Raw genomic sequence first — 115,343 nt, forward strand, 5'->3', positions numbered from 1 at the left:
CATACCGCCGTGTGAACAGCCTATCCGGTCGATATCGCCTTTATCAAGCCGCTCTATCATAAAGTGCATAAAATATTTGTTAACGTCCGGGTTCTTGCTCCTATGGTACTGGGGCGGTATCTTTTCGTAAGCTCTGTCTGTAAAGCAAGCAGCATATGCTATCGCTGCAAAGTCCTTTGTTGAAAGTGAAGGATCGTTGCCGCCATCTCCAATGGCCTTAAAGTTTCCGTGTATCGGCGTGATCTTTTTGATCTCCTCCTTGGTGAACGGCTCCATACGAGGGTCGGTAAAGGCCTTTTTTAGATTGGGTGTAGGCCCTAATACATATTCATAGACCTTGATCTTTTCGGCATATTCGCCCGTAAGCACGGTGGCGTTTGCATAGCTTCTTGCTTGTTTTTCATCAGCGTTGTAAGCTACAAGATCATTCTTATACTCAGCAAGCTTATTCTTTTCATAGTTGTAGGTCGAATATCTATCAAGACTCTCTTTCTTCGTTTCAGCGAACAAAGTACGCATTTCCGTGTCGCTTAGTTTCTTGCGTTTGTTATTAGCAAATGCAGCGTCAGCCTCTGATGCCGCTTTTTCCACGGGATCTCTCCTATTTTTTCCGTATTCGGCAACAAACTGCTCATTATACTTTTTATTTACAGCGCCGATTATCCTGTCACGGGCCTCTCTTAAGCTCTCCTTATCCGAATTATACTTATTTCTTCTTATGTAGAAATCATCATCAAGCTGGTCTAACCTGTCAGCACATTCCGCGAAGGTGTGTTTTAGGGGCTCTCTTTCAAGATATGGGTCCTTAGTCTTTAAAAGTGCTTTACTGTACTGCGAATAAAAATAAGCCTTTGCATCAGCTGACATAGTTTCGATAACGCTTTTTTCAGCAGCCTTGTTCATAGTGTCAAGGTTTTCGATCGACCTAATAATATTCTTTATTCTTACCTGCTCATGGTCCTGCTTGCCGGGGTCAGTCTTTCTTGAAGGGTCTTCAAGCATCTGCTTATTCTTATGTTCAAGGTACTTTTCCATTTTTCCCCTAAGCACATCGCTCTTAGCAAAGAACTTTTCCATATCCTCAAAGGTTATAGGCTGATCGTTGTCAATTTTAGCTGAAAGCGTTTCATTAACGTGCTTATTGAGTGCCTTAAGCGCTTTCTTTACTTCTCTGTAATAGCTCGATGACCTGAACCAGCGGTTGTCTGCGCCTTCAATATTAGCAGTTATCCCGTTAAGGGTATTGCGGATATTATCAAGGGTGTAGTTTGAAGGAACTATCTTTCCGCCAACGCTGCCGAGGAATGCAAGCTCAGGGTCTTTCATATTGTCGGTTATCTGCTTTTGCTTTGCTCTGTTAGCCGCAACAAGCGACAGCTCACCTACGGGAACGCCGTTTTTCTTTACAGTCATTCCGTTTGCAAGCGCCATAACTATCGCTGCCTTGCCTGCTTTCAGAGTGTCATTAGGCTCTGCCGATATATATGTCTTTCCGTTTTTAAAGGCTTGCTGCTTGTTCCAGACCTCTTTATTATAGGCCGTGGGAGGTGTATGCTCTCTCATAAGGCTGTGTATTGTGGAGAAATGAACATCCTCGCGTGGGGCATCTATCTCCCTGTCGGGAACAATGTTTATAGTAACATCTTGTATATTTCCCCTCTGCCCCTTGCCGAATATCTCATCATAAACTGCCGCATACGCATTAAGCTTTTCACGGGAGAGCCCTACTACCGACGTAAACAGCGTCGCATCTGTCACCTGCGGTATATCAAGCTTGTTTATATCATATGCCAGCTGGATATCGCTGTCAGCCACGGGGTCGTTTACATTAAAAATGCGTACCTCGGGGGATATCTCGGGGATTTCCCTTAATTTAAGGTTATCTACGGTGAATTCATCATTATTATAGCTAAGCGAGATGTTAGGGTCAGATGCTAAATGCAAAAGCTCTGCCGCAACGTAATTATAAAGTACTGACTCTTTGAGATTTTCAGCTTTACTGCCGAAGATCTCACTTTTGATAAGCCTTTGCTTAACATCTTCAACAACATTTATCGGCTCGCCGTCGGGTGATTTTTTATAGTAAAACTTATCATAGACAGTATATATCTCCCCTGTCGGAGAATTGTTGGCATCTGTTCCCATAACATTTACAAGCAGAGCCTTGAATTCTCCTGCCTGATTAATATCAAGCTTTTCGATCTGGAAATCCTTATCTTTTACAAGCGGGCTGTCATAAAGCTTACTGTTGGTGCCCTTTGCAAGCTTTTCAAAGCCTTTTTTGATACCGTCTGCTCTTGACTGCTCTAATATAGCTTGGATCCTTACCTTAGCGACCTCTTCTCTTTGCGCTGTGGCGGTAGAATTAGCCTGCTCAAACAGCTCCCTTGATACGTCCTCGGGCTTTTGCTGACCTTGTGCGATGATCATATTCTCAGCATCTATCTCAGCCTGAGATATTGCAGGCCTCTTGTTCCCGTAGAACTCCTCATCCTGCTGTCTTAAAGCATTTTCTTCTTCAAGGGTGCGGTTCTTTGCACTATTAATCAGATAGTGCTGATCAAGCTTTTTGGGCAGATATACCTTCTCTGTAAACAGAACGCCGTCTACAAGAGTATTTCTCATCCTCTGCTCGGTAGGAGTATCCTCAACACGGCCTGTTCTTGCCGCCTGAATACCGTTAATATTTGAAGGCGGATCATCCTCAGGCATAAGGTGAGCGCCGTCTCTTATATTCGCAGGCTGGCGGCTGACGTTTCCGTCGGGGAACATCTTTACATAGTCGCTCGGCACACCGAATATCGTCCTGCCGTCCTTAGAGAGCTTGATATCCTTTGCATAGGTGAGCTGCAGCGCACTCATAGTGCCGTCTTCATTCAGGAGAACATCACCGAAAAGCTCGCTTATCGGCGCTTCAAATGTGTAGTCGGGTTCATTCGGGTTGATATCGGAGTTTTCGATAGAGTTTTTGTATTTTACCTTGTCACCGTCAATTCCGATGATCGTAATATAGTGGTTGCCAAGCAGCACGCCGACGGGCGAATGCTCGTTCCTGATAGCGTGAGTGACCGTTTTCTTGATCTTCTCGGTGCAGTTTATAAGATATTGCTCGGGAGTAATGTTCTTTGATGCTATCGTTTCATCATAGCTTGATATCTCAACCTCGCACAGCATCGTATTGGGCAAAAAGCTAAGTATACTATCGCCCATTTCCAGAGCGCTGTTCTTCTGGTCATAGTTAAGCGCTTTGAATGCCTCATCATTTAGTTTTCCGGACGCCTCCTGCGAGAGATTGGGCTTATACGCACGGATCTGCTCCTGTGGTGCATAAACACCTCTTGACGATGCAAGAACCTGGAAAAAGCACGACCAGCAGCCGTTGCCGCTTGACTGAAAGCTATACTGAGAAACGCCCTCGAGCTCATAGGTCGGCTCATTATTTGCGTTTACGCCCTCCTTGACGTTAGCAAGCGGCAAAAACGGCTTACCCTGATCAAAGCTCTCCTTTGCCTGAGTCTGTATATTTGCAATATTACCTGCCACCGCAACACGGTAGTTTAAGAGATACTGCTGCTCATAAGTGAGGTTCTGATAGTTTTCATCGATAAACCGAACAATAAGATCGGCATTGCTTGTATTAAGCACCCACTTCGGGAGAGTTTTCTTATCTACCCCGTCGTTGATAGCACTCATTTCCCAGTCAGCCCTGTTTTGTTCAAGGTACATATTGTATTCCTTGATAAGGTCTGCATCACTCATATTGTTATAATTCTGCTGCATCTGTTCAACAGACGGCATAGGCTTTACAAACCCATATTCAGGGTGACGTGAATAATGATTGATGAGCATTTTCTTATACTGCTCAAATGAAACTCCTCCGATAGCGGCAGTTTTTACCGATACGTTCTGATCAACCTGTGCGGCATTGTTTTTATCCTTTGGCATTTTTTATCCTCCTGATCTTACAGTTTTTTATTCTATCATAAGTAACACCCTTTTTTTACAAAAATAGGTGCAAAGATTTTAACTATCCTGAAATTTTGTTTAACTTATACAAAACACCGAGAGCATATCAGCAAATGCTTTATCTATTTGCCATTGACACTGATGTATCTGTTAAAAAGCCACAAAGCAAAAAAGGTCTTGTATGTCATAATAAACATACAAAGTCCTAAAATATGAGAGAGTAGTACATATAAAGGCTCCTGATATGATTCAAGAGCCTCAGTATGCCGATAATGCCATATCTTTTGGATGATGCAGTCCTTAAGATACATCGTGCGAAAAATTATGCTATATCGTGCGTGTATTATATTTAGGCAATACCGCACGACCATTGTATGTCAGATGCGCTGACAAATTTTTCGTCAGATTGCCTATATCCGCCGCAGTTTTACTGGCGTAAGACAAGGTGGATTTGGGCGATATGACGGAAAATTTTCAAGCATATGGCATACAAAGGCGTAAGCCATTGGTTGTGCGGTGTTGCCTTTATTGCAGGATCTTTTTCACCTCGGGCTTATGCTCTGTCTGGGTGCGATTTGTGATATAGTGAGAGGTCTTTATCTCAGCCTCCATATCCTTCATATATGCCTTGCCCATATCAAGTGCCGCATTCTTATCCGATAAGAACCTGCTAAGGCTTTTGGGGTTATTCAGCCCCTCGGGCAACGCTCTCTTAAAGCTGATTGAATCGGCAACACTTCTGATAAAGCTCTTATACTGCATAGGGTCATTAGGCGCTATCTTTTTTAATGCCAAGCCCTCTTTAGTTTGTATCAGTTCATTGAGCATTACCGCCGCAACACAGTATTCAAGCTTTTTTTGATCAATACCGTTAAACTTAATCGACCCGTCTTGATAATTTGTCATATTATCCTTCATGACCCGCTCTATACGCTCAGCAGCCTCATTAAGAGTTATCCTCTTTATATCCTCTGCATTCTCCGCCTGCTTATCATATTCGTTTACTCTGGCAGATATCTTATCATATTCCTCCTGCTGGCTTTTTTGGTCCTTGATATCAAGCTCGGCGGTTATTCTATTACTGTTGGCGATCTTCTTGAGCCTATCCACTATATCATCAAGCTTAACAAGTGCTGTAAGACGGTTTCTCGAGCTTTTATCCATTTTATTAGTTTCCAGCCCAAATTCATCAAGCTTGCCCTGATCCATCTTATGGTTTTTGTATCTGTCGGATATTTCGCGCATCTTATCGCAGTTTTTTATAAGCTTTTCTGCGAATTGCTTTCTTTTGGCAGGCGAAAGATCCGCTTTCTCAAGCCTTTTATAATCCTCTGTGAGCTGAACTAAAGCGTTGGCATTTCCTATAATGTTGTCAAACTTTCTGCTGTTTGAAAAAAGGCCCTTGTTTGCCTGCTCCATATCCTTTATTTGTTCCTTCATTTGATCTAATGAGACGTCAAGCTGGCGTGAAGTGTTAAATAGCTTTTTCTTCTTTACATTAAGGTCAAGCTTCGGGATCTGCCTTGCCTTTTTGGGCTTTGCTTTTATTTCATTCTTTGGCTGTGCCTGCGTATTCATCTCTGTCTGAGGCTTCAAGTCCTCCTTTACAGGCTTTGGCTTGTTCGCCGCCCGCAAAGCACGCTGACGCTCACGCTCAAGCCTTCTTTCCTCACCAAGGCGCAGTGATTCCTCATCACGCCTTCTCTGTGCCTCTGCCCTGTCTTGTATTTTTTTCTGCTCTGCCGCACGCTGCGCCTGCACCTTATCAAGGTTAAACATTATATCATTCTGATACTTTTCTATTCTGCCTCTAACGTCCTTTTGCCCGTAAAGGCTTACCCCTGCGGCATATTCAACTATAAGGCTGCTCTGAAGCTCCTCCTTTACACCCTTGCCGTCATAGCCTGCCCTTGCTATTTTCTGAAATGTCTTTTCAAGGCCGCTGTTTATCTTTATCTCAGTAAACATACGCCTGTCATTTTTCGGGTCATACTGCGGCAGTGTCTTACAGTAGAGGTACATATAATCCTGCATAAGGCCTGTTTTTTCCTCTCTTTTCAGTTTAAGAAACTTTGACCTATTGCCAAATATCCCCTCAATTCTCTGTAGTTCCTCTGTGCCCAGGTCTTTGAGTTCTTCGTAGGTTCTCATAATAGAATACTTCCTTTCAAAAATTACATATACTTATGCACTCTATAATATATACTCCCCAAGTAAGCAAATGGGTGCAAGAAAAACAACTTTTTTTGAAGATCTATATGAACCCATAAAACAATAAAACAGGACTTGTTTAACGAAAAGCCTACCGATATAAAAATAATCCAAACCGTCAGCATCAGAAGAACTGCACGCATCAGATCGGACGCAAGCACGCCGTAAGCACCAAAAAGCTTTCCGAGTACAAACGCACTTATTATCGTATATACAACAGATGATAAAAATGTCATTATCTGCATATTGCGCGTCTTTTTTACAGCATTGAGATAGGATATCCTTGAACGCACAAGACCATTTAACGGCGCATATATTCCTATCATAACCGAGGAGAATACCACCATGTCGAAAAGCTCTCCCTGCTGTGATATGTATATCCCTGCGATAGGTTTTGCAAACAATACCAGTATAGCACATATAGCACCGAGGAAAATAAAGGCAACACCGCACAAAGATTGTGGTGCAGTATACGGTTGCTTAGCTTTGCTAAGCACGCAGATGTGCCGCAAAGCTCTCAGGCGGTCTTTGTGCGGTGTTGCCTTAATTATCAAGTTCATGATTCGTTGTTGTTTTTACCTTTAAATTATATCATACAATTCCAAAAAAAGCAATAACTATAAACCTATATTTCCTGCGATGCTTTTTTTTAATAAAAATGCAACCATTTTGCCGCTGTGAGGGTATTATTAATAGAACATTATGATCCAAAAGGAGGAAATATATATGCCTGATCCTAATTACTCACTTAAGGATCCCGACCTTTTTTCGGGTATCTCAAAGGAAAAATATGCAAACCTGAAAGAAAGGGTAGTGCTGCGCCACCCCGAGCTTTTTGATCCTGCGCCGACAAGGGCAGAGTTAGAGGCGGAATATGACAGCATGGACGATGACGAGCTTGCCGAGGAATACGACAAGCTGCTTGATCACGACCCTATTCTCTGGCAGGAAGAAACAATAAAACTCAAAAACGTTCCCGATTGGATATACAATACGGGCAATACTGCCGTTTTGAGCCAGTTCCTCGAAGAATACGGCGAGGCTATGACCTATGAGCAGCTGCATATCATCAAGGAGATAATCCGCGTCACGGGCAAAAAGGCCGATATCCAAAACCGTGCAAAGGATATCATGGATAATGATAAAATGCTTTACAGAGAGCCCGAGGTCATCACCACCGAGGATGGCGGCGTATCACTTGCTGATATTCATCAGAATGAATTCCAGAACACGGGCGCAGGCTGCTGGGCAAGCTTTTTCCAGATACTTGCATCAAGCAGGGGACTTGACCTTTCGCAAAACGATATAAAGAACTACCGCCCCGAAAAGACACAGCAGCAGGCAGAGCAGACTGATGAAGAAACTGTCATCGCCTATAATACCGACCACGAGAACAACACACTCGAAATGGGCGACTCTATCTTAAGCTTTCTGCCGAACACTATGCTTCGAGAGGTTGAGATAACAAGATATAACGATGAGCTGAGAAACGCAAATATCACGGAGGAGCAGTACAAGGAAAGCGCTGCACAGGAGCTTGAAAACACTATCCGCCACGCTATCACCGTGGATCATTCGCCTGTGGGCATACTTCTTGGCGGCCACTATATAACCATCACCGAAATAAACGGCGATAAGATCAAGTATAAAAACTCACTCCACCACAAAGGGAATAAGACTGAGCCTGATATGACCTATGACGGCTCGTTAAGAGAGCTTATCAGCGACAGGCTCAGCCAGCAAAACGGCCTTGCAGGCCTGCGCGGCATTCAGGTAACGTGGATGTCGAACATCAAGCTTTCAAAGGACGGAAAGACTATTTTCGGCGTGCCGAGCGAATACGTTGAAATGAAGGAGGACGGCACCCTCACCGAGCAGCACGAGATGATCAAGGGCGGCGCCCGTCACCCGGGGGATCTTCCGATAAACGGCTTAGGCACAAATGTCTACCGCTACGGCGGCAAGGAGAACACGCTCAGCGAGCAGAGATTCAACAGCCCCATAAAGAACAACATCATCAAGATAGAAAAAGCCTACCTGCCCAAAAAGCTCAATACCGAGTACCTTAAAAAGCAGGCAGAAAAGCGCACCCTTGAAGAGGAAAACAGACTGCGTGCGCTGGATTCACAGGTGCTTGGCCTTGACAGAAAGCAGGCAAACAGCCTTGATGACTTTACAAACGGCAATATCGCCTCAAACGGCAGGCGCACGGAGGAGCAGCTGAGCAATGCCGAGCAGCAGGCAAACCTTATCCTTGCGCAGCAGCTTGAACAAAGCCGCAAAACCGCACTTGATAACGGCTTTGCAAATATCTTGGGCGGCGTTCGCCCCGAGATAACGAGCCTTAACATTTTAAACACCAGACGTTTTGCTCTTGAAAACATTTCGGAGTATTACCTTAATATCGCAAGCAGCTACCTTAATGAGGCCTTCGGTATGGATTCAAACGGCAACGTCATTATGGAACTTCATTCCGTGCTTGACGGCTTTACCTACAAGAAAACGCCAAACAGCGAGCCTGTAAATCTTGTAGAGGACGTTCGTCAAAGGCTGATAAATTCGGGCAGGTTCGGTGACTCCGACCTTAATGATGAGAAAGTATACCTCTATGCAAAGGCGGAGCTGCTTAGGGTGATGACTACGCCCGGCACAGAGCTTACCTACACAAACGGCGACCACAAGATAGAAAATATTTTTACAAACGCCTCATTCACGACCCTTACGCGCGGCGAGAGGATAAAAAGCATCAATAATGCCTCAACGCCCGAGGGCAGGCGCATAAATGACCTGCTCCAGAGCCTTGATATACAGCAGACAGAGCCCGAAAACATAGTAAACTCGCTTTTAGAGCGCGACGCTAAGGATATAGAAAAGCTCGCATCGGTATACGACAGCATTTTCGGCGGAACCGATACTGCAATAAATGATTTTGCATCAAGAGCTGTTGTGTACTCCAATGAAAATGAAACTATCTACTCAAGTACAAAATACTGCGATATGTACGATCAGGCGTTTGCAGATTCAGAGATACAGCACAGCCACAAACAGAAGATCGCATTCCAGAAGGCTATGGTCATCACAGCCCTTGCAAACAACCACTCTGTAGTTGACACTGATGCAGAAGAGCTGACATTTATCCCTCCGCTCGGCGATGCCGTTTCAGGCAAGGATTCGCTCAAGTTTAAGCGCACTATCGCCCATAACGAGCTTTACGCCAACAACCATAATTTCTCGGATTACGAGTTAGGCTTTTGCAATAACATTACCCTTGATTATGATATCGAGAAGATACAGAACACCGTTTCAAAAATGGTGGCTGATATTCAGAGCAACGACAAGGGCTATATCCGTTCAAGCAAGCAGTTCCGCAACATGAAGGAAAAGCTGCTTGATCTTAACAAGCTTGTAAACGTCACTTGGCGCGAAAGGCCTTATGATGAGCCGATAACCTTTGAGGATATGGATCTGTTTTTGCAAAAATCAGATGCACTTAAGGGGGATATAAAAAAATACCTTGAATACAAAAACGGCCAGATGTGCAAGGACCCCGGCAGGCGTAAAAGCGGCGACACATATGAGCAAAAGCGCATAAAGGCAAATATTGATAACCTCACAAAGCTTACAGATATGACCAAAAAGGTAGAGCATGGCATACTTATGGGCATTTCCGAAAATGCAAGAGATTTCTTCAAAAGCGACCTTGATTTTCAGGAGCGCACAAGAAACGAGAGCGTGCAGGAGAGCATGGACGCTTACAAGCTCAATGTCTACAAATCGGCTTTGAGGACAAACCAGCTTGAAGATGATTTCTACACAAGGCGTATGATCGGCAGCAGAAAGGAGACCCTCAGCGAGGCAAGGGATAGGATAAACTCAAGGCTTGATAAAAAATACACCATAGACGATGTGACCGCCTTGAAGTACGGCTCGCCTATATATGATACTGTTAATGATGCTGCATATAGATATGAAGTTGATAAAGAAATCTTTAGCAACGAAAAAATAAAAACCAGATATAACACGTCCTATGATATCTTAACGGAAAACGCCGTTATAAAGGATATCGACGAATTTGATGCCGAGCGCTACAGATGCGATACTCTTGCAAGGGATAAAAGGACGCTGCTTGAAAACAGCACAAAAAATGCAACAAATCTTCCTTTAAACAGGATCAAAAGCGTTGAGCTGATAGATCATATCTACGGCTTTGAGCCTGAATATCAGGAAAGGTTCAAGCAGTATTCCGAATCAAAGGTCACGGGTGAGGAATACAAGATCTTTAAGCCTATTAAGAATGATTTCAAGAATGTTTACAAGACAAGTGACCCGAATGAAGTAATTCCTCCCCTTTCGGAAAAGGACTTTGCGGCAATAGCTATGGCGGCGGCTACTCAGAAGGAAGCCTGTGAAATGGAGACCGATATTGCAGAGCTTAATGATCGGTTTAAAAAAGGTGAGTTCACAGCCGATGAGTACAAGTTCAAGCGCAAGGTTGCGGATAATGCCCTTCCGGAAGATATAAGCATTATTCATTTTACACCTTTATATACTACAGGGTTAATGGATGAGGACGGCATGATATCAGATCATGTTGTAAAGACCTTCTTCCCCTGCATACAAAAGGGCAGAGAATTGGCAGCAGATGCGCTTAATGCTTATAAGGAAGGCAACTTAGACCCTCTTGCAAAGATAATAGCTATGTCACTTAACAATGCTATCAGGAGGGATATGAACACCTTGAATATCGGCAGTGCTCCCGAAACAGGTGAAATGGCTAAGCGCCTTTGCAATCTAATGGAGCGTGACAGCGACCTTAAGCAAAGGGTAATGAGCTATCCTCTCGGAAACGATAAAACGCTTGACCGTGATTATGAGCAGAAGATAGACAGCATATCGACCTGGGGAATGATCAACAAAAAATCTCTGAACGCCAAAAAGATTTTAAAGAATACTCCGGGAGCCATTACCGAAAGCCAGCAGATTGCAGCTAAAGCAGATATATATATCAACGAGCTATTTCAGCATCAGTACAGTGATATCGTTAGGAATAAGGTTAAAAAAGACCCCCGTGTAATAGCGGATAAAGAGCAGACTATCAACCTTGCAACCGATAAATTAAATGACCCCAACACACCGGACTATGAAAAGGAGTATTATAATAAACTGTATGCCAACGTTAAGGATCAGTTTTACCCGATAATGTTCCCGCACCAGAACAAGCTGTTAGAGGGTATAGGAAAGCCGGGTGCTTATGACGCACTTAAGGCCGAGGTGGTCAAAATGATAAAGAGCACAACACTTAAGGATATGAACTATAAGGAGTTTACTGAATATCTTGATCTGCTTAAAGAGCCGAAGTTTGATACAGATATGTCATCTTCTCTTACCTACCTTAAGAACTACAAGAAAGAGCCGAAGGTAAACGGCATTTATCAGGCTAAGAACTATTTTGAATATGACGGCAATCACTTTGAGGACGGTGAAAGAGCTAGGGAGATAATCGAAGAGAAATTACAAATGCAGCAAGAGCCGCAAATACATAACCCACAAAACAATGCCCCGAAGATCGGCAATAACTAAAACCCAAAAAACGCCTTGCATAAATAACACCGCAAGGCGTTTTTTGCGATATAATAACACGCAGTGGCATTTAGCAAAAGGCTGTTTGCAAAAGCGCTAAATACAGCCACAAAAATGCAGAGGTATCACCATTTTTGCAGCGATACCTCTGTTTTTTATTAGGGCAACACCGCACAAAGATCATCTACGGGTATATCCGTCTTGCAGAACTCGTTGAGTTTTCTTGCAAGCTTTACAAAGCTCTGCTGGCTTTGAGACAGCAAAGAATCCATGCAAAGTTTGGCAAAACACTTGTATCATACATTTGAAATAATTACTGGGCTGAGCCCAAACCACTTGAATGCACTTACATCAAGTAAAAACAGCACCAGCGGAACTATCAGCACCACCGTTTCTATCAGCAGCGAAGATATAAAGCTTTTGGCTTTGCTTGATACAAAATATATCAAAAGCATTGCTACAATCATTCCAAGATAACGCAGGACAGAGATAAGAATAAGATATTCCAGTATGCTCAGATTCCACCCCGACAGATGCTCAAGAGAGCAGGCAGGCGCGGAAAGCTGCCTTGTGCCGTAGGCATTAAGTACGTTGTAAAAATACGGCGCATAGGTAAGGATATAAATAACTGTCAGCACTATCGTTCCTATGACAAGCTTTCGCAGAAAAACAGCTTTTCGCCCTCTTGGAGTTGAGTGCAAAAGCACCGACGCACCCGTCTGATACTCGACGCAATATACATAAGTCAGCGTGCAAATAAGCATTGCAAGGGCGGTCAGGGCAAGGGTTGTGTCCTTGTTTCCAGCACTTTCATCACCCGTCAGCAGCTTGTAGCCCGAGTCGTAAACGAACTCTCCACCGTCGGTGGATCTCAGATATTCGGCGTGGGCTTTGACCTGCTCGAATGCCGTCTGAGAGGCAAGAATATTTTGATATTTCATCGCCGCAAAGACATTCCCCTCGGCAAGCTCGCGCTGCATATCCTCCTGCGCTTTATCAAATTTCGATTGTTCGTCGACAAGAAAATGCTCCTTTTCGGGGGTGAATTCACCCTCTAACTTCAGCATATACTGCTTGTAGTAGATCTCGTCCGATGATGCAAATTTCTCATTGATCGGAGTGTAGCCAAACCACACGAATGCCCCGAAAGCGAGCAGGATAAACAGTACCCTTTCGCCAATAAAGACCTTGTAGCACTCCTGCAAGAAAAGGCTGGTGTTTCGGCCTTTGAAAATTATGAAGGAAAGCCGCCTGCTGCGATTCATGATGACTCTTTGACGAGCGTAAAAAGCTACTGACAGTATAGAAAATGTTAAGAGTAAAACTACAAGTGAAACAACAAAAACCGTCTTGTATCCAAAAGGTTCGCCAAAGATGTTCAGGTTAAGATACTTTGCAAAAATATCGTGCGTATTGGCAAATGCAATAAGGTTGATATACTTGAACGGACAGAGATAGCTTGCGCTTGGAATGGTGTAGTACATCACAGCCTCCGCTGCGAGTATCACTGCCAGTACAGCATATACTTTTACGGAAGAATTTGAAACCGTAGTTATCAGATATATCAAGACTGCAAAAAGGCAGTAGACAACAAATTTACTCAGAAGGAACAGTCCTAAATACTGTACGACTGATATTTTCAGATCACTGCCGTTAAAGCTGTAAACAGACTGTATCTGCCGCGAGATATTACCGTATCCGTAGGTGAAATACCCTGCCGCAAGGTTGACTGAAAAAAGCAAAAAAAGTGCCGCAAATGCAGCCGTAAAGCAGGTCATCAGCTTGGCGATCCCGAGTGGCATTCTGCCCTTGTATGTAGTTCGGGAAAGGGTTATCTGGTCAAGCTCTTTCTCCCTTGTGACTATTGTAACGACAACAGTCATAATCATCAGAAACGCCGCAATATCTGTAGGAAGAAAGCCTGTTGCCATATCAATACCCTTGCTTGAGGCAGGGGTGAGTGTGCTGCCTTTAAGGTGCGCAAAGTCGTCCGGCGTTTTGGCAATGTTCTTGTAGGAAAAGCTGTCGGGCTCTGCAAAAAGTGATATACCCGTCATCTTCCTTGCCTGCGCGTCAATGCCGTCAAGATAGCCGCCGTATTCGGCGCAGGCCTGCACCTCTTTGAGGGCATCAGCAATAAGCTGCCGTTCGGTGTAGATGTCATCACAGAATTTAAGATAGCTTTTGCCGTTATACTTTTCAAGTAAATATTTAGTGTCGGCATCTGTATAAATATCTGAAACTTCTTCTCCAAATGATAATTGCTCTAAAATATCAAGTTCGTTCTGCATTTGTGTGAGCTTTTCAAGTGCTTCATCTGCATTCATTTTATCTATTGAATCATAAACCGCTTTGTACTGCCCGGCGGTATATAACTGCTCTTCTTTTGATGTTTCGTTCACCCAAAGCAGCACACCGTTCAGAACCGCAAGCGCCAGAAAAATGCCTATCGTTGAGCAGCGACAGAAAGCCTTGATACATTCGTTTATGTAAAGTCGCATAAGCACCTCTCAATCGAAATAATAGAGGTAGAGATCTTCAAGATCGGGCTTGACAGGGATGAATTTATAGTCATTTGGCTTGTCCTTCGATATTACTCTGACATAGATATTATGCTCGTCCTTTGAGATGTTACCCACCTTGCAGCTGTCCGAAATATCGGATAGTTTTTCTTCGCTTGCCGTGATTTCAAAAACCTTGCCATCTATCGTTTTGCATAGCTCATGAGGCTTCCCCTTGCCGATCAGCTCGCCTTGTTTCAGCAGCAAGACCTCTTTAGCTATAAACTCAATATCCGAGACAACGTGTGTGGCGATTATGACTATTTTCTCAAATGCGATCTCTGCCACAAGGTTTCGTATTCTTATACGTTCCTTCGGATCAAGGCCTGCGGTGGGCTCGTCGAGAATGATGATCTTCGGATCACCGAGCATCGCCTGAACAATAAGCGCACGCTGCTTCATACCACCCGAAAAGCCGCCGAGCCGCTTTGAACGTGCGCTGTCAAGATTCACAAGCCTAATTAGTCGTTCTATATCAGCTTTTGCATCAGTTTTGTTCATACCTTTAAGCGCCGCCATATAGTATAGGAAACGCTCCAGCGTAAAATTCGGGTAAAGTCCCTGCTGCTGCGGCATAAAGCCAAGCAGGCGGCGAAACTCGGCGCCCATCTCGGAGGTCTCGCGTCCGTCAAACAGAACGCTGCCCGAGGTGGGTTTGAGGTTATCGGTGATGATGTTCATTAGTGTTGACTTGCCTGCACCGTTGGGACCCAGCAGACCGTAAACGCCAGGGGTGAAGTCGCAGGAGAAGCTGCCAAGCGCCGTGAAATTTCCGTATTGCTTTGTAAGATCTTTGATCGTCAGTTTCATATTTTCCACCATCTCCGATATTGGTTTTTGATATTCAAAAACGCTTTCGATCACCATTCCCGTTTGCGCATAAGTTTTCTCGCTTAACGGAAAGCATTCCTGTCAGAATATAATGCTTTGAATCAAATGTTCTGCCGTCAGGCATTCCCCGGCTTTATACCCTGTTCACCTGCACCCTGCTAAAGTGTATTCTCAAATTTCACTGCCGTATATATAGACATATACAGCAAATAAGTCAAGAACGACATACGATTTCTGAATATCATTTTACTTTTTTATTCTGACTGTCGCCAATCATCTCGTTTATTTTTTCTATTGTCTTTTGGTAGCCTGCATTTTCAAGCTCCTTTTTAAGGTCTTTGAAATGCGCCTTGTATTCATTGTCATCACCCGTCAGTATGCTTTCATATTTTCCTGTTATAGTGCGGTATTTTTCAAATTCACTCTCAAACTGCTCGAAGTCATAAACACTTACATCAAGTATTTTTAAGCTGTCATTATACGCTTTTATCCGATCTTTATAAGGCTTGTTTTCAATAAGCAGATACTCGTTACCCAATGTCGACAATGCCCCAAAGCTGTCGTCCTTCATACTCAATTTGTAGGTGCCTGCTTCATAGGTAATGTTGGGCGCACCGTAGTATAAAATATCATTTAACAACTCATCTCGAGCCGTAGTTTCAAGAAGGTCATAAGCATCGTCTTTGTTCTCGCTCCACGAAGCTATACACCATATGCCGCTTTCAAACAGTGCTGTGTGATCCTCCATACCTAAAATGCTTATCTGGCTTGTACCTGTGCTTTTAGGGCTTCTGTTTCTTGCGGTAAATGGGGCAAAAACATCATTTCCTATAAACCCCTCAGCCCTGCCCTTATGTGCAAATTCTACATAGTCCTCAAAAAACTCTGTGCTGTATGGATCAAATGCCATAAGCTCACCGTTTTCAAGCCGTATCGGGATACACCCGCCGATAAGCTCGCCATTTTGGTTTTTTATATGCTCTGCAAGTATCTTATCAAGATACATAGCAGGGCTTTCCTTGCTGTTTTGTAAAAGAATTTTTTCAAGGTCTGAGGGCTTTGTTATTTCCTGCGGACAATCACCCTCAAATTGCATTTTAAGGTCAAAGCAAAGCCCTGCGCTGATATTTATGCGGTTATTCACACCGTATATCTTGTTATCCCTTGTAACGCTTTTCCAGTTATTCTCGGGGTATAGGGAATACAGCTCGCCGCCCTTTGAAAGCCTATCATCAAGCTCCTCACAAAGCCCTTCTTTAATGCTTAAGGTGTAAGGCCTTGTGTCCTCACCCTCCGAAAGTGCAGGGGTTGCAAATATATCAATGCCTGTATTACAATTTTCATGCTTTTAAGCTGCTCGGTATATTCAAGCGCCGTGTCATATCTATCTGCCATATCAAAGCTTACAACATACCCCTTGCCAAGCATTACGAGCCTGTCATTAAAAGCCGCATTGTCGGTATCGGTAATGCTTAGATCGCTGTAGACGTGCAAAACCTTTTTACCCTGCCAATGTGTTTTAAAGTATTCATCATCAAGTTTTATCGGTAATGTCTGTCTTTGTTCATCAGCCTTGCCGTTTACCCAACTGTCAAGCGAGCAGTATTCATCAGCGGAAAAAATAACTCTATTGCCGAAAACAAGCTGCGGTATCTGCTTTGAGCTTGTATTAACAAGCGTTCCGCTTTGCTTGTCGTAGTAATGTGCATTCCCGAGAGTATCAGTAAAAACAACGGTACTATACATATAAGGACATACACTTGCAGGAGAGGATATAAGCTCGCTTTTTTTATTGCCGTTAAGATCAGTCAGATAGTAGGTGTTTAAGTCAGGCTCAAACGCTATTGCATTTTCTCCGTCATAGTATATAGCCTGTAATTTGCTGTCAAAGCCGCTTATCTGCCGCACACTTTCCCCGTCAAAGCACATCAGCTTAAAAATAAGGTTATCGGGGTCTGAGATGTACTTATCTATTTCATCAGAGGTGTGGTTTTGCATATATTCATTCAAGTCAGCCTTTGTTCCGAGAAAGCTGTAATACATCCTTTCCCCGTCAGTATAGAGCATTTTACAGCCGTCTGTAAGCGCATCTCCCTTGCTTGCTTTGCCGTTTTCAAGGTCAATTATTGTCGGGTAATAGGTCATATCATTTGTCTGCGTATCCACATTGAAGGTAAAACAAAACAGCCTTCCGCCCTTCATAACATATGTCATCTCAAGAGCGCCCTCACAGTCAAGCTCTGCTATGACCTTTCTGTCGCTGCCGTCTGTATTGCACTTAAATAACCTTGATCCATTGAGCGCATCTCCGTTATCCAGCACATAGAGCGAGCCGTCGTAAATATCCTCAAACACAGGTTTGTCAAAATACGCATAACAGTTTTCATCATTATGCCTGCAATCAGGTCTTGAGCACAGCACGGCGCTCTCACCGCTTGCAAAGTCGGTAAAATGCATAAACCCGCGCTCGCTGCTCAGTATTCCTTCGTCGCATACATTGACAGTACCCAAGCCGAGTGACAGATCGGAATATGCAAGCCTGTCATCTCCAAATTGCTTTTTTAGCAGCACTGCACCTGCCGATACCACCACCATCCCTGCTGCGGATACTGCCGCTATTTTCATAGCAAGGCTCTTTTTAACGGCAGCCTTGCCGCCTTTTGCCGCAAAGCCCTCAAATGATATGTTTTCAAGAAGCGCCGATATTGGTGCTAAACTCAGCATACCTCCCTTTGAAAAAAGCTTTTCTATTTGCTTTTTGAGCTTTTTTCTCGCCCTAAAAAGCCGCAGATCGGCAGCATTCTCGCTTATTCCCTGTGCCTTTGCTATCTCTCTCATACTAAGCTCGTCATAGTAATACATAATAATTGCCGAGCGTGACTTTGTATCAAGTGAATCTATCATTTCACGAAGCTGTACTTTTGTCTGCTCGTTTACAGCATAGTCATCAGGCAGCATAACTGCGTCATTTATTTCTGAAGTATCAAGAGCGTTATCATCATCAAGACGCTCGGTCTTTGCTTCCTCCTTGATGTAATGGATACACTTGCTGTAGCATATCGTATAAAGCCACCCGACAAATGATTCATTTTGCCGAAGTGCCGAGATCCTTTCAAATGCCGTCACAAAAGTCTCCGAGGTCATATCCTCAGCTATCCCTGTGCTTTTTACATATCTGAGTGCAAAGAAATAGACTTTGTTTTTGTATTCGTTATAAAGAGCTTCAAAAGCTTTTTTATCTTTATTCTTAGCCCTTTCAGCAAGAGCCGATATCTCATCTTTTGTCATACCGTTCACCTCTGTTATTTAGAGTGTTATACGGCGGGATTTGTTTCAAACAATTTTAATTTTCTATCATATGCACAAAAACCAACGCTTTCATTTGTGCAGCTTTGCCCTTGCCGCTTTGATATCTTCATCAAAGCTTTTGCTTTTATATACCTCTGACAAGGAATCCATCACCTTAGCCTGTTTGTCAGTTTCTGTTATTATCTTTGCATTATTGCACACAGCCACATTTTCATCATAGTAATTATTGAGTTCTTCAAAGCTTTCAAACCGCATAAGCTTATCGCCGTCTTTAAATAATCCTGTATTTATGCCAAAGATAAGCTTGTTTATATAGCCATACATAAGCTCACCGTATGCGGTATATGCACAGCCGTCTCTTACCTCAGCATCAGTTCCGTAAACAAGTAAGTTTCCTATATCGTGGTCAAGATGCACCGCCTGCAAAAGCTTGAAGGCACGCTCTTTTTTGTCAGAGCTTTTAAGTATGCCCGTTGTCGCAGAAAAGCGTGAGCCTATAATGCACTTTGTGCTGTAAATATAAGTGTTATTCTTTTTAACAGCAGGCAGATCACGTGTAATGCATATACTCCAATCAGCGTTTATATCATCAGTTGCATTACCGCTTAAAAATAGTCCGTTTACTGTTTTTAGCCAAGTAATAGCGCTCTCGTTTTCAAGCGGGAGTTCTTCCTTTCCGTCAGGTGAATACAGCCGCCCGTCTGCGTAATAATAACCATAAAACCCCATAAATTCAAACCCCTGCAAGCCGTATTCAAGCAAACCGCCGTCTTGCAGCAGAATGGGTAGCTTAGTTATATCCCCGTCAAAGCTCTCGGCTGCGGCTCTGTTTATTATATCAAGGTCAAACACTATACTTATTCCGATATTCTGCGCCGTTTCGTTTGGCAAAACATAGGTGCTTCCATTTATTTTTGAACAATCCCATAGCTGTGCAGGAAGTGCTTCATAAAGCTCGCTGCCTTCTAAAAGATCATCAAGAGGTGCGAAATATCCGTCTGCTATCAACTGTTCACAAGGCTTTGTACACTCGCTGTCAAAGCCTGAAAAGGCTATATCCGCATTAGTTTTTTTAAGCTCATTTGCATAATCCTCCGTATCGCTGATGCTCACAAAGCTTACACCAAGATCATACCTTTCTTCGAGAATCATATTTATCTTTTCAAGTGTTTTATCACTTATACTGATACTGTCGGGGATCGCCCATTTTATGTAATAGCCGTCCTCGTGCAAAGTCGGCTTTTTTTCAGCCTTGCTGTCGGGCTGTGAGCTGCTTTGCGTTTGTGCCTTGCCTAAACAAGATGTAAGCATTACGACTACTGCAAAAAGAACTGATAATATTTTTAGTATTTTCAAGTTTTACATCTCCCTTAGCTTTTTTATCTCACACTTTTTCCCCGAAAGAAAGCTTTCCTTATCCATTACACATAAAAATGTTTTATCCCCTTCACTCTGCCATAAGTATACAAAGCTGTCAGTCACCCCTATAACTGAGTAAACATTTTCATCAAGTGCGGTTTTTTCATTGCTGTTATTGTAAAGACAATAGCGGTCATCATACATCAATGCCCCCCTTTGCGTCATCATACAAGGTGTACCTTTGCTGTCAATTGCTGTTTTACTGCCGCTTTTTATATCAAACATATACGGCTTATCCTCACTGATAAGCGCATAGCCATAGCCTATATCCGCACAGTCACCGTTTATTGCAAGCAGAGTTTTTGCGTTTTTGTTCTTGTAGTCATAACCTACTATCTCGGTGCGAATAGTGCTTTTTATGTATTCATCATCATTCATCAGTTCTTTCTCTGTGGTATATGTATAAGAAAAGTATATACTTTCCCCGTCAATGTATATATTTCTGATGATACCGTTATAGCCCGTGTAAGTGTTTGACTTATAGACATTTCCGTTTTCAAGGTCTATGACAACAGCAAAGCATTCACGCTTTTCAAGGCTTTCGCCATTTTTGTCAAAATCCTTATAGAAAGCACAGGCAAAGAGAGAGTCGCCATACGCTGCCGAGCTGACAGTCTGCGCACCTTCAAGACGGGCTATCTCTCGCCTGTTTGTGCCGTCCTTATCGGCACAGCAAAGCACCTTTGTGAAAAAGGGCGAATAATCACCGCTTTTGCCCTCAGGTGTATACAGAAAATACAGCTTGTCATTATATATAGCAGGGCAGCTGCAATATCCCTCGACATAAGCATCACAGCTTGGGTGAGGGTTTGCACTTGATACCCCCTCGTGCTTACAGTCGGGCTTTGCACAAAGCGGCATTTCAATTCCCGATTGCCTGTCGATAAAGGTGAGGATACTGCTTTCGCTTACATAAACCTCTCCGCTGTCTGAAAAGCTGTCAGAGCAGTCAATGCTTACATAAATGCTTTCGCTTTTGTTTTCAGCTTTTTCCCCCTTGCTCTCCCCGCAGGAGGTCATAAACAAGCATATTGCCGCCAAAGCACATATTATTCTTTTCATATTATCATTCCCTCCCTGCAAAAAACCTTTCAAGGCTTGCGTTTATCTTGTCTGCCTTATTTTCTGTTTTGTTGCTTTTAAGCCGATCAAATAGCGCAGGATAGTCAGTTTCTGACCATATATCAAAAATACTGTTATCGCCGAGTGAAGAAAAGTCAGCATCCATATTAAACCCGTTAAACGGCGAAGAAAGCGTTTTAGTATCAAAGTATTCTTTTATTTCTGCCTTATCGGAAAAGGCTTTGCTGCCAATGATAAGCTCGCTGTTTTTGTTGATACTTGTATTATTATCAAAGCTGTCAAGCACAAAGTATTTCAGTATCTCGTTATCTGTATTTACAAGCGTCAGAAGCTTTAGCGCATCTGACTTATTTCTGCTGCCTGATGATATTCCCGTTGTGCAGGCAGTTCTTGAATAGATATAGGGTGTGGTAGTTCGCTCTGTGACGGGTACAGTTATTATCGGCAGCTCTGCGCCTTCATAGGTTATTATAACTGCAAAATCCCCGGAATCGATCTTGTCGGTCTCACTTTCAAGCTTTCCCGTAGGATCAAATATATAGCCTTGCTCGTAATAGCTGTGGAGAGTATCAAGAACCTTTTTCAGCTCGGGGCTGTCAGAATAATCGAAAGCCTTTTTCTCGCTTGCGGAGTATATAAAGCCGTTTCTGCAAAGGCTCCCGTCTGTAGTAATAAGCTGTTCGGCAGATGCAAGGCAGATCATCTTTTCTTTATTATCGAGTTCATTCATCATATTACCAAGAGAAGAAAACTCAAGGTCAAAGCCTTCTATCTGTTCTTTTGAAAAATAATCATTGTTAAAAATATATTTTATCTCACCCACATCAGCAGCAGTATTAGGAATGGTATAGCTCACCCCGTTTACATTTGTCTGAGTCCATAGCTTTTTGCTGTAGGTGTCAAACAAAGTGCTGTCTGTATCTATCGGTTCAAAAAAGCCACTGTTTATCACCTCTAATGACGAAAAATCCTCGCTGTCAAATCCGAGCGACGCAATATCAATGCTATCCCTATGGTCTGTAAGTGCCTTATCGTAATCACCGCCGTACCATTTAAAATGAACTTCAATACCTGTACCCCTTTTGTCAAGCTCTGTATTGAGTGCCTTTATGTTTTCATCACTTATAGAGTATTCGTGAGGTACAGCCCAGGTTATGACAGTTTTTTGCGAGGCGGGCTTGGGCAGACGTTCATCACCCATTTCATTGTTTAGGTACCCAAGTCCAAGAGTAACAGCAACAACCGCCGCTGCAGCACCGATCGCAGCCTTTGTAAACAAACTCGTTTTAGCAACTCTTGCAGCTTTTTTGATGACAACATAGCCTTCTTGTGCAGTATTCTCAAGCATTGCCGACAGCGGGAACGCCATAAGCATTCCGCTTTTTCCGTACAGCTTTTCAAGCTGCTTTTTTATATGCTTTCTTGCCCTGTGCAGCTTTACCCCTGCGGTGCTTTCATTTATGCCGAGTGCAGCGGCTATCTCCTTTAATGACATATCTTCATAGTAAAACAGTACCACAGCCGAACGCTGCGAAGGCTCTAAAGAATCTATCATTTCCCTTAGCTTACACTTGATGTCATTATTTTCTGCATAATCCTCGGGCAGCATAACAGGGGAATCAAGGGATAATTCTTCTTCGTCATCAAAATATTCAAGCTTGTTTTGAGCTTTGAGGCGGGCTATACACTTGTTATAGCATATCGTATAAAGCCACCCTGCAAATGCCTCGTCCTCCCGAATGCGGGATATATTTTCAAGTGCTGTCACAAAGGTCTCCGAGGTCATATCCTCAGCTATCCTTGTGCCATTTACATATCTGAGCGCAAAGAAATAAACCTTGTCTTTGTATTCATTGTAAAGCGCTTCAAAAGCAGACTTATCGCCGTTCTTAGCCCTCGAAACAAGAGTTTTTATGTTATTCTTCTTTGTCATTCCAATTCACCTCACTTTGAGAAAAGATTTTTTGATATATATGAAATTCGCTCTCGGCTGACAGCATATCAGCCTCTGCAAGCATTTTTATTATGCGCATTATTGCTTCGTCTAAGCTTATATACATAATATCACCCCTGATAAGCCCTTTCAATAAGTAAGAGTTTTTCAGATGAGATTTTTTACACTTTATTCTGTTATTTGTATGTATGCACAAATTGAGCAGATAAAATCTGTGCAGTATTACCATTTCCGCTTGCAGCCAATAAAACAATGATCATAAAATAGTATTTAAAATGCGATAGCCTTTCGTCAATTATTTAGAATATAGATCATATTCGGCAGTGCATACATAGAGCGTGGAACGGAGATCAGCCACCATTTTGACAAAGTACAAACAGGTAAAAGAAAAGAAGATCACATTTGATATGAAACAGTGGGCGGAGGTCGAGAGAAGGGCTAATGCCTGCAACAAGACTACAACGTCCTTTATTCGTGATAAGGCGGTAAGCTCGGAGGTCAGGGTTTTAGACTTAAAGGAACTTGCCCCTCTGATAAACGGTATATTTGGAGATGAAAACAGTTTATGATCATTTTGCAAGAGATAGCTTTGACAGTCCTCCGCCGCTTACAGGCAAAGGAACTGCCAAAGCGATTCACTTTGTTATGAGCTTTGTCAGAACTAAAACTTTCGGTGAGGAATACACCGAGGATAGCCTTAAAACTCGCATACTTTATCGTGAGGTAGGTGCCGGTAGTACACCTACAATTGACAGTCAATCGCAGTTAATGGCAGCATATGTTGCTGTAATAGGTGATGTTCACATACTTGCAGCCCAACGGAAGAAAGTACCTCGCAAGCGAATTATCACAGCGGAATACTCGGTTGAAAATGATCTTGATGTTTATAGGCTGTCGGCACAGCTATCAGTGATAAACAAAGATAATATACGTTCTATCGGTGACTTGGAGGGCAGGATCAGCAAGCTGCGAATCGAATACGAAAAGCAGCGGCAGGAGATAAACGAGCATATTGAAGAATACAACCGAATGGTGAGCCTGCTTGAACAGGCACAGCTTTTTAAGCAGTTATCCGCTAAGAGTAAGCCATCTGATGCAGAGCAGCTACAGCTCAAAGTTTGCAGGCAGGCTTTGGAGCAGAATGATATTCACTCCCCTGCTGATGTGGACGCTCTGCGTGAAAAGGCTCGGCATTTGGGCATAAAAATATCAGCCCTCAAGGATAACCTTGAAGGCTGTAGGAAAAGGTATGATGTGTACTCGGATATTGCCAAGACTTATGGTGAGATCTCACAGGGAGACTATATAAGTAGACTTGTAGAGGAAGAAAGGCAGCGAAGAAAGTATGTTGCGAAGAAGGATAAACGAAAAATATAAAATCTTCCGCAGGGGTTAGCAATTTCCGGTGGTTTGTGATAAAATGTATACGATAAACTTCAGCATACTAAGAATTACACCTACTCAATGCCATTTCTGACACTTTCTCAGATACCTGATATAACCTGAAAGAATAAGCAGCAATCAATAATTCTCAAAACACCTTACAGCATTCCCTCATACAAGGTCTTGTCTCCGACCTTGACCATTTGAACGCCAAATTCCTTTTTCTTGTTAAAGTTAAAGCTCAACATATATCCAACATCAAGCCCAAAAAAGTCGAGATAACCCTTGAGCTGTTGCTCGCCTTTTTCATTGTAGCGCTCACCATGCCAGATTTTGAGCTCAATCACATATCTTATGCCAAGATAGTGTATAACAATATACATACGTCTGTGGTCACGAGTCTGCTCCTCAATACTGTATGTCCCGACTCCGTTTATTATCGGAGAGAGGTATGTCAGAAAACGCTCCCTTCCTTCTGATTCAGCAAATTTCTCAGTATATTCATCATGAATAATCTTCTGTGAATCGATAAAATGTTTCATTATCTTAGGAATATTCAACTCTCCATTTTCAATGAATATCGATTTTTCAGAATTACCAAGTTGTTTTAGGTCATCAAACTTGCTCTCACCAAGAAACTGCTTGTACATTCTCATTTCAAAAATACGGTTAAATACAACACAGGTATTGTGATAATTGCGTACAAAGCCATACATTCGCAGCTGCTTTTGTGCTTCATCATCAGGAAGATACTCCAAAGTATTTCCTCGCAGAAGTATTCCTTTTAGTTTTTCACGCAGTTCGGGATAATTGGTAAGCTTACCTGTAAGAGAATCAAACAGTGAGTTATCTTCAGAAAGCAGCAGCTTTATCGCTTCGTCAAAGCCATTGTCCGTCCACGCATTTTCAAGGGTGTCTATCTTGCCGGGCACAAGTTTTTCATCAATAAGCTGACAGATACGGCTGACAAGGAAAGGATACCCGAATGTGTATTCATATATCCTGTCTGCAATAGCTTTTGTATCCATACCGGTATTGTGGTCAGATTCATAATCATCAAGCATACCCTTAATTCCAGCGGCCGAAAGAGTCATGTCGATATCAAAATCAGCAGCTATGTTCCAAGGGCTGTTGACTTTGATCTGTTCATCATCCCGTATTTTGCTTTTCAGATGCTTAATGTCTGTAACCCCTGCAAGAATGACAGATTGGAATGCAGGATAATCCATATCGGCTTCTCGTTCAAGATACATTACTCTGAGTTGTGCAAGGAAATCAAGAAAGACCTGATTATTGGAAGCACTGTCAACTTCATCTATAAACATAACTATCGGTTTCTTTGAGATGCTGCACCATCTGATAATAACCATAAACAGTTTTTTCAGATTAAGAATGATTTCATCTTTGTTGCTAAGCTCTTCAAATTCAGAAATAATATTTTCAGGAATGACAACTTGTTTTATTTCAGCTATTTCGATTAGATTTTGTGCAAATGCTTTAACAAAGCTACCCTCTGTTCGGAAGATCGAATGGCTCATGCTTTGAAAATCTAAGCTCAACACATTGTACTGCTCTGAAAGGTATTTCTTTAATGCAACAAGTGTAGTTGTTTTACCATACTGCCTTGGGCGACTTATATTGAAATAATCTCCACGCTCTACCATTGCCTTTATCTTTTCAAGCCGCTCGGTAATATCAACCATATAATCCTTGGCAGGATTGCAAAGTCCTGTGGTCTTAAAGCGCTTCATTTATCTCGCCGCCTTTCGCTGTATTATTTCCTTTATTAATGATAGTATATCACATATTTTTATAATAGTCAACCAAAAAACTGTTGACAGGCTTTGTATATATCGCTTTGCATAGACTCATTTTCTAGCTTCACCATCATAAACTCCTCTCTTAATCTGCAACTAAAAATCGCCATATAACAAGCCAAAAATATTAAGGCAACACCGCACAACCAACGGCTTACGCCTTTGTATGCCATATGCTTGAAAATTTTCCGTCATATCGCCCAAATCCACCTTGTCTTACGCCAGTAAAACTGCGGCGGATATAGGCAATCTGACGAAAAATTTGTCAGCGCATCTGACATACAATGGTCGTGCGGTATTGCCTTAAAACAAATTACCATTCCTGCCTTTGTCAATAAAAAACTGAGCCACAGCGCTATGAAAAAAGTGAGCCGGTTTTGATAAAAAAATAATGAGCCACTAATCATTATTCATGGTCGAGTCGATGCGGTAAGATGAGCTGCAGTTTCAATATTATTTATTCAGCTTTGGGAGCCTGTTTCCCTTGCTGTGTTATTATCCTATCACAAAACAGTATAAAAGAACAGGTATTAATAATACCTGGTCCACCCTTATGTAGTACCCCGCCTACAAATGAACTTAGGATATTCTCATATTTCACCTCAAATACAAGGCAGCATTCATCCATATGCTCCCTTGCGTAGCTCGTCAGGTGCTTATTTCCCAAATGATCCACACAAATATATTTGCTCTCACGCAAACAATAATGCCCCTCGACATATTCATAAAGCCCCAGATCCAATATTTTTCTGAACTTAGAATTATTTATATACTCCTCGATAGCCTCATTCTCATCTATAGTATATGTTTCATTTCTGCCAAGCCTTGAAATATATGAAGGCACTCTGCTGCCCTTAATATACTGACCGATTCCGCCAACTTCCCTGTATCCAAATTCATACAGCCTGCTTCTTGTCATTGTTTTAGTCACTCCAAAGTATTGCGCCATATCATTAACGAGCTTTCTGATGTTTTCAAGTGAGATCTCCCCTCCATAGCTCTTTAACAATTCCTCAGCCTTTTTATTTCCGGGCATCTCTTGTATAAGGATATATGAAGGCAGCTTGTTAGCCTGTAATTCCATTATATCTATCGGTGTCCACTTTACAGTTCTCCCCTCTTGAAACTCCCTGCGCTTGCAAAGATAAGATGTGTATTGTTTTCCGTGAGCCATTTGCATCATAAAAAAGTAATAGCATAGCCTATGATGTGTTCCTTCGTGCGTTGCTGTTGTATTTATCTTTCCTCTTGAATCACAAGCCTTTATGTTTAATAGTACAGTACCCGGGTTAATATATTCACTTTTTACGCTGTCTGTTTCAGGATCGTAAACATCAGCGGTTCCAAAGCTGAAAAAATACTCCCCCATTACTCCGTCCTCGGGAAATACACCCGAATTAACAGATAGACCCATTGCTTTGAGCCAATCTATGAGCCTTTATGACAGGGCAGCTCAGTTTGCAGCTTTTCAAGCACTATCATGCTATGAAGATATGATATATGAAACAGGAAGGCTGACAGATGAATACATAAACCTGACCGATGTTGCACGGGAGGAGCTTGACAGAAGATTTGTATTTCTATCAGCGTTGATAGACGAGGGATACCGTCCCGAAATAACTGTTACATACTTTATTCCCGACAATTTGAAAGAAGGCGGCAGTTATGCTGAGTACACGGGAGAGATCAAAATGATTGACAGAATATTTATGAGGATATTGTTCTATGACGGTGAAAAAGATATAACCGGAAAGATTATCAATATCAGCAATATATCAGCCATTGAAGGAGAGATTTTCTCACAAATGGAATAGGGCTTGCTCCACACGGAACAAGCCCTTAAATAATAGCGAAATCAGAATAAAAGAATTCTAGCTTTTTATCTTCGGTTAACAGAAAGGCATTCGAGCTATATATGAATTGTATAAATATACAAAATCAATCAAGTTTTATGTGCATTTTGAACAAAGCAGAAATAATAACCAACTGTCACAAAAAGCTTACAATAAAGCCCGTAGATGACGTATCTACGGGCTTCTTAAAGTGGCTCCCCCTGTTGGACTTGAATTGAGTTTTATGATTATTTTAAATTGCAAGAATTCTTCTGAATTCCCGTATCAGCGGCATTTGCAGCAAATTGGCATAATAGTATCTTACTATCTTAATGTGGGTTTTAATGACCGATAATGACCAGATAATGACCAGAATTATGGTGTGTTCCGTTTGATTGGTCTGTATAATATAGTATATTGATTATTATTTTTGGCTTTGATGTGCTGTATTATCTTGTGCTTCAAACACCTGCTCAGGCATATCACCATAGAATATGTTTAACATTCCGCTACCTCCTTTTAAATATGGTATATAGTAGTATTATAACACATGATACCCAAAAAATCAATAATGGAAATAAACTTAGACATGATGATTCAAGTACTGTTCTTCACCGTCGGAAGATGCTCGGGCATTGAGCCTATAATTATTTTATTCAGATCACTTGCCCAGCAGAAGTATATGCGTATCAGCTCCTCCGATTGATTGCCTCGCTTGATGTGCTGATCAAGCGTGTATTGACTGCCGCTGAAAGTTACGGAATAGTCTGTGCGGAACATTTTAAGTGCTTCTTTTCCGCAGCCTTGTATCTCCCAGTTGCTGCGTGCAGCGTAGAGTTCAAGCTCGTCTAAAGTGATCTTCTGCTGACGGTATTTTGCATAGGCTGAAAGATAAAGTATCCCGTCACACAGGCTGAAAAGGTCAAGCGAACCGCTGTATTTGCGCATTTCACTTGCTGCACGGGGAGCAACTATTATCTCATCAGAAAAGCTGCTTTCAATCCAATCGCAGACTGCATTTTTATCTTTTGGGAAAGATGCCGCAAGTTCGTAAAGTTGCTGATAGAACTGTATCAGTTCGCTGCTGCGGCGATAGGAGTTTTCCTTTATCGACAGCGTTTCTTTGAGAGCATCACATTCTTCTGTTTTATCCGCAAGAGCAGATTCAAGTGAAGCTATCCTTTTTTGCAGCATTCTTATATTGACAGCCGTCTGAGCCATATCTGTCTGTTGCTGTTTTAATTCCTTTATCTGTTTATTCAGATCATCTCTTTCAAGCCTGTATAGCTCACAACGCTCTTCAAGAGAGCTTGTTGTTTTTCGTTTTGTATGGTACTCCTTCTGCTTTGCTTCAGAGGAAAACAACACATCGCCGTAACAGAATTTGCTGCGCTTTGGCATTTCAACAGCACCTGCATACAGCTCATCAAAGGCTGTCTGTATATTTTTGCCGTACTGCGAATAAGCAAGCCTATCTGTCACATTCTGCCCCTGAACGGTGATTATGTCGCCGTGTTTGATAGTGATATTCGTTTTGTTCACGACCTGACCTATAAACTTGTCCTCTACGAAAACTACGATAGCATAGCCTGACAGCATATAAGAGAGCTTCTTATAGTCAAGCAGAGGCGGCTTTTCTGTTTTGCTCTCAGTCTTAGGCTTTACTGCAGCCGGTTTTGTTTTCTGCTTTTTGGGTATTATCTCTGCTTTTACATTGGTTTTGTATTGAAGCAGCTCAGGTGAGATACTGATCCTCTGCTCTTTATCTACCGTCTTGCCCGAGAGCTTATACTGGATCACATCAAATGACGGCAGGCTCGTTGTGATGTCCTGCGGCATTGGTGTTTTCACGGACAAAGTTGTGTCTGCAAAAATGATGAGCGGCAGGCTTCTGTCTTCGTCTTTATAAATGCCGATAAAGCGGTCAAGCTCGGATTTACTTTTAACTGTAAGCGGCTCGCCGTTGATTATAAAGCCGCTGTGAATAAGGCGAATATCGGGATTATCGGCAAGAGCCCTGACTATCCTCGGGCGGAAAACCTCGCAGTCGGTCTGATTATCAGAGGGCTCGGAGCAGATAGTTCTTATGCCGAGAGAAACCTTATCATTTTGCTTGAGGAAAGCTATCTCTGTGGTGAAGGACCTGCCGTTGACGGGGGCACGCTCATTTTCCTTGCCGGGATTTGCGCCCATATCAGGCTCGGAGATACGAAACGACCACACGCCGAGCTCCTCGATATATATCATATCTATCTGAAAGCCGCTTTCATAGCTGAATGACGTTATACGGTCATTAGCAAACTGCGAGTAGTTTTCCGGCTCGGGGGTATCTATCTCGGCAGGAATGGAAGAATGATCGCTGAGCCTTGACCTTATCCAACGCATAGTTTCAAGAATACATATCTTAAAAACATCATCAGAAGCGACCGCTGCTGAATCTGCCACCGCGCTGAACTGATATGTAGGATAGCTTTTCAGCGTATGTACTTTTGTTGTGATATATGCCATATTCCCGCCTCCTGTTATTATGCTTTGCTATATGATATTATAGCACAAATTCACACATTTTTCAAGAGCTTATGACATAATACAACAACCCCCGCAGCCTATGACCGTGCTTTGGCTGCGGGGAACACTCTATTGTGTTTTACAAAAGCTTTTACTGCGGCCTTTTATTGTGCTCCTTAAGGAGACTATGTTTTTTAAAAAGCAAGTAGCTTACACTTAACACTTACACAAACATATAACAATAAAATAACGGATAACGATTTACCTTAGACCTTATGATTATTGATCATAAACCAAAGCCCGCAGACGGATTTTTGATCAGAATATGAAATCAAACTCAACTGTATTATTTACAACATCAAGAGCAGTCTGTGCCTTAGCGAGCTCATCGGCGGCTGCCTGATAGTCTGCTTCGGCCTGCCTGATGTCGTAGTTTGCATAGCGGTAGTCGATAATAGAGCCGCCCCTTGTATAGCGGTTCTCCTCCCTCGCCTTCGGAAGAGCGTCTCTCATATAGCCGAGCTTCTTCACTCTATTGCTCAGCTGCGGCAGGAACACGAGCATCTCGTCGATAGTAAAGCCATACTCGGGTATGACGGTCGTGGTGTTGAATATGTTTATAGCGTGCCTGAGCCTGCGTATCTGGGTTTCAAGCTCTGCCTGCTGCTTCTGCATAGCCGCATAGTCATACTCGGGTCTGAGCGACTCTACGTCCTCGCCGAGTGATGCTAAAAACGTGCTTGTGCTCCTTTCCTTTGCGGTCAGTGTGTTAAAGCGGTCAATAAGTTTACGCAGCTGCTTTGCTGCCTGTGCAGATGTCATTTTCATAGTTATTCCCTCCGTTTTCGGTTTCAGGTTCGTGGTTTTTTGTTCTGTTATCAGTATAGCAGAGGGCGTGGGTAATATTTTGCACATGGGGTGGTTTTTGTGCATAATTCACAGTTTTTTTGCGATTTTGGTTGACTTTTGGAATAAAATGGGGTATAATGGGAGTATAAAGTTTAAAGGAGGCGTAGCTATGAGTAATATTATCGATGATAGAATGAACCGATACTATGAAGAATTTAAAGAGCAAGGAGATTTAAACACTAACTGTATAGTTAGAAGAGGGAAAAAAGAGGATGCTTTTCCTATTGTTGTATTAGAAATACTATATAGGAATTTACTTGACAAACCAATTAATTCCAGTCATGCCAATTACAGTAAACCTGAAGCATATAAAGAAATATCAAAGTATATTGTTCCACCGCCAGATAGTGGTATTGATATGATAATAGAAAAAGAAAATGGTGATGAATATGAATACGAATTCGTTCAAGTCAAACATTCAAGCCTAAGAAACGAGACAATTTATTCTTGCTTTGATAAAATGAAAAGCACAATTAAAGCATATCTAAATAACCCCGATACTGTTAAACCACCGATAACAAAGTCGTTTTTAAACTTGATAAATGAAAAAAACTTTGACAAATCATTTGAAAAAAATGTCACATATGTTGTCGTCCATAATGGTGATAATAGTTCATATGTGAGTAGAGATTTTTATGATGAGATAGTAATTACTTCACAGGATTTAGAAAGGATCTTAAATAACAATGAGCTAGAATGTGTTCATTCTGCTGTTCTTAAATCAGATGCAATTAATAATTTTATGACTTATCAAGATAATGCACTCCTTGTTAACATTAGAGGTTGGGAATTAGCTAACTTAGCTCTAGAATATGATAATACAGAAACCGGAAAAAACCTCTTATATGGTCAAAATTTCAGAAATGGTTTAGATAAGAAATCTAAAACATATGCTGGAATGAAAGAAACGATAGATAGTGAGCCACACAATTTTTGGTATTATAATAATGGAATCACCATTGTAGCAAAGGATTATGATGCTAAAAAAGACGATAATGGATCTATCGATTCTATAATTTTAACAGATTTTTCCATTATTAATGGAGCTCAAACAACAAGTTCTCTATGTAAATACTATCTGGAAGCAGATGACAAAGATAAAGCAAAGCAAAGGTTAAACAATGTTTATGTTTTTACAAGAATACTTAAAATTACTGACGAAAAACTTGGATTGAGTATAACCAAATTCAACAATACTCAAAATCCAATATCCGATAGAGATATGGTATCAAATAATATTGAACAAATATCTCTTCAAAGGAAGCTTAAAGAAGGAGCTCCTAGAATCTATATGGAAATAAGAAATGGCGAAAAGAAATACCTAACTGGAAATACTCGACTAAAAAAGGCAGAAAAACATAGATATATTTCAAATGAAGATTTAGCACAGTTGGTACACGCTGGTCTTAAACAATCACCATATACTGCGAAAGACCAAAAAAAGCAATTATTCATTAAAGATTTAAAACGCCCAGACTTAATAATAAATCAATACTATGATGATGTTTTTTCATACATATCTAATCCACAGGGAATTCTATTTACTAAAAGTAACAACGAAATAGATGAGTTATTATTTGTCGGAAAAGAATTGTATGATGCGTCTAAAAAACAATTAAAAGAAGATTATGGAATAATACTAAAAAGTAGTACAGATGATACTGAGAAAGAAGAAATAAAGCTTCAATTACAAATAAGCAGGATATGCAAATTCTATGTTCTATGCTATTATTATTCTGCCAAAGTCTTACTAGAAACAAGAGAAAATAAATCATATAGTATTAGCTATGATTCGGACAGATATTTTGATAACCAAGAATATAAAAAAGCTTTGGTAGAAGGCTTCACTACTTTGTTTTTAATTCCAACGATAGAAATAATTATTGAAGAAAAATCAAAAACTCCAAATTCAGCATCTGATTACTTAAAAACCCTTGAAGCACAGAGAGCATTTCTATCTTTATGTAATAGACGAATAGCTATCAGAACAACCATTTCAAAAATCAGAGAGTATTTTGAAAGCATTTTATAAAGTCCAAAGATTCATGCCTATATTTGCACCAAAGCCGCCCTCCCGGGCGGCTTTTCCATTATCATATATCTCCCATGTCACAATCTCGGATCCACCGGCTCGCTCTCGAATGCGAGCACGCCGAACGCGCACTCATGTACCCTGTAAAGCGGCTCGCCGCCGACAAATCTGTAAAGCGACTCTAAACCGAGCGAGAACTCCTTTAGCGCCAGCGAACGCTTGCGGCTGAGTGAGCGCACCTTGAGCCGTTTGAGATGCCCGGGCTCAAGATACTCTGCGCCGTAGATTATGCGCAGATACTCACGCCCCCTGCACTTTACGGCAGGCTGCAAGAGCCTGGCGTTATGCCTTGCGATGTATGTCTCGGGCTTGACGACCATGCCCTCGCCGCCGTTTCGGGTGAGGGCATCCCACCACTCAACGCCTGCGGCGATGCTGCGCTCGTCCTCTGTGTCAACGGTGATATAGGGCGTTGCCATAAACACGGCATCGCTGCCGTTTGCTATGTATTTTCTGATGCTTGTCATATGCCATTCGTGGGTGGTGTCAGACCACACCTTGCCCTCGGTCGCTAAAATGTGGAAGGGGGCAATGCGGTAGTCGTCAACGCTTTTTACCGTCCAGCAGTATTCACGGTAAGCATCAATGTATCTGCCTATGTCCTGCTGCTTGGTCTTGCAGCTTTCAAGCAGGGCGGCAGGATCAAAGTCGCCGCCGTGTTTAGTGCTCTCGGGATTTACGGGCAGCTTGTGTATTGCGCATACCTTTTCAAGCGCCGCTACTGCCGCCGAAAGCGAGCCTGCCGCAGCATTTCCCGTGGGTGCATACTGCGTGCGGATAAGCCCCTGCGCCTTTTCCGACCAGGGCATAAGCTCGGTGTCAAGGCACACCCAGTCGGTCGCAAAGTCGCCCCAGAAGTTGCTTTCAGTAAGCACCTTGTCGAGCCTGTCGAGCAGAGCAGTTTCGGTGCCGCTGTTTTCAAAAAAGCGCCTGCCTGTTCGGGTGTAGATAATTCCCCTTGTGCCGTCTGTTATGACGAATCTTCTCTGTGCCGTCTGAGCATCTCTACAAAGAACTATGACCGCTCTCGAGCCCATGTGTTTCTGCTCGCAGACGACCTTTTTTACACCGCCTTTTCTGTAATACTCAAACGCTTGCAGGGGGTGTTCAAGATAACCGTCAAGCTCGCTCGTCTCGCAGGGCGACATTGTGGGCGGCAGATAAATCAACCAATGCGGATCAGCCGCAAAGCGTGACATTATCTCCAAAGCCGCCGCAGAGTTGTTCTCGTGGATATCTATCGCCGGCATAAGCTCTGTTTCGATGTGTATCTTTTTATTGAAATTCCCCACCGTGAGCATATCGCCCATTTCGGTGTCGATAGGCGTATCAAGGGGCTTTACCGGCTCGTAGTATTGTTTGAGCGCAGGAATGCTAACAAACTCTTTCTCAGGCCAGCGCATAGCTGTTAGCTTGCCGCCGAAAACGCAGCCCGTGTCAATGCAGTAGGTGTTGTTCTGCTCTCTTACCTCACGCCCTGCGATATGCCCGAAAACAACTGATGCCCGCCCTCTGTAATCAGATGCCCAGTCGATTCTCACAGGCATACCGTATTCGTCACGCTCGCCTGTTGTTTCGCCGTACAAGCAGAACTCTCTTACCCTCGCCGAGCCCCTGCCGATATAGTCCACTCTGAGCCCAGCGTGTGCGATAACAAGGTTTCCGTCATCAAGCACATAATGGCTTACAAGACCGTCGATAAATGAGATCACCTCTGCCCTGAACTCATCACCGCAGGCATCTATCTCGGCTATCGTGTTTTCGATACCGTGCGAACGCTGTATCTTTTTGCCCCTCAGATATTTTAACAGCTTAACATCGTGGTTGCCGGGTACTGCAATAGCATTCCCCGACTTTACCATATCCATAACAAGGCGCAGTACGTCTGCATTGCGGTCACCCCTGTCGCAGAGGTCGCCCAAGAAAGCCGCCTTTCTGCCCTCGGGGTGAGTGTAGATGCCGTCTGTCTTGACATAACCCAGCTTGTCAAGCAGCATTTCAAGCTCGGTGCAGCAGCCGTGGATATCACCTATGATATCGAAAGGTCCATGCTCGTCCTTTTTGTCGTTCCAGAGCCTGGTGCGGACTATCTCTGTGTTTTCAAGCTGTTCGAGCGAATTGATGACATACACAAACCTGAAGCCCTCACGCTTTATATCCCTGATGCTGCGCTTTGTATTTACAACGTGCTGGCGTATAACACGCTGCGGGAAACCTCTGTCGGGACGCTGTTTGTTCCTCTCCTGCAAAACACTTTCGGGGAGGTTGAGTATTATCGCCGCCGTGTGAACATTCTGCTCCTTTGCAAGTGAGAGAATCTTCTCTCTTGCCGTCCTATGGATATTAGTCGCATCAATGACAGTCAGCTTCATATTGTCAAGGCGTTTATTTGCCGCATAATAGAGCAGATCAAAAGCATCTGCCGAGGCCGACTGGCTGTTTTCGTCATCGCAGACCATTCCTCTGAAAAAGTCTGACGAAAGCACCTCTGTCGGCTTGAAGTGCTTGTGTGCAAAGGTCGTTTTGCCCGATGAACTGCCGCCTACAAGTGCCACAAGGCAGAACTCGGGTATCTCTATTCTGAACTTATCCATTCTTAGTAAACACCCCCATCTGTGTCGGTGTGCCGAGAGCTTCGTCTATATCGCCTATGCCGCTTATCTCGCAGGTATAGCCGTATTCCTTGCAGACGTGCTCTGTCCATTCTCTGAACTCCGCCCTTGTCCACTCAAAACGGTGGTCGGTGTGGCGGAGAGTATTTTCTTTCATATACTCATAGTTTGCGTTGTATTCTATATTCGGTGTAGTGACTATTACTGTTCTTGGGTTGGCAAAGCCGAACACCGAACGCTCAAGCGCAGGTAATCTCATAGGCTCGATATGCTCTATGACTTCGATTATGCAGGCGCAGTCATACCCCGAGAAGCGCTCATCACGATATGTAAGCGATGCCTGCATAAGTGTGAGCTTATCACGCAGGTATGGCGACATTCTGTCAAGGTGCATACGCTGCGATGCCTTTTCAAGTGTGCCTATCGAAACATCGCAGGCGGTGACTTTGGTTATCTGCCGCTCGGTGAGCAGCATTGATGTGAGTTTACACTCGCCGCAGCCGAGGTCGATAACGCTCTTTGCACCGCTGTCATGCACGGCATTCTTCACCGCCTCCATACGCAGTGTGTTAAGAGGGGTAAACTCTTTCTTTTCCTTTTCAGGTGCAGGCTCTGTGTCTTCATCTTCTGCCTCGGGGATATCATCATTTAGCTTGCCTATCGCTCTGCGTGCAAAGCTGCGTTTTGCATAGAAATATCTGTTTACTATCTTCTGCTTCTGCGGGTGAGTGCCAAGCCAGCCCTCGCCGTGAGAGAGCAGCTTTTTTATCTCCTCTTCCTGTATGTAATAATGCTTCTGCTTATCAAAAACAGGTATCAGCACAAAGATGTGATTGAGCAGTTCAGAGAGCCTGACAGTACCGCTTATCGTCAGGTCGATATACGGCGATATGCCCCATTCAGGGAACTTGTCATCGAGCTTGCGGCGTTCGGCCTTTACCTCATAGCCAAGCGGCTCGAATATCTGTCTGGCAAGCTCGGTATCGCCGTTGTCTTTAAGAGAATATATGCAGGCGGTAAGCAGCAGCGGTGTGTCGGCAAGCTCGGGGCGCTTATCGCACCTGCCGCTCATAGCCGTACCAAATACCCTTGCAATAGCCGTGCTCATAAACGAAGTCGAGGCATAAGGGCGGTCGTTAACATAATCAAAAAGGCCGCCGTCCTTACTGCCGACTTTACCTCTTGCAAGGTCGATAGGGTCGATGTCGAGCAGCAGAGCGGCGGTAGTTTTCTCATCGCTTACCTCGGGGTAGAAGACATACGCCTGCCCGTAGTTAAGCTCAAACCGCTGTGCACGCTCGGGGTTTTTATGCAGCAGGAAGCCAAGCTCCTGCGTGTTGTGTCCGGTATATGTTATAGTGAGCAACATTCTGCCGCCACTCCTTTCAGGTCATTTTTATTTATGTTAGCATAGTTTAGCGGGTATGTCAATTATACCTGTGGTTTAGTGTCAACGATTATTTATCTGTATAATAGTCGTTCAGCGCATTGAGCACAGTACGATAGACCTTCATATTCGGTTTATATAGTGCATTTGAAAAAATATCCTCATCAGAGCAATACAAATAATACATTATTGCCGCAGCACAGCCTGCCGAGCGAGACATTCCTGCACCGCAATGAACGATCATGCGTGTGACCTTATCCTTGACACGCTTAACAAACTGCGCTATCTCAAGGCCTTGTCTGTGAGATATACAGCGTCTGCCGTTTTCACTGCCCTCATCACAGTCAACATCATCAAAACATACACGCAGTATCTCAACAACGTTGTTTCCAAACACTCCGTCTGATATAGCTTCTTCATCTGTGCCGTATATCGAGACCATTGCCGTAAGCTCGTCGTTAACTTGTGAGAGATACGCTTCAGCATTTTTACGGTTCATTATTGTGACTTTGCAGGGATTCATTTGCTGCACCTGACCTTTCGTTATTATATACACAAGCTATCATCTGAAAAAAGTATGATGTGTATGCCATAATTCATCAAGTTCAGCTATCTTTAAACGCTGATACTTATCCGCATCTACATAGCAATCTCTGTTCTTTATATTACCCCACGAATAGTCATAAAGCAGATCCTTCATAGTGTAATCGCTGTCATCATCAAGCGCCATGGCAAGATATTTCGTGCCGTAAGTCACATCACCAAGCTCACTTATTTCAGGGTAGTCAATGTCAAGAGGCTCGTAATCGCCGCTGCTAAGATAACCGCCTGTTATCTCCGCATCTTCCTCAGAAAAGCTCTCTATCGGATAGAGCATACTGTAACGGTAACCTTTTTGGCGGTACTGCTCACGCTTATCCTTGAATTCTTTGAAATTTTCGTCATCGGGCTCGGTAAACACACCGTATTCTGTTTGCACCTTCTGCCCTTCACGGCAGGTCACCTTTACAAGATCACCTTTTTTAAATGGCAGCGGTATCCACACAAAATATCCCGAAATATTTAGCTCATAGCGCAGTTTATCATCTTCTATCACAGGCTCAGCACTGATAAGGCGTAGGTTCTTGTCATATATATGGTCATAGCCCCAAATACACCCGCTTGGTACTAACGGAACTGCCGATATTATAAACTCGCAGAACTGATCAGGTGCATAGAATTTCTTATCCTTTTTTATATCCTCAAAAGCATCTCTGTATGTAGGGAAGTATTTGTTCGGGCAGCCTAAATCATCGTCTTCATCATTTATCGTTTTTATAAAAACATAGCCCTGTGATAAATCTCTGAGTGCGAGTGACTTCTTCATATAGTCGATATAAGCTCTGAGCTTTTGCCGGAATGAATTTTCCGTACATTTCCAGGGAACGCCTGCTATTTCTTCGCCGAACTCATCATCTGCATAGGTATTAAATAGATATTCAAGAGCGGCTATCTTTTCTTCGGGCGTTTTACCCTTGCTTCTTGTTATGATCACCGCCTGCTCAGCCGGGGTAAACTCATATCCGATTGATCTGAGATGTCGTCTTATCGCCTTTGAATCAATAAATGAAAGAAAATCATAATCCATTTTGTTCTCCTATCTTTTTTCGCAGATAATCATCTGCTTTGTCGAGATCTCTGCACCTGAAATATCCACACGAATAGTCACTTAGCAGTTCTTTCAGGCTGTAACCGCTGTTATCATCAAGCGCCATTGCAAGGTATTTTGTGCCGCAGTTTACCTTATCAAGCTCGCCTATTTCGGGGTAGTCAAGATCAAGCGGATAATAATGGTCGTAAGTAAACGTTCCGCCAACCGTTGAATCTTTTTCTTCTATGAAATAATCTAACGGGTAGAACATATCCGTATAGTCGCCCTGCCTGCGGTGCTTTTCACGCATTAGCAAAAAGCGTGCGTTTTTTTCATCAGCCTCCCACGAAAAGACTGCGTATTCCTTCTTAAAGCACCAGGCATCGACATAACGTATCCTGACAAGGTCGCCCTTTTTAAAAGGCAAAGGCAGCCATACATAGTATTGCGATATGTCAAGCTCGGGCTGCTCGTCATCGATAGGCAAAACTGCATCGGCACTCACAAGGCGAAACTCGTTGTCATATGTATGGTCATAACCATATCTCTTGCCCTCGGGCTTAACTGTTATCCTGTACTCGCATCTGCAGTCGGGGATATCATCGGTGTAATACTCTTTCTGAGCTTTCAGATACTCAAACGCCTGCTGATAAGATGAGAAATAGATTTTCTCACAATCGGAATAATCATAGCCTTCCTCGCACACTGCGGCAATGAAGATATATCTCTGCGCCGACAGCTTTAAAGCAAGTGATCTGTTCATTCCGTCGATATAGCACCTGAGCTTCTGACGGAATGTCATTTTCGACTCGCCGTAAAACATACCGACCTTTTCTTCTCCGAAATCTTTGTCGGTGTATTTATCATAGAGATATTCAAGCGCTGAGAGCTTTTCATCGACCGTCTTATTATAGCTGTTTGCTATCAGCACCGCCTGCTCGGCAGGGGTGAATTCATAGCCTGTATATCTGATGTGAGCCCTTATCGCCTTTGAGTCGATAAAAGATAAAAAATCAAAATCAGTCATGCTTTTCTCCTTATCCTGTGTTACTATGACTGCAACAGGCTTTCCCTGTCTTTCCATATCCTCTGTATTACAGCGTGTACCCTTGCTCTTTCCGTTCCAGAACATCAGCGCACAGTCTGCATCATTTGCCATAGCGATATCCTTCTGCCTGTAAAACTCAAATCCGCTCATGCCCTCTGCATTGATGTGCCTGACAGGGTATGTACCAACATTGTTTCTCACCCTATCGCCGCTAACATATACCGTAACATTTGTATAGCCTTGCTCGTGCAGATACTCCTGCACTAGCCTGTCAACACCGCCGCAGTCGCCCACAAGCACTTCATACCCCTCTCTGCACACACGGTCAAGCTCCTTTGTCATGCATGGGGAAAGCTCTTTTATTGTCTTTGAACCACCTATAAATATCTTCATATCATTCTCCTGTATCAAGCGCACATTGATAATGCGCAGAGCCGTCCGCTTTTAGTGTCACATCGGTTATCCCGTTGTCTGCCGTCAGCCCGAACTGCGCCGTCACTGCAGCTTTGAGCTTGTCTGTGCAGATATACGGCGAGCAGAAAATTATCGCCCTGCCGTGCCGCAGCTCAACTCGCCCTCTCGGGTAGTAATTATACGGGTGGCCGCCCGTTATGCTGCTGTCAAGCGTTGCCCAGATGCGCTTATGATTAATGTCCTTTGAGATAATTGCGGTATTATAAAGCACGCCGTTTGCATCGGACGGGAAACTGACTGTTACAAGGTCGCCGATATCGGGAGAGATCTGCCAGAATAGGCCTTTGAAGAGCATTTATCTATCCCCTTTCAATCGACAATATCATCCTCTATCGTTTTATATTTATCCTTTATCATCAGAAAATAGCCCATAAGGTGTTCACCGGTAAAAGAATCTCCACATTCTGTGTCAAAGAATCTTACACCGTATTCGTTTGTATCGTTCCAGAACATAGCGCCGAAATACTCTATATCCTCTTTACTGTATTTATCCAAAAAGTCTTTAAGGACATCTGCAAAAAGAACGCCGTTATACAGATGCCACACCTTGTCTTTGGTGACACTGAAAAATCCAAAAACCTCATTTTTCAGATCATAATCTTCAGGAAAAGCTGTATCTCCTTCTTCAGACAGCAAATGCAGATACTCTTTGTGCATAAGAGCATATATTCTTGATATATTCTGCTGTTTATCAAATCTTGCTCTGCCTGTCCTCAGACTGTCTATATCTATATCATCACAAAGCACTTTCATACAACACAGATCACAATAGAGTTTTTCAAAAACAATCATATTTAACGCATATTTTCTATTCAGAGTTTGTGAATAGAAACTTAGTCCGCCGCCTGTAAAAAACTCAATCACTGCTGCCGCACAGGAGGCACCAATATCATCTGCGGTAAAAATGACCTCTCGTCCTTCGGCAAATGCTTTTATGACCATATCTGCAACAGCATCAGATTCTTCAAAATAACTGTATATAGTTCCATAACGCTCACATATCTCATCATATCCGATATTGTCACATTGTACACATAGATACTCGGCACAGGCATTACGAAGATCAACAGGAGATTCATCAGAGCCATAAAAATAGATTATCGTATCATTTCTGCGAAATACAGGTTCTGCTTCAACACTGTGTATCTTTTCTTTTGACCATAAAACGATATCTCTCATAATCAATTCTCCTTATGCTCTGTGTTGTTTTCTCCTTGTTCTGTACCTTTATTATATATCAGGCCATGTGCAAAATCTTGCACATGGCCTATCTGCCACGAACGCTGAATATACTCTTTTCACCGCTCAATATGATGTCAAATTCATTTATAGAATGAACTGTATTATAGAGTGCCGCCATCCTTCTTTCAGGGACTACCATATCAATATGAAAATGTCCGCAGAACCACTTGTCAAACTTCACCTTATCAAGCACAGTATCAAGGAACCGGGCTGTGCGGCATGGCCATATTTTATTTGCAAATCTCGGTATCTGCGTTATAATGCTCTGAGGCAGAGTATGAGTAATAATATAGTCCACCTGCCAGCCTGCACGTTCAAGGTTTTCAAGAGCAAGTTCAGTTTCGGCATATGTCGGTTCTTCTCCGCTCCACCAGCTGTAACCCTCGGTACGGTATTTCTTGTCAACACTTGCCGCACCGCCGAAGGTAAAAAAGCTCCTGCTTTCTATCTCATATATTTCTCCACGCATAAGGTGTATTACATTCTGTGCGTGAGGGTGAATCTGCACTCTGCCGCCATACATTTGAGTAACAGGCTGTCTGCTCCACCAGTCGTGATTATCGTGATTGCCGTCAACAAACAGCACCTTGTACGGGCGCTCGGCAAACCACTTCATATATGTGGTGTACTCGCTTTTAGCGCCATTTTCATACTCCTTTATATCATCAGGCGCGAAAGGAAAACCGAAATCACCTGTGATGATAACAATGTCTTCTTCGGACAGAGAGATATGCAAGCGTTTAAGCTCTTTTCGTGTGAGCTTTTGCATATCAATTCCGCCGTGTGTATCACCTGTAATGTAGATCATATTCTCTCCTTGTTTTTTACAGCTCATAGAACCTTCCGTCTTTGCATCCTATCATAAACCTATATGGTTCTCTTTTGTGTACTCTGATACGGCATTTTAGCGGGATCTTATCATCATACTTATCCTGATATTCCGATACCTTACTTAGTATTATTTCAGCATCTGCCTTGTCAAATCCACAACCTGAGACCATATCCGATATTGTATCATCTCTGCCACCAACAATTCCGTAATCATTTATAGACGGCAACAGATAATTCAATATTACAGTTACATTTAGTTTTTCTGCAGTTTCTTTCAGTAAACATATTATCTTTTCGAATGACTCCTGTAAAGGCAGGCAATAATCAGGCATCAACTGAATAAAATCCACCACTATCATTCCAAGATTCTCTATTTCTTCTGCATCTTCGATGATACGTTCAAAAGGTCTGCCAATATAACTATCATGATCATCATATATGAGCAGCGGAACATCTGAGAGTGTATCAGAAATACCCGATAACATCCAAATAGTTCTCGCAGCTATCTGCTCTTTGCTGTGCTCATAAGGTATGAACAAAGTCTTCTTGCCTGTCACCTTTGCTGTATTATACGCAATATTCAGCGAAAACTGTGTCATTCCCGTCTGCGGTCTTGCACCTAAAAGGATAAGGCTGCCTTTTTTCATATCTCCCAGTATCCTGTCCAGAGAATCAATGCCTGTTACTATATAGTTATCCATTTGTCCTTTGATGTACAGCTTATCGACCGCATCTTTTATTGAAACTATCCTGTCTGATACATTATTTCTATTCATAGCTATATCTCCCTACTTTTTTCTGTCCTTATCATTTATCTCCTGAAAACCTCATCAGTATAACTTCCACCGGTAGTCATATATCTTCCTGTAACCACCGCCGCTTGAAACATTCTCGGTGCGGCGCACCTTGCGGTTTGCTGTCATACGCAGTAACCTCTTGTCCTTCGGGGCATAATATGTCCTCACATATCTGTCATTCCTGTCATCATACCATGTACCTTTTATTATGCCCGATGTTTCACGGCTGAGCTTTTTTAGCCTGCGCCTTGTTTCACGGCTTCTTTTCCAGCTCATTCTATCACCTCACAGCATTTGTCGCAAAGCGTTTTCAGCCAGCGCCCGCCTCTGAGCTTTCTGAGACTTCCCTCTTTTCCGCAGTACTCGCAGATATGAGCACTTTTTTCCTCGTATTTACGCACACACTCTTTTATCTCTGCACGCAGATCTTTTACATCTTCGGGCAGATCTTTATCATCGGGCGACAGGCGCAGAGTGCATGAACCTAAAAAGTCTATTGCCGACACCCTCTGCGGCTCGCCCTCAAAGGTGTAGTAAAACCGCAGTTTTGCAAACTTCTCCTTTACCTGCAATACTATTATATCAACAGGCAGGCCCCGGCTTGTATAAGCGTCTTTTATCTCAGCACAAAGGGTGTGTATCAGTTCATACCACCCGTCCCGGCACTGACAGCCAAAGCGGCGGTATGGGCTTCCGCTTTTCTCATCATACTTCATAAAAGGAAACTCTTCACCGAGTGCTGTTTTAAGCTCTTTATTCATTATCCCTCCCGATATATCGTTCTATATCATAATCTCTCCAAAGGCGGCGCTTTGCGATAATGTCCTCAATACCTGCCTTTTTGTAGCAATCATCGGTATAATCCCAGAAGGGGAAGCACTCTCTGTATTCCCTCTCCTTGCGTATAGCATCATTTGCGATAAGCAGCATATGCGGATCTATCTCGCCTTTGAGCAGACCGCTCACAGCTTTGAGCAAACGGAGATCTCTGTATCGGTATGTATGTTTTTCGCAGATGCAAAGCTCGCCGTCAAAATATTCAAGGTTATGAAGATCGTGTACGCACTCATCATAAAGATGCCCGTCATCATCTACCCAGTAACCGTATGCGACCATATCCGATGAATCAGAGCTGACCTTACTGTTTTCTATCCATTTTTCGTCCTTATCCCAATAGCATATGTTGTTAAGCACCATAGGTTCTGACTGGTATTCTGTTCCGCAGGGGATAAGAATATCTCCCTTTTTAAACGGCGTGGGGATATACACCCATATCTCATCAAATAGCGGCACACGCTCTTCAAGGTTATGCTCTATCGAGCTTACTTCAAGATCATCATTCAGGCAGCCTGTTATATACTTGCCTGTGTCAAGCTGTTTTCCGGTTATCCTGAAACCTGTATATTCACCCGGCTCGCAGTCTTTTATTCTTTCTTTAAGTGCCGCAAGCGCACGGTCATAGGTCGTGTAGATATTGCTGTCTTCAAAGTATTCACGCTTACTGCCCAAATGGAAGCCGAACTGATAGACCATTTTATATCTCTCGCCGTTTTTATAATACTGATAGGCGTGTATATAATTATCGTGTATAAAGCCGTGCCTCAGCGCTCTGAAAAAGCTGTCATCTCCCATATAGCTTTCAAGTCTTTTGTGGGTGACATCGGGCATTGTGTGCATTATCTCGTCAAAGAGGCTTATCTTTTCTTCAAAGCTGATGCGCTTGCAATCGTTGATGATAAACGCCGTTTCATATGCGTTGAACTGATGCCCTATCGAGCGACAGTATTCGCCTACTGTTTTTGAATTGAAATAGCTGTAAATATCAATTTTGTTATTCCTCCGTTTCAAATACGTTTATTATCGTCAGACCTTTCTTCTGTGCAAAGCCCACCGTCTGCCCCGTGCCGCTTTTTACCGTCTTGTCATAGTAGCAGACACAAAAGCTGTCGACCTGCTCGACAAGGCGTGCATTGCGTATCTTCATACAGTCTTTGGTACGGCTCGGTGAAGTTATTTCCACGCTGTCGGCACGCTGGAGGATTATGCGAAAGTCAAACTTCTCCCCTGCCGACCAGCCCTTTGTCTGCTCGTCATTCGGGCAGGGCAGAACAAGGTGCAGGCGTATATCCTTATACTTTTCACGCAGCGAAAGCACACACTTTGCAGCGATAGTATCAAACCCCACCGCACCGCCTGCATAAAAGTCGGTGGCATTTTCTGTTGTGATAAGATTTTCAAGGCAGGTGTAAAGCCTGTTGAAAAGTGTTACTGTGTTTTCCGGTATCTCTCTGTGGCCTGTAAAGCAAACCGAGCGTTGCATTTGTATCATCTCCTTCTGTTATTATAATAGCACTATGACGGTGCAAGATTTTGCACACGGGGTGGTTTATAATAATTGCAATAACAAGTATTGACAAATCTATATACCATGTTATAATAGTAAAAACGGAGGTAATTACTATGGCAAAACGACCTGTATATTATATAAAAAACAGCATAGTGTGTGAGCGTGAAGTCAAATTTGAGTGGTTTGCAGGCTTTGCAATAAGCCAGAAGCAGAAGTCGATCAACAGCCTGCATTCTGCGATCAAAAAACTCGCGCCCGATGCAAGACCTCTCGAGATAAGCACGAAAGGCACCGAGCCGCTCGGCGTAAAGCTTAGTGCTTTCAATCTTAAACTGGACGACTATCCGCTTGAATGTGTTTTCCAGTCATCAAAGGTGTTTGACGATACAAACGCACCGCACACCGAATGGCTCACACTCCACCCGAAGGAGGCAAAAGGCAAAGCCGCCGAGCTTCATTCTTTGGGACGTAGGCTGACAGGCTTTTTGTACAACGGCATTAGCTTTCCGCTTCAGCCGACAACGGCGTTTTATGACTATATCTATATGTGTGCGGTCATTGAGTCGCTGAGTGCTGATGAGATAACAAAGCTATCGCAGTTTGACCATTTTACCGATATTGAGTTCAACCCCAGAAAGAGCCTGAACACTCAGGCACGCACGGCGGCATTGCTGCGGATAATGCTTGATGAGTCCGGCACTATAAAACCGCTCACACCCGAGGAATTTATAGAGTATCACAAACAGCATATAAAGTAATGCCGGCACACACCGGCATTATTCTTTATCTGCTTTTATTGCCGTAAAACATATCCGCATGGGAACTTCTCATGCGGATATTTCTTTTATCACCCTGCAAAGCCTATCCTGCGCTGAACAGGTTTGCTATTATTTTCTTTAATATCTGTTTCTATCTGTGTAAAATCATCACCCGTCAGAGTGACTATGTCATCACCCGTGAGCTTGTCAAATTCACACATAGATAGCCTTGCTGCCTGTGCGAGCTGTGCCTGCTCGACTAAATTTCTTGCAAAACGCCCGTTTCCGAAATCATCAGATTCAAGTGCCTTATCAAATATCGGCACAAGCGAGTCGTCAACGTCATCTGCCAGCTTATAGCCGTTGTCTTTTGCGATGAGCTTTGTTATCTTAACAAGCTCATCGGTATTGTAATTCGGGAAATCGACATAGAAGGATATTCGTGAGCGCAGACCGGGGTTTCTGTCGATAAACTCCTTCATTTCCTTTGGGTAGCCTGCAAATATCACCACCATATCTTCTCTGTGGTTTTCCATTTCCTGAACGATTGTGTTTATCGCTTCATCGCCAAAACTGCTCCTGTGATGATCAACAAGAGAATACGCCTCGTCGATAAAAAGCACCGAGCCTTTGGCTTTTCTGAACATCGCTTTTACCTGAACAGCCGTCCAGCCGACAAACTGCCCGACAAGATCACTTCTGCCGCATTCGACAAGCTCGCCGACAGAAAGCACACCGTTATCTTTGAGTATCTGTGCAAAAAGCCTTGCAACAGTTGTTTTTGCCGTACCCGGGTTGCCTGTGAATACCATATGCATAACACGTTTAGCATTAGGCATTCCCCTGTCTGCAAGAGCCTTGTGCAGCCTTGAATAGTTTATCGCCTGATCAATAATCTTCTTTACGCTCTCAAGGCCTATCATTTCCTGTAATCTGTCATAAGCGCTGCCTTTGGGCTTTTCGTCCTTTTCAAGCTCGGCGCTTTTCTTGAAATCGGAGTACTGCGGATAAATGGAAGTTTTGAGCGCATTTGAATACCATATGTCATAGAGCGTTTTAAGGTCTTTGGAATAATAACCCTTGTCTTTTGTGACATACGAGAGCAATTCCTTGTCAGCCTTTACCTTATCTCTGCGGCAGTATGAACGCAGGAGTTTCTTTGCATCGTTATTAAAGGCAAGACGCTCGGTTATCTCGACAAATGTTATTTCGGGAAGAGCATTTTTTATCATTCCGACCTTGCTTTCAAGCTCATTTGGCATCGTGAATATCACAAGCGACCTGTGCTTGTTGTCTTTTATAAGCTCAAACATTTCCGTATTTAGCACATTCGATATTGCAGCACCGCTGTCTTCTCTGCTAAGATCTGAAAGGTCAATTACAACAGTTCCGCCCTGTGCAGCAGCAAAAACGCCCTCGGAATCAGCGCTTGCTCTTATATAGTCCATATTAAGGATAGTATAACGGTGTGAACCGAGCCTGTTAGCCTTGTAAAGAGTATCAATAAGCCTGTCACATATCTTCATGGATTCACTTGCCCTGATGATATAATGAACAGGGTGCCCCTTTGCGTTTTCTATTACAGACGGTTTGCTGATGCGTTCTGTTTCGGGGATAAAGCTCTCGTCATACAGCCCAAGCTGTGCCGCCTTTTTAATATCGGCATAATTGTAGCTTTTTGCAAGTCTTTCCGTTGGTGTTATGCGGTGGCTGTTGAAAGCATCCATACTGAATACATCAAGATAATCATCATCAAATCTGAAAGTGGTTCCCGAGTACCTGTTAAGGGTGCATATCGACTTTACCATTATCTCTTCGGACTCTATCTTGCCTGACAGACCTGCATCTTTGGAAAAACCGCTGATAATATCCTCAGCACGGCTGCCGTCAGAAACAACGATTCCAAAGGAAAGCTTATTCCTGGTATCACCGCAGATAAAGCAGCATCTCTTGCCGACATATTTGCTGTTGATCTTGTCTATTGCTTCATTGATGCGCTCAACTGCTTCCTTGCTGTAATCATTTCTGCTGTACTTATCTTTTTCCTCTGTGGGAAGCGGCTTGTCGAGCTTTAAAGTTGCCTTATAGCAGATCATTTTTCTTTCCTCCGTTTCGTTGTGTTTCGGTTTGTTTCTCTTGGGCAATACCACACGACCATTGTGTGTCAGATACGCAGTCATATTTTTTGTCAGATTACCTAAATTTGACGCAGGCGGGCTACCGCCCGGCAAGGAGAATTTGGGTGATATGACGGAAAATATGAAAGCAGATGACATACAAAGGCGTAAGCCGTTGGTCGTGCGGTATTGCCCTTTATTTACTGTCTTTATTATACAAAACGCTTTGGGTGAAATTTTGCACACGGCAGTTTTCAAAGTCTGCTTTTTTTGTTTCTGTAAGTCAAGCATAACACATCAAGAAAGGCATTTCGTCAACAAATTATGAACAAGATGAACAAGTACATATTTATGTACATATAGAATTATAACATAAAAAGGCAGACGACTCACATCACCTGTGCATCGTCTGCAAAACAAATACTATTATACGTCGATATGGTAGATATAGCTCTCGGCTGTCTCGCCTGTCAGCTTATTGAATGCCGCCTTGTATGCGCTAAGCTGTGCTGCATATTTATCATCAAGGGCGGCGGTTTCGTAGTTTGTCTTGTAGTCGATAATAAACCACTTGCCGTTCTTTTTGTAGATAAGATCTATCACGCCGTCAACAAGCTCATAGCCGTTATCACTCTGCGCCTTGTAGCAAAAAGGCACTTCGCAGCCGATATTCTCGGCATCTTTCAATTCTGCAATTATATCATCGGGCATACCGTTTTTCTGTGCAAAGCCGCCGCTTTTCAGCTTATCGTAAACGCCGTTTAGTATAGCCTTATATTCGTCATTTCCGTCAAGCTCATATATCACCGCCGAAACGACATCTTCCTTTTCGGGAAGCGTGGGTGCTGATACTATCCTCTCCATAAGCCTGTGTACAAGAATTCCCGTAAACCTCGGGTCTGTTCCTTCCCTGCGCTTGGGCGTAGGAGTATCGTCTGCACCTGTGTCTTTTGAAGCCTTTGTCTCTGCCTTTATCTTGCTCGGCAGAACTATTCTGTAGCTTTTTTCAAGCGAAGGGCTGTCTTTAAACGGTTCGGCGGCTTTCTTTGCGATATCCGACGCCTTTATCTCATGCTTTACAGAAACTGTGTCTGTGTCGGGATAATCTATCACCTCATCGGTATTCTCCGCAAGAAAACGCCATCTGTTTGGTTTGTTTGTACCCTCTGCATCAGCGACTATCAAAGCACTGCGAGCTCTTGTTGCCGCAACATATAAAAGCCTTTCACTCTCGGCGATAAGTGCCTGCTTTTCCTCGGCATTTTTATCTCCATACAAATCTGTATGTATATATGCTCCTTTCTCGCTGCAATTAAAAATGTAGCTGTTGTAACCGTCCTCTGTGCGCTCGACTCTTTGCTCCGGATCGTGTTCACTCTTCAGCCCGTCTGCAAGAATAACTATGTTTTCTTCAAGCCCCTTTACCTTGTGAAGATTGGCTATCCTCACAAGGTCACCTGCACCTTCAAATCTCAGCGTGCGCTCGTGCTTCTTTGTGTAGATCATTTCTTTCAGCTTGTCTGCCGCATCGTTAAGGCTGCTTATCTCGCCTTTTGTTTCTGCATCACGCAGCAGATCAAGCGCAAAGAACAGGCTCTCTAGGTTATCCGCAGGCAGCTTTTCAAGCAGGCCAAGCTCCTTTATGATGATACTACAAAGCACGCTCGGGGCATATGCATCTTTCTTTTTATAAAGCTCATCAAGTGCTGCAAACGCCTTGTCTATCCGTTCATCGCCTGTGGGATTGAAGGAATGCAGCGAGAACACAGGCTTTGCACACGAAAGCTCATACTCACCGATACCAAAGCAGCCGCCGTTAATCGCCGTGAATACGGCTATGCTCTCATCAGGGTGTGCAAGTGCCGTGACTGCCTGATATAGTGCGACAAGCACAGGACATTTGCCGAGCAGATTGCTGCCCTCGGCGCTGAAAGGGATACCCGCTTCTTTCATAGCGTGCATAAATTTGTTTATGTTGGTTTTGTAGGGCACGATTATCATAAAGTCCTTATAGCTGATATTTCGCTTTTCTTTGCTGTCACGATCAATAACAAACTTGTTTTTGTCACCAACAAGCCCCTTTATCAGCCTTATGACATCATCAACATCGCTCTCCTCGTCGGTATGGTATTTATACATTCCCGAGAAAATGTCATCGTTTCTTTCTTCATCGGCATCAATGGGTATCTCCTCAAACCTGCTCTGATCCTTCGTGTCCTCGGGGAGCAGCTTTGTAAACAGCTCATTGAACTTTTCCTTCAGCTTCGGCACTGTACGGAAATTCCTTGTAAGCCCAAGCAGCCTGCCGCCCGATCTTTCAAACAGCTCCTTTACTGCCGTGAATGCCGAAGTGTCTGCCCCTCTGAAACGGTAGATAGACTGCTTCGGGTCGCCCACCACAAACAGCGAGCCGTCTCTCGGAACACACTTCGTCCAGTCAGGATCGGGCTCCTTTGCCGCAAGATAGAAAAAAATCTCCGACTGCACCGGGTCGGTATCCTGAAATTCGTCTATAAGAAAATAGCTGTGGCGCTCACTGATATGCCTTATCAGCCTGCCGCCGTTTGCAGCATCTTTTTTAAGCATATCACGCAGGCACATTTTTGCATCATAAAAGCTGAGCCTGCCGTTTGAAACGTTGACATCACTTATCTCCTTTATAGCCGCTTCTATAAAGTCTATTGTTGCAGAATACTTGTATTCTTTCAGCTTGCCTACAAAGTCACTCTTTTCAAAGATGAGCCTGTATGCATTTTTAGGATTACCCGATTCAATAAACAAATGCGAAAGTTCACAGCACATTGCATCGGGCGTACAGGTTATGAGGTATTTTTCAGCCTTATTAAGAATATCTGTTATACTTGAAAATATACTCTCCCACGGGCACTTTATCTCTTCAAGAACAGTGATTATTGTCTCCAGCTTTTTTATATTCTTAGGGCCAATCTTTCCAGAAGTGTAAGCGACCTCCGGGTGATCAATTATCCTTTGTAAAAGCTGTATCAGCTGACGTTTTTCTTCTTCAAGGTCCTTTTCGATATCGCCCGAATACTCGGTGTGTATCATCTTTGTATGCCTGAGCTGCGAATACTTTTTGCAGGCAACTTTAAAAACCTTGTCGGGATCTTTGTTTACAGCTGCAAAAAGAAGATATTTTCTAAAAAGCTCGGCGCTGTACCTTCCGTCACCCTTTGCAATCTGGGATAATGCAATGCCGTAAACGTCGCCCATTTCCGCTTCTTCCTTAACAGTAAAATCAGAGGGCAGCCCTGCATCTGTCGGGTGCTCACGAAGCAGCAGCTCTGAGAATGAGTCTATCGTGCCCATAAAGCACAGGTCAATGTTGTCAAGTGCCTTGCGATAGCGTTCTGCTTTCACGCTGTCAGGCTCATTTACAGCAAGCTGCGACAGCTTGGTCTGAAAGCGCATATAAAACTCCCTTGCCGCCGCTTTTGTAAATGTTATTGCACATAAGCGGCTTATGTCAACACATGCGCCAACTGCCGCTGTCATTCGCTCAACGAGCTGCCTTGTCTTGCCCGAGCCTGCGCCTGCCGAGACAAGAATATTGCAGCCGATATCATTTTTTATAGACTCTCTTGCGAGCTGATCGTTGTCTTTTTTCATCATTCATTCCTCCCGCAAATGTCTTTAAAATCACAGTATTTGCAATCGCCCTTCTTCTCGGTGCGCTCGAATATGCCGTTTTCTATCGACTCTGCAATATCTTCAAGCAGCTGCCCGACCTTTTCTCTCATCTCATTAGTATATGTGCAGCTAATCAGATTTCCTTCCTTGACAAAGTGATATTCACCCCTGCCGACAGTTATACCAAGGCTCTTTTCTAAAATGTAAGCATACACCATAGTCTGCGTGCAGCCATCAAAAACATCATCTTTATACCCCTTGCTCTTGCCCGTTTTAAAATCGACTATCACCTGTACGCCGTTTTTCTGCCTGACGAGCCTGTCGAGCCTGCCGCCTATCTCAAAGCCTTTTGAGTGGGTAAACGAGATATTCTCCTCGTTCATCACAGACTCATACTCAGCAGACCACCTGTAGGCTGTTCTTGCCCATTTCTTAAAATCAGCGCCCTGCTTATTTGCTTCTGCCAGCTTTATCGGCGGGTGTTTTAAGATGTATCGCTGCCATACCTCACGGGCTTTCATAGCAAGCTCATCTTCGCTTAAGCCCATGAAACCGTACTTCTGCATGACCTCATCATGAAACAGCGTTCCTATTTCCCACGGCTCGATAACTTTGAGCGGATCTATCGGGCTTTTCTTTCTAAGCCCCAGCACAGTATTATAATAAAACCTCTTTTGGCAGGTTAAGTATTCGCCTATCTTTGAAGGGCTTATCTTTATTCTTGACATATCAATGCCGGCAGGCTCACTGTCATCCGCTTTTTCGGGAACGATATCAATGCCCTGCGAATACTCGCTCGCAATAAGCTCTGTTTTATCGAACACACTTGAGAAATAGCCCCTGCTGTCCATAGCACTCATAAGCTCGTTTACAGATGCACCCTCGCCTTTTATCTCACGGAATATCTCAAACAGCACAGACGAGGGGTTGTTATCCTTTAGCTGTGCGGTGTCATAGCCGCTGTATGAAAGCCCGATATCACACCCTGCCGAAGCCGCAAGCGTTAAAAGCGATTTGAGCGCACGCTTTTTGTCGGCAAGTATCTTTAATGATGTGGGCGCATCATCACTAAAGCGCTGCATATCTTTGTCGCAGATAAGATAATTCTCCTTCGGCTTTCCCGGGAAATCTGCCGTAAGCCCAGTTACAAACAGATTTTTTCTTAGGCACGCCGCAGCCTGCGAAATGCCTGTTATATGAAGACAGCCCTCGGCGCTGTTTTCGCAGCAAACGTTCTTTTTGAGAACGTACTGTATCATTCCGATAACGCTGTCGGTGTCGTCAAACACATCAAGCTCACGACATATCATATTCTTTGCAGCTGTGTCAAAAGGTGTCATGGTTTTTCTGATTACGGCGTATTTGTCAATTATATAAGGTATGCCCTTTTCAAACTCGGCCGAGAGTTTTTGAGCAAAAGCGAGAACCGCCGCTTCTTCGCTGTCCTCTGCAATATTATCTGCAAGTACAGATATCCTTTGCTCGTTGATATCATGCGAGAATGAAAGCCTTAAACCGCCTGCACATTCCACGGCCTTGTGAAGCAGCTTGCGGTCACAGCCAAGAGTTTCCGTAAGCGCATTCGTATCAAACCAATCGGAAAAGACAACGCCGTTTAAAGCGTCCACTCCGTAAAGGCCGTTCGTACACCATTTCTTTATTGCCTTTAAAAGAGCTGCAGGGAACGAACGGCTCGCAGGCAGGCCGCAGCCCATAGTCACTTTGAGCCCATACTGCTCGCAAAGCTCATAAAACATCAGTGGCGTGGCAGAAACATCGGCGCAGACGATAACGCAGCTGTCAAGGGTGGCATTGCTGTTTATTATCCTGCTTATAACGTCCTTCGCTTCATTCATACTACCCCGTGAACGGATAAATGACACATCACTGAGCGGCTTGTCGGCAAGTCCGAGCATAGCCTTCATTGATGAATATGTAACACCGCCCGAGAGCTTTTCCGCAAGCGCTTTTCCGATAAGTGACACGGGGAAGTCATCAAGCACGATTATTTCCTTGCCAAGAGGCGAAGCCTTTTCCAAAGCCCTGCGCACATAGCCGATACTGTCTGTCAGGCCGTCTTTTTCAAGACGTGATATATACTTATTATACACTTCAAAAAACGCTTTGTTTGCCTGCGGAAATTCGCCGCCCGAGAGCAGAGAACGCATAGTCTCCCCCTCGTTATCGGTTATCAGCCCACGCAGGCTTTCAAGCGTGCGGCAGAAATTCTGTGCATCGACATACGACGAGCTTGCGTAATACGTCGTATCTTTCATTATCTCATACATCATCGCCGCCGAATCCGTCGGGGCAGCAAGCGCATAGCCTGCTGTAAGCCCGCTTTTCATCAGCGCATACTCGGCAAGCGAGTTTACGTTCATAACACGCACGCCAAAGGTATCGAGCCCATGCCTTGCAAGCGTTCGCAGCAGCTCGGCCTCGTTTATCTGCGGTGCGAGAATAAGTTTGTTTATCATAGGGAGTCACCGTCCTTGATATGTATTCTTTACCAAAACAATACGATAAATATCATATGTACTTATTTTTTGAAGATTTTTGACCTGTGGAATCTAATAAAAAATAGCATTTCCTCTGAAAAATACTTTTCATTGATTCTCATATCTGAATTTATGTTTAAGAACATTTTATTTGATTCATCTATTTTTGATGAAATAATTATATTGCCTGAATCATCAAAAGAAATATAACCCGAGTCAAATAATCTATCGTGATTGGGACAAAGCAATAAACCATTATCTGATGATAGTTTTTCGTTTTCATCACTATCGCTCCATGGTTTGATATGACTTGCAGTAAGCAATTCAGGCATATTTACTCCGCAAAGACAGCATTTACAATCAAACTTCTCTAACAGTTTTTCTCTGAACTTACTCTGATTGACACGAACCTTTACAACAGCTTCTTTTTCTTTGCCGACAAGCTTTTCTGTAGTATCATCTACGTCATATATAAAACTGGCTCTTTGGCTTTCATATGATTCAATATACTGAATTGTTCTTTTATTAGTTGCCTCATCACCGTACCATGCCGAACGACCTCTAAAACCACTATCTTGAGTTCTTTCTTCTTTGGGAATCAGCACAGCATACTTTGTTGTAATATTATAATCACTATGGCGCCTATTTTTTGTTATCTCATCGGGCGTAAACTGTAGATTCCTGTAAACCCTTGCATTTTTATAGTATCCTATTATTTTACCGTCTGCCACCCAAATAACCCAGATATTATCAACATATTCAGCATTTCTATCACACCCAAATTTATCCGATATAGCAAACGTTTGATTTGTGTTTTGTCCATATCCATAATATACTCCATTATGATTTGTAAAATTGTTTACCTCATGTTTATCACTATAAGAACCGCCGCCCTTGATACTATCATTTGCCATTCCGTTATAACTATTCATTTCTCCAATATTGCAATACAGTATTTTCATATGCAGTCCTCCTTTTGTCACTATAATATAGTTTTATTATACCACCTCCGAAACATTTTGTCAACATTCACCAACAAATTGCATATTTCTTCATTGTTCTTTTCTGACATTTATCCCCGGCTTATCTCCACTAAACACCAGCTCGTACAGGCTCGGGTCTTTCGCAAATGTGTGCGCCTGCTTTTTGTCAAGCTCAAACCTTTCGGGAATATGGCTCATATCCTTAATCCCAAGCTCGCAGCAATCAAGCTCAATATGCGGCTCGCAGCCCCACATACTAACCTCACGGATAGTATAGACCTTGCCGTCTTCTATGATGACCCTCACCGCAAAGTTGCCCTCTATGTAGTGGACAAGCTCCCCGTTTTCTGTGTCCCACACAAACACTATACCGCTCTGCCCAGAGCAGATGTCGGCACAGCAAGCGACTAAGCCGCCGCAGATGTCTGCACCTATGTACTCGATATCAACAGCATCTTTTCCTGCAATATCTCCCCACACAGCGGCGAGGGTATCAAATGTAATATTCTGCCGCCTGCCGTCTATGGTTATCTCAATAAGGCTTGTCCTGTTATGTGTTATCCTTGCGCTTATCATAATAAACCTCCTCACTCACGCCGTATTTGCTATAAATAAGCTCAAAGTATCCTTTCATATCAATGTCTCCCACGCCAAAGCTGCACACACCCGATTCGGTGTCAATGTAGATATTGTTTAAAGGCGAACTGCTGCTTTTGCCGTGATCGGTGCTTAAAAAAAGTATCTGCTCATCATTGTAGCTTTCATAGAACTCGCCTAAGTCCGAACCCGTCCTGAAAATATGCGCTTTCTTGTCAGAAGTTATGAACCTGCATTCACGAAACGGCTTGTCTTTCCCTGCACGCATATCTGCCAGTATTCTCTGCTTGTCGGGCTTAACTCTCTCTGCTCTGAATATATCAACATCAACTCCCGTCACCTCAAGCCTTGCACAGCAGAGCGCATAATACAGCTTGTGGTACACCGCAAGATTCGGGCAATAGCGCTTATCTGCAAACACGAGCATACCACGCCCCTCAAAGAATTCAAGAATAGCCGCCGCACAGCCGGCACTTCTGCTCATGCCAAAGTCGCACTGGCAAATGATGTCCTTGCCAAGTGCAAGTGCCTTGATGATGAACCTCGCAACACTTGCCGCATTCGGGAAAAAGTGCTCGTAATCGTAGTTGGTCTGCATCTCGGTAATGTCGTTGTCATTTAACGGTATCCTCATCACCATAACATCACTTTCACCGAAAAACACGGGCTTTGCATACTCATCATAAAAACTTATAACAGCTGTGTTTTCAGGCAGACCCTCTGTCTTTATGAGCTTTACTATCTGTCTTCTTGACATTATACTTATGTTCACTGTCATTCTCCTTTCATTGGTTGCTGTAATAAAGGATAGCACAAGGGGCGTGCGTTTTTGTGCACACAGCACGCATTACAATAATATATAGAAAAGGAGGCATCTTCATGAACTATACTGATTTTAAAAAGATGACCGGAGCAATTCCTGAAACTCAAGGATTTAAATACAGCCTTGTCTTCTTGTGGCTTTATCCTTCAATGCTGCCGTTGGGCGTTGTGTCTATAAACGGCTGCAATGATAAAATCGTCAGGATACCCCAAATGACAGTTAATTCCTATGGCAACAGTGTTCCTGTGATAGCTGTAGGCAATTATACTTTCGGTAATAACAAAAATGTCAGCGACATAATACCAAGCCCACAAACAATAAGAATAGCCGGTCATGCGTTTTCCGGCTGTACTGCATTAGAGAGGATATTCATTCCGAATTGTATTGAGATGATTGGAAAGAACGCTTTTGAAGGCTGCACCTCACTTGCATATATATATATACTTCGGCGGCAGCCCAGATGATTGGAAAAAGATCAAAACCGGACCGGGTAATGATCCTCTTCTGCACGCAAAAATACATTACGGCTGTGAATATCCTGAGTGCCAAATACAACAAGGGTGAAAATTCGTACTCGGAAGTTTTGTTCACAATTTGTTGACGAATTAGATTTTCAGATATGCTATGATATACACAGAGGAAAGAAAACGACCTTGATAAAGCGCTTTAGGGGCTGTGTGCCTGCACGTACAATGTGCAAAATTTTGCACATTGTATCATTTATAATAAAAACATCAGCAAAAGACACAAACCAACCTGACCGAAACGGAGGTATTTAAAATGAACGTAAGAAACTTTTTATTATCCATTGACAGAGAAGAGCTTTACAAGGCAGCCGATTACTATTTTTCCGACTATGGTAAGCCTGACGAGCTTATCGATGACCTGCTTGAGGAGTATAAGCACACTGAGCTTTCCAAAAGAGTCGGCAGGATAAATGCAGAGATAGATAAAAACGGCTCTGTAAATACCAAAATAATCTACAGCGAGAATGATTATGAAGCTGTTGATGTGGCAAAGTGGTATTATACATTAAGTGCCGAGGTGGACGATGAGCTTGCAGACAAGATAGGCAGAGCCGGACTTGCAGCAGCACTACTTGGTGATATGACATATTACGGCGTTGATGAAACAGAAAGAGATAAAGAGATAGAAAAAGTATTTGAAGAAGCAGAGAAAACTAAAACAGAGAAACGTTCTATTCTATCCGACATAGGCAGTATTGACATTCCTATTGAGATACAGATAGTATAATGATACCGGTCAACAATAGAAAACAAGCATAAAGCCGAAACGGAGGTATTTAAAATGAAAGATCTCAGAGATGCAGAACTCACTCACAAGGAAGCGGCACTTTTCATAATCATTGATTTCCTGAGAAAGTATGTACCCAAGGACAGACAGCTCACACAGGATATGATCTGCCGGGAGATCGAGCGTATCTACGGCATGAGCATAAAAAGAAGAACTCTCGCCAAGAATCTTGAAATACTCAGGAAAGTCGGCTATGTGTTCGACGAAAAGAATCCTTACTATCTTGTCAGCGGTGAATTTACCGATGACGAGCTGCTTGTGCTCATCGACAGCCTTATATATACAAATGCCCTTTCGACCGACTCTGCGACCGAGCTTGTTGAAAAGCTGACAGACCTCGGGAGCAACGAGCTCGCAAAGAATAAAAAGCATATCCTCGCAAAAATGAAAGCCTGTTCTGACAAAAAAGGCAAGGACGTACTCGGCACCTTTGAAGAGGTAAACAGAGCGATAACCAACAAGCACAAGCTCAGCATAAACTATAAATTCATCGACAAGGACCTCAGAGATGTGCTGAAATACCGCAAGGCAGTTATGGCAAGCCCCTATGAGCTTATTCTTTCAAACAACAGATATGTGCTTATCTGCGCCATTGACGGTGAAGATAAGCTGACAAACATCTACCTCGACAGGCTCACCGTAGCGACCGAATCGGAGAATGAATATATCCGCCCGATAACCAGTATCCCCGGATTTGAGAAGCAGGGGGCTTTGCTTAACTACATCAAGGCCTCCCCTGTTCTCAGCTATAACCGTATGGAGCGCTTCACTATCAGATGTGACAATGACATAATACCGCAGTTTTTAGAGGACTTCTACGGCGAGGTAAAGCTCGACAAAGCCAGCCCCGAGAACGACTGCTTTTATACGGTATTCAGAGTATATACCACAAGGCAGTATCTCAAGCTGTCAATGCTGCCTTATCTTGACAGGATAACTGTGCTCAATAAAACAGACTTCACAAATGACCTTAAAGAGACATTCAATAAAGCAATGCATAATATGCGCTCTATCAACGTTCCAAGAGACAGAAGATATTTATTTGCTGATTTTGATGAAGCTTTCAAACTCACAATTGCTGATCGCCGCAAATTCTTTAACGGGCATAATCTTACCCATGACCAGATCAACAAACTCAAAGAGCTTGATTTCATTGAAACTCTCAGAGTTCTACACACAGATCTTACAGGCACAGATTATCTTGAAGGGCTTGACTGCCTTGAAAACCTTGCACTTATCGACTGTAAATATGAGCCTGAATATCTGCTTAAATACAGGCAGATCAAAACACTCACATTAACTAATCTCGATGAAAAGACAGCAAATGTTTTAAAACAGCTTACTCAGCTCGAAAAGCTCGAATTAGATAGTGACTACCGTTTTCGAGGAGAAAGGAACCCCACCTCGTTGATTGAAGACATTTCGTTCATGGCTGATATGACTAACCTTAAAAGCCTTAAAATCAATGGGTTTATAATCAAAGATGCAAGCGCTTTCTCACAGCTTAGAAATATAAAACACCTTAGCATTGCAGAATCTATTATTTCCGAGCAGACATTGGAGGAGATAAAAGCACTTCTGCCGGACTGTAAGGTAAATGCTTTACGCAATAAAAGTATAGACTAATAAAACGGAGGTCACATTATGAAAATACTTAACATACACGGATACCATGGAAGCACAGAAAACAGCGCATACAAAGCTCTTAAAGAACTCGGCTGCGAGATAATCTCTCCGCCTATGGACTACGACGGCAAACGTCCGGGCGATATTGCAGGCGAACTAAAAGAGCTTTATGATGAATACCGTCCCGATGTGATAGTCGGGACAAGCCTCGGCGGTTTTTTCGCATCTGTTCTCTGTGCAGAGCGCAGCTGCAAAACCATTCTTGTAAACCCGTGCCTTATGCCTTTTCTGATGTTTGACTTTGAGACAAGAACACTTGTGGGTATGTTCGGGGGCTTCAGCGATATCCGCACAAAGAATGTAAGCTGCATTGTCGGTGGGAACGATGAAGTTCTCGGCGATCACAAGTTTACGGAAAGGTTGTTTGGCAACGAGCGCTTCCGCCGTATAGAAGGCGCAGGCCACTCGGGAGCAACGTTACCTCTGAAAGAATACTTTGCGGAGGTACTTGTTTACTACAAAGGGCTGAAATGATAAATGCAAACAAAAGTTTAGGAGTGATAGTATTATGCCAACAAGAAAACTACACACCGTCAAAGAGCTTATAGCTTCATGCGACAGGGAAAAGCTGTGCAGGCAGTACCTTGCCTTGTATGAACGACCACCTGAATACACTACAGTGTATCTGCCCTACTTTATGAACAAGCTGTATGCTATTGAGCCATTCCCCTCGTCAGACCATATCGTGATAAACACTATTGTCTGCGAGGGCGGGCTTGATGATCTCGACACCGAGAGCTATGTGTTCAGAATAGACGATATAGTTAGATTTTTCGAGCCGATAGAAGCCTTTGACAAGCCCGATGCATCGCCCGACGAGCTTTTTTCTGCGCTGCAAAGCATACGGATCAAACGCCCCGAGAACGAACCAGGCAGATCACTCAGCTATCCCGGCTGGGTAGAGGGCTTCTCTTATGACTTTACCGAATGGGAGCATATACTCGGCTGGCGTGTGCCGGACTTTGCTTTCTCGGAGGATAACAAATATGACTATGCCACCGTGATACTTGCGCAGATGACGGCTTTTGGATTTGATGAAAGCGATGTCATCGAGCATAAAAACGCCATTGTAAACAGCCTTGAGATGATACATAAACTTGAAGCCGAGCCGCAATGCGAGCTGCCCGAAGGTGCGAGAGTATCCGTTTGCAGCGTAGAAAATGCAGACACTTTGCCGCAGCCAAGCAAAACAGACCTGTTTGAAGCGATAATGCAATACCGGGCTGTCAAGCAGGTATATAATGAACTGACAACGGACGCTGAATGATCAGCGCCCGTTGATTTTTTCAATATAATGGTTCAAATCATAGGTATGTGCAGAAAAATGAACACCGCATCATTTATACTTAGTATATCAATAAAGCAAAGGGGCGGTCGTTATGACGAGCAGTGCAGAAAAGACTGACTTATTCTCTGCATTTATTACAGAACTGAAAAAAGAATACGGGCTTCTGGAAACGGCAGACCTCAGAGGGCTTATACTTGACATCAAGCATATCCAGCGCAGTGCTGACAGGCTTGCCGATGAAAAAAGAGCCGAGATAGAAACCAACCGCAAAAAAGAAGAACATATCAGTCAGATAACATCTATGGAGCTGCCGCTTGATTATAACAATGCATACTCGACAGATGAAAGAGCATTGGGTGTTTTTGCAGAAACGATAGATGACGGGTTTATAATGTGCCTTAATACACTCGGCAAGGTGGATATTGAATATATCGCACAGATATGCTCGACCGACATCAAAACTGTTATCCTGAGCCTAAAAGGTGCAATATATCAGGACCCTGATACCTGGCATGAATGCTTTTATAAAGGTTGGAAGACATCTGACGAATATCTCAGCGGAAACCTTATGCGCAAATTGGAAACAGCCCAGGAAGCAAACATTAAATACAACGGTTATTTTGAGGATAACATAAAGGCAATAAAAAATGTGCTCCCTGCGCCGCTGCAGTATACAGATATCTATGTCACACTCGGTTCGCCTTGGGTACCTGCCGAAATGATAACGGATTTTATAGAATATATTATAGGAAACAATCCACGGATAGTGCATTATTACGATAGTACATCAGGAGAAAGAAAAGTCAGGATAAGAGATTGTGTTATCCACGATGAGATAACAGGATACTGGAAGGTAGAAAAAATCTATCAGCCGTGTGTATCACGGTACTGCACCAACAAGCTTTCCTTTGAACGGTTAGTGGAGCTTATGCTCAATATGCAGGAGATATGTGTTTATGATACTGTCACAAGAAAAAAATCAAAGAAAAGCATTCTCAACGAAGCAGACACTATCGAGGCAAATGAATGTGCCGACCGCATCAGAAAAGAATTTGAGAAATGGATATGGTCAGACACCTCACGAAGATACAAGCTCGTAAGTATATATCAGGAGAAGTTCGGCAGCCTGCGCAAGCGCTGCTATGACGGCTCATTTCTGACGTTCCCCGAGCTTTCTTCCGATGTGCAGCTATATCCGTATCAGAAAAATGCTGTCGCACGGATACTCTTTTCCCCCAACACACTTCTTGCACACGAAGTAGGCGCAGGAAAGACGTACATAATGATAGCCGCAGGTATGAAAATGAAACAGACGGGCATTTCAAAAAAAACCTGTATGTTGTTCCCAATAATCTTACAGAGCAGTGGAAAAGCATCTTTCTGAAGATGTACCCGAATGCAAATCTTCTATGTGTCACGCCCAAAACCTTTGTTCCAAAGCGCCGTGCGGATATTCTCAGCAAAATACAACATCAGGAATTTGACGGGATAATCATGGCATACAGCTGCTTTGATATGCTTGAGATATCTGATGTTCAGAGCGAAAAAATGCTGAAAGAAAAACTGACGGAGATAGACAGGTATCTTAACACCCATTCTGCCGCCAAAAGTGCTGTAAGAGTGCGTGAAAACATAATAAAGTCACTTGATCATCTGTCACATAAGATGATAAACACAGATGTCCTTCCCGGTTTTGATGAGCTGGGCATTACAGGATTGTTTGTTGACGAAGCGCATAATTACAAGAATATACCGCTCAACACAAGATCAAAGTTTAAAGGCATCAACACAACAGGCTCTGCAAAATGCAAATCCATGCTTGAAAAGATACGCACGGTGCAGAAGCAGAATAACGGAAGAGGTGTTACTCTTGCTACGGCCACACCCATAACAAATTCCGTTTCCGACTGTTTTGCTATGCAGACATATCTTCAGCACGGAGAGCTTAAAATGCTCGGGCTTGATCATTTTCACAGCTGGGTGGGAATGTTTGCCGAAGCTAAAGAAGAATTTGAGATAGATGTTGATACTTCGCAATACCGTATGTATTCAAGGTTCAACAAATACAATAATCTTCAGGAATTGATAACGCTTTTCTCCATGATTACAGATCATCAGAAGACCGACATTTCAAATAACCTGCCAAAGCTCGGCGGATATACAAACTGCGTTGTCGCCAAAACTCAGGCTATGCAGATGTATTTAGATAATATATCACAGCGTGCAGATGATGTGCGTTCGGGGCTGACAAACCGCAGAGATGATAATATGCTGAAAATAACGACCGACGGCAGAAAAGCCGCCCTTGATATACGTCTTGTTGAGCCAGTGATAAATACATATGTTAATGTATTTGCTACCAAGGTATACCGCTGTGCGGAAAATGTATTTGAGATATGGGCAAGCGACCCCACACAGAAATACACACAGCTTGTATTCTGTGATATCTCCGTACCAAAGCAGAGCTTCAATATCTATGACGAATTAAAAAGGCTGCTTATAAATATGGGTATCCCGGATGAACAGATAGCATTTATCCATGATGCTGATACAGAGGCCAGACGAGCATCGGTATTAAAGAAAATGAACGATGCAGGCATAAGAGTACTGATAGGCTCGACATTCAAGCTCGGCCTTGGCGTGAATGTCCAGACGTATCTTAAAGCACTTCATCACCTTGATGTTCCGTGGCGGCCTGCGGATATGACTCAGCGTGAAGGAAGGATACTACGTCAGGGAAACACAAACAAAGAGGTGCAGATATTCAGATATATCACAGAGGGCAGCTTTGACGCTTATTCATGGCAGCTCCTTGAAAGCAAGCAAAGATTCATCTCACAGCTTATATCGGGCGACTATGCACAGCACAGCGGTGACGAAGTAGATAATACCGCCCTGTCATACGGTGAAGTCAAAGCGCTTGCCGTTGGTGACCCGATGATAAAAAAGCGTGTTGAAACGGCAAATGAGCTGACAAAATACACGGTACTCCAAAAGAAGCTCACACAGCATTATGAAGACCTTCGTATCCGTGCTGCAAATATCCCTACCGAAAAAGAAAAAGCTGTCGCTGCCCTTGAAAAGTGCTTTGCAGATATTGAGTATTTAAAACAGCAAACAGCACTTATATCAAAGGAAGAACGGCGAGCCGTTCGTGAAAGCATTGCAGCGGCCATTATAGCTAATGCAAGATCTGAAAAGGAAGTGTATATATGCAATTACAGAGGTTTCTCGCTGTATGTGCCTGCATACATGATAGAGGAACGACCGAGGATAAAGCTGAGTCATAAAGGGCAGTACCGGGTTGAGCTCGGTGAAAGCTCGCAGGGCTATATAGTGCGCATAGACAACCACCTTGAAAGCCTACCGAAGAATGCCGAAAAACTCAAAACAAAGATCTACGAGCTTAACAATGAGCTTGAGCAGGCAGACTACAGCCTAAAGCATCAGGAAAGCTATGTCACACAGATAATAGAAACAAGAAACAAACTTGAACAGATAGACAAAAAACTAAGGAGGAACAAATGATAAATATGGATATGCAGACGATACCTCTGCTAAGTGTTAATGAAATGTGCGATCAGCTGAGCCGTGTTTATATTTCGGTCATTAGTAAAGGTGAGCCTTTTAAGCTCATTCCCTCTATAATGCTGTGGGATGCTCCGGGTGTCGGAAAATCACAGGGTATCAGACAGCTGGCTGATACGATACAACAGCAGACTGGAAAGAAAGTCTGCGTCACAGATGTGCGGCTGCTTTTGTTCAACCCAATCGACCTGCGAGGCATACCTGCCGCCAATGCAGACAGGACGCTGGCCGTATGGCTAAGACCTAAGATATTTCAAATGGACGATAGCAACGATATAATAAATATACTCTTTCTTGACGAGATATCAGCAGCTCCGCAATCGGTGCAGGCTGCTGCATATCAGATCACACTTGACAGAACAGTCGGAGAACACAGACTCCCCGACAACTGCATAGTCATTGCTGCAGGAAACCGCATAACAGACAGATCTGTTGTGTTCAAAATGCCCCGTGCGCTTGCAAACAGATTATGCCATATAGAGATATGCTGCGATCATCAAAGCTGGAAGCAATGGGCACTCTCGGCAGATATCGACCCGAGGGTCATCGGGTTTATTTCGTTCAGTCAGAAGAGCCTGCTCACAGAAGACCCTACCGAACTGCTTGCTTTTACAACACCCCGTTCGTGGGAAATGGTAAGCCATATACTTGATAATTCCGGCGGCAGTATTGATGAAATATATCCTATGATAGCAGGCTGTATCGGCTCGGGGGCTGCTATAGAGTTTCAGAGCTGGTGCAGGATATGGGATTCACTGCCTGATATTGACCCGATCTTTGAAGGTGCTATGCCGACTATCCCACAGAATACCGATGTAATGTATGCTGTAAGCGCAGAGCTTACCTACCGTGCAAGAAAACGCCGTGATGACCTTGCCGCAATATCAAATTCGATACGCTTTATAGGTACGCTGCCGCCTGAATTCGCAACAATGATACTTCGTGACTATATGGGTTTTGAGGAAAACTACAGATCAAAGCTGATAACGATACCCGAATTTGCTGATTGGATACGAAAGAACGGGAGGCTGTTGACAGATGCATGACCAGAAAGCATTTCAGGAGATATGCAGCAGGATCCAGCGCTCAAGAATGCGGCTGCTTGTCGAACACGGGTTTTACGGTTTGCTGCTAATGCACGTAAAACTACAGCTTGATCCCAGTATCAAAACAGCCGCAACAGACGGAGACAGCATTTTCTTCAGCCCCGTTTTTTTAAGCGGTTTGTCCGACACTGAGCTTGACTTTATCATGCTGCATGAGATAATGCACATAGTTCTCGATCATCTGACCAGAGCCCGTGAGTTCAAAGACAGGGAGACTGCCAATACAGCGGCGGATATCATCGTCAATTCCTACATATATGAGGAATACGGCAATAAAGCAAGCGCTGTATCTATCAATGGGAAAGAATCATTACATCGGCTCCCTGACGGGAGCGAGGGCAACAAACACTCCTTTGAAGAAGTATATCAGCTCCTGAAAAAGCAGAAAAAATCGGGAACTGCTTTATCCTCTAAAAAAAGCATAATGGCGGCAAATGCTCACGTCAAAAGGCGGTAGACGACCATACAAAATGGGATAATGCAAAAGATGACACTAAGATGAAAACAAAATGGTGCAAAAACATCTCCGATGCGGCTCAGGCAATAGAGATGCAGAACTAGGCACTTGGCTGCGGCGGTCTACCAATGCTTGCTCAGATAATACTCAAGCGGCTGCGCAGTCCTGTACTTGACTGGAAGACGATACTGTATGAGTTTATACAGCAGCAGATCACCGACTATTCCTTTTTGCCGCCTGACAGAAGGTTTTCCGACAGCGACCTCTTTCTTCCTGATTTTAACCTTCCCGAAGATTCGGTGAAAAACATACTTTTTATGATAGACACATCAGGCTCGATGAGCTGTGAGCAGATCACAAATGTTTATTCCGAGGTAAAGGGCAGTGTGGACCAGTATGACGGGAACCTCAAAGGCTGGCTCGGGTTCTTTGATGCACAAGTCGTTGCGCCGATACCTTTTGAAGATGCAGATGAGCTTCTTTCGATAAAACCTGCAGGCGGAGGAGGCACTTCATTCCATGCCGTTTTTGAATACGTCAGGGATAATATGCAAAACGATCTGCCTGCCTGTATCATAATAATGTCCGACGGCATAGCTGAATACCCTGATGAGTCCGCTGCACTCGGTATCCCTGTGCTATGGATCATAGTTAATGAATCGTCACAACCGCCTTGGGGAAAAGTGATACACCTTCCTGCATGATCTCATATATACTAACAACGGACGCTGAATAATCAGCGCCCGTTGTTTTTTGTGTAGCTGTAAACAAACACCTTTATCCCCTTTTTCTCTGCAAGCCTTATCGTAAAGCCCGTGCCCCTGCTCTCGCCGTTCCAGAATGCGATAACGGCACGGTGTTCGCTTTTGAGAATGTAGTTTATCATATCGGCATTGCGCTTTATCCCTGCGGCCTTGCCAAACCTTTGCCACTCGGGGAGAAACTGCGCTATGCTGAAGCCGTGCTTTTTTGCGTAGCGCTCGCCTGCAAGGTCAGCACCCCTGCAGCCGCCGCTCACTATCTCGCAGTCATCAACACCAAGCGAGGCAAGCGTCTGCGTTATAAAGCCGTCATACACCGCCTTACCAAGGTCTTTCTTGCCGCCGTAGATAAGTATGCGGCATTTGCTATTATCACTCATTATCTGTCACCACGTCTCTTATGCCTTTGAGCTCACGATAACGCCTGTGCAGCAGATATCCATACGCCATAGCAGGAATATGCCCCATTTGCTCTGCATTTTCCGTGCTGACAACAAGCTCGGGAAACGCTGTCATATTGCCGTTTGCATTGACGATATATTTCTTGCTGCCGCTTATATAGAAAAATGTATCCACGCCACATACAGATGCAAAACGGCATATCGCATTAACAAATCGTTCTTCATCATCATATGGAGGGCAGACAATATGAGCATTTTGGGCAGCAGCATTACCGTCAACCCTTATTTCTGTATTCTGTATCACTGTATAATCCGGATTCATTACTTTCAGCTTATGGCTAAGATCGTTAACCGCCGCCGTTGGGATAATTGCATAATTCGTCATAGCCTTGCCTCCTTGTCAAACATAAACATCACGCCCTGTCACTTTATATTTTCTCAATAGATCGTTGATGATCCAAAGGTACGCCTGATAATGATTGTAGTTGTATTTTAGCCCGCTTTCAGAATCAATATCATAGCTCACAGCTCCCCAAAAATCTTGACAATCAAAACCTAAAAGATCATTAATATCACAAAGGCCAAGCCGGGCATATACCACCTGATCATCTGTGTATTTTTCAAGAAATCTACGCACAGCAGTTTCATGATCAAACATAAAATAATGCCATATACCGTCCGAAGTGATTATAATGTATTCTTTTACATCAAAATATCTGTGTTCATTGTGTATTTGTTTTATCTTCTGCATTATCTGCGAGATCAGGGTTCTTTCGTCTATCTGCCTGTTAAGCGGAAGTATTGAGTTTATCTGTTCGGTCGACATAAATACACGAGCCTCACGCAATGCATAGTATATCTTATTGAACATCAGCCTGTCAGGGTGATAGTCTTTATCTGCAAACACCATCAGCCCGATGCCGAGGAAGTATTCATATATTGCCGCCGCACAGGCAGCACTGTATGTCTTGCCGTCAAGGCACTGACAATAGATCGTTTTATTTTTCAGCAAACTGTCCATTATGAATTTCGCCACCACCTCGTCCTGATCGCTATGATCCAAAAAACTACTTGCAAATATGTTTATATCATCATCAACATTCACTCTCAGAACAGTTGCCTTGCAGCCGCTGAGAACAAACGGCTTTTCATTTTTCCTGTAAAAGCTTATCACGGCATGATACTCTTCATTAAACCAATCGTCCTTAATCATTTCCAGCAGCTTTTTTCTGTTTATTATTTCGACTTTCATCGGTAAGCCTCCTTATCAGCCGCATAGAATTCCGTCGGGTAGTTTATCTTGTACCAAACGCATTGAAGTATATGCTTCGTTATAGCGGCACAATACGATTTTGACCAGATGTGTAATATCTTTTTCATTGATTCTATATACCATTCGGGAACACTATTTTTCCTCATGATCTCAAGCTGTTCATCGCTGAATCCTTTACGGCTCGCCTTGCCGAACTTGACGTATTCAGAGAATGCAAACGATGTTTCATAGTCTATCCCGTATTTCATAAGTGTGAGCATAATATCCTCACGAGATGAAATAAGCTCTTTTGCTGTATGCCCCTGCCTGATAAGCTGTTCTGCATTGTTTTCCCAGGTCTGCGTTCCGTGAACAAAACCTGCGATCTTTACAAGATCATTAAAATCTGCCGGCTTTACTGCTGCAATTACTTCTTTTATAAATGGGGTATTGAAATAAAACCCACCCAGACTGTCATTTTCAAAGAATGATTTGATATCAACACTTCCGATATCAATTCTGTCGGACGGAATACCTGTGTACTTTTCAAGCTGTTTCAGCATTGACAGCAGCCTACTCTTGAAAATATGCAACACTTTATTATTGTGCCCGTAAACCAGTAAACCATTTTCCATAAGAACGACGAGCTTTTTGCCTTTATTCGCATCTTCAACTGTCGAATATCCGACCGGGGTAAAGTCATATATATCAAAACTATCCGGCACTATGAACAGCGATTTCGGTCCTGTACCATACGAACTATTTACAAAGCGCAACCTTTCCGTCACACACTCTATCTTTTCGTAACTCAACATAGCTTTATCTTTATTACAGTACTTTTCTATCATTATACTGCTGTCTTTTTCACCGATCGTGCTGTCGGGAGCTCTGTAAAAGACTTTGTCTTTTCCGAACAGGTCATCTATATATTCGACCATACCCTTATAGCTATCCTCGGATACCGACAATTCAAAATGTGTTTCTCTTTCTCCGTTATAGCCCATAAAAAACTCGCAGGGAGAATTGATTCCTTCGCCCCTGAATGCTATGCTGCATTCAGGGCATAGCTTTTTTACGGTACCGTACCCCACAAGGTCAAAGCCGGTAGGATATTTCCGTTCATCGACAAATTCAACTCTTTTGCATTTCGGACACCAATAGTGTGGTGGAAGCGGGTTTGTATCCGTTATCCCAAGAAGATAAGCAGCGAATGAACTGTTTGCCGTTCCTCTGCATATGTGCAGTCCGCCAAGCTCGGCGCATTTACCCGTCAGTTTTGAAGTCAGGAGAAAATATGCCCAGCTGTTTGATGCTTCGATCTTTCTGAATTCATCAGCTAATCTTGCTTTAATGATATCCGGCAGAGGCTCGCCGTATTTATCCTTTGCCGCTTTTAAGCAGCGTTCTTTGACCTCATTCTCCGCATTGGGAAATGTGATCCTGCTTTCCTCGGGAATAGATGTAAGCTCAAAGGTTTCTATACTGTCGGCTATAAAAATAGTATTATCAATGACTATCCTTTCTGCAAGCTCACCTAAAAAAGAATACTCCTCAAGCATATCCTCGGTAGTTTTCATACAGCCCGGTTTGTAAGGCTTGTCTTTATCGTCCTGATGCAGTATATTCCAGCAAAGCTTGTCCTCCTCGGTGATACAAGCAGCGCTGCTAACTGCCACAGGAGTTTTCCCTATTTGCTGCAGCAAATCGATAACAATATGTGCAGTACACTTTAACATATCATTTTCTGATATTGACAAGCTGCTTTGACAGAGCGGTGTGATCTCGGCATAATCTATGTTTTCATATAGTTTATTCAGTTTTTCTTTCAGCACAGCTTTGTCTGAATTACAATTATTGTTTATAAACTCCCAAGTGCATTCTCTCCCGATAAGGATACCTTCTCTGTTTTGCAGTACATACTGCCAGTCGGCGCAGGGCCAGACGTCTGTATTCAGCACATTACAGTAAGCTAATGAAATAATGCGATACATATTCTTTAGCCCTGTCTTATTCTTAGCAAGCAGGGTGACATAAAAAACCTCTCCCGAAACATTCAAACAATGCAGACGCACTCCGTAGATCGGTTTTATGTTCAGATCATTTTTCTCAATGACCCTTGCCATCTTCGCCGCAGAACTGACAGAGTTCAAATCTGTTATAGCTACCGCATTCGAGCCGTTTCTCACTGCAAAAGCAACGATATCCTCCGGAGTTATTACCGTCTCATATAACGCTCCGTTTGAATGTACATTCAGTTCAATGTGTCTTCTGTCGATCATAGCTTCCTCCCGAGTATACTCTATTATCTGTAATACAGTTGGTGATTTATCTAACTGTTATTAAAAAACGGTTTCTCTTTTCTTCGTTCCGATATCATTTTATCACAGATAATGCTCATTTTTTTGCACATAGCTTCTTCTTTCATCCCAAACAAAGCAAACCTAACAATCCTGCACAAACAATTCAGGGCCACATTTGTTTAAAACTTGGAATTATCAGAAAACCGCCATAAGCCTTTAGATTTTTTCTCAGTATCTCAGAATAACTTATGAATGACAAACCCTTTTTGTATCAAAAAAATCACTGCTTTCGCCATAGGTCATTCCATATCTGCTCTGTTAAAACTATCCAAGATTGCTCACCCTTATCTGAACAACATCGCAAAAAAAGGTTACAATCTAATCAACCACTGCAAAAAACACCTTCCATATGTCCGCAATGTATGAAAGGGCAATAATAAATGATCGAATAATATTTTTCCATTTAAAGATCAGCAAAAAAATGCCTGTCCTGTAAAATATGTCAATTGCAGAATCCTATACAACACTCGACTTATACAATTCAGAGAATATATTTCGGGAAGCCTCATTTTCACTTAAAAATAGGCTTGATTTTGTAGTGTCGTATGAAGGGAAGTTTATTGAAATACAATCTGTCAAAAAGTCAGACCTGCACCACTGAAGCCAAATATACAAACCATACATTTTTCATAGGGCTGTTTTGGTAAATACGGAGATAATTATCACAGTCTCCTTGAAACCGCTTATACTTTTACCATTTTTTGTCGGAACTGTTACAATAAAGATACCGGATAAATCCATGCCTTCCAGTCATGGTTTATTCGTTCTCATTATCTTGGTATAATGGAAGCAGCAATCGGACTGACGTGTTTTCGGTACGTGGGCTTTTACACCCGTCCATAAGAGTGTCATCCGTGCTTTCGTTATGCCGTCCGGTTTGGGCAGTTTGTTCCGTCCGCAAGGGCGCGTCCGTGTTTTCCCGACAGTTTGGTTCCGTAATGAGTAAAAGTATGGGTCCGTTTGCATTTTTTTCAAAGGAGAGATCGTTATGAATGCAGTTGGTATTGATGTGTCTAAGGGAAGAAGTACCGTGTCGATCATTCGTCAGTTTGGTGAGGTCGTTCGTGCGCCTTTTGATGTATCTCATACCGCCGAGGATCTGAAAGAGCTGGCTGCGCTTATCAAGTCGCTGCCGGGCGAAACCAAGGTCTTGATGGAATCAACGGGCAATTTCTATGAGCCTGTTGCAAGGACTTTAAGTGCTGAGGGTATCTTTGTTTGTGTTGTGAACGCCTGGCTTATCAAGCAGTACAACGTCAATCATATGCGCCGGGCAAAGACTGACAATAAGGACTCTATGAAACTGGCAGCGTTCTGCATCGACTGTTGGCTGGAGCTCGTTGAATACCGCCCCGAGGAAGATATACGACGCGATCTGAAGCTGCTGAATCGTCAGTATCAGCTGAATATCAAGGCTCAGACGCAGGTGCGCTTGCACCTTATTTCTCAGCTGGAACTCACATTCCCGGGTATCAGGGGGCAGTTCACTTCTCCAATACGCAATACAGACGGGCACGAGAAATGGGTTGACTTTGTGTCGGCGTTTCCTCACCGAGATCGTGTTGCAAAGCTGTCATTATCTGTTTTCAAAACAAAATACCGCAGCTTCTGTAAGAAAAAGGGCTATCAGTACACCGAATCCAAAGCTGTGCAGATACATACTTTTTCAAGGAGTGTTGTTTGCTCTCTGAACCTTGATGATACAGTCGGATTCGTTATCGGAAACCTAACTTCACAGCTGATCATGTTAATGGAAAACAGCTTTGAGATACGCCGCAGGATGACTGAGCTTGCAGTACAATTGCCCGAATATGATACCGTTCTCGGTCTGTTCGGAGTCGGCAAAACGACTGCACCTCAGCTCATTGCGGAAATAGGTGACCCCCGCCGCTTTCACAGTGCGAAGGCTATCACTGCATATGCTTGGTTAGACACCGAGCCCGATGATTCGGGTCAGATAGTGAACAAGGGTGAGAGGCATATCACTAAGCGTGGACCTGCCTTTCTTCGCAAGACCCTGTTCATGGTGATGACTACATATCTCGAAATGAAGCCGCAGGAAGAGCCTGTGTATCAGTTCCTTGACAAGAAACGCTCCGAGGGGAAGATGTATTACGTTTACATGATCGCTGCTGCTAATAAGTTCCTGCGGATATACTATGCCCGAGTACGCGATGCGCTGAAGGAACAATAAAATGCCTATCTCAATAGCTGCTAAGTGACCATTTTGAAAATCTAATTCAATATGGTCTTTTGAAGTACGCCCTGAATTCAGTTGTTAATTGTTTGTGAATCTTTGGATTTGGGGTTGACTTTTCCTTGGCAGTCTTATGAAGGCTATGTTGCACTATCTACTTCCTGCATATATTTTGCAATAACTTCACACCAACACACTTGCCATTTGTGCAATCTAACGATTTTTCCAAAATCCCATTAACTTTTCCGTTTGTCATTCAGAATTAACTTATGAAAGGCACATATTTCTTCCTGCCTCGCCAGCAGAAGAAAAAAGTGCAAAGTCACACATCAAATCGTTCAGACCCGAAAGGAGGAAACAGCAGCATACATTAAAACCATACAAAACAAAAACCATGTTGACGCTTGACCTATCGCCAAGTCAATCAAAACAAAGATCAGAAAGGAGAATGACATTTGAATTTAACTAAAAAACAACAGATCATTTCACAGATAGTCCTGCTATTGGAGCGGCTTATCGAATCGCAGTCACCCGAGCCTGCGCCGCAGCAATATCAGAGCGAAACTCAGCATCTTGAAATGCTCACAGTCAAGGAGTGTGCCGCGCTTGTAACCGGCTTATCCGAGCACACAGTCCGACAGCTTGTTGCACAAGGAAAGATTGCCTATGTCCGTGCAGGCAGCGGTGTGAGGGGCAAGATATTGGTGAGCAAAGCGTCGCTGCTAAATTATCTTGGAGTAACAGATTGAACGCAAAAGAATGACCCTGCCGAGGACGGCAGGGCAGAACGTGTAAATGCATTTTTTTGAATTTTAAGTTTTCATAATTACGCAAGTACAGAAAGTCCCGGCAAAATACCGGCACTTTCCCGCAGTGATCAACGTGGTTGACCTCTGCGGTGTTTAGAGACTTTGCAGCCCTAAACGCAGGCTCGAAAAAAGCGAACCATTAGAACGATAATCAAAAAGAAAGGATTGATGAAAATAGCAAGAAAAAACAAAACGCTCCGCCGCAAGGAGATAGTGTATTCGACGAAGGAATGGGCACAGATTGAAAAGCAGGCTGCCGAGTGTCACTTGAAAACCTCAACTTTTATTAGGGCGATGTCGCTGAATGGTGAGGTGGAAGCTGAGGGAGGACTATACCGAAGAGCCGCTCAATGCGAGGATAAGTATGATTCAGGTTTTTGCAAATCCTGCGGAAAATCAGCTTGATGTTTACAAACTCTCGGAGATGTTAGCTGTCATAAATAAAGATCATATTTCGTCGATCGGTGATCTGGAGGGGAGGATACTGCGGTTGAAAAAAGAGTATGAAAAGTCTGAGAGTGAGAAATGTCGGGAGAAGCTGAAGGAGTATTTGGATATTCGGGATACTTACAATGAGATTTCTAAGGGTGACTATATCTCCAAGCTGGCAGAGGAAGAAAAACTCCGCAGGGAGAAGGAACAGAAAAAGCAGCCATACAAAAAGAAACCGAACAAAAGGCGATAGAAAAAATGGCGTGTTCCGATCACACACTCTTGACAATCTCGATTTAAAGTGCTAAACTAAATATAACGGAACACGCCATAAAATCTACACATCAAAAGGAGAGATGTTTTATGGCAAACGTGACAAAACGAGGAAACTCTTACAGAATTAAGGTATCGTGCGGATATGACGTACACGGAAAGCAGGTAATACAATCAAAATCATGGAAACCGGATGAGGGAATGAGCGCAAGGCAGATCGAAAAAGAATTACAAAGACAGATCGTGCTTTTTGAAGAGGAATGTCTGCAAGGGAATGTCATAGCGACTATTAAGTTTGAAGAATTTGCAAAGCAATGGTTTAAAGAATATGCTGATAAAAAACTTAAAGCGCAGACGATAAGGGGCTATCACTATTTAGAACCCCGCATATACAAAGCACTCGGGCATTTAAGGCTTGACAAGATAACGCCACGTCATGTTCAGAAATTTGTTAATGAGCTTTGTGAAATGAAGTGCGGCAATAATTCCGAAAAGAAATTATCCTCCAAAACTGTAAAACTGCACCTATCGCTTGTATCGACGATTTTTGACTATGCGATAAAAATGCAGATGATAAAGGATAATCCATGTAAAAATATTACACTCCCCTCTCCCGACAGAAAAGAACGTAAAATATACACAGTCGAAGAAATAAAGCAGATACTTGAGCTTTTTGATTCTGAGCCTATAGGCAATTTTAAATATGTAGTGTTTTTTACTCTTGCGCTTTACACAGGTCTTAGGCGTGGTGAGCTTTTAGGACTTGAATGGAAGGATTTTGATTGGAACAAAGGAATAATGACTGTCAGCCGAAACTCACTTTGGACAAAAGAAAAGGGTATGTACACAGACACACCCAAAACCGAATCAAGCATCAGGAGCTTAAAGCTTCAGCCCGAATTGATCGATATATTAATGCGCTACAAAGATTGGCAGAACAGCTACATAATTGATTTAGGTGACAAATGGCAGGTCACAGACAGGCTCTTCACCACCTGGAACGGATCACCTATGCACGTTACCTCCCCTGCCGATTATCTCAAAGAGTTTTGCAGGAGAAATAATATACGTTACTGTTCACCGCATTCATGGCGGCACTTAAACGCCACGCTTATGATCGAAAGCGGTATCGATGTAAAAACTGTTCAGGCGTGTTTAGGGCATTCCGAGCCTACAACAACAATGACCTGTTATTTACATTCATTTCAGTCAGCACAGGCAGCAGCAATGGACGCCGTTGCAAATGCTATCAGGATCAAAACAAAAAAAGATACAGCACAGAAAGATACAGCAAGCTGACTATAAAATATCTGGTCATTACAGTTTTGAAATAATAATGACCAAACAAAGACCACCCGCAGATAACAGCAATAAAAAATCGGGCGGAAACAACGCATTTACGTCATTTCCGCCCGATAAATATGGCTCCCCCTGTTGGACTTGAACCAACGACAACTCGGTTAACAGCCGAGTGCTCTACCGACTGAGCTAAGGAGGAATATACAGATAAAGAGGATATTATTATCCTCTTTATCTTTTTTTATTCCGGCGACTACCTATTTTACCAGGCCGTTGCCAGCCAAGTATCGTCGGCGTAGATGAGCTTAACTTCTGTGTTCGGCATGGGAACAGGTGGGACCTCATCGCTATAGTCACCGAAAGTAGGTTGATAACAACCTCAAAATTGAATAAAGGGAAGGATCTGAGAGTTTAATTAATCAAGGTCAAGCCCTCGACCGATTAGTACTCGCTGGCTAAATATGTCACCACACTTACACCTTGAGCCTATCAACCTGATAGTCTTTCAGGGGTCTTACTCTGTAAACAGATGGGATATCTTATCTTAAGGGCGGCTTCACGCTTAGATGCCTTCAGCGTTTATCCGTTCCGCACATAGCTGCCCAGCCGTGCCACCGGCGTGACAACTGGTACACCAGAGGTGCGTCCATCCCGGTCCTCTCGTACTAGGGACAGCTCCTTGCAAATATCCTACGCCCACGACAGATAGGGACCGAACTGTCTCACGACGTTCTGAACCCAGCTCGCGTACCGCTTTAATTGGCGAACAGCCAAACCCTTGGGACCGAATTCAGCCCCAGGATGCGATGAGCCGACATCGAGGTGCCAAACCTCCCCGTCGATGTGGACTCTTGGGGGAGATCAGCCTGTTATCCCCAGGGTAGCTTTTATCCGTTGAGCGACGGCATTTCCATTCACATACCGCCGGATCACTAACTCCAACTTTCGTTACTGCTCGAACCGTCATTCTCGCAGTTAGGCTCGCTTTTGCGTTTACACTCAAGAGCATGGTTTCCATCCATGCTGAGCGAACCTTTGAGCGCCTCCGTTACTCTTTAGGAGGCGACCGCCCCAGTCAAACTGCCCACCTAACAATGTCCCCCGACTTGATTCAAAGCCGCAGGTTAGAACTCCAGCACTCCAAGAGTGGTATCCCAAGGTCGACTCCACACGACCTGACGGCCATGCTTCCCAGTCTCCCACCTATCCTGTACATGAAATACCGAAGTCCAATATTAGGCTACAGTAAAGCTCCATGGGGTCTTTCCGTCTAGTCGCGGGTAACCGGCATCTTCACCGGTACTACAATTTCGCCGGGCAGGTTGTTGAGACAGTGCCCAGATCGTTACACCATTCGTGCGGGTCAGAACTTACCTGACAAGGAATTTCGCTACCTTAGGACCGTTATAGTTACGGCCGCCGTTTACCGGGGCTTCAATTCAGAGCTCTCACTCCTCCTCTTAACCTTCCGGCACCGGGCAGGTGTCAGCCCCTATACGTCATCTTTCGATTTAGCAGAGACCTGTGTTTTTGCTAAACAGTCGCCTGGGCCTATTCTCTGCGGCTTGATCACTCAAGCACCCCTTATCCCTAAGTTACGGGGTCAACTTGCCGAGTTCCTTAACAACCCTTCTCCCGTTGGCCTTAGAATCTTCTTCCTATCTACCTGTGTCGGTTTGCGGTACGGGCGCCTTAGAAATACACACAGCTTTTCTTGCCTCTATCTATGATGACTTCTCTACTTATTTTCGATCCCTTACGACCGGGTCAACCATCGCCCGGCTTCATCACTTCTAAAGTGTCCCTGTGCTTAACTCTTTCGGCGGCTACGGAATTTCAACCGTATGTGCATCGGCTACGCCTTTCGGCCTCACCTTAGCTCCCGGCTTACCCTGAGCGGACGAACCTTCCTCAGGAAACCTTGGATTTTCGGCCATTATGATTCTCACATAATTCTCGCTACTCATTCCGGCATTCTCACTCGAATAAAGTCCACCATCGCTTCCGCTATGACTTCACCCCTTATTCGACGCTCTCCTACCACTCATTCTTTTGAACAAAACCTACTAATACCTTTCTAACCTTATCGTTGAATTTGAACGCCTTCGGCGTTGTTCGGTACTAATCTGCTTTGTTCAAAAGAATGAATCCCAAGCTTCGGTGTACATTTTAGCCCCGTTGAATTTTCGGCGCAGGGTCACTCGACCAGTGAGCTATTACGCACTCTTTTAATGTATGGCTGCTTCTAAGCCAACATCCTGGTTGTTTATGCAACCCCACATCCTTTTCCACTTAAATGTACTTTGGGACCTTAGCTGTGGGTCTGGGCTGTTTCCCTTTTGACAACGAAACTTATCTCACGCTGTCTGACTCCCATGAATCGATTATCCGGCATTCTTAGTTTGATAGAGTTCAGTAATCTTTCGACCCCTAGCTCATTCAGTGCTTTACCTCCGGTAATCTGTCATGAGGCTAGCCCTAAAGCTATTTCGGAGAGAACCAGCTATATCCGAGTTCGATTGGAATTTCTCCGCTATCCACACCTCATCCCCGGTCTTTTCAACGAACGTGGGTTCGGCCCTCCATGGAGTTTTACCTCCACTTCAGCCTGGACATGGATAGGTCACTCGGTTTCGGGTCTATTGCATGCGACTTAACACCCTATTAAGATTCGCTCTCGCTTCGGCTCCGTACCTTAAGTACTTAACCTTGCCACATACAATAACTCGCCGGACCATTCTACAAAAGGTACCCGATCACACTTTGACGTGCTCTCGGTGCTTGTAAGCACAGGGTTTCAGGTTCTTTTTCACTCCCCTCCCGGGGTTCTTTTCACCGTTCCTTCACAGTACTATTCGCTATCGGTCATCAGTTAGTATTTAGGCTTGGAGGATGGTCCCCCCATATTCCCACAGGATTCCTCGTGTCCTGCGGTACTCTGGATACAGCTCGCTGTCTCGTCCTTTCGATTACATGACTATCACATTCTTCGGTATGTCTTCCCATACATTTCATCTAGAACTTGACAATGCTAAATGCTGTCCTAACCCCGAAAGTATTGCTACTCTCGGTTTGGCCTCTTTCGCTTTCGCTCGCCACTACTCACAAAATCTCGGTTGATTTCTTTTCCTCGCCCTACTTAGATGTTTCAGTTCAGGCGGTTCCCCTCACATACCTATTTTATTCAGTATGTGATGCATGGATATTGTCCATGCGGATTGCTCCATTCGGATATCTGCGGATCAATGTTTGCTTGCAACTCCCCGCAGCTTTTCGCAGCTTACCACGTCCTTCATCGGCTCCTGATGCCAAGGCATTCTCCCTGCGCTCTTATTAGCTTGACCATTTTGAATTATGCTCTCATTGCTTTTAAAAGCCTTTTACAAAGAATTTTTGCTTTAGCTTAATTGTAGTAAAAATACCCGACTTTTTTGTCGTTTATTTTCCTCATTTGCATTTACCTTTTCCTTTATTCAATTTTCAAGTTGCTATCTCAGAAGCATTTTTTTGCTTCCATGGTGGGCACAAGTGGACTCGAACCACCGACCTCACGCTTATCAGGCGTGCGCTCTAACCGGCTGAGCTATGCGCCCATTTTAATTTGCTTCGCAAATTTGAATGGCTAAGTTTGCCTCGGCTCGCTTCAATTCGCTTTACAAATTTCAATGTCCGGTTACATTCTACGGTATGTTCGTCTTCCTTACCCATTGGTGGAGATGAGGAGGATCGAACTCCTGACCCCCTGCGTGCAAGGCAGGTGCTCTCCCAGCTGAGCTACACCCCCATGTTCTAAGAAGGCAGGCTTATCTTTCCTTCCCTCTCTTCAGGGTTTAGGTTCCGTCTTATGCTTTCCTTTTCAAGATACCTTTCGGTATCTTCAAAATTGAACAATAACTGCTGTTTCTTATCCTTGCTGACCGGAGAATTCTATTCTTTTGAAAGAGTGTTCTCTCTTTCGCTTTCTCCATAGAAAGGAGGTGATCCAGCCGCACCTTCCGATACGGCTACCTTGTTACGACTTCACCCCAGTCATCAATCCCACCTTCGGCAGCGCCCTCCTTACGGTTAGGCTACTGACTTCGGGTGTTACCGACTCCCATGGTGTGACGGGCGGTGTGTACAAGGCCCGGGAACGTATTCACCGCGGCATGCTGATCCGCGATTACTAGCAATTCCGACTTCATGCAGGCGGGTTTCAGCCTGCAATCCGAACTGAGACTGCTTTTAGGGTTTTGCTTCATATCACTATGTCGCTTCTCTCTGTTAACAGCCATTGTAGTACGTGTGAGGCCCAGGTCATAAGGGGCATGATGATTTGACGTCATCCCCACCTTCCTCCGTTTTGTCAACGGCAGTCCTGCTAGAGTGCTCTTGCGTAGCAACTAACAGTAAGGGTTGCGCTCGTTGCGGGACTTAACCCAACATCTCACGACACGAGCTGACGACAACCATGCACCACCTGTCTGTCCGTCCCCGAAGGGATTTCACATATCTCTATGCTATGCGTACGATGTCAAGACCTGGTAAGGTTCTTCGCGTTGCTTCGAATTAATCCACATACTCCACTGCTTGTGCGGGCCCCCGTCAATTCCTTTGAGTTTCAGCCTTGCGGCCGTACTCCCCAGGTGGATTACTTATTGTGTTAACTGCGGCACGGAAGGGGTCAGTCCCCCCACACCTAGTAATCATCGTTTACAGCGTGGACTACCAGGGTATCTAATCCTGTTTGCTCCCCACGCTTTCGAGCCTCAGCGTCAGTAAAAGCCCAGTAAGCCGCCTTCGCCACTGATGTTCCTCCTAATATCTACGCATTTCACCGCTACACTAGGAATTCCGCTTACCTCTACTTCACTCAAGAACTACAGTTTCAAATGCAGTTCAGGGGTTAAGCCCCTACATTTCACATCTGACTTGCAGTCCCGCCTGCACTCCCTTTACACCCAGTAATTCCGGACAACGCTCGCTCCCTACGTATTACCGCGGCTGCTGGCACGTAGTTAGCCGGAGCTTCCTCCTCAGGTACCGTCATTATCGTCCCTGAAGACAGAGGTTTACAATCCTAAAACCTTCTTCCCTCACGCGGCATCGCTGCATCAGGCTTGCGCCCATTGTGCAATATTCCCCACTGCTGCCTCCCGTAGGAGTCTGGGCCGTGTCTCAGTCCCAATGTGGCCGTTCAACCTCTCAGTCCGGCTACTGATCGTCGACTTGGTGAGCCGTTACCTCACCAACTATCTAATCAGACGCGAGCTCATCTTTCAGCGATAAATCTTTGATAGTTGAACCATGCGATCCTACTATATTATGCGGTATTATCAGTCGTTTCCAACTGCTATCCCCCTCTGAAAGGCAGATTGCTCACGTGTTACTCACCCGTCCGCCACTAAGTTTTAAAAAGCAAGCTCTCTAAAACTCCGTTCGACTTGCATGTGTTAAGCGTGCCGCCAGCGTTCGTCCTGAGCCAGGATCAAACTCTTTAAATAGATTGTATCCTAATTCTCTTTCGAGATTTATGATCTCAGTTTCTTCACTGTCGTGTTTCGCTCATTTTTTAGTCTTTGCTTGACCTTACTTCTCGTTTCCTCAAAGCAATTTTCAAGGGTTTTGTGTTTCTCGTTATTGTTCAATTTTCAAGATACCGTGTCCAGCCTTTTAAGGGGCTGTACTCTATATTATATCACCTTTCCTCGATTTTGTCAAGGGGTTTTGGAGATATTTTTTACTGTCTTTGAGATTTTTTATCGTCTCGCCCGACAGCTTTATTATTATACTCCTTTTATCGACAAATGTCTATAGATATATATTTAACGTTACGTGAACGTTTTATGATGCTCCGCATTTTGTCGTCAAAGTGATGTATTTATCACATATTTGCTTGTGCAGAACACCAAAAGTGATGAATATATCACATTTTTTCTTGACTTTTGCCCGATAGTGTGATATTATTGTCACATGAGGTGAGAAATAGATCACACTACACTTAAAAATCACGTTATTTCACATATGTATAACACCACACCACCTATTACAGTATATATAAAGGAGAAGAAAGCTATGGATACCAACAAGATAAACCAGCTCTACAGAGCATCAAAGGACAAATCCCTCACCCGTGAGGAACGCAGACAGGCATCTTACGACTATGCGTGGGAGAAATACCGCTTGGACAATCGTCCGCCGATGACTTTCAGAAAGTCGTCATTTTATAATGCAATACTCAGTCTGACAATTGCACTGATGTTTGGGTATATGGGTCTGGCCGAGCAGTTTGATTTCAAGTCAAGCAGCCTTAACCTTATGATATTCCCATTCTTTCTTGTTGCTGAGATAGCTGCACTTGTATTTTCACTCAGGCAGCAGTCAAAGTACAAGACCGAGCCTGCTGACGATCTTGCCACCTCTAATATGAACCGTGCAGGCGTCCTCTCTTACGCTGCTATCATTTCTGTTATGGCCGTCACCCTGTTGGTTGTCAGCATTTTAAATGACGGCGACAGGTTCAGCGTAAGCTACAGCGCCATGATGTTTCTGTTCTGCGGCTTTGTAATCCTGCAATCGTGCATACAGAAATTCATCTTCCTTTTTATAGAAAGAGGCGACACTGTCGAAGCTGAGGAGGACGAATAATGGCTGAGCTTGTTACTAAACTGAAAGAATACCGTGCCAGGACAGGCATGAAGCAGGGCGACCTTGCCGAGCTTGTAGGTGTCAGGCGTGAAACGATAATCAGGCTCGAAAAGGGGGTATATAATCCCTCGCTGAAGCTGGCTATGGATATTGCCAAGATATTCGGCGTGACTGTGGAGGAGCTTTTTTCGTTTGAGGAGGGGTAGGTTGAAATAATACGCTCTCTGTGATATAATATAATCAACCTGATATATCTTTTATAAATAAGGAGGAATTATTTATGTTGCATCAAAATCTATGGTACATTGAAAATGGCAACGAGGTTGAAAGCATTACAATTGAAGAAAACAAACTTGAAAAGCTCTTTGTTAAAAATCCAGATATTCTTGACCGCAGCTGGCTAATTATCGGTGAACAAGTCTATACTGATGCGAAAAAGTATATTGACCTGCTTTGCATGGAGCCCGACGGTGATTTAGTTATTGTCGAGTTAAAAAAAGACATGACTCCTCGTGAAGTGACCGCACAGGTTCTCGATTATGCTGCAAGTGTTTCAGAGTATAATTATAATGATATATTAAATGTTTATAGCAAGTATGTTGAAAAGCACCCCAAAGCTCCCAAAACATTAGAGGAAGCATATCAAAAAAGATTCAATAATAAATTCACATTAGACGATGATACGTTTAAGCCTAATATCAAAATGGTAATAGTCGCCGCAAAAATGGATAAAAGCACCGAAAGAATCATTGGTTTCCTTCGTGACAAATGCGATGTACTAATAAACATTCTTTTCTTCAATGTATATGAGTGTAACGGAAAACAGTTACTTGGCAGAACATGGTTTGGCGACGACATTGAAGAAAGAGTATTAAAATCAGACAACGCAAAAATATGGAATGGCTATGCCTATGTAGCATATGGGTGTGGCGGACACAGAAAATGGGAAGACGCTTTAAAATATGGTTTTATTTCGGCAGGCGGTGGCAGCTGGTATTCAAATACTTTGAAAAACCTTGATGTTGGAGAAAAGATTTTTGCTTATATTCCGCAAAAAGGCTATGTAGGATATGGAATTGTTACCGATACGTTAGAACAAGCAAAAGATGTTACTTTTGATGTTAATGGCGAGTCTATTACATTTGCCGATTTTGAAAACGGAATCAACTATCTTTATTCATCAGACGACCCAGAACAAGCTGAATATGTTGTAAAAGTAAAATGGATTCACACAGTAGACGAAAGCAACGCTGTAAGAGAACCCGGCTTCTTCGCTAATCAGAACAGTGTTTGTAAGCCAACAGTTTCTGTATGGAATGACACTGTAAATCGTCTCAAGCAGATATGGAATATAAATGAGTAATGCATTGCTTTTTCTTTTCCTCTATGCTATAATATAATCCTCACTCGTTTGGTCTTATATAACAAAGGAGGAAGATACTATGGGCTTAAAACTTTTCGTTGACGACACCCGGCCTCAGCCCAAGGGGTTTGAGTGCGTGACAAGCTATGCCGATGCAGTGCTTTACTATGAGCTGTTCTCGGAGTTTGAGTTTGTCAGCCTTGACTATCACTTAGGAGAGGAGCACACCGGGCTTGACATCTTAAAATGGATGAAGGAACACGGCAAGCACCCGGCGCACATAAATATCCACTCAAACCACATAGAGGGCATGAAGCTGATGCGTAAATACGCCGAGGAGAACTTCCCCGGCTCAAAGGTCACGATGAACACACTATATAAATAAGCGGAGGACTGCAAATGAGGGTTCTTTTATTCCTTGCAAAAGGCTTTGAAACTATGGAGGCAAGCGTATTCGTTGACGTTATGGGCTGGGCAGGCATTGAAACCGTGACCTGCGCTATGCGAAAGACTGTGACGAGCACTTTCGGCGTGTCGGTCAATGCAGATGTGCTGCTGCAGGACGTAAATGTCAGCGACTATGATGCTCTCGCAATCCCAGGCGGCTTTGAGGAATACGGTTTTTATGAAGACGCATACTCGCAGCAGGCAGCAGAGCTTATCAGGGAATTCTGCTCCGCCGGCAAGATGATAGCCACGATATGTGTAGCCGCCCTCGCACTCGGCAACAGCGGCATACTAAAAGGCAAGCGTGCGACCACCTATCATTTAGGCGACGGCCGCAGGCAGCGGCAGCTTGCAGAGTTCGGCGCAATTGTCGTAAACGAGCCTGTCGTCAGGTGCGGCAATATAATCACCTCATACTGTCCGCAGACAGGACCTGAGGTAGCATTCACACTTCTCGGCGAGCTCGCCGGGCAGCAAAAGATGAAAGAAACAAAGGCCGCAATGGGTTTCTGATATTGTACATAAAAAAGGACTGCTAAACGCAGCCCTTATTTTTTTAGTTCAGCACAGCGATGCCGATATTCAGATAGCAGGCAAACATACACCAGAACAGATAGAGTATGTTCATAAGGCCTGCGAGCTTGTTTTTGCGGTAGAAATCAAGCAGCATTATCCCGACAGATACTGTGAGCGCTACGAGCACTATAGCCGCTATCCAGAGAAAATGCAGCCGGAAGAAAACTATGCTCCATGCGAAATTGAGTATCAGCTGAGACGCAAACGCCGCAACAGTTGTCTGCGAGCTGCTGCCTTCGAGCCTGAAAATGATATACGCCGACGCTCCGAGCAGGCCGTATATTATCGCCCACATTACCGGGAAAAGCCACGCAGGAGGGCTGAGCGGCGGAGATGTGAGCGTATCGTAAAAGCCGCTGAAATTGCCGCCGACAAGTGCGCTCACCGCCCCGAAAAGCTCGGCACCGACTATCCATATCAAAAGCTCTGTCTTGCTTATCCTTTTTTGCATACATATACCCCCATTGCGGTTTTTAGTATATTGTATGCTGTTTTGATCGCAGTATTCTTATTTTATGTATTTTCCTATGCCCATCATCCAGAATTTCATTATCAGTCTGTGCGGATAATACTTCGAAAAAAACTGCATCGTCTTTACATATGCCCCGTAGACCGACATATCCCTGCCCTTTCTTGCGTCAGCTATCGCCTTGCGTGCAACGTCGGCAGGCTGCGCCATGTGAGGAAATTTTATCTTAACACCGTTTATTTCCTCCTTTAAGAGATCGGTCTTTATCCACCCGGGGCAGCAGGCAGTCACGGTAATGCCTGTGTCTTTAAGCTCTACATTCAGCGCCCTTGAATATGAAAGAGTGAATGCCTTTGATGCCGCATAAAGATTTATATACGGCACCGGCTGGAACGACGACTGCGAGGATATATTCAGGATATGGCAGCCCTTTTTCATAAAGGGTATGCAGATATTGCAAAGCATCGCCACCGAGGTGTTATGTGTGTTGATATGCGAGGATATCTCCGATGCCGAAAGCTTATCAGAGCGTGCCATGCGCCCCGAGCCTGCATTGTTTATTAGCCACCTCACCTCATACTCGCCCTTTTCAAGCTCATCGCTTATCACCGAGAGGTTATCAGGGTCTGACAGGTCAACAGAAAAGCCCCTGACCTTGTCGCCGAGGGTTTTCTTGAGCGCATCAAGCTTTGCGACATTTCGCCCTATAGCCCATATCTCATCGACTTCATTGTAGAGCTGTTTTGTGAATTCACTGCCCAGCCCTCCGGCAGCACCGGTTATGATCGCTATTGTTTTCATTTTATCACCGCTTTTTCGAGCAATTCATTCTCCTTTTCTCAGGAGCTTACAGATATATCCTGATGTGACCGGAACTTCCGTGTCCGCCATTGGGAATACCCGGTCAAATCTTTTATTCTCTGACATGATATGTATCCTATGACTGCCGTCCTTCTCTATCCTGACGAACCAATAGTATACCTCATCATTAAAAATCACCTTTCGCTTACCTTTTGTATTTATTGCCACAGCTTTTCCTCCGGCTCTGTTTTTGCTTATGAAAAAGCCCCTTAACCAAAAGTTAAGGGGAAATCTGGAGGCGCCAGCCGGATTTGAACCGGCGATCAAGGTGTTGCAGACCTACGCCTTACCACTTGGCTATAGCGCCTAAAATATGGAGCGGATTACGAGGCTCGAACTCGCTACCTCCACCTTGGCAAGGTGGCGCTCTACCAGATGAGCTAAATCCGCTTGTTTAAAATATTAAATGGCGACCGGAATGGGGCTCGAACCCACGACCTCCAGCGTGACAGGCTGGCGTTCTAACCAACTGAACTACCCGGCCATTTGGTGGAAACTATAGGGCTCGAACCTATGACCCTCTGCTTGTAAGGCAGATGCTCTCCCAGCTGAGCTAAGCTTCCACATTTGCGCCCTACAGGCTTCCCTGTCAGGCGACTTATTTATTATACACTATATCTTTCGATTTGTCAAGGGGTTTTTCAAAATTTTTTTCATTTTTTTATAAGAGCCTCAACTTCGGCACTTGTGAAGCGGTATACCTTATCGCAGAAGTGGCACTGTACCTCGGTTATTTCGTCATTTGCCATCTCTCTGAGGTCGGCCTCGCCTATCGACTGGAGTGCTCTTGACACCCTGTCACGGGAGCAGTCGCACTTATAGTTTACCTCAAAATCATCAAGGATATTCGGCTCCAAACCTTCGAGAGTCTTCAAAGCTATCTCGTCAACAGTCATGCCCTGCGAATAGAGCTGCGTTACCGACTTAAGGTTTTTGATATTATTCTCAATCACGTCAATTGCACTCTCCGGCGCAAAGGGCAGCAGCTGGATAAGATAGCCGCCTGCGTTAGCAACAGTCAGGTCGGGGTTCACGAGCACGCCCAAAGCGCACACGCTCGGTATCTGCTCAGACACAGCAAGGTAGCTTGTGATATCCTCAGCTATCTCACCCGAAACTATAGGCACCTGCCCCGAATACGGCTCCTTAAGGCCTAAGTCCTTTACGACCGAAAGAGTACCGTTCCTGCCGACTGCACCTCTGACATCGAGCTTGCCGTAGCTGTTTAACGGAAGCTCTACCACTGGGTTCTGCACATAGCTCTTGACATTGCCGAAGCTGTCAGCGACTGCGATAAGCGCACCTGCAGGGCCGTCGCCGTTAAGACGAACCGTCACCGTGTCGTCCTTGCCCTTAAGCCCGAAGCCCATAAGCGATGCCCCGAGCGAGAGCCTGCCGAGTGCAGCTGTAACAACTGCTGATGTTTTATGTATACGCTCTATCTCGCCGACTATGTCCTTGCCGTCAATAGCCGAGCATACAACAGATGCGTCCTTGCTTATTACCCTTACTATCCTGCCCATTTATGCTCATTCCTTTATCTTCTTTTTGCACACATATACTATTCTCTGTGTAGTTTCCGTTACCGGCTTGTCTGTATAATCATCAAAGCTGTCAAGTATCTCAAAGCCGGCATCAATAAGCGCCTGTTCAATAACTGCTGCATCGAACGCTATCTCCGTAAAGCTCTCGCCAAAGCGTTCATACCTGCCGTCATCGCCCTGCTCGAAAAAGTCGAGCGTGATATCCACCGAGCCGTCACTTTCGCTGTATTCATTCTGCCACACACAGTAAAGCCCCTCGGTGTCAATGACATAGGTGTTGCTGCCAAGTATCTCCCTGTGCTTGTAGAGGGTGTTCATATCAAAAATAAACATACCGTCCGGAAATGCAAAGAGCGACACCTTTTCAAACGCCGTCTTTATCTCATCGAGCGAGCTCAGGTGGTTTATGCTGTCGAGCGTGCATACGGTGATATCGATCGTTCCGAACATATCAAGCCCGGTCATGCTCTGGTTGAGATACTGTATCGGCAGACCGCTGTCGTATTTCTTATCAAGCGCACAGGAGAGCATCTCATTAGATGCATCTGTGCCGATAACGTCATAGCCTCTTTTGGCCATTATCTCGCAAAGCGTGCCGGTGCCGCAGGCCATGTCAAGAAGTATCTCACGCCTTGCGCCGAACCGCTCTGCCTGCCTGTCGATAAAATCAGCGATGCCTGTATAATCGACCTCGCCCTGCAGCTTGTCATAAAAGTAAGCGAACTGCGAATATGCCATTACTTATCGCCCTTTTTCTTGCCCTTAAGTCTGTCAAAGGCTATGCAGTAGCCGCCTGCCCCGTCATATGAGAGCGAGCGGTTTACTCTGCTGATAGTTGCAGTAGATGCTCCTGTAGCCCCTACTATATCACTGTAGACGTGGTTCTCGGTGAGCATCTGCGCCACCTTGAAGCGCTGCGAGAGCGCCTTAAGCTCGGGAACTGTGCATAAGTCCTTGAAAAAGAGCCTGCATTCCTCTACAGTTTCAAGTGTAAGTATTGCCTCATAGAGGTCGTCAAGATTATTTATCTCCAGTTTTTCTCTCATAATAAAAACCTCTCTTAAAAAACCCTTTACTATTTCATGATGTAAAGCGTAAAAATCCTACATACCTATTTTAGCACATTACATTATGAAAGTAAAGGGGTTTTGAAAAATATTTTTTTCTTAAGACTCATATCTTTATCATATCATCTCACGCCAGCTGTCATAAAGCCCGGGTACTGCCGATGTAATGAGTATGAGCATAGCCGTGCTCATATCAAGCAGAGCGTGGCTTATAAGTATCGGCAGAGGGTCTCTTTTTCTGCGGAAGTATATGCAGAATATGACCGTCAGCGGCAGGAATGAGATAAAGCGGTATATCATATACCTTGCATCAAACACTGTCGGTATAAAGCAGTGCTGAAGCGCATAGAAAAATGCCGGCACAATGATGCTTGCATATTTGTTCTTTATGCACCCTACCCCGCAGCCGAGGTAAAGCCCGTCCTCTGCAAAGGGAACAGTCAATGGCAGAATGATAAGATTCATAACCGCCAGCGGAACTGCTATCGGTGCTGCGATATCGAGTGACACCTCAGGCATGAACGAGCCGTAGCAAACAAAGCCTGCAAGATACATTCCCGACATACCTATCATCGCAAGGCCAAGCGAAATAAGGACAGTCTTCTTAACAGTATTCTTGCCCTTTTCAAGAGACATTAGCTCTTTGAAGTCTGTGCCTGCCTTTTTTGCAAGCAGGACGATAAGCAGTATCGTCACGATATTCACAGCACTTGCCGCTATCGACCAGCAACTGCCTATCTCTTTGACCTGCTTGCCCGTGACAGCTGCGCCGACAATGAATATCAGCAGGAAAACTATACTGCGAAAGGGCAGCAGGTATTTAAGTCTGACGGTATTCTGGTTATCATTCATTATTTAAACTCTCCTCGTCTTTTCCGTCACTTCTGCCTTTTCTTATGCGTTCTTCGTATTCGTCATGCGGCATGGGCTTTGCAAAATAGTAGCCCTGTATCATATCGCACCCCTGCGATGCCAGGAATTCCACCTGCTCCTTGACCTCGACGCCCTCTGCGACAGTGCGCATATCAAGGTTCTTTGCAAGCCTTATAGCCTCGCTTACCACAAGCTCGCCTCTCTCGGTGTCGGCAGCCTCGCCACGGAAGAACTCAGCATCGAGCTTGAGCACATCAAGCGGCATATCCTTTAGCGAATTGAGCGATGAATAGCCAGAGCCGAAGTCATCCATAGACACAGCAAAGCCGTAGCCTTTGAGCCTGTTTATAGTCTCGACCATAGCGTCCTTGTCATCAAAGAACGCACTCTCGGTAAGCTCTATCTCGATGTACTCGTGCGGTGTACCTTCTGCGTCAACTATATCCCTTATCTGCTCGGCGAGGTCGCTCTCGATAAAATGCGCTCTCGAAACATTGACAGACACAGGCACGCACTTAAGCCCCAGGTCGAGCCATTTTCTTTGGTCTCTTGCAACATGGGATATCATGTAGTGGTCTATCTTGGTGATAAAGCCGTTGTTTTCAAATATCGGTATGAACTTATACGGTGAAAGGAAGCCGTATTCGGGCGACTGCCACCTTATAAGTGCCTCGGCACCCCTGAGCTCATGAGTGCGTGGGTCATACTTGGGCTGATAGTATACTATAAATTCCTCATTATCAAGCGCCTTTTGCTGGGTCTGCGTTACAGTGTTTATCCACTTCTGCTCCTCGACCAGCTTGTCGTTATAGAACATCACAGCATTGCCGCTATTGTCTGCGAGTGTTGCACAGGCAGCAGAGGCGTTTATAAAGTCTGTCTCTGTATCGACGTTCTTTCTTTTTGCGAAGAAGCCGCCGTCGAGTGCAGGCAGCAGGAACACACCTGCGTGGAATGCAAGCGAATTATTCTGCACAGTATCACTCAGAGCCGAAAGGATCATCTCCAGTCTGTTTTTAAAGCTCTCATCATCGGTGTATCTTAGCATGAGCGCAAAGCTGTCCTCTGCATTGTGAGCACAAAGCTCCTTTTTATCAACATAGCCTCTCAGCTTTTTAGCAACGTTTTTGAGTAAGACCTCGCCCTCGTCCACCGAGTTGCAGACACAAAAACGCCTGTATCCGATAAATTCAAGGTCGATGAGCGCAAAGTTCTTATTGGCATTTTTGTGCTTTGAAAGTGTGCTCTCGGCATTATATACAAACCACAGCCAGTTGCGGCCGTCTACCTTTATATCAGTAAAGAGAAGGTTGCGCATCCTGCGTATATTGAGCAAGCCCCTTATGATCATAACGATAAACGCTATAAACATTATAGCAATAACTACGCCGGAGAACACAAGCAGCTCGATCAGAAACGAGAGATTTAAAATATTCATGGATATAACGCATCTGAAATAAACAGTCTGTTCCTTTTCAGGAATATCCATCTGTACCCAGACAGGAAGCTGCACAGAATCCTTTTCTTCCATGATAGCCTTCATATCGACAGGCCGCTGGTCTTTGTTGTAGCCGTCCTTGAAGCCTTCGGAAAAGTCATCACTGCCATCTGACGGGTCACCGTTGACATCAGATGAATCCAAAGTGCGTATTACCTCTTTAAAGAATCTGAATCCGTTTATATCTATCGGGTCTGCCTCATCAAGAGGCTCATCCTCAGGCACTTCATCTATGCTGATCACATCATTCTCAGAATCGCCGTAAAGAGTATATGTATACTTCTTCAAAAGCTCATCATTACTAAGAGTTTCATCCTCAGACGAAAAGCTCGTTGCGTGAAGGAATTTACCGCCTCTTTTCTTTCTTGTATCCTTTCCTGACTGGCTTATCACATTCCCCTGCTTGTCAAGAAGAATATAGTCTATCTCGCTTTTTTCAAGAATACCGATGGCTTCGTCTCCGTCATTGGAGGCATAGGACCTTCTTACTATCGTTGCCTTGTCAAGCTCAGCGATCAGAGTGTTTTTTATCGACGCTTCAGAGGTCATTGAAGCCATAACAACAAAAAGTGATAAAAGCATCGCCGCAAATATAATAAACACAAAAAATGAAGCGACCACTCCGCCCTTTTTCGATTTGAGCAGTTTTTTTCTTCTCTTTTTTCTCTTTTTCAGATCAGTCACGCACACACCCCCAAACAAATATTTCCGTTTGAGTTTATTATACTATACTAACGCCGCCTTTGTCAAGCATAGAGCACTATATGATGCACAGTAAGACTTATTTACAGCAGTTTTTGAGCCGACATTTGATAATATCAAACTTGTTTGAGTAAAAATACCGAAATTTACACGATTGAGTGAATAATTTTATTAAAAAGTCAATTTTTCGGCCTTCTTATTATTGACAATACGAATTAAAAGTGGTATAATATTGTATAGTAACCGAAAATATAGCTGATCTGTTTCTATCTGTTTTTTAATACAGTTATATGATCCTTTATTTCAGATAAATCTACCGTTACAGGAGGAAAATGTTATGGCATTTATGCTTTACAGTATTGACGACGCTATCGACTGCAAGTATGTTGTTACAAAAACAATGAGCGGGCAGGCTAAAGCCGGTACGCTTGTTCATATAATGGATACCACCGAGAAATCTGATGGTATCATTGTTGATTACCGCGTTACAAGAACAGGGCAGAATTTCGTTGCAAGGTTTAATACGATAAAGGATTTCTGCAAGTGGGCTCACCCCGACACCTTCCTTGCAAGGCATTATGACAGCTTTTCCAAGAAGGAGATACAGCAGTATCTTAAAGTCAAGGAGAGGTCAGTTGTTTCGTTCTGCCTGCCTATAATCCTTATCTCACTTATTGTCATCTGGGGCGTTTCAATTGCCTTAGTCGGCGGCGGCGCAGGCATCGCAGTAGGTATAGTATGCTCGCTGATAAGTGTGCTTGGAACACTTTTTGCTTTCAAGATGACCAAGGAGAAAACGATGCTTAAGATGTACAGTAAGGTAAACGTCGGCATCAGTTTCAAATAGTAAGTTTTCAGCCGTCCCTTTCGGGGCGGCTTTTTTGTGCCTGTAAGAGTCATACAAAAACCGCCCGCAGCATAACACTGTGGGCGGTTTGAAATTACATTTTCTTTCTGAAAAAGAAGTTCGATTTTGCGACCTTCTTGCGTCTTTTGGCCTGCTTTAAAAGCTCCTCGGGTGAGATGAGCGGCTTTGCATCTATCTCGTCCTTGGGCTTGAAGCTGTCGGCCTTGCCGCTTGCAACGTCTTCAAATACTGCAAGCGTATCTTCAACAGGAGTTACCGCATCGCTCGTAGCAGCGAACGGGTTGTTTTCCTCAATGGATACCTTTTCTACACCGCTTGCGGCCTCGGCTGCCTTCTTCTCGGCGAGCTTCTTTTCAACGGCCTCCTGAGCGGCTCTCTGCCTTGCTCTCTTTTCTTCGAGAGCCTTTTCCTCGTCCTCGGGGGTAGTTTCCTGCTCCTCGGGTGCGGAGAAATCAAATCCGTCCATGAACATAGACATATCATCAGGAAGTGCAGGAATATCGTCCTCAGCGGCTTTGGCTTGTTCTGCCTCGGCTGCCTCCTCCGTCTCTGCTTCTTCCTCAGCTGTTTCTTCAGCCTGCTCAGCATCTGCCGCAGGCTCCTCAGGCTGTGCAGCTATCTCGTTCATAGCAGGAACAGTGAGTTCCTCCATCTGCGGCTCAGTGGATATCTCGTCCATCTCAGGCTGCTCGGGAGTCTCGGTATATTCTTCGTCAGCTATTTCAGGAGCAGTTATCTCAGGCTCCGGCTCGTCCTCAGGCTCTGTCAGGTCAACAGGCCTGTTGTCAACGATATTAAGAGAAGCACTCACAGTGATCTCCTTATCGGGGCCAAGGCAGACCATGCACTTTTTGTTGGCGCTGTTGAGTGCAAGCATTATATCCATACACTCGACAGACGGATACAAAAGCTCATCGTCCGAAAGTCTGATAACGCAGATATTCTTTGCAATATCATACCCTGCGTCCTTCATCATAGCATAGGCCGATGTGTCAGCAGGAACGTCAACGACGTCGCCGTTCTGTATCGTTATACCCGAGATACAGGTAAACACCTCGTCCTTCTCGTTTGTAACAAATGCTGCGTTACAGTCTGCAAGCTGCGGTCTTGCAAACCTCATTCGCATAGCATTTTCTGTTGCGTATTTATAAAAATCGCCTAATTTCAAGGCTAACACCGCCTTTTGTTGACTGTCTTCCTTGACAGTCCGTTAATTTGTACTAATTATCTTTTCAGCACGCTTGCTCGTCTCTCGGCTGCAAGACGCTTGTTCTCAGCGATCTTTGCCCTTATCACGTCATTATTAGACTTTGCGAGCTCCTCGTCGTATACGCACGAGAGGGATATATCATCCTCTGTGCCGAAATGCGAGCGCTTAACGAGGTTATTCTTAAGCGAGCCCATGAACGCGTCAGGATTTGCGAGCTGACCTGCGATTATCGTGTGATAGTCGAGGAAGTCATTATCGCTGCCGAAGCTGGTATAAAGGCCGTCGGTAGAAACGCATATACAAAGCAGCTTCTTGTCCGGAACATAGAACGAATCAAACATATCCGCAGCAAGAGCATTACACATACTTGATGTAATGTTTGCCGGGTTGGATTCCTCGTAGTCCATTATCATAGATGTCTCGCCGTCTTCAAACACAGCTACAAGGCTTCCGTCGCCTATCTGGAAGCCGAAGGTATAACCCCTTGCAGCAACAGCAGCGACAAGTGTTGTGCCATAGTATGACTCAGGCGGGATCTCCTCAAACTCCTCAGGGCTGAACTTATTGAGCTCATCAGAGGTAAGGGGTGTCTTTGCAAGGTGGTCGAGCACCTTGTCGTTCCAGCGCATTATTATCTGCTTTTCTATGCATTTCACAATGCTCTTGTGTCTTTCCTTAAAATTGCGGTCGAACTCGTCGGGGTCGGCATAAAAACGCTCTATTGTCTCAACAGCTGCTTCAACAGCGCACTGCGAGCCTATGTTTGATCTGAAGTGCTTTTTACTGCCGTGACCGTCAGCGACCACTGCTGCGGCAAAGCCGTTGCCGACCTTGAATGCCGAGCTGTCCTGACATACAATATTTCTCTTTTGGTGGCTCGCACCCATAACTGAGTGGCTAAAACCATTGAACATGATCGATCAACGTCCCTTCTATGTCTATAAGTTTAGGTGTCATCACCAGCCTGTATCGAAGGAAACGTCATCTGATTCGTTCTTATTTACAAGCTCCTGGATCTGCTGTCCGAGCATCTTCTGCTTGGAAGCATAAACGTCCTCATCGCTGAGCTCAGCGTCATTCTGGTCAGCAAGAGTCATACTCTTAGAGCCGATCTGAGATGCTGTAACAGCAACGATCTTGATCATCTGTGCGAGCTGGTTACCCGAATATGCATGAACGACTGTATCAGCGCTGCCTGTGAACTCAGCGAGCATATCGTCGTTAGCCTCGTTGCCGATACCGAGCGCAGCCTTAAGGCCGAACTTATACCAGCTGTTTGTAGCGAGCTCCTTAAGGCCTTCCTTATAATCGTCAGAAGGATAGCCGTCTGTCATAAGGAATATTACAGGTGCGAATGAAAGCGAAGGCGAGTTAAGGAAGGAGTTTCTCGACATTCTTGTGTTGAGCTCCTTGAATGCAGCGCCCATGCTGGTAACGCCCTTAGCCGAAAGTCTTGCCCACTCGAAGTCCTCGATAGCGATAGGCTCTGAATACATCCACTTAACGTCTGTCGCGAAAGTCAGAACTGCGAGCTTGACTTCTGTATCAGCCTCGCCGACCTTTCTTATCTCAGGCACGAGCTCTTCCATAACGGTATTGAGCTCACCCATCTTGGTGCCCTTCATACTGCCTGATGTATCGATCAGGAAGAAGATAACAAGGCTCTTTCTCGAAACGCCTGTTGCACCCAGCGGGTCATCATCAAAATCAAACATATCATCAAGATCATCTGCAGGCGCAGTGTTCTCAGCAGCAGTTTCCTCTACGACAGCCTGCTGCTCCTCTGCTGCCTTGCCGGGGTTATTACCCTTATTTTTCTTGCTCATATCCAATGCTCCTTTTCAATTTTAGAAAATGTAATTTATTTAGCGATGTCCGACGTCAGATCTTAGCCGTAACATCTCCGAAGTCGATCTCAAGGCCGGGCCATATCGGGCAGCCCTTGCCGGGGTCTACTTTATAGAACTGGTTATCAGGCATCCTGACGTTCCAGGTCTTTTCCGAGCTGTTTCTTATACCGAGCACACCGGGCTTGAGCTTATTCTCAACAAGCTCGCCGGCAATGCCGATAAAGTCGTCGGAATTCTTCTCAATATCGCACTCATAGAACTTAGAGCCTATGTAGAGCGGCAGACGGTAGTCCTTATCCGAGAAGCCTATAGTTGCAAATGTCATGCCGCACTTGGGGCATCTGTATGTTGTGCTGTCCTGCATCTCGAACATCGAGGTGAAGTTCGTTCTGCCGCAGGTGCAGGCGATTATCTCTGTTCTGAGTCTCATGAACAGCTGCTGCCATTCATTCTCGATTATTCTCTTGTTCGGGTCATTAAGGCCTTCGGTAAATGACTTGATGAACGCATTCTTGATATAATCGGGATATATCCTCCAGAACTTGATAACATTGTCGTGGATACCTCTAACAGGTCTGTTAGTGGTATTGTCAGGATCATACACGAACACTGCCTCAGCGCCGTAGTGCTTAAGCTCGGCAGCCTCGGTAAGGCACACGTCCTTGATGACCTTCTCGCCCTCCATAGGGTCGCCTCTGAACAGCAGCTTGAAAAGAACTACCGCCAGCGAATACTTATCCGTCTGGGTATCAGGCTTTGCGATACCTCTTACTATCTCAGGCGCCATATAGCCGGGCTTACCGCCTATGCCGAAGTTTGCGCCGTCAGGTGCGATATTATCGCAGTCAACGACTAAAACAGCGCCTGTATCGGTATTGATAAAGAAGCCGCCGTCGTTAAGGTCCTGATAGCTCTTACCTGCTCTGTGCAGCTGTCTGAAAGCGTTAGCTATATTGATGCAGGCTGTGACCATTGCCTTAAGGTCTGTAAATCTTACAGGCTCCTTCTGAGCCCTGCCTGTGAGCGGGTCAACCTTGAGCTTGTAGGTGTTGAGTATATCAACGAAGCTGTCAAAACTCTCGGGCTTAAGCTCCATGAGATAACCGAATGTGCCGTCCTCAGTATTCTTTGTGAGGTATCTCGGCCATATGAACTTATTGCTCGGTGCGCCGTCGTTGATATTTCTCTTGATATTTGCCTTGAACTGCTCTGGGTCCTTCATCTTGCTGATGTCGTACCATTTGAGCGCCCACTTCATTCCGTTATACTCGACCAGGTATACAGTACCCTGACCGCCGCTGCCTATAATGCCTGCGACCTTGGCCTTACCTCCGAGTTCGAGTTCAACTTCCTGTCCTATACTAAGCTCCGTCATGCGGATCATTCCTCCATTTCGTCTTCGCCCGGCAGAGGTGTTCCGACAGCCAGGGTCTTGAATTTTACTTTATTCTGGATACAGTATTTATGAATATACGAATTTTCCGTACACACCACAGTAAGCTGGGGGCAATATGAAAATGCGTTTTCATCTATGAATTTGATGTTGCCCGATGCAACGATCGTCCTGAGTGCGCCGCAGCCCGAGAATGCATTCTCGCCTATGCTGTTGACCGAATCAGGGATCCTCACCTGTTCGAGCGATGTACAGCAGAAGAAGGTATTATCGCCTATATCGAGTATACCGTCCGGCAGGCTCACTCTTTTAAGAGAAACGCACGCATTGAACGCACCCTTCTCTACCTTCTTGACCGACTTGGGGATCCTGATCTCCTCGAGCTTCTTGCAGTCTGAGAAAGCATACTCGCTTATCTGCAAAAGCGTATCGGGGAGCTCAACGTCTCTCATAAAGCCGTAGCCGTCGAAGCAGTAGCCGTCGAGCTTTGTAAAGCCCTCCTTGACAACGACGTGTCTTGCTATACGGTTCTTGAAGGCATCTATCCTTCCGAAGACCTTAAGATCGAAATTTATCGCCGTCGGGCCTTTCTTTTCCTTCTTTTCCTTCTTGGGCGACTCCTTTACCATCATCGAAGACGGATATCCGAAGCCCATCATATATCCGAGAGAGGCAAGCACGAACTCAGTCTCACTGCCGCTCATCTCAAACTTTCTTGTCAGCTTGTCACGGACGTTTGAAAACTCCTCTTTCTTATCAAAAGCCTTGAGTATATCAGTAAGCGCCCCTGCTCTTACAGCCTTTTCAAGGATCGTTCGCTCGACATCATAGTCGGGCAGGTAGTCCCTCAGCATGGCGCAGAAGATATCGACATTCTTTATCCTCTCGCTCTGCTCGGCAACAAGCTCGCTCAGTGCCTGCTGCACACGCTTTGTATTGCCGAAGCCAAGGACATTATACTTTACGAGCCTTCTGCATTCGGGACAGACCGCACTGCCTGTCCTGATATTTGCCTGACAGTATTCGCATTGCATATACAGCTCTCCTATCCTTAACTCCTGCTCGGTCTGAACAGGAATGAATTTATATATTCCGCCATAAATACTCGGCATACCTATATAGTATAATTATATCATTTTTACCTACATATGTCAAGTAAAATCCGGATATTTTATGCAAATTTTCAAAAATACCTATTAATTTTAACATTTTCACTCAGCAAGTAAATCTTCTATCTCGCTGACTATGCCCTGACGCCTTTCGCCGAACATCAGCTGCTTGTCATACCTGTAGTAATCATCGCACCCGTAATGCGCTATAAATCTCGCATTTACAGGGCTTGCAGCGAGCTCGGTGACAAGTATCAGCAGCTCCTGCGCTGCACCGAAGACTTCCTCACAGAATGAGAACATATTCGAGTGGGCATCTCTTACTTCGCTCACCTGCGCCTTGAACTGCTCCACCCTGCCTGAATATGCAGCGCTGACTGCTTCAAAGCCCCCGTCTGCCACCGCCGAAAGCTCTGAAAGAGCATCTGCCTGACGTGACAGCAGCCTGTCTTTATACTCAGATAGGCCGCCTGAGGCCTTAAGACGCTCCCGCCGCTCACGGCAGTCAGCCTGTGCGGCTCTGAGAATAGCGGATATATCGGCATCTTTCTGCTGCTTTATGCCTGCGAGCACTTCTTTGAGGCCGCTTATCAGTTCCTCCTGTTCAAGCACCCTTGCAGTCCGCTCTCTGAGCGCTTCAAGGATAAGCCCGAGCAGCGAATATCTCTCATCGAACGCCGCATTCTTAGCACGCTGCTTTATATCCTCCCCGGCATCGCCTGAGAGCACAGCCTGCACCTTATAGTCGCTCCTGTATTTGTTATACAGCTCATAATACACCGCAAAATCCTCTGCTATCGCATCTATGCGGATATACTGGCCTATCAGCTCCTTATCGGCAGCAATGCCGAGCTGCTCATAAGCGCCGAGCGCACGGCCGAGGTCGTCCCAGCCACGGGCGGTGACAAATCTCCTGACACCTGACGAGCTCTCTATCTTGTAGAAATTCTGCGGCTTTATCTCCAGATATGTGATAACTGCGCTGTGTACTCCGCAGGCGTAGGCGTATTCCTTCCACGCATCGAGCTCAGGCGAGACTTCTATGAGCTTTAGTCTGTCATAGGTGACTATGTCAAACTCCCTGACGCTCGAATTATACTCAGGCGGATTTCCTGCCGTCACAACGACCCACCCCTCGGGCAGCTTATGGCCGCCGAAGACCTTATACTGCAAAAAGCCGAGCATTATCGGCATGAGCGTTTCGGATATGCAGTTTATCTCATCAAGGAAGAGTATCCCGTTTTTCACACCTGAGCTCTCCATAAGCTCATAGACAGATGAGATTATCTCGCTCATCGTATATTCTGTGATATCAAACTCCTCATCGCCGTACTGCCTGTGTTTTATTATCGGCAGGCCGATCGCACTCTGCCTTGTGTGGTGAGTCATCGAGTAGGAAATAAGCCCGATACCCATTTCAGAGGCTATCTGCGACATTATCTCCGTCTTGCCGATACCTGGCGCACCGACAAGGAAAACCGGCCGCTGCTTGTGCGGCGGTATAAGATATCTTCCCTCGCTGTCCTTTGCAAGATATGCCCTGACAGTGGAAGCTATCTGTTTTTTCGCATTTTTGATATTCAAACAAAAGCCCTCCTTATCAAAGGCTGAACCTGTCGTCAACTATGTGCGACACATCGCTGCCTGCAAGCAGCTCGTTTTTCTTGCGCATAAGTATCATCTGCCCGTCTATCCTCTCGTGGGCTATGGCATAGCCTATGCAGTCATCGAGCACGCCGGCATCTGCTATGTCAAGTGCCAGCAGCCTGCCGAGCAGCGCATCGTCTTTGAGGTTGACCGCATAGCAGACAGCAAGCGTGATGTTTTCTTTCAGATACTCCCTGCACTCGGGCAGCATATCATAATACGCCGCCGACACGGGTATCAGATATTCGTCATATTCAAGTGCTTCAAAGCTCGCAGCAGAGGGCTCTCTCACGAAGTCAAACAGTGGTGATGAGCCTGATGTGTCATCAACGAGCACGACACAGAGCTCCCTGCCGTTGTCGGTAAGGGTCAGCTTAGAGCCGTGAGGGAAAGCCCCCTCGCCTATCGCCCTGTCGCCGAGCCGCATGACAGTATGCAGCCCGTATGAGCTCATAAATGCCTCGCTGCCAATATATCTGACACTGTCGGGGATGGTTATCGTTTTAAGGGCGCTGAGCCACTTGAAGGCCGCATCACCTATGGCCCTGAGACCTTCGTGAAGTGTCAGCGACGTAATACCGAAAGCACCTGCAAACGCACCGTCAGCTATCACCGTTATCCCCTCCGGGACCGAATATGTCTCCTGTGTGACAGAGCAGCGGTAGAGGTATTTTTCGTTATATATAACTATCTCACGGCTGTCTGCGGTGAGCATAGCCGTGTCGTAAAATGCATCTGCGCCTATTCTTTCAAGGCAGTCCGGCAGAGCAAGGCTATCAAGTGAGCAGCAGCCGGTGAACGCCCCCTTGGCTATCTGCAAAAGCCCGGAAGGCAGGTTCACGCTTTCAAGAGAGCGGCAGTGCTCAAACGCCATATCCGATATCCTGATAACGCTTTCCGGCAAGGTGATGCGCTTAAGGCTCTCATTGCCTGAGAAAGCCCCCTCGCCGATTATCCTTACCCCGTCGGGAACTGTGATATCCTCATCACCGCCGCCAAAGCTCACAAGCACGCCGTTGCCCATTATGACAAAGCCGCCGGCGCCGGTAAGCGGTGTTTTATAAAATGCGCTCATGCCTATCTCGCTGACATCATCGCTCATATCTATCCTGACAAGCAACGAGCAGTCAGAAAAGGCCATTCTGCCGATACTTTTGACAGTTGAGGGCAGAGCTACTTCTTTCAGCGACGAGCAGTATTCAAACGCAAGGTCGTCGATAGCGCACACGCCCTCGGGAATCGTGATGTCTGTCAGGCATCTGCAATCAGAGAAGGTGCGCTTTCTTATCATATCTATCCCCTCAGGGAAGATGATGTTTTTTATGCTGCCGCAGTCTGAGAATGCGCTCTCACCTATCCTCTCCATAGTTTCGGGCAGAGAGATTCGTTCGAGCATATCGCACATACGGAAAGCCGAGTTGCCTATCACATCAAGGCTCTGCGGCAGGTCGAGCTCTCTTAGCATACCGCACTCGCAGAATGCAAAGCGGCATATCTCTTTGAGCCCCTCGCTGAATGTGACCTTGGCAAGCGACGGGCAGCTGCGGAATGCGTGCTGGGCTATCACTGTAACGCTTTTTGGGATAGTAACGCCGGTCAGCCCCTCGCAGCAGGCAAAGGCGCTGTCGCCTATCTCTGTTACGCTGTCGGGTATCAGAACCTCTCCCGAGCCTGTGAATTTCACAAGCACGCCGTCTTGTATGTCAAATATATTATCCATATAAAAGCTCGTCCTCCTCTAAGATGACCTTTAACGCCCAGGGCGGTATCCTGTCAGGCCTGCCGTGCTCGTAGTCGCTGCGCATAAAGGCAAACGCTGTCTCATAAGGCGTGCGTTTTTGCGGAAACTCGCCAAACCCGTCTGTAAAATACACAAGCCCCCTGAGTTCCCTTAGCTCGCCCTTATCTATAAGCTCTGCAACATAGTCAAACACAGGCCGCAGGTCAGTGCCGCCGAGACCCTTTGTCTCGAAATTGCTGATATAGTCTTCAAGCTCAGCGCTGTCAGTTATCAGCTTTGCCTCTCTCACCTCGGTGTCGCACTGGATAATGTAGATACGCACCTTTGTGAAAAAGCTCTCCTCGTTTTTGAGTATGCTGTAGGTCTTGCCGATAAAGCTCTTTACAAGCTCGCCGCTTACTGAGCCTGATGTGTCGATAGCAATGACGAATTCCTTTATCGCACGGGTCTCCTTGTATTCAAGCGGCTCGATAAGCGCCGCATCGCCGTAAAGCGAGAGCCCGTAGCTGTAAAAGCCCACGTCAAAGCTCTCCTCATCGGCTTTCATTATCTCGCCCGACACTGCAAACCGCCGCAGGAAGGCTGTATAGTCATATCTGTCACGATTCACTTCTGAAAGTGCATCGCTAAGATACCTGCTCTCATCGCCAGGCTTTTTGCAAAAGCTGTCAAGCTCCTCGCTTATCTGCTTTGAGATGTCCTCCCATTGTTTTGCAAGCTGCTGCTCCTCTCTGATGCGGTGCTGCTCGAACCAGTCTTCAAGCGTGGGGTCTTTTGGCTTTAGCGGCTCGCTGCTCACCGATCGCTGCTCGACCGTCTGCTGAGTGTCACTGTCCTCACCGGGCTGCTGTTCCTGCTCGTCAGACACCCTGCCGCCCTCGCCGCCGTGGGCTTTTTCAAGCTCTTGCTGCGACTGCTCATTTGCGCCTATTGGCAGCGTGCGCTCTTTCTTCTCGTCCTCAAACTCGCCCCTGCGGCCTGAGTACCACACATTATGGTCATCGACTGCGAAAAGTGAAGCGAGCTGTCTTATCTCGTTATCATCAGCTCCACCCTGCGACAGGTAGGAATAGACCCTCTCAGCCGTTGCAAGCCCGGCCTTTGCCTCGATTTTTCTTATAGCAGCACGCTTGCGGTCGATGTTATCGACCTCGCAGAAAGCGTATGCCGTCTTTATAATCAATGCTTCGGCTGCAATATCGCAGGCAAGGTCCCAGTATCTGCGCTGCGTCCTCTCGCCCACGCTGAAATGCCTGAAAATACAGTGCATCAGCATATGCATATAGTCATGCAGCGGCAGGCGCTCCCCTGCCTTATATCTTGAAAGCACTCTGTCCGGGTCATAGATAAGCCTTCTGCCGTCGCAGACAAAGCGGTCACCTGTCGGGCTGAGCGGAAGTCTGTTTACCGCTCTTGCAAAAAAGCGCATATTGAGCAGCAGTGCTGCAACAGAAAGCGACATTATCTCAGAAGCGAGCCGCCTTTTCTTTTTTGCGATATCTTCACCCACAGCAGCTCACCTCCCAAATGTTTTAAAAATCACAGCCGCCATATCACCCGGTAAAACGAATGATATGCGGCTGTTGTGTTTTGAATATTTTGTAAATTATTTCTTGCGCTCTGCCTTCTTGAGGTTGTCGTTGATGTTATCAACAAGGCCGCTTATCTCAGTTATCGACTTGCGGATAATATCAGAGCTCTCGTTAGTAACGTTTACGTTGTTGTCAAGATCCTTGAATGCATCGAGAGTTGTTTCAAGTATCTCAACGAGCTGGCCGACGCTGCCTGCATCCATAGTGGAGTTGCCCTTGCAGAATGTGATAACACTTTCAAGCAGCTCATTAACTGTAGATGCTCTGTCGCTTGTCTTGGAAGTAGAATCGCCTATCGTATCCATGTTGGCATTGATATTTGCAAGATCCTGCTTAAGACTATCGGAAAGTGTGAGACACTCGCTCGTGATCTCTGAGAGCAGCTCGTGCTGTCTTGTCAGTTCGCTGTGTCTTGCAGTAAGAACAGTCTTTGCATGAACTACGCAGTTATCGGCAGTGTTGAGACCTCTGCAAATAGCAGTTGCCATCTCACGGCAGGACTTGTAGCCGCAGGCATGACAGTCGAAATTCCTCTCTGTCTCGGTATGCTTGCCCATCATCTCGAATACAGCATCGAGCTGCTTCTCTGTCGGGGGCGGAGTAGGAGTAACTGCCTTATATGTTCTCATAAAGTCGGAGACTTTGAGTTCCTTGTCAAATCTTTCAAAGAGCTTGTCAGCGCCGCCGCCGAAAACGCCGGTCTTACGCCTCTTCTTGGCTTCCTTCTCGATCTCTCTCATGGTAGCCATAACGTCAAACATCGACTGCTTTGAACCTGTGCCGGGGCCTACGTTACAGCCGAACTCACAGGAAAGAACGTCGAACACCTCAGGGTGCTTGAAGTCAGGCATCTGAGCGTACATATCAAGCTCAGGATATACCTTGCGGACACCTTCTGATGTAGTAACGTTTATATCCGGGTCATGCAGCCAGAGATTATCACGAAGGCCGCCCGGACGGGGATATACTGCACCCACCTGGCCCTGCATCTCCTCGAACTTGTATTCAAAGTCGTTTGCGGGGTTGGTAGCTACCTTGATGCCGTTCTTATCAAAATACTCCTCGAGCTTTGCGAAGGTAACGTTGAAATCAACGATGCCTGTCTCTTCAAACTCTGTCTTCTTAGCGATACAGGGCGAGAGAACAGCTATCGGATTATCACGCCTTAAGTATTTCTTGATATAGGTCACAGCACAGGATATAGGGCTGTGTATAGGAGACAGGTTATTGAGCAGCTTGGGCTGGTATATCTCGATATACTTTACTATCGCTGCACAGGGCTGTGTGATGACGTTGCCGACCTTCTTCTGCTCGATAGCTCTGAGGTGAGCCCATGTGCAGATATCAGCACCGAATGATACGTCGTATATAAGGCAGCCCTTTGACTTGAACCAGTCAAGTATGCCCTTCCACTTGGTCGGGAAAACCGTCTTGATAGCAGGTGTAGCAAGAACTATCATCTTGCTGCTCCTGAGCTTTGTCATAGCAGCCTCGGTATCGTCTATGTAGTCTCTTGCGCCGTGCGAGCAGTTTCTTACGCACTCGCCGCAGGCGATACACTTTTCAGGGTTGACGGTAGTTACAAATCTGCCGTCATCAAGCATTTTTGTAATATTTGCCTCGGGAGCGGGGCAGACTCTTACGCAGGAATTACAGCCCACGCATTTATCAGGTTTTACAATGATAATTTCCTTTGCACTCATGTAAAATTACAACTCCTCTTGATTGAACTGGAATAAATGATAAAGGTCATCAGCTTACTTGATAGCCTTTGCTTTTTTGAGAAGGTCATCAAGGCCGCCGCTCTTCTTGGGCTGCTCCTCAGCCTTGGGCTCGGACTTTGCTTCCGCTTTTTCCTCAGCCTTCTTAGCGCTGCTGCCGTTGATAGCCGCCGCCATAGCCTTGAGCTTGTCAAGATCCTCGCTCTTTTTCTTGTCTTCCTCGCTGACACCGGTATTATAGGTATTGTCTACCTCCTCATATACAGGTGCATCGGGGAGCTTGGCCTCGACCTTTGCTGCCTCACGGAATATCGGAACGCCGCCTGCCTTGAGCTCCTTGGCAGTGTTCGTAACAAGATCCTGTGCGTCAGATGTCATCTTGCCGGCTGTGTTGTTAAACTCATCAAGCAGCTCCTTGAGCTTGTCTATCTCGCTGCCGATCTTGTTCACATCGGCGAGCATCGTAGCCTTCATATTCTCGGAAGCGACCTCCATCTCGGAGGACTTGTTCTCTGCATCGGCCGTGAGCTTTGCAGCCCTTACCTCTGCATCGTAAACTATCTTTGCAGCCTTGTTGTTAGCCTCTGCAACAGTATTGGCTGCAAGCTTTTGGGAATCTGCTTCAAGGTCATCAGCCTGCTTCTGTGCCTGCTGAAGGATCATATTTGCAGACTTCTGAGCCTCTGCGAATACAACGCCGAGCACTGCAGCATCTCCGCCGCCCTGTGCGCCCTGGAGCTTAGTTGTGGCATCAGCAAGAGAATCCTCAGCTGTCTTCAGCCTTTCCTTAAGATCAGCTATCTCTTTTTCCTTGGCCTTGTTATCTTCATCGGTGGATTTGAGCTTTTCACTCAAAGTCTCATTCTTCACCTGGAACTCTGTGAGCTTTGCCCTCTCGGTAGCAAGCACCGAATCAGATGCCGACTTTTCGTCCGAGCCGTCTCTGAGCTTTGCGAGCATCAGCTTTGTCTCTCTGAGTTCATTCTTCATATCATAGTATTGTGTATACAGATATTCAAGCCTTTTGTCAACGTCAGCCTTATCGTAGCCGCCGAACACAACTGTTTTTATAAATCTGCTTTCTGCCATAAACTTACCTCCTGATGTAATATCCAAAAATTTTAATAAAATATTACACAAATCACTATTAATAAATATAACATTATTTTTACATTTTGTCAATAGGATTTAAGCCCCTTGAATATCTTTTTCGCAAAAACGACAATATAAATAGTGCATATTTGTTATATTTCACAGTTAGCATAAGTTAATATGTGACAAGGCGCTATAGAATTATATTCATATGAGCGCAAAATCACACCTGAGAAGGTGCAGCATCAGCAGATCCTCGGGAGCAGCTCACCCTTGGGCTGAGGGAGGATAGTCTGTGTGCCTATCTCTGTTTCAAGGATAACTCTGCCCTTGTTCTCCTCGGTAACTCTGCCGATGATAGCGGCATTCTTTGAATACTTGCCCTCGTGCAGCTTGTCAACTATCGCCTGAGCCTTGTCAGCCGGTGCGAAGATGACCAGTCTGCCCTCGCAGGCAAGATAGAGCGGTTCAAGACCCAGCAGGCCGCACACGCCCTTTACCCTCTCATCAACAGGTATGGCTGTCTGGTCAAGGCTTATGCCAACGTCGCTCTGCTCAGCTATCTCGTAGAGCACAGTGCCGACACCGCCTCTTGTAGCGTCACGGATAACGTGTATGTCCTTTGTTACGGAGAGCATATCCTCGACTGTGCCCCAGAGCGGTGCGCAGTCGCTGTCAACATCGCTCTCGATGCCGTAGGTGTCTCTTGCAAGCAGGATAGTGCAGCCGTGTCTGCCCACATCGCCGGTAACGATTATGGCATCGCCGGGCTTGGCATACTTGCCCGAGGTGTCAGCGCCCTCGATTATCTCGCCCATGCCGGTAGTGGTTATGAACACACCGTCCACCTGACCCTTGCCTGCGACCTTTGTGTCGCCTGCAACTATCTTGACACCGACCTCAGCGGCTGTCTTTTCCATAGCAGCAGCTATCTCCTCAAGCGCATCGAGAGAGAAGCCCTCCTCAATAACGAATGCACAGGTCATATACTTAGGCTTAGCCCCCATGCATGAAAGGTCGTTTACTGTGCCACAGATAGAGAGCTTGCCTATATTTCCGCCGTTGAACTTCCAGGGCGAGACGATAAATCCGTCAGTCGTAAAGCCGAGCCTGCCGTCTATCTTAGGCAGCACAGCAGCATCGTCTGCTGTGAACTCAGGGTTTGAAAAGTGTGCCTTGAACACCTTTTCTATCAGCTCGCTTGTCTGTCTGCCGCCTGCGCCGTGCGCAAGGGTAACTGTATTTTCACTCATTTTATTTTTCCTCCGTTTTTTTTTAGTTGTATATGATCATGAAAGGCTATCTTATAAGTCCGCCGTGGAAGACGCATTCATATATCTTTTCGTTTTTATAGCAGATAAACTCTTTGCCCTGAAACCACTCAAAATCACCGGTAACTTCGCACGAGTATGTGTGATCTCCCTCAGAGAAACTCTGCGGTCCTCTGTAAGGCATATCAGACGGCACATTCAGCAAAGCCTGCTTTAAAAAGTCACCGCTGAAATCATCGCTCAAGACCCTGCCGATATAATTCATGCTCCAGAAGGGTACGCCGGCTTTCCACAGCGCTTCCTCGCCTGCAAAACACTCACCTCCGAGATATGTGTCGTAGTACATCATATCCCCTTCCCTGTACACAAGGTCATGAGAAGCAGTTCTTGACGGCGTTGTCTCGCTGCCCTTGCCTGCATAGGTAGCACGTTTTGCCCTTATGAGAAATTCAACGGTATCTTTGCTTGCACTCATTGTTATGCCTCCGATTTGTTTAAGGCAACACCGCACAAAGACCGCCTGAAGGCTTTGTACGCAACTTACTTGCATCTTTTCCGTCATATTACACATTTTTCCTTGAAATACGGTAGTATTCCTTCGAAAAATCTGTGCAATCTGACGAAAAAACTGACTGCGCAATTTGCGCACAATCTTCGTGCGGTGTTGCCTTAATTCATCTATTATCCCGGGCAGCTCATTCAGGCTTGCAAGCGTTATATCCTGCCCGGGCTTATGCCCAGCTTTTGTGATATCATTTCAAGACCGTTCTTTTTAGCAACACTCTCAAAGGCAGTCCTGTAAAGCGCCGACCAGTTGAGCGGTGCAGGATAATACACGAGCGTCTGCCCTATATCAAAACCACTGCTCTGATGCTCATAAATCACACCAGCCCCGAATACTGATAATAAGCCGAGCAGGCACCCTCGTCGGACACCATGCACGCACCTACCGGGTGGAGAGGTGTACATACCTTGCCGAACACCTTGCAGTCACTCGGCTTGCACTTGCCCTGGAGCACATCGCCGCAGCGGCAGGCAGGGTTTGGCTTGCCCTTTATCTCGGGCATCGAATGCTTTATCCTTGCGTCAAAGTCAGCATACTCGCTTTTCAGCTTCATGCCCGACATAGGTATTACGCCCAGGCCACGCCACTCGCTGTCGCAGGGCTCCATGACCTCCTCCATAAGGCGTATGGCGGCAGGGTTGCCCTCGTCCTTTACGACACGGGGATAGCAGTTTTTAAAGAAAGGCTCGCCCTTCTCCAGCAGCTTTATAGCCACTGCAAGAGCCGTCATAAGCTCGCTTGCCGTAAAGCCTGCAACAACGCCTGACACGCCCTTTTCCTCGCAGAGCTTTATGCAGGCAGAGTTGCCTGTAATAGCGTTAACATGGCCGGGGTAGATGAATGCATCAGCACTTCCGACAAGGGCGTTGTATGCATTGGGCATCGTCTTGTTGGCAGTCAGGAGCGAAAAATTGTCAAGCCCCTGCTCCTTTGCAGTCTTTGCTGCAAGGCAGGCAGAAGGCGTGGTAGTCTCAAAGCCTACCGCCAGAAAGACCACCTGCTTGTCGGGGTTAGTCTTTGCAAGCTCAACCGCATCGAGCGGAGAATACACCGGGCGTACATCTGCTCCCTGCGCCCTTGCGCCTGCAAGAGACATCTTCGTTCCCGGCACCTTTATCAGGTCGCCGAAGGTGCATATCATACAGCCCTTTTCAAGTGCGAGCCATATCGCCTCGTCTATAAATCCCACCGCCGTCACGCAGACAGGGCAGCCGGGGCCTGATATGATATCGACATTCTCCGGCACGAGCTTTCTTATACCGAGCCTGAATATCTCATGTGTGTGAGTTCCGCAGACCTCCATTATACGGAGCGGTCTGCCCTTGTAGCCTGTTATTATGTCACGGGCTTTCATCATCTGTTCGTTCATAAGATATCCCCCAGCACGTCCACGGCTTCTTCTTCGTCTGTCTCTGTTATCTTGGCTATCGCAACACCTGCGTGTACCATTACATAATCGCCGGGCTCGAGATCGTCGAGCACACCTGCGCTTATCTTTCTCTGAGCACCGCCTGCCTCGATAAGAGCGGTGTCGTCCTTTATGCTTACTACCTTAGCTGATAAACCTACGCACATATATATCTTCCTTTCACATTAGATTAAATGTATATTTTTTTGTACAGTTATTTTGTTTCGATCCATCACACCGAATGCAGCCTGCCCAAGAGCAATACCTCCGTCATTCGGGGGCACAAGACTGTGAAGCAGCACTTCAAAGCCTTTACCTTTAAGTCCTTCATTTGTCAGCACCGTGAGCAGCCTGTTCTGGAACACGCCGCCGCTTAATGCTGCCGTGTTTATGCCTGTCTGCTCCCTGAGTATATCGCAAGCCTCTATGAGCATCTTTGCAAGAACAAAATGGAACTCATAAGCGAGCCTGTCAGTATCCTCGCCGGCTATTCTCTGCGAGCAGATGTATTCTGCAAGCGAGGTCGTTTCAAGGGTGATGTATCCGCCCTCATTGCAAACGAGCCTGCCGTCATAGCCCGGTGTGAAGCCGCCGTTATTCTTTCTTTCAAAAAGCTGTGCGTGATACATCAGCGCTGTCGATGCATCGCCCTCATAGGTCGATGAACGCCTTATGCCGAGTATCGCCGACACCGCATCAAACAATCTGCCGCAGCTGGTGCTTTTAACACTGTTGAGCCCCTTTGATGACATCATAGCGAGCATATTGTATTCCTGAGGGGTGCAGATGCCGAGCCGGCTGCACACATCGCTGCCGTTTTCAAAGCTGTCACGCACAAGTGCTGCGGCTATTCGCCAGCCCTCTTTTGCCGAGAGGTCGCCGCCCGTCTGAATAAACGGCGTTATGCTGCCGGCTCTTTCAAATCCGTGAAAGTCGCAGACGAGCAGCTCGCCGCCCCATATCGTTTTGTCATCACCGTAGCCTGTGCCGTCGAGTGAAAGGCCTATTACCTTGTCGCTGTAGTTGTTCTCTGCCATGCAGGAGAGAATGTGTGCATAATGATGCTGTATCTTTACAAGCGGCAGATCGTTTTTGCCGGCATATTCCTCTGCGAATGTCACAGTGTTGTACATCGGGTGCTTGTCGCACACAACGGTCTGCGGATTTGCTTCGAGCATCTCTGTCATACGCCCGAGCGACCCTTCAAGAGCCTTCACAGTCCTGACATCTGCCATATCACCTATATACGGCGAGAGATAAAGCATACCGCCCCTTGCTATGCAGAAGCTGTTTTTGAGCTCGCCGCCGATAGCAGCCGCCTGCCTGCCTTCTGTGCCTTTTAGCATGAACGGCAGCGGTGCAAAGCCCCTTGAGCGCCTTATCATATACGGCCTGCCGTAAAGCCAGTCGGTCACGCTGTCGTCTGCACGGATAAGTATATCCCTGTTGTGCGACAGTATCATATCGCAGAAGCCGCCTATCTCCTTTACTGCATCTTCGTCGGTGCAGCAGATAGGTGCGCCCCTTGCATTGCCGCTGGTCATTACAAGACAGTCTGTCATTTCCACCCCGTCAGGCAGTTCAAAAAGCAGCATCTGCACAGGCGCATACGGCAGCATGACACCCACTGTGAGGTTGTCAGGGGCTATCATATCAGTTATCGTCTGTTTTTCTCTTTTTTCAAGGAGCATGATAGGCTTCTGCCAGCCTGTGAGGTATTCCTCCTGCCCCTGCTGTATGATACATTCACGCCTTGCGGTGTCGATATCCTTCATCATCACGGCAAAGGGCTTCATAGGTCTGCGTTTAAGCTCACGCAGCCGCATCACTGCATCACGGTTCTTTGCATCGCAGCAAAGGTGAAAACCGCCTATGCCCTTTATCGCAGCGATACCGCCCTGCATTATCGCACGGCGCACCTTTGTTATCGCATCGAGCCCCTTGGTGTCCTCGCCGATGATGTAGACCTCCGGGCCGCAGTCGTTGCAGCAGACAGGCTGTGCATCATAGCGGCGTGAGGTGGGCGATGTGTATTCGTTCTCGCACTCAGGACACATCGGGAATTTCTTCATGCTCGTGCGCACCCTGTCATACGGCATCGAATCAAGTATCGTCAGCCTTGGCCCGCACTGGGTGCAGTTTATGAACGGGTGCAGATAGCGCCTGTTGTTTTTGTCAAACAATTCCTCACGGCATTTATCGCAGGTGGCAATGTCAGGAGAGATGAAGATATCGCCGTATTCCTTCTCGCTCTCGATTATCTCAAAAGTCTCAAAGCGGCCGGTGTATCCGTCAAGCTCTACACTGTCGAGCCCGAGTATCACCGCACGCTCAGGGGGGCGGTATCTTATCTCCTGCTCAAAGAGCTCGATATCCTCTCTTTCACCCTGTGCATAGATATCGACATACGAGCCCTTGTTGGCGACAGTGCCCTTTATGCCAAAGCGCTCCGCCGTGACTGATGTGAAGGGGCGAAAGCCCACCCCCTGCACTATGCCGTAAACGTGTATATTAACTGTTATCATTTTTATTTTCCTTATAAGAGCTTACCGCTGACTGCAAAATGCGGCAGGGGGATAAACCTTCCCTCAAAGCCGCCGAGCAGACGCTCAAAACGTCCGTCAGCAATTACAGTATCAAAACTGCCGCCGGTAATAAGCTCTGTCAGATCGTCTTCGTCGGCAAGGTGTATATCGCTTGGTTCCTTGTATTCATCGAGCATCGTAAAGAAGCTCGCAGCCGTCACCTCGCAGCCCTGTTTTCTCAGCTTCCGGCGCAGAGCATTTGCGTAAAACTGCTGGTGAATCACAAGCACACGGCCGCCGTTTATATCCGGGATATCCTCCACGCAGGGATAACCCACCTCAAACGGTGTGCCAAAGCGCTCATTGAGCAGCTTTGCAGCCTTGATACCCGACGGGGCGATAACGAGCAGCTTCTCGCACTCGCTTGCCTTTATCACTTCATCAAGCCCCGAATCCATGCCAAAGCACACCACCGCGTCACAGCTGCCCGAGAGTGCGGCTTTTATAGCCTTGCTGTCAGTGTAGCCTGTGTTTAGAGGGGTCGCACCTATGACACCCGTCTTGCCTTTTTTAACAGGCAGCTTATCGGCAGCAAACTTTTCAAACAGCCTGTAATAAGCCATTTCCTCGCCGTAGTCATAAAGCCTTGTGCCGTCTGTCTTAAGCGCTATGCATGGGAGCGATGTCTTTTTCTCGCTCATGCGTTCAAGCGCTTTGAGGTCGGTGGCTATCACCGCAGGCACAGGTGTGCCGACGATAGCAGTAAACTTAGCATCGACCTGCTCGCAGATAAGTGCGAGCTTTTTAACAAGCAGGTCGTCTCTGCCCAAAATAGCGTCCATATCACGCAGCCCTGCCGAAAAGAGCGCCGAGCGCTTTTCAAACCACCTCGGCTCGTCAAAGCCGCAGACATTTCCTGCACAGCCGCCGGCATCACATATTACGGTTATGCCGCCCATTTCATAGAGCACCGAGCAGGCACCCGAATCATCAGGCGCAAGGGGCGATATGTGTTTTAAAAGCCTTTTCATGCACGCTGCCCTCCTTTTTCATCAAGCACCTTGTCAAGCTGCTCAAAGAGTATCTGGACTCCACGGTAGCCGAACGGCTGAGCTTCGCCGTTGAATTCCACGCCTGCGATATCCCTGTGATAGTAGCAGGCATCAGCGCCTATCGCTGCATTTATCTCAGGTGCCGGAACGTAGTTCATCATCGTAGGCGAAAGGTTTGAATATATCCTCGTCTGCGGCGAGAGCTGTGCGAGCTTTTTAACGAACACGAAGTTCCTTTCGCCCACCGTGCCGTATATCTCAGCGACCTTGAAGCCGTATTCGGTCAGCGCAAGCGAAAGCTCGAAGCTGTCTGCATTAAGGCTCTCGCCCACTGCAAAGGTCAGGCTGCCGTGCTTTTGCTTGAAGTCCTCGATAAGAGCCTTGGTTTTATCATAATACTCGCTGTCATCAAGCTGTGCGCCTATCGCCTGGCCGAGCAGGCGGTACTGGTTTTGTATCTTGTCAAGGCGGTACATTCGGGTAAGCTCGATAAACGGTATACCGAGCCTCTGCTCCATATCCTGTGCGGCAGCCCTTGCCTCGGAATTGAGCACGATACTGAAATTTGCACGGGAGAGCTCGTTATATTCCTCGAAGGTCTTACAGCGGCCTATCTCGTGTATCTTCTTTATACCCGCCGAGCCGAGCAGTGAGTATATCTCGTTGTTATCCTCAAGTGCTGAGAAAAAGCCGAGGATATTACATTCATTTGATATCCTTTTCTGCGGCTCAAGCAGCGAGTAGATGCTCTTTCTTATAAGCCCCATAGGAGGCAGCTTTTTCTCACGGGTGAGCGCATACATATACGCCGGAGCTGCCTTTACGCCTGTTCTGTCAAAGCAGGCACGGCAGACACGCTCCATGTCAGTGCCCAGCAGCGCATCAACGCAGGTGCAGCAGAGCATTATCACAGAGGGCGTGTAATCAAGCTCTGCAAGCAGCTCCTCGCAGGCCTGAGGTATCTTGTTCACATAGCGGCCTGTGACTATATCCGTGTCATCGAGCAGCAGATAGAAAAACCTCTCATCATAGCCGAGGTCGCTGAGCAGTGCAGTGTTTCTGCCGCAGCAGCCGGGGGCGATTAGCAGCATAACAGACCCCGGTATAACGAGCCCTGCACGCTTTACGCCGAAGCCCTTTGCACCGGGAGAGTTGAAATCAAGCGTCGCCGGGGAAGAATATATCATATGCTTGCCCGAGTCAAGCTCTGTCGGGAGGTGTTCATAGCCTCTCGCTGCAAGCTCCTCTGCGGTTATGTAAAAAGCCTCAGTCATTTTTCTCATCCTCATCAATCAGCGTCTTTGCAAGGGCGATAAAGCGCTTTGATATCTCGCACTCAGGGTCGCCCTCAACTGCCGTTATACCCATGTCCTCATATCTTGTTATGTCATCAGAGCGTGGGATATCTGCGGTTATCTCTATGCCTGCCTTGTATGCAAAAGCACGCACCTTTTCTTCCTCGTCGAGCACATTTCGCCTGTTGAGTATAACACCACGCACCTTGGCGTAGCTCCTGTCTTCAAAGTTCTTAACGGCGCTCCAGATGTTGTTGGCAGCATAAAGAGCCATTTTCTCGCCTGAAGTAACTATGAGCACCTGCTCAGCATAGCCCTCTCTTATAGGGGCAGCAAAGCCGCCGCAGACCACGTCTCCGAGCACATCGTAGAGCACGGCATCGGGCTTGTATCTCTCAAAAAGTTCAAGCTGTTCGAGCAGGCTGAATGTCGTGATTATTCCACGCCCGGCGCAGCCAAGGCCGGGGGTCGGGCCGCCTGTTTCTATGCAGAGCACGCCGCCGTAGC

89 protein-coding genes, 7 tRNA genes and 3 rRNA genes (2 of these 99 running past the window's edge) are annotated in these 115,343 nt (G+C 45.0%); 26 read left to right on the forward strand and 73 right to left on the reverse strand.

Annotation, left to right across the window (positions count from 1 at the left end):
- Both CD05_RS0108920 and CD05_RS0108925 read right to left on the reverse strand, forming a co-directional pair.
- Positions 1-3,945 carry the 5' portion of a hypothetical protein gene (locus tag CD05_RS0108920; RefSeq protein WP_028510221.1) on the reverse strand. The gene continues 1,008 nt to the left of window position 1, outside the view, so 3,945 of the gene's 4,953 nt are visible here — the first part of the coding sequence; it begins with the start codon at positions 3,943-3,945; its stop codon lies beyond the left edge, outside the window.
- Between the two features lie 546 nt (positions 3,946-4,491).
- Positions 4,492-6,117, reverse strand: coding sequence for a hypothetical protein (locus CD05_RS0108925; RefSeq protein WP_028510222.1), 1,626 nt, complete (start codon positions 6,115-6,117; stop codon positions 4,492-4,494).
- A gap of 786 nt (positions 6,118-6,903) precedes the next feature.
- Here CD05_RS0108925 and CD05_RS0108935 point away from each other — a divergent pair.
- A complete protein-coding gene (locus tag CD05_RS0108935) occupies positions 6,904-11,757 on the forward strand; it encodes a hypothetical protein (RefSeq protein ID WP_028510224.1) in 4,854 nt (1,617 codons plus the stop codon).
- A gap of 296 nt (positions 11,758-12,053) precedes the next feature.
- On the opposite strand, the gene CD05_RS0108940 is transcribed toward CD05_RS0108935, so the two are convergent.
- The 7 genes from CD05_RS0108940 to CD05_RS0108970 form a co-directional block, all read right to left on the reverse strand.
- Positions 12,054-14,258, reverse strand: coding sequence for an ABC transporter permease (locus CD05_RS0108940; protein ID WP_028510225.1), 2,205 nt, complete (start codon positions 14,256-14,258; stop codon positions 12,054-12,056).
- Positions 14,259-14,267: 9 nt separating this feature from the next.
- Positions 14,268-15,128: an ABC transporter ATP-binding protein gene (locus CD05_RS0108945; RefSeq protein ID WP_028510226.1), complete on the reverse strand. Its 861-nt coding sequence runs from the start codon at positions 15,126-15,128 to the stop codon at positions 14,268-14,270.
- Between the two features lie 262 nt (positions 15,129-15,390).
- Positions 15,391-16,293 (reverse strand): hypothetical protein, encoded by a 903-nt coding sequence (locus CD05_RS0108950; protein WP_028510227.1) that lies wholly within the window; start codon positions 16,291-16,293, stop codon positions 15,391-15,393.
- A 119-nt stretch (positions 16,294-16,412) separates the two neighbouring features.
- On the reverse strand, positions 16,413-18,437 hold the full coding sequence (locus CD05_RS19675; protein ID WP_028510228.1) for a sigma-70 family RNA polymerase sigma factor: 2,025 nt from the start codon (positions 18,435-18,437) through the stop codon (positions 16,413-16,415).
- Between the two features lie 90 nt (positions 18,438-18,527).
- Positions 18,528-19,814, reverse strand: a complete 1,287-nt coding sequence (locus tag CD05_RS0108960; RefSeq protein ID WP_028510229.1) for a hypothetical protein — start codon at positions 19,812-19,814, stop codon at positions 18,528-18,530.
- Positions 19,815-19,817: 3 nt separating this feature from the next.
- Positions 19,818-20,939, reverse strand: coding sequence for a hypothetical protein (locus CD05_RS0108965; protein WP_028510230.1), 1,122 nt, complete (start codon positions 20,937-20,939; stop codon positions 19,818-19,820).
- A 4-nt stretch (positions 20,940-20,943) separates the two neighbouring features.
- Complete coding sequence (locus tag CD05_RS0108970) at positions 20,944-22,893, reverse strand: sigma-70 family RNA polymerase sigma factor (RefSeq protein ID WP_028510231.1); 1,950 nt, start codon at positions 22,891-22,893, stop codon at positions 20,944-20,946.
- Between the two features lie 383 nt (positions 22,894-23,276).
- On the opposite strand from CD05_RS0108970, the gene CD05_RS0108980 reads away from it, so the two are divergent.
- Positions 23,277-23,483, forward strand: a complete 207-nt coding sequence (locus CD05_RS0108980) for a hypothetical protein (protein WP_028510232.1) — start codon at positions 23,277-23,279, stop codon at positions 23,481-23,483.
- Positions 23,467-24,291 (forward strand): hypothetical protein, encoded by an 825-nt coding sequence (locus tag CD05_RS18040; protein ID WP_051588903.1) that lies wholly within the window; start codon positions 23,467-23,469, stop codon positions 24,289-24,291. Before CD05_RS0108980 ends, CD05_RS18040 begins: the two co-directional genes overlap by 17 nt.
- 164 nt (positions 24,292-24,455) lie before the next feature.
- Here CD05_RS18040 and CD05_RS0108990 read toward each other — a convergent pair whose 3' ends face one another.
- Entirely contained in the window at positions 24,456-26,048 is a 1,593-nt protein-coding gene (locus tag CD05_RS0108990; protein ID WP_028510233.1) for an AAA-like domain-containing protein, read from the reverse strand.
- 523 nt (positions 26,049-26,571) lie between these two features.
- Positions 26,572-27,483, reverse strand: coding sequence for a hypothetical protein (locus tag CD05_RS0109000; protein ID WP_028510234.1), 912 nt, complete (start codon positions 27,481-27,483; stop codon positions 26,572-26,574).
- Positions 27,484-27,544: 61 nt separating this feature from the next.
- On the opposite strand from CD05_RS0109000, the gene CD05_RS0109005 reads away from it, so the two are divergent.
- Entirely contained in the window at positions 27,545-27,928 is a 384-nt protein-coding gene (locus tag CD05_RS0109005; protein ID WP_037322916.1) for a hypothetical protein, read from the forward strand.
- Positions 27,929-28,543: 615 nt separating this feature from the next.
- Here CD05_RS0109005 and CD05_RS0109015 read toward each other — a convergent pair.
- Entirely contained in the window at positions 28,544-30,454 is a 1,911-nt protein-coding gene (locus CD05_RS0109015; protein ID WP_028510236.1) for a hypothetical protein, read from the reverse strand.
- Between the two features lie 318 nt (positions 30,455-30,772).
- Positions 30,773-31,282: a hypothetical protein gene (locus CD05_RS0109020; RefSeq protein WP_028510237.1), complete on the reverse strand. Its 510-nt coding sequence runs from the start codon at positions 31,280-31,282 to the stop codon at positions 30,773-30,775.
- A 190-nt stretch (positions 31,283-31,472) separates the two neighbouring features.
- Between CD05_RS0109020 and CD05_RS0109025 the strand changes: the two genes are divergently transcribed.
- Positions 31,473-33,395 (forward strand): AIPR family protein, encoded by a 1,923-nt coding sequence (locus CD05_RS0109025; RefSeq protein ID WP_028510238.1) that lies wholly within the window; start codon positions 31,473-31,475, stop codon positions 33,393-33,395.
- 77 nt (positions 33,396-33,472) lie between these two features.
- Here CD05_RS0109025 and CD05_RS0109030 read toward each other — a convergent pair whose 3' ends face one another.
- From CD05_RS0109030 to CD05_RS0109090, 13 genes are all read right to left on the reverse strand, one after another.
- Positions 33,473-36,049, reverse strand: coding sequence for a polynucleotide kinase-phosphatase (locus tag CD05_RS0109030; protein WP_028510239.1), 2,577 nt, complete (start codon positions 36,047-36,049; stop codon positions 33,473-33,475).
- Positions 36,042-37,436: a 3' terminal RNA ribose 2'-O-methyltransferase Hen1 gene (locus CD05_RS0109035; RefSeq protein ID WP_028510240.1), complete on the reverse strand. Its 1,395-nt coding sequence runs from the start codon at positions 37,434-37,436 to the stop codon at positions 36,042-36,044. The genes CD05_RS0109030 and CD05_RS0109035 overlap by 8 nt, the downstream gene beginning before the upstream one ends.
- Positions 37,437-37,524: 88 nt before the next feature.
- Positions 37,525-37,977, reverse strand: a complete 453-nt coding sequence (locus tag CD05_RS19680) for a dual specificity protein phosphatase family protein (RefSeq protein WP_028510241.1) — start codon at positions 37,975-37,977, stop codon at positions 37,525-37,527.
- A 39-nt stretch (positions 37,978-38,016) separates the two neighbouring features.
- Positions 38,017-39,081 carry a hypothetical protein gene (locus CD05_RS0109045; protein WP_028510242.1) on the reverse strand — a complete coding sequence of 355 codons (1,065 nt, stop codon included), beginning with the start codon at positions 39,079-39,081 and terminating at the stop codon, positions 38,017-38,019.
- A complete protein-coding gene (locus tag CD05_RS19685) occupies positions 39,071-40,525 on the reverse strand; it encodes a hypothetical protein (RefSeq protein WP_051588904.1) in 1,455 nt (484 codons plus the stop codon). The genes CD05_RS0109045 and CD05_RS19685 overlap by 11 nt, the downstream gene beginning before the upstream one ends.
- Before the next feature lies 1 nt (position 40,526).
- Positions 40,527-40,901 carry a hypothetical protein gene (locus tag CD05_RS0109055; protein ID WP_028510243.1) on the reverse strand — a complete coding sequence of 125 codons (375 nt, stop codon included), beginning with the start codon at positions 40,899-40,901 and terminating at the stop codon, positions 40,527-40,529.
- A gap of 14 nt (positions 40,902-40,915) precedes the next feature.
- Positions 40,916-41,785, reverse strand: a complete 870-nt coding sequence (locus CD05_RS0109060) for a hypothetical protein (RefSeq protein WP_028510244.1) — start codon at positions 41,783-41,785, stop codon at positions 40,916-40,918.
- A gap of 88 nt (positions 41,786-41,873) precedes the next feature.
- Positions 41,874-42,683: a metallophosphoesterase gene (locus CD05_RS18055; protein WP_084262146.1), complete on the reverse strand. Its 810-nt coding sequence runs from the start codon at positions 42,681-42,683 to the stop codon at positions 41,874-41,876.
- On the reverse strand, positions 42,673-43,455 hold the full coding sequence (locus CD05_RS0109070; RefSeq protein WP_028510245.1) for a DnaB-like helicase C-terminal domain-containing protein: 783 nt from the start codon (positions 43,453-43,455) through the stop codon (positions 42,673-42,675). Before CD05_RS0109070 ends, CD05_RS18055 begins: the two co-directional genes overlap by 11 nt.
- Positions 43,456-43,509: 54 nt before the next feature.
- Positions 43,510-43,752 (reverse strand): hypothetical protein, encoded by a 243-nt coding sequence (locus CD05_RS0109075; protein ID WP_028510246.1) that lies wholly within the window; start codon positions 43,750-43,752, stop codon positions 43,510-43,512.
- Positions 43,749-44,237 carry a hypothetical protein gene (locus CD05_RS18060; protein WP_051588906.1) on the reverse strand — a complete coding sequence of 163 codons (489 nt, stop codon included), beginning with the start codon at positions 44,235-44,237 and terminating at the stop codon, positions 43,749-43,751. The genes CD05_RS0109075 and CD05_RS18060 overlap by 4 nt, the downstream gene beginning before the upstream one ends.
- Positions 44,230-45,324 carry a hypothetical protein gene (locus CD05_RS0109085; protein WP_028510247.1) on the reverse strand — a complete coding sequence of 365 codons (1,095 nt, stop codon included), beginning with the start codon at positions 45,322-45,324 and terminating at the stop codon, positions 44,230-44,232. Before CD05_RS0109085 ends, CD05_RS18060 begins: the two co-directional genes overlap by 8 nt.
- Entirely contained in the window at positions 45,308-45,796 is a 489-nt protein-coding gene (locus CD05_RS0109090) for an SLOG family protein (protein WP_037322918.1), read from the reverse strand. The genes CD05_RS0109085 and CD05_RS0109090 overlap by 17 nt, the downstream gene beginning before the upstream one ends.
- Positions 45,797-45,936: 140 nt before the next feature.
- On the opposite strand from CD05_RS0109090, the gene CD05_RS18065 reads away from it, so the two are divergent.
- Complete coding sequence (locus tag CD05_RS18065) at positions 45,937-46,581, forward strand: hypothetical protein (protein WP_037322920.1); 645 nt, start codon at positions 45,937-45,939, stop codon at positions 46,579-46,581.
- A gap of 89 nt (positions 46,582-46,670) precedes the next feature.
- On the opposite strand, the gene CD05_RS19690 is transcribed toward CD05_RS18065, so the two are convergent.
- The 6 genes from CD05_RS19690 to CD05_RS19700 all read right to left on the reverse strand — a co-directional run bounded on the left by CD05_RS19690 (position 46,671) and on the right by CD05_RS19700 (position 57,196).
- The gene (locus tag CD05_RS19690; RefSeq protein WP_051588907.1) at positions 46,671-48,677 is read right to left on the reverse strand and encodes an AAA family ATPase; all 2,007 of its coding nucleotides are present in this window, start codon (positions 48,675-48,677) and stop codon (positions 46,671-46,673) included.
- 447 nt (positions 48,678-49,124) lie between these two features.
- The gene (locus CD05_RS0109110; protein WP_084262148.1) at positions 49,125-52,328 is read right to left on the reverse strand and encodes a UvrD-helicase domain-containing protein; all 3,204 of its coding nucleotides are present in this window, start codon (positions 52,326-52,328) and stop codon (positions 49,125-49,127) included.
- Positions 52,325-54,823 (reverse strand): PD-(D/E)XK nuclease family protein, encoded by a 2,499-nt coding sequence (locus CD05_RS0109115; protein WP_028510251.1) that lies wholly within the window; start codon positions 54,821-54,823, stop codon positions 52,325-52,327. Before CD05_RS0109115 ends, CD05_RS0109110 begins: the two co-directional genes overlap by 4 nt.
- Positions 54,824-54,885: 62 nt before the next feature.
- Entirely contained in the window at positions 54,886-55,806 is a 921-nt protein-coding gene (locus CD05_RS19695; RefSeq protein ID WP_051588908.1) for an HNH endonuclease, read from the reverse strand.
- 90 nt (positions 55,807-55,896) lie between these two features.
- Entirely contained in the window at positions 55,897-56,403 is a 507-nt protein-coding gene (locus CD05_RS0109125; RefSeq protein ID WP_028510252.1) for a hypothetical protein, read from the reverse strand.
- Positions 56,378-57,196 (reverse strand): hypothetical protein, encoded by an 819-nt coding sequence (locus CD05_RS19700; protein WP_051588909.1) that lies wholly within the window; start codon positions 57,194-57,196, stop codon positions 56,378-56,380. Before CD05_RS19700 ends, CD05_RS0109125 begins: the two co-directional genes overlap by 26 nt.
- 59 nt (positions 57,197-57,255) lie before the next feature.
- On the opposite strand from CD05_RS19700, the gene CD05_RS21135 reads away from it, so the two are divergent.
- From CD05_RS21135 to CD05_RS0109180, 10 genes are all read left to right on the forward strand, one after another.
- Positions 57,256-57,711 (forward strand): leucine-rich repeat protein, encoded by a 456-nt coding sequence (locus tag CD05_RS21135; protein ID WP_242841247.1) that lies wholly within the window; start codon positions 57,256-57,258, stop codon positions 57,709-57,711.
- A gap of 316 nt (positions 57,712-58,027) precedes the next feature.
- Entirely contained in the window at positions 58,028-58,501 is a 474-nt protein-coding gene (locus CD05_RS0109145; RefSeq protein ID WP_028510254.1) for a DUF6557 family protein, read from the forward strand.
- Between the two features lie 54 nt (positions 58,502-58,555).
- Complete coding sequence (locus CD05_RS0109150; RefSeq protein ID WP_028510255.1) at positions 58,556-60,187, forward strand: WYL domain-containing protein; 1,632 nt, start codon at positions 58,556-58,558, stop codon at positions 60,185-60,187.
- 18 nt (positions 60,188-60,205) lie between these two features.
- Positions 60,206-60,721, forward strand: a complete 516-nt coding sequence (locus CD05_RS0109155) for a YqiA/YcfP family alpha/beta fold hydrolase (RefSeq protein WP_028510256.1) — start codon at positions 60,206-60,208, stop codon at positions 60,719-60,721.
- Between the two features lie 34 nt (positions 60,722-60,755).
- The gene (locus CD05_RS0109160; protein ID WP_028510257.1) at positions 60,756-61,514 is read left to right on the forward strand and encodes a DUF6557 family protein; all 759 of its coding nucleotides are present in this window, start codon (positions 60,756-60,758) and stop codon (positions 61,512-61,514) included.
- Positions 61,515-61,626: 112 nt separating this feature from the next.
- Positions 61,627-62,919 carry a hypothetical protein gene (locus CD05_RS21140; protein WP_051588910.1) on the forward strand — a complete coding sequence of 431 codons (1,293 nt, stop codon included), beginning with the start codon at positions 61,627-61,629 and terminating at the stop codon, positions 62,917-62,919.
- Positions 62,868-65,063 carry an SNF2-related protein gene (locus tag CD05_RS19710; RefSeq protein WP_347495385.1) on the forward strand — a complete coding sequence of 732 codons (2,196 nt, stop codon included), beginning with the start codon at positions 62,868-62,870 and terminating at the stop codon, positions 65,061-65,063. Before CD05_RS21140 ends, CD05_RS19710 begins: the two co-directional genes overlap by 52 nt.
- On the forward strand, positions 65,060-66,169 hold the full coding sequence (locus CD05_RS18090) for an AAA family ATPase (protein ID WP_051588912.1): 1,110 nt from the start codon (positions 65,060-65,062) through the stop codon (positions 66,167-66,169). The genes CD05_RS19710 and CD05_RS18090 overlap by 4 nt, the downstream gene beginning before the upstream one ends.
- Positions 66,162-66,686 carry a hypothetical protein gene (locus CD05_RS0109175; protein ID WP_028510258.1) on the forward strand — a complete coding sequence of 175 codons (525 nt, stop codon included), beginning with the start codon at positions 66,162-66,164 and terminating at the stop codon, positions 66,684-66,686. Before CD05_RS18090 ends, CD05_RS0109175 begins: the two co-directional genes overlap by 8 nt.
- A 128-nt stretch (positions 66,687-66,814) precedes the next feature.
- Complete coding sequence (locus CD05_RS0109180; protein ID WP_028510259.1) at positions 66,815-67,390, forward strand: VWA-like domain-containing protein; 576 nt, start codon at positions 66,815-66,817, stop codon at positions 67,388-67,390.
- A gap of 32 nt (positions 67,391-67,422) precedes the next feature.
- Here the strand turns inward: CD05_RS0109180 and CD05_RS18095 are convergent, their stop codons facing one another.
- From CD05_RS18095 to CD05_RS0109200, 4 genes are read right to left on the reverse strand one after another with little or no spacing between them, the layout of a single operon-like run.
- On the reverse strand, positions 67,423-67,827 hold the full coding sequence (locus tag CD05_RS18095; RefSeq protein WP_051588913.1) for an SLOG family protein: 405 nt from the start codon (positions 67,825-67,827) through the stop codon (positions 67,423-67,425).
- Positions 67,820-68,233, reverse strand: a complete 414-nt coding sequence (locus CD05_RS0109190) for a hypothetical protein (protein WP_028510260.1) — start codon at positions 68,231-68,233, stop codon at positions 67,820-67,822. Before CD05_RS0109190 ends, CD05_RS18095 begins: the two co-directional genes overlap by 8 nt.
- 15 nt (positions 68,234-68,248) lie before the next feature.
- Positions 68,249-69,100 (reverse strand): hypothetical protein, encoded by an 852-nt coding sequence (locus CD05_RS0109195; protein WP_028510261.1) that lies wholly within the window; start codon positions 69,098-69,100, stop codon positions 68,249-68,251.
- On the reverse strand, positions 69,097-71,379 hold the full coding sequence (locus CD05_RS0109200) for a PHP domain-containing protein (RefSeq protein ID WP_028510262.1): 2,283 nt from the start codon (positions 71,377-71,379) through the stop codon (positions 69,097-69,099). The genes CD05_RS0109195 and CD05_RS0109200 overlap by 4 nt, the downstream gene beginning before the upstream one ends.
- A 1,069-nt stretch (positions 71,380-72,448) precedes the next feature.
- On the opposite strand from CD05_RS0109200, the gene CD05_RS0109205 reads away from it, so the two are divergent.
- The 4 genes from CD05_RS0109205 (at position 72,449) to CD05_RS0109220 (ending at position 76,470) form a co-directional block, all read left to right on the forward strand.
- Positions 72,449-73,654 carry an IS110 family transposase gene (locus CD05_RS0109205; protein ID WP_028510263.1) on the forward strand — a complete coding sequence of 402 codons (1,206 nt, stop codon included), beginning with the start codon at positions 72,449-72,451 and terminating at the stop codon, positions 73,652-73,654.
- A 458-nt stretch (positions 73,655-74,112) separates the two neighbouring features.
- The gene (locus tag CD05_RS0109210) at positions 74,113-74,406 is read left to right on the forward strand and encodes a helix-turn-helix domain-containing protein (protein ID WP_028510264.1); all 294 of its coding nucleotides are present in this window, start codon (positions 74,113-74,115) and stop codon (positions 74,404-74,406) included.
- Between the two features lie 364 nt (positions 74,407-74,770).
- Positions 74,771-75,151, forward strand: coding sequence for a hypothetical protein (locus CD05_RS0109215; RefSeq protein ID WP_028510265.1), 381 nt, complete (start codon positions 74,771-74,773; stop codon positions 75,149-75,151).
- A gap of 110 nt (positions 75,152-75,261) precedes the next feature.
- The gene (locus CD05_RS0109220; RefSeq protein ID WP_028510266.1) at positions 75,262-76,470 is read left to right on the forward strand and encodes a tyrosine-type recombinase/integrase; all 1,209 of its coding nucleotides are present in this window, start codon (positions 75,262-75,264) and stop codon (positions 76,468-76,470) included.
- 123 nt (positions 76,471-76,593) lie between these two features.
- On the opposite strand, the gene CD05_RS0109225 is transcribed toward CD05_RS0109220, so the two are convergent.
- The 6 genes from CD05_RS0109225 to CD05_RS18100 form a co-directional block, all read right to left on the reverse strand.
- Positions 76,594-76,669: transfer RNA gene (locus CD05_RS0109225), tRNA-Asn, on the reverse strand.
- A 45-nt stretch (positions 76,670-76,714) separates the two neighbouring features.
- Positions 76,715-76,831, reverse strand: a 5S ribosomal RNA gene (rrf, locus tag CD05_RS0109230).
- A gap of 60 nt (positions 76,832-76,891) precedes the next feature.
- Positions 76,892-79,814: ribosomal RNA gene (locus CD05_RS0109235) — 23S ribosomal RNA — on the reverse strand.
- Between the two features lie 172 nt (positions 79,815-79,986).
- Positions 79,987-80,063, reverse strand: a tRNA-Ile gene (locus tag CD05_RS0109240).
- A gap of 115 nt (positions 80,064-80,178) precedes the next feature.
- A tRNA-Ala gene (locus CD05_RS0109245) sits at positions 80,179-80,254 on the reverse strand.
- Between the two features lie 186 nt (positions 80,255-80,440).
- Positions 80,441-81,953, reverse strand: a 16S ribosomal RNA gene (locus CD05_RS18100).
- The 16S, 23S and 5S rRNA genes sit together here with 3 tRNA genes alongside, the layout of an rRNA operon.
- A 571-nt stretch (positions 81,954-82,524) precedes the next feature.
- On the opposite strand from CD05_RS18100, the gene CD05_RS0109255 reads away from it, so the two are divergent.
- The 5 genes from CD05_RS0109255 to CD05_RS0109275 all read left to right on the forward strand — a co-directional run bounded on the left by CD05_RS0109255 (position 82,525) and on the right by CD05_RS0109275 (position 85,420).
- The gene (locus CD05_RS0109255) at positions 82,525-83,097 is read left to right on the forward strand and encodes a hypothetical protein (RefSeq protein WP_028510267.1); all 573 of its coding nucleotides are present in this window, start codon (positions 82,525-82,527) and stop codon (positions 83,095-83,097) included.
- Complete coding sequence (locus CD05_RS0109260; protein ID WP_028510268.1) at positions 83,097-83,303, forward strand: helix-turn-helix transcriptional regulator; 207 nt, start codon at positions 83,097-83,099, stop codon at positions 83,301-83,303. The genes CD05_RS0109255 and CD05_RS0109260 overlap by 1 nt, the downstream gene beginning before the upstream one ends.
- Before the next feature lie 74 nt (positions 83,304-83,377).
- Positions 83,378-84,460 carry an endonuclease NucS domain-containing protein gene (locus CD05_RS0109265; RefSeq protein WP_037322923.1) on the forward strand — a complete coding sequence of 361 codons (1,083 nt, stop codon included), beginning with the start codon at positions 83,378-83,380 and terminating at the stop codon, positions 84,458-84,460.
- Between the two features lie 79 nt (positions 84,461-84,539).
- Positions 84,540-84,845 (forward strand): cyclic-phosphate processing receiver domain-containing protein, encoded by a 306-nt coding sequence (locus tag CD05_RS19715; protein WP_051588914.1) that lies wholly within the window; start codon positions 84,540-84,542, stop codon positions 84,843-84,845.
- Positions 84,846-84,859: 14 nt separating this feature from the next.
- Complete coding sequence (locus CD05_RS0109275; protein ID WP_028510270.1) at positions 84,860-85,420, forward strand: DJ-1/PfpI family protein; 561 nt, start codon at positions 84,860-84,862, stop codon at positions 85,418-85,420.
- A 43-nt stretch (positions 85,421-85,463) separates the two neighbouring features.
- Here CD05_RS0109275 and CD05_RS0109280 read toward each other — a convergent pair whose 3' ends face one another.
- The 12 genes from CD05_RS0109280 to CD05_RS0109335 all read right to left on the reverse strand — a co-directional run bounded on the left by CD05_RS0109280 (position 85,464) and on the right by CD05_RS0109335 (position 92,479).
- Positions 85,464-85,934, reverse strand: coding sequence for a TspO/MBR family protein (locus tag CD05_RS0109280; protein WP_028510271.1), 471 nt, complete (start codon positions 85,932-85,934; stop codon positions 85,464-85,466).
- Between the two features lie 57 nt (positions 85,935-85,991).
- On the reverse strand, positions 85,992-86,753 hold the full coding sequence (locus CD05_RS0109285; protein WP_028510272.1) for an SDR family NAD(P)-dependent oxidoreductase: 762 nt from the start codon (positions 86,751-86,753) through the stop codon (positions 85,992-85,994).
- A gap of 24 nt (positions 86,754-86,777) precedes the next feature.
- Entirely contained in the window at positions 86,778-86,981 is a 204-nt protein-coding gene (locus tag CD05_RS20340) for a hypothetical protein (RefSeq protein WP_028510273.1), read from the reverse strand.
- A 65-nt stretch (positions 86,982-87,046) separates the two neighbouring features.
- Positions 87,047-87,120: transfer RNA gene (locus CD05_RS0109295), tRNA-Cys, on the reverse strand.
- Between the two features lie 7 nt (positions 87,121-87,127).
- Positions 87,128-87,203, reverse strand: a tRNA-Gly gene (locus CD05_RS0109300).
- Positions 87,204-87,220: 17 nt separating this feature from the next.
- Positions 87,221-87,297 (reverse strand) — tRNA-Asp (locus CD05_RS0109305).
- 3 nt (positions 87,298-87,300) lie between these two features.
- Positions 87,301-87,376: transfer RNA gene (locus CD05_RS0109310), tRNA-Val, on the reverse strand.
- A gap of 90 nt (positions 87,377-87,466) precedes the next feature.
- Positions 87,467-88,336: an Hsp33 family molecular chaperone HslO gene (gene hslO / locus CD05_RS0109315; protein WP_028510274.1), complete on the reverse strand. Its 870-nt coding sequence runs from the start codon at positions 88,334-88,336 to the stop codon at positions 87,467-87,469.
- Between the two features lie 6 nt (positions 88,337-88,342).
- The gene (locus CD05_RS0109320; protein WP_028510275.1) at positions 88,343-89,095 is read right to left on the reverse strand and encodes a class I SAM-dependent methyltransferase; all 753 of its coding nucleotides are present in this window, start codon (positions 89,093-89,095) and stop codon (positions 88,343-88,345) included.
- Positions 89,095-89,403, reverse strand: coding sequence for a YerC/YecD family TrpR-related protein (locus tag CD05_RS0109325; RefSeq protein WP_028510276.1), 309 nt, complete (start codon positions 89,401-89,403; stop codon positions 89,095-89,097). The genes CD05_RS0109320 and CD05_RS0109325 overlap by 1 nt, the downstream gene beginning before the upstream one ends.
- 138 nt (positions 89,404-89,541) lie before the next feature.
- Positions 89,542-90,276, reverse strand: a complete 735-nt coding sequence (locus CD05_RS0109330; RefSeq protein ID WP_051588915.1) for a CPBP family glutamic-type intramembrane protease — start codon at positions 90,274-90,276, stop codon at positions 89,542-89,544.
- On the reverse strand, positions 90,269-92,479 hold the full coding sequence (locus CD05_RS0109335; protein WP_028510278.1) for an EAL domain-containing protein: 2,211 nt from the start codon (positions 92,477-92,479) through the stop codon (positions 90,269-90,271). Before CD05_RS0109335 ends, CD05_RS0109330 begins: the two co-directional genes overlap by 8 nt.
- 355 nt (positions 92,480-92,834) lie before the next feature.
- On the opposite strand from CD05_RS0109335, the gene CD05_RS0109340 reads away from it, so the two are divergent.
- Positions 92,835-93,344: a hypothetical protein gene (locus tag CD05_RS0109340; protein ID WP_028510279.1), complete on the forward strand. Its 510-nt coding sequence runs from the start codon at positions 92,835-92,837 to the stop codon at positions 93,342-93,344.
- Positions 93,345-93,438: 94 nt separating this feature from the next.
- Here the strand turns inward: CD05_RS0109340 and CD05_RS0109345 are convergent, their stop codons facing one another.
- From CD05_RS0109345 to CD05_RS0109435, 19 genes are all read right to left on the reverse strand, one after another.
- Positions 93,439-94,533 carry a hypothetical protein gene (locus CD05_RS0109345; RefSeq protein WP_028510280.1) on the reverse strand — a complete coding sequence of 365 codons (1,095 nt, stop codon included), beginning with the start codon at positions 94,531-94,533 and terminating at the stop codon, positions 93,439-93,441.
- Positions 94,534-94,589: 56 nt separating this feature from the next.
- Positions 94,590-95,489 (reverse strand): PP2C family serine/threonine-protein phosphatase, encoded by a 900-nt coding sequence (locus tag CD05_RS0109350; protein WP_242841249.1) that lies wholly within the window; start codon positions 95,487-95,489, stop codon positions 94,590-94,592.
- Positions 95,490-95,531: 42 nt separating this feature from the next.
- Positions 95,532-96,401: a VWA domain-containing protein gene (locus tag CD05_RS18115; protein ID WP_084262149.1), complete on the reverse strand. Its 870-nt coding sequence runs from the start codon at positions 96,399-96,401 to the stop codon at positions 95,532-95,534.
- A 55-nt stretch (positions 96,402-96,456) separates the two neighbouring features.
- Complete coding sequence (locus CD05_RS0109360; protein WP_028510282.1) at positions 96,457-97,800, reverse strand: protein kinase; 1,344 nt, start codon at positions 97,798-97,800, stop codon at positions 96,457-96,459.
- Positions 97,801-97,805: 5 nt separating this feature from the next.
- Positions 97,806-98,852 carry a leucine-rich repeat domain-containing protein gene (locus tag CD05_RS18120; protein ID WP_051588916.1) on the reverse strand — a complete coding sequence of 349 codons (1,047 nt, stop codon included), beginning with the start codon at positions 98,850-98,852 and terminating at the stop codon, positions 97,806-97,808.
- 177 nt (positions 98,853-99,029) lie between these two features.
- Complete coding sequence (locus CD05_RS0109370) at positions 99,030-100,511, reverse strand: MoxR family ATPase (RefSeq protein WP_028510283.1); 1,482 nt, start codon at positions 100,509-100,511, stop codon at positions 99,030-99,032.
- Between the two features lie 16 nt (positions 100,512-100,527).
- Positions 100,528-102,294 carry a leucine-rich repeat domain-containing protein gene (locus tag CD05_RS0109375; protein WP_028510284.1) on the reverse strand — a complete coding sequence of 589 codons (1,767 nt, stop codon included), beginning with the start codon at positions 102,292-102,294 and terminating at the stop codon, positions 100,528-100,530.
- A complete protein-coding gene (locus CD05_RS0109380; protein WP_051588917.1) occupies positions 102,287-103,825 on the reverse strand; it encodes a VWA-like domain-containing protein in 1,539 nt (512 codons plus the stop codon). Before CD05_RS0109380 ends, CD05_RS0109375 begins: the two co-directional genes overlap by 8 nt.
- 96 nt (positions 103,826-103,921) lie before the next feature.
- Positions 103,922-105,610, reverse strand: coding sequence for a [Fe-Fe] hydrogenase large subunit C-terminal domain-containing protein (locus CD05_RS0109385; RefSeq protein ID WP_028510286.1), 1,689 nt, complete (start codon positions 105,608-105,610; stop codon positions 103,922-103,924).
- 54 nt (positions 105,611-105,664) lie between these two features.
- Positions 105,665-106,717 carry a hypothetical protein gene (locus CD05_RS0109390; protein ID WP_028510287.1) on the reverse strand — a complete coding sequence of 351 codons (1,053 nt, stop codon included), beginning with the start codon at positions 106,715-106,717 and terminating at the stop codon, positions 105,665-105,667.
- Between the two features lie 248 nt (positions 106,718-106,965).
- On the reverse strand, positions 106,966-107,973 hold the full coding sequence (hypE, locus tag CD05_RS0109395; protein ID WP_028510288.1) for a hydrogenase expression/formation protein HypE: 1,008 nt from the start codon (positions 107,971-107,973) through the stop codon (positions 106,966-106,968).
- 46 nt (positions 107,974-108,019) lie between these two features.
- Positions 108,020-108,466 carry a DUF5680 domain-containing protein gene (locus tag CD05_RS0109400; protein ID WP_028510289.1) on the reverse strand — a complete coding sequence of 149 codons (447 nt, stop codon included), beginning with the start codon at positions 108,464-108,466 and terminating at the stop codon, positions 108,020-108,022.
- 239 nt (positions 108,467-108,705) lie between these two features.
- The gene (locus tag CD05_RS20615) at positions 108,706-108,876 is read right to left on the reverse strand and encodes a hypothetical protein (protein WP_156947405.1); all 171 of its coding nucleotides are present in this window, start codon (positions 108,874-108,876) and stop codon (positions 108,706-108,708) included.
- Positions 108,873-109,925, reverse strand: a complete 1,053-nt coding sequence (gene hypD / locus CD05_RS0109410) for a hydrogenase formation protein HypD (RefSeq protein ID WP_028510290.1) — start codon at positions 109,923-109,925, stop codon at positions 108,873-108,875. Before hypD ends, CD05_RS20615 begins: the two co-directional genes overlap by 4 nt.
- A complete protein-coding gene (locus tag CD05_RS0109415; protein ID WP_028510291.1) occupies positions 109,922-110,131 on the reverse strand; it encodes a HypC/HybG/HupF family hydrogenase formation chaperone in 210 nt (69 codons plus the stop codon). Before CD05_RS0109415 ends, hypD begins: the two co-directional genes overlap by 4 nt.
- Positions 110,132-110,149: 18 nt before the next feature.
- Positions 110,150-112,489 carry a carbamoyltransferase HypF gene (gene hypF, locus CD05_RS0109420; RefSeq protein ID WP_156947407.1) on the reverse strand — a complete coding sequence of 780 codons (2,340 nt, stop codon included), beginning with the start codon at positions 112,487-112,489 and terminating at the stop codon, positions 110,150-110,152.
- A gap of 11 nt (positions 112,490-112,500) precedes the next feature.
- On the reverse strand, positions 112,501-113,520 hold the full coding sequence (locus CD05_RS0109425; RefSeq protein WP_028510293.1) for a nitrogenase component 1: 1,020 nt from the start codon (positions 113,518-113,520) through the stop codon (positions 112,501-112,503).
- Positions 113,517-114,815, reverse strand: coding sequence for a nitrogenase component 1 (locus CD05_RS0109430; RefSeq protein WP_198021589.1), 1,299 nt, complete (start codon positions 114,813-114,815; stop codon positions 113,517-113,519). The genes CD05_RS0109425 and CD05_RS0109430 overlap by 4 nt, the downstream gene beginning before the upstream one ends.
- Positions 114,808-115,343 carry the 3' portion of a nitrogenase iron protein NifH gene (locus tag CD05_RS0109435; protein ID WP_028510295.1) on the reverse strand. It continues 229 nt past the right edge of the window, so only the last 536 of its 765 coding nucleotides appear in the window; its start codon lies beyond the right edge, outside the window — the gene reads right to left on this strand; its stop codon occupies positions 114,808-114,810. Before CD05_RS0109435 ends, CD05_RS0109430 begins: the two co-directional genes overlap by 8 nt.

This window comes from Ruminococcus sp. NK3A76, from assembly GCF_000686125.1.
Taxonomy (GTDB): Bacteria; Bacillota; Clostridia; order Oscillospirales; family Ruminococcaceae; genus NK3A76.

Bases quoted from the DNA above. Each gene is read 5' to 3' on its own strand.
- CD05_RS18040 (WP_051588903.1), top strand. From the start codon at position 23,467: ATGAAAACAGTTTATGATCATTTTGCAAGAGATAGCTTTGACAGTCCT.
- CD05_RS18060 (WP_051588906.1), bottom strand. From the start codon at position 44,237: ATGAATAAAGAGCTTAAAACAGCACTCGGTGAAGAGTTTCCTTTTATG.
- CD05_RS18120 (WP_051588916.1), bottom strand. From the start codon at position 98,852: ATGCAATGCGAATACTGTCAGGCAAATATCAGGACAGGCAGTGCGGTC.
- CD05_RS0108990 (WP_028510233.1), bottom strand. From the start codon at position 26,048: ATGAAGCGCTTTAAGACCACAGGACTTTGCAATCCTGCCAAGGATTAT.
- CD05_RS0109155 (WP_028510256.1), top strand. From the start codon at position 60,206: ATGAAAATACTTAACATACACGGATACCATGGAAGCACAGAAAACAGC.
- CD05_RS0109260 (WP_028510268.1), top strand. From the start codon at position 83,097: ATGGCTGAGCTTGTTACTAAACTGAAAGAATACCGTGCCAGGACAGGC.
- CD05_RS0109350 (WP_242841249.1), bottom strand. From the start codon at position 95,489: ATGTTCAATGGTTTTAGCCACTCAGTTATGGGTGCGAGCCACCAAAAG.
- CD05_RS0109320 (WP_028510275.1), bottom strand. From the start codon at position 89,095: ATGGCATATTCGCAGTTCGCTTACTTTTATGACAAGCTGCAGGGCGAG.
- CD05_RS19675 (WP_028510228.1), bottom strand. From the start codon at position 18,437: ATGACAAAAGATGAGATATCGGCTCTTGCTGAAAGGGCTAAGAATAAA.
- CD05_RS18115 (WP_084262149.1), bottom strand. From the start codon at position 96,401: ATGAGCAAGAAAAATAAGGGTAATAACCCCGGCAAGGCAGCAGAGGAG.
- CD05_RS0109390 (WP_028510287.1), bottom strand. From the start codon at position 106,717: ATGGCAGAAAGCAGATTTATAAAAACAGTTGTGTTCGGCGGCTACGAT.
- hslO (WP_028510274.1), bottom strand. From the start codon at position 88,336: ATGGGCAGGATAGTAAGGGTAATAAGCAAGGACGCATCTGTTGTATGC.
- CD05_RS0109070 (WP_028510245.1), bottom strand. From the start codon at position 43,455: ATGAATAGAAATAATGTATCAGACAGGATAGTTTCAATAAAAGATGCG.
- CD05_RS0109360 (WP_028510282.1), bottom strand. From the start codon at position 97,800: ATGACGGAGCTTAGTATAGGACAGGAAGTTGAACTCGAACTCGGAGGT.
- CD05_RS0109055 (WP_028510243.1), bottom strand. From the start codon at position 40,901: ATGCTCTTCAAAGGCCTATTCTGGCAGATCTCTCCCGATATCGGCGAC.
- CD05_RS0109125 (WP_028510252.1), bottom strand. From the start codon at position 56,403: ATGATAAGCGCAAGGATAACACATAACAGGACAAGCCTTATTGAGATA.
- CD05_RS0109205 (WP_028510263.1), top strand. From the start codon at position 72,449: ATGAATGCAGTTGGTATTGATGTGTCTAAGGGAAGAAGTACCGTGTCG.
- CD05_RS0109160 (WP_028510257.1), top strand. From the start codon at position 60,756: ATGCCAACAAGAAAACTACACACCGTCAAAGAGCTTATAGCTTCATGC.
- CD05_RS18095 (WP_051588913.1), bottom strand. From the start codon at position 67,827: ATGAGTGATAATAGCAAATGCCGCATACTTATCTACGGCGGCAAGAAA.
- CD05_RS19680 (WP_028510241.1), bottom strand. From the start codon at position 37,977: ATGAATCCCTGCAAAGTCACAATAATGAACCGTAAAAATGCTGAAGCG.
- CD05_RS19695 (WP_051588908.1), bottom strand. From the start codon at position 55,806: ATGAAAATACTGTATTGCAATATTGGAGAAATGAATAGTTATAACGGA.
- CD05_RS0109180 (WP_028510259.1), top strand. From the start codon at position 66,815: ATGCTTGCTCAGATAATACTCAAGCGGCTGCGCAGTCCTGTACTTGAC.
- CD05_RS0109265 (WP_037322923.1), top strand. From the start codon at position 83,378: ATGTTGCATCAAAATCTATGGTACATTGAAAATGGCAACGAGGTTGAA.
- hypE (WP_028510288.1), bottom strand. From the start codon at position 107,973: ATGAGTGAAAATACAGTTACCCTTGCGCACGGCGCAGGCGGCAGACAG.
- CD05_RS18055 (WP_084262146.1), bottom strand. From the start codon at position 42,683: ATGAGCTGTAAAAAACAAGGAGAGAATATGATCTACATTACAGGTGAT.
- CD05_RS18090 (WP_051588912.1), top strand. From the start codon at position 65,060: ATGATAAATATGGATATGCAGACGATACCTCTGCTAAGTGTTAATGAA.
- CD05_RS0109285 (WP_028510272.1), bottom strand. From the start codon at position 86,753: ATGAAAACAATAGCGATCATAACCGGTGCTGCCGGAGGGCTGGGCAGT.
- CD05_RS0109430 (WP_198021589.1), bottom strand. From the start codon at position 114,815: ATGACTGAGGCTTTTTACATAACCGCAGAGGAGCTTGCAGCGAGAGGC.
- CD05_RS19690 (WP_051588907.1), bottom strand. From the start codon at position 48,677: ATGATCTGCTATAAGGCAACTTTAAAGCTCGACAAGCCGCTTCCCACA.
- CD05_RS0109030 (WP_028510239.1), bottom strand. From the start codon at position 36,049: ATGGATAAGTTCAGAATAGAGATACCCGAGTTCTGCCTTGTGGCACTT.
- hypD (WP_028510290.1), bottom strand. From the start codon at position 109,925: ATGAACGAACAGATGATGAAAGCCCGTGACATAATAACAGGCTACAAG.
- CD05_RS0109280 (WP_028510271.1), bottom strand. From the start codon at position 85,934: ATGCAAAAAAGGATAAGCAAGACAGAGCTTTTGATATGGATAGTCGGT.
- CD05_RS0109275 (WP_028510270.1), top strand. From the start codon at position 84,860: ATGAGGGTTCTTTTATTCCTTGCAAAAGGCTTTGAAACTATGGAGGCA.
- CD05_RS0108940 (WP_028510225.1), bottom strand. From the start codon at position 14,258: ATGCGACTTTACATAAACGAATGTATCAAGGCTTTCTGTCGCTGCTCA.
- CD05_RS0109110 (WP_084262148.1), bottom strand. From the start codon at position 52,328: ATGATGAAAAAAGACAACGATCAGCTCGCAAGAGAGTCTATAAAAAAT.
- CD05_RS0109020 (WP_028510237.1), bottom strand. From the start codon at position 31,282: ATGAAAATGACATCTGCACAGGCAGCAAAGCAGCTGCGTAAACTTATT.
- CD05_RS0109200 (WP_028510262.1), bottom strand. From the start codon at position 71,379: ATGATCGACAGAAGACACATTGAACTGAATGTACATTCAAACGGAGCG.
- CD05_RS0109385 (WP_028510286.1), bottom strand. From the start codon at position 105,610: ATGAGTGCAAAGGAAATTATCATTGTAAAACCTGATAAATGCGTGGGC.
- CD05_RS0109215 (WP_028510265.1), top strand. From the start codon at position 74,771: ATGGTGAGGTGGAAGCTGAGGGAGGACTATACCGAAGAGCCGCTCAAT.
- CD05_RS0109150 (WP_028510255.1), top strand. From the start codon at position 58,556: ATGAAAGATCTCAGAGATGCAGAACTCACTCACAAGGAAGCGGCACTT.
- CD05_RS0109115 (WP_028510251.1), bottom strand. From the start codon at position 54,823: ATGATAAACAAACTTATTCTCGCACCGCAGATAAACGAGGCCGAGCTG.
- CD05_RS0109075 (WP_028510246.1), bottom strand. From the start codon at position 43,752: ATGAGCTGGAAAAGAAGCCGTGAAACAAGGCGCAGGCTAAAAAAGCTC.
- CD05_RS0109145 (WP_028510254.1), top strand. From the start codon at position 58,028: ATGAACGTAAGAAACTTTTTATTATCCATTGACAGAGAAGAGCTTTAC.
- CD05_RS0108925 (WP_028510222.1), bottom strand. From the start codon at position 6,117: ATGAGAACCTACGAAGAACTCAAAGACCTGGGCACAGAGGAACTACAG.
- CD05_RS0109025 (WP_028510238.1), top strand. From the start codon at position 31,473: ATGAGTAATATTATCGATGATAGAATGAACCGATACTATGAAGAATTT.
- CD05_RS0108970 (WP_028510231.1), bottom strand. From the start codon at position 22,893: ATGACAAAGAAGAATAACATAAAAACTCTTGTTTCGAGGGCTAAGAAC.
- CD05_RS0109190 (WP_028510260.1), bottom strand. From the start codon at position 68,233: ATGACGAATTATGCAATTATCCCAACGGCGGCGGTTAACGATCTTAGC.
- CD05_RS0109330 (WP_051588915.1), bottom strand. From the start codon at position 90,276: ATGAATGATAACCAGAATACCGTCAGACTTAAATACCTGCTGCCCTTT.
- CD05_RS0109015 (WP_028510236.1), bottom strand. From the start codon at position 30,454: ATGGCATATATCACAACAAAAGTACATACGCTGAAAAGCTATCCTACA.
- CD05_RS0109060 (WP_028510244.1), bottom strand. From the start codon at position 41,785: ATGAGAGATATCGTTTTATGGTCAAAAGAAAAGATACACAGTGTTGAA.
- CD05_RS0109425 (WP_028510293.1), bottom strand. From the start codon at position 113,520: ATGAAAAGGCTTTTAAAACACATATCGCCCCTTGCGCCTGATGATTCG.
- CD05_RS0108965 (WP_028510230.1), bottom strand. From the start codon at position 20,939: ATGAAAAGAATAATATGTGCTTTGGCGGCAATATGCTTGTTTATGACC.
- CD05_RS0109035 (WP_028510240.1), bottom strand. From the start codon at position 37,436: ATGTTGCTCACTATAACATATACCGGACACAACACGCAGGAGCTTGGC.
- CD05_RS0109255 (WP_028510267.1), top strand. From the start codon at position 82,525: ATGGATACCAACAAGATAAACCAGCTCTACAGAGCATCAAAGGACAAA.
- CD05_RS19715 (WP_051588914.1), top strand. From the start codon at position 84,540: ATGGGCTTAAAACTTTTCGTTGACGACACCCGGCCTCAGCCCAAGGGG.
- CD05_RS0109175 (WP_028510258.1), top strand. From the start codon at position 66,162: ATGCATGACCAGAAAGCATTTCAGGAGATATGCAGCAGGATCCAGCGC.
- CD05_RS19685 (WP_051588904.1), bottom strand. From the start codon at position 40,525: ATGAAGATATTTATAGGTGGTTCAAAGACAATAAAAGAGCTTTCCCCA.
- CD05_RS21140 (WP_051588910.1), top strand. From the start codon at position 61,627: ATGACGAGCAGTGCAGAAAAGACTGACTTATTCTCTGCATTTATTACA.
- CD05_RS0109045 (WP_028510242.1), bottom strand. From the start codon at position 39,081: ATGGATTATGATTTTCTTTCATTTATTGATTCAAAGGCGATAAGACGA.
- CD05_RS18065 (WP_037322920.1), top strand. From the start codon at position 45,937: ATGGCAAAACGACCTGTATATTATATAAAAAACAGCATAGTGTGTGAG.
- CD05_RS0109340 (WP_028510279.1), top strand. From the start codon at position 92,835: ATGGCATTTATGCTTTACAGTATTGACGACGCTATCGACTGCAAGTAT.
- CD05_RS0109195 (WP_028510261.1), bottom strand. From the start codon at position 69,100: ATGAAAGTCGAAATAATAAACAGAAAAAAGCTGCTGGAAATGATTAAG.
- CD05_RS0109000 (WP_028510234.1), bottom strand. From the start codon at position 27,483: ATGGGGGAGTATTTTTTCAGCTTTGGAACCGCTGATGTTTACGATCCT.
- CD05_RS0109005 (WP_037322916.1), top strand. From the start codon at position 27,545: ATGAGCCTTTATGACAGGGCAGCTCAGTTTGCAGCTTTTCAAGCACTA.
- CD05_RS0109325 (WP_028510276.1), bottom strand. From the start codon at position 89,403: ATGAGAGAAAAACTGGAGATAAATAATCTTGACGACCTCTATGAGGCA.
- CD05_RS0108945 (WP_028510226.1), bottom strand. From the start codon at position 15,128: ATGAAACTGACGATCAAAGATCTTACAAAGCAATACGGAAATTTCACG.
- CD05_RS0108935 (WP_028510224.1), top strand. From the start codon at position 6,904: ATGCCTGATCCTAATTACTCACTTAAGGATCCCGACCTTTTTTCGGGT.
- hypF (WP_156947407.1), bottom strand. From the start codon at position 112,489: ATGATAACAGTTAATATACACGTTTACGGCATAGTGCAGGGGGTGGGC.
- CD05_RS0109375 (WP_028510284.1), bottom strand. From the start codon at position 102,294: ATGGATAATATATTTGACATACAAGACGGCGTGCTTGTGAAATTCACA.
- CD05_RS0109090 (WP_037322918.1), bottom strand. From the start codon at position 45,796: ATGCAACGCTCGGTTTGCTTTACAGGCCACAGAGAGATACCGGAAAAC.
- CD05_RS0109220 (WP_028510266.1), top strand. From the start codon at position 75,262: ATGGCAAACGTGACAAAACGAGGAAACTCTTACAGAATTAAGGTATCG.
- CD05_RS0109400 (WP_028510289.1), bottom strand. From the start codon at position 108,466: ATGAGTGCAAGCAAAGATACCGTTGAATTTCTCATAAGGGCAAAACGT.
- CD05_RS0109415 (WP_028510291.1), bottom strand. From the start codon at position 110,131: ATGTGCGTAGGTTTATCAGCTAAGGTAGTAAGCATAAAGGACGACACC.